General features: G+C 70.4%; 97 protein-coding genes and 3 pseudogenes (1 of these 100 running past the window's edge). 48 read left to right on the forward strand and 52 right to left on the reverse strand.

Going from position 1 to position 115,343, the window contains the following annotated elements:
* Positions 1-162 precede the first annotated feature (162 nt).
* The 4 genes from ACFYXF_RS40060 to ACFYXF_RS40075 form a co-directional block, all read right to left on the reverse strand.
* Positions 163-2,292 (reverse strand): 3-hydroxyacyl-CoA dehydrogenase NAD-binding domain-containing protein, encoded by a 2,130-nt coding sequence (locus tag ACFYXF_RS40060; protein WP_389357038.1) that lies wholly within the window; start codon positions 2,290-2,292, stop codon positions 163-165.
* Positions 2,289-3,515 (reverse strand): thiolase family protein, encoded by a 1,227-nt coding sequence (locus ACFYXF_RS40065; RefSeq protein ID WP_389357040.1) that lies wholly within the window; start codon positions 3,513-3,515, stop codon positions 2,289-2,291. The genes ACFYXF_RS40060 and ACFYXF_RS40065 overlap by 4 nt, the downstream gene beginning before the upstream one ends.
* A gap of 232 nt (positions 3,516-3,747) precedes the next feature.
* On the reverse strand, positions 3,748-4,782 hold the full coding sequence (locus tag ACFYXF_RS40070; RefSeq protein WP_389357042.1) for a LacI family DNA-binding transcriptional regulator: 1,035 nt from the start codon (positions 4,780-4,782) through the stop codon (positions 3,748-3,750).
* Positions 4,779-7,172: a glycoside hydrolase family 2 protein gene (locus ACFYXF_RS40075; protein ID WP_389357044.1), complete on the reverse strand. Its 2,394-nt coding sequence runs from the start codon at positions 7,170-7,172 to the stop codon at positions 4,779-4,781. Before ACFYXF_RS40075 ends, ACFYXF_RS40070 begins: the two co-directional genes overlap by 4 nt.
* Positions 7,173-7,330: 158 nt before the next feature.
* On the opposite strand from ACFYXF_RS40075, the gene ACFYXF_RS40080 reads away from it, so the two are divergent.
* From ACFYXF_RS40080 to ACFYXF_RS40090, 3 genes are read left to right on the forward strand one after another with little or no spacing between them, the layout of a single operon-like run.
* A complete protein-coding gene (locus ACFYXF_RS40080) occupies positions 7,331-8,644 on the forward strand; it encodes an extracellular solute-binding protein (RefSeq protein WP_389357046.1) in 1,314 nt (437 codons plus the stop codon).
* A complete protein-coding gene (locus ACFYXF_RS40085) occupies positions 8,608-9,510 on the forward strand; it encodes a carbohydrate ABC transporter permease (protein WP_389357428.1) in 903 nt (300 codons plus the stop codon). The genes ACFYXF_RS40080 and ACFYXF_RS40085 overlap by 37 nt, the downstream gene beginning before the upstream one ends.
* A complete protein-coding gene (locus ACFYXF_RS40090) occupies positions 9,507-10,337 on the forward strand; it encodes a carbohydrate ABC transporter permease (protein ID WP_389357048.1) in 831 nt (276 codons plus the stop codon). Before ACFYXF_RS40085 ends, ACFYXF_RS40090 begins: the two co-directional genes overlap by 4 nt.
* A 68-nt stretch (positions 10,338-10,405) precedes the next feature.
* Here ACFYXF_RS40090 and ACFYXF_RS40095 read toward each other — a convergent pair whose 3' ends face one another.
* From ACFYXF_RS40095 to ACFYXF_RS40105, 3 genes are all read right to left on the reverse strand, one after another.
* A complete protein-coding gene (locus tag ACFYXF_RS40095) occupies positions 10,406-11,695 on the reverse strand; it encodes an HRDC domain-containing protein (RefSeq protein ID WP_389357050.1) in 1,290 nt (429 codons plus the stop codon).
* 166 nt (positions 11,696-11,861) lie between these two features.
* Positions 11,862-12,521, reverse strand: coding sequence for a response regulator transcription factor (locus ACFYXF_RS40100; protein ID WP_235474254.1), 660 nt, complete (start codon positions 12,519-12,521; stop codon positions 11,862-11,864).
* Between the two features lie 399 nt (positions 12,522-12,920).
* Positions 12,921-13,586, reverse strand: a complete 666-nt coding sequence (locus tag ACFYXF_RS40105) for a DUF3000 domain-containing protein (RefSeq protein ID WP_389357052.1) — start codon at positions 13,584-13,586, stop codon at positions 12,921-12,923.
* 141 nt (positions 13,587-13,727) lie between these two features.
* Between ACFYXF_RS40105 and hemE the strand changes: the two genes are divergently transcribed.
* Positions 13,728-14,819 (forward strand): uroporphyrinogen decarboxylase, encoded by a 1,092-nt coding sequence (gene hemE / locus ACFYXF_RS40110; protein ID WP_389357054.1) that lies wholly within the window; start codon positions 13,728-13,730, stop codon positions 14,817-14,819.
* Positions 14,820-14,843: 24 nt separating this feature from the next.
* Here hemE and ACFYXF_RS40115 read toward each other — a convergent pair whose 3' ends face one another.
* On the reverse strand, positions 14,844-15,662 hold the full coding sequence (locus ACFYXF_RS40115; RefSeq protein ID WP_389357056.1) for a rhomboid family intramembrane serine protease: 819 nt from the start codon (positions 15,660-15,662) through the stop codon (positions 14,844-14,846).
* Between the two features lie 124 nt (positions 15,663-15,786).
* Between ACFYXF_RS40115 and ACFYXF_RS40120 the strand changes: the two genes are divergently transcribed.
* Positions 15,787-16,131, forward strand: a complete 345-nt coding sequence (locus ACFYXF_RS40120) for a hypothetical protein (RefSeq protein WP_389357058.1) — start codon at positions 15,787-15,789, stop codon at positions 16,129-16,131.
* A 93-nt stretch (positions 16,132-16,224) separates the two neighbouring features.
* On the opposite strand, the gene ACFYXF_RS40125 is transcribed toward ACFYXF_RS40120, so the two are convergent.
* Together ACFYXF_RS40125 and ACFYXF_RS40130 are read right to left on the reverse strand one after the other, a co-directional pair.
* Positions 16,225-17,634, reverse strand: a complete 1,410-nt coding sequence (locus tag ACFYXF_RS40125; RefSeq protein WP_389357430.1) for an FAD-dependent oxidoreductase — start codon at positions 17,632-17,634, stop codon at positions 16,225-16,227.
* Between the two features lie 33 nt (positions 17,635-17,667).
* Positions 17,668-18,678, reverse strand: a complete 1,011-nt coding sequence (locus ACFYXF_RS40130) for a DUF4349 domain-containing protein (protein WP_389357060.1) — start codon at positions 18,676-18,678, stop codon at positions 17,668-17,670.
* A gap of 198 nt (positions 18,679-18,876) precedes the next feature.
* On the opposite strand from ACFYXF_RS40130, the gene hemG reads away from it, so the two are divergent.
* Together hemG and hemQ are read left to right on the forward strand one after the other, a co-directional pair.
* Entirely contained in the window at positions 18,877-20,298 is a 1,422-nt protein-coding gene (hemG, locus tag ACFYXF_RS40135) for a protoporphyrinogen oxidase (protein ID WP_389357062.1), read from the forward strand.
* A gap of 118 nt (positions 20,299-20,416) precedes the next feature.
* On the forward strand, positions 20,417-21,148 hold the full coding sequence (hemQ, locus tag ACFYXF_RS40140; RefSeq protein WP_389357064.1) for a hydrogen peroxide-dependent heme synthase: 732 nt from the start codon (positions 20,417-20,419) through the stop codon (positions 21,146-21,148).
* Between the two features lie 145 nt (positions 21,149-21,293).
* On the opposite strand, the gene ACFYXF_RS40145 is transcribed toward hemQ, so the two are convergent.
* The 7 genes from ACFYXF_RS40145 to ACFYXF_RS40175 form a co-directional block, all read right to left on the reverse strand.
* Positions 21,294-22,940 carry an alpha/beta hydrolase gene (locus tag ACFYXF_RS40145; RefSeq protein WP_389357066.1) on the reverse strand — a complete coding sequence of 549 codons (1,647 nt, stop codon included), beginning with the start codon at positions 22,938-22,940 and terminating at the stop codon, positions 21,294-21,296.
* Between the two features lie 142 nt (positions 22,941-23,082).
* Positions 23,083-23,901: a TIGR04222 domain-containing membrane protein gene (locus ACFYXF_RS40150; protein ID WP_389357068.1), complete on the reverse strand. Its 819-nt coding sequence runs from the start codon at positions 23,899-23,901 to the stop codon at positions 23,083-23,085.
* 94 nt (positions 23,902-23,995) lie between these two features.
* Positions 23,996-24,826 (reverse strand): DUF4142 domain-containing protein, encoded by an 831-nt coding sequence (locus tag ACFYXF_RS40155; RefSeq protein WP_389357070.1) that lies wholly within the window; start codon positions 24,824-24,826, stop codon positions 23,996-23,998.
* A gap of 251 nt (positions 24,827-25,077) precedes the next feature.
* Positions 25,078-26,976 (reverse strand): DUF692 family multinuclear iron-containing protein, encoded by a 1,899-nt coding sequence (locus ACFYXF_RS40160; protein WP_389357072.1) that lies wholly within the window; start codon positions 26,974-26,976, stop codon positions 25,078-25,080.
* A gap of 121 nt (positions 26,977-27,097) precedes the next feature.
* Positions 27,098-27,901: a DUF4142 domain-containing protein gene (locus tag ACFYXF_RS40165; protein WP_389357074.1), complete on the reverse strand. Its 804-nt coding sequence runs from the start codon at positions 27,899-27,901 to the stop codon at positions 27,098-27,100.
* 120 nt (positions 27,902-28,021) lie between these two features.
* Entirely contained in the window at positions 28,022-28,630 is a 609-nt protein-coding gene (locus ACFYXF_RS40170; RefSeq protein WP_389357076.1) for a DUF4142 domain-containing protein, read from the reverse strand.
* An 85-nt stretch (positions 28,631-28,715) separates the two neighbouring features.
* Positions 28,716-29,456, reverse strand: a complete 741-nt coding sequence (locus ACFYXF_RS40175) for a peptidyl-tRNA hydrolase (RefSeq protein ID WP_389357078.1) — start codon at positions 29,454-29,456, stop codon at positions 28,716-28,718.
* A gap of 79 nt (positions 29,457-29,535) precedes the next feature.
* On the opposite strand from ACFYXF_RS40175, the gene ACFYXF_RS40180 reads away from it, so the two are divergent.
* Together ACFYXF_RS40180 and ACFYXF_RS40185 are read left to right on the forward strand one after the other, a co-directional pair.
* Positions 29,536-30,450, forward strand: coding sequence for an ATP-binding cassette domain-containing protein (locus ACFYXF_RS40180; RefSeq protein ID WP_389357080.1), 915 nt, complete (start codon positions 29,536-29,538; stop codon positions 30,448-30,450).
* Positions 30,447-31,118 (forward strand): ABC transporter, encoded by a 672-nt coding sequence (locus ACFYXF_RS40185; RefSeq protein ID WP_389357082.1) that lies wholly within the window; start codon positions 30,447-30,449, stop codon positions 31,116-31,118. The genes ACFYXF_RS40180 and ACFYXF_RS40185 overlap by 4 nt, the downstream gene beginning before the upstream one ends.
* On the opposite strand, the gene ACFYXF_RS40190 is transcribed toward ACFYXF_RS40185, so the two are convergent.
* The 10 genes and pseudogenes from ACFYXF_RS40190 to zapE form a co-directional block, all read right to left on the reverse strand.
* Positions 31,110-31,250, reverse strand: coding sequence for a hypothetical protein (locus tag ACFYXF_RS40190; RefSeq protein ID WP_389357084.1), 141 nt, complete (start codon positions 31,248-31,250; stop codon positions 31,110-31,112). The two genes, ACFYXF_RS40185 and ACFYXF_RS40190, sit on opposite strands and share 9 nt — an antisense overlap.
* A pseudogene (locus ACFYXF_RS40195) lies at positions 31,247-32,117 on the reverse strand (polysaccharide deacetylase family protein). Before ACFYXF_RS40195 ends, ACFYXF_RS40190 begins: the two are co-directional and overlap by 4 nt.
* A gap of 106 nt (positions 32,118-32,223) precedes the next feature.
* Positions 32,224-33,102, reverse strand: a complete 879-nt coding sequence (locus ACFYXF_RS40200) for a PPK2 family polyphosphate kinase (protein ID WP_389357086.1) — start codon at positions 33,100-33,102, stop codon at positions 32,224-32,226.
* 79 nt (positions 33,103-33,181) lie between these two features.
* The gene (locus ACFYXF_RS40205; RefSeq protein ID WP_389357088.1) at positions 33,182-34,666 is read right to left on the reverse strand and encodes a serine/threonine-protein kinase; all 1,485 of its coding nucleotides are present in this window, start codon (positions 34,664-34,666) and stop codon (positions 33,182-33,184) included.
* 49 nt (positions 34,667-34,715) lie between these two features.
* On the reverse strand, positions 34,716-36,170 hold the full coding sequence (locus tag ACFYXF_RS40210) for an alkaline phosphatase PhoX (protein WP_389357090.1): 1,455 nt from the start codon (positions 36,168-36,170) through the stop codon (positions 34,716-34,718).
* A gap of 92 nt (positions 36,171-36,262) precedes the next feature.
* Positions 36,263-37,066 carry a slipin family protein gene (locus ACFYXF_RS40215; protein ID WP_389357092.1) on the reverse strand — a complete coding sequence of 268 codons (804 nt, stop codon included), beginning with the start codon at positions 37,064-37,066 and terminating at the stop codon, positions 36,263-36,265.
* A 122-nt stretch (positions 37,067-37,188) separates the two neighbouring features.
* Positions 37,189-38,658: a SulP family inorganic anion transporter gene (locus tag ACFYXF_RS40220; protein ID WP_389357094.1), complete on the reverse strand. Its 1,470-nt coding sequence runs from the start codon at positions 38,656-38,658 to the stop codon at positions 37,189-37,191.
* Positions 38,659-38,666: 8 nt separating this feature from the next.
* Positions 38,667-39,257, reverse strand: coding sequence for a carbonic anhydrase (locus ACFYXF_RS40225; RefSeq protein ID WP_389357096.1), 591 nt, complete (start codon positions 39,255-39,257; stop codon positions 38,667-38,669).
* Positions 39,258-39,334: 77 nt separating this feature from the next.
* Complete coding sequence (locus tag ACFYXF_RS40230; RefSeq protein WP_389357098.1) at positions 39,335-39,733, reverse strand: hypothetical protein; 399 nt, start codon at positions 39,731-39,733, stop codon at positions 39,335-39,337.
* Positions 39,734-39,908: 175 nt separating this feature from the next.
* Complete coding sequence (gene zapE, locus ACFYXF_RS40235) at positions 39,909-41,015, reverse strand: cell division protein ZapE (RefSeq protein ID WP_389357100.1); 1,107 nt, start codon at positions 41,013-41,015, stop codon at positions 39,909-39,911.
* A 37-nt stretch (positions 41,016-41,052) separates the two neighbouring features.
* On the opposite strand from zapE, the gene ACFYXF_RS40240 reads away from it, so the two are divergent.
* The 5 genes from ACFYXF_RS40240 (at position 41,053) to ACFYXF_RS40260 (ending at position 46,094) form a co-directional block, all read left to right on the forward strand.
* Positions 41,053-41,889, forward strand: coding sequence for a pyrimidine reductase family protein (locus ACFYXF_RS40240; RefSeq protein WP_389357102.1), 837 nt, complete (start codon positions 41,053-41,055; stop codon positions 41,887-41,889).
* A gap of 157 nt (positions 41,890-42,046) precedes the next feature.
* Positions 42,047-42,520, forward strand: coding sequence for an indole-3-glycerol phosphate synthase (locus ACFYXF_RS40245; RefSeq protein WP_369029538.1), 474 nt, complete (start codon positions 42,047-42,049; stop codon positions 42,518-42,520).
* Between the two features lie 123 nt (positions 42,521-42,643).
* Positions 42,644-44,035 (forward strand): UDP-N-acetylmuramate--L-alanine ligase, encoded by a 1,392-nt coding sequence (murC, locus tag ACFYXF_RS40250; RefSeq protein ID WP_389357104.1) that lies wholly within the window; start codon positions 42,644-42,646, stop codon positions 44,033-44,035.
* A gap of 13 nt (positions 44,036-44,048) precedes the next feature.
* A complete protein-coding gene (gene msrB, locus ACFYXF_RS40255) occupies positions 44,049-44,456 on the forward strand; it encodes a peptide-methionine (R)-S-oxide reductase MsrB (RefSeq protein WP_389357106.1) in 408 nt (135 codons plus the stop codon).
* A gap of 273 nt (positions 44,457-44,729) precedes the next feature.
* Positions 44,730-46,094 carry an NAD(P)/FAD-dependent oxidoreductase gene (locus tag ACFYXF_RS40260; protein ID WP_389357432.1) on the forward strand — a complete coding sequence of 455 codons (1,365 nt, stop codon included), beginning with the start codon at positions 44,730-44,732 and terminating at the stop codon, positions 46,092-46,094.
* 72 nt (positions 46,095-46,166) lie between these two features.
* Here ACFYXF_RS40260 and ACFYXF_RS40265 read toward each other — a convergent pair whose 3' ends face one another.
* Together ACFYXF_RS40265 and ACFYXF_RS40270 are read right to left on the reverse strand one after the other, a co-directional pair.
* Entirely contained in the window at positions 46,167-46,571 is a 405-nt protein-coding gene (locus ACFYXF_RS40265; RefSeq protein WP_369029549.1) for a hypothetical protein, read from the reverse strand.
* A 60-nt stretch (positions 46,572-46,631) separates the two neighbouring features.
* Entirely contained in the window at positions 46,632-47,036 is a 405-nt protein-coding gene (locus ACFYXF_RS40270) for a hypothetical protein (RefSeq protein ID WP_389357108.1), read from the reverse strand.
* A 352-nt stretch (positions 47,037-47,388) separates the two neighbouring features.
* Between ACFYXF_RS40270 and ACFYXF_RS40275 the strand changes: the two genes are divergently transcribed.
* The 5 genes from ACFYXF_RS40275 to ACFYXF_RS40295 all read left to right on the forward strand — a co-directional run bounded on the left by ACFYXF_RS40275 (position 47,389) and on the right by ACFYXF_RS40295 (position 51,994).
* Complete coding sequence (locus tag ACFYXF_RS40275) at positions 47,389-48,561, forward strand: NAD(P)/FAD-dependent oxidoreductase (RefSeq protein WP_389357434.1); 1,173 nt, start codon at positions 47,389-47,391, stop codon at positions 48,559-48,561.
* Positions 48,562-48,606: 45 nt separating this feature from the next.
* Positions 48,607-48,801 carry a ferredoxin gene (locus ACFYXF_RS40280; protein WP_389354138.1) on the forward strand — a complete coding sequence of 65 codons (195 nt, stop codon included), beginning with the start codon at positions 48,607-48,609 and terminating at the stop codon, positions 48,799-48,801.
* 383 nt (positions 48,802-49,184) lie between these two features.
* Entirely contained in the window at positions 49,185-50,234 is a 1,050-nt protein-coding gene (locus tag ACFYXF_RS40285) for a cyclase family protein (protein WP_389357110.1), read from the forward strand.
* A gap of 188 nt (positions 50,235-50,422) precedes the next feature.
* Entirely contained in the window at positions 50,423-51,151 is a 729-nt protein-coding gene (locus ACFYXF_RS40290) for a TetR/AcrR family transcriptional regulator (RefSeq protein WP_389357112.1), read from the forward strand.
* 84 nt (positions 51,152-51,235) lie between these two features.
* A complete protein-coding gene (locus ACFYXF_RS40295; RefSeq protein WP_389357114.1) occupies positions 51,236-51,994 on the forward strand; it encodes an SDR family NAD(P)-dependent oxidoreductase in 759 nt (252 codons plus the stop codon).
* 64 nt (positions 51,995-52,058) lie between these two features.
* Here ACFYXF_RS40295 and ACFYXF_RS40300 read toward each other — a convergent pair whose 3' ends face one another.
* From ACFYXF_RS40300 to ACFYXF_RS40320, 5 genes are all read right to left on the reverse strand, one after another.
* Positions 52,059-54,203: a beta-galactosidase gene (locus ACFYXF_RS40300; protein WP_389357116.1), complete on the reverse strand. Its 2,145-nt coding sequence runs from the start codon at positions 54,201-54,203 to the stop codon at positions 52,059-52,061.
* A gap of 58 nt (positions 54,204-54,261) precedes the next feature.
* A complete protein-coding gene (locus ACFYXF_RS40305) occupies positions 54,262-55,200 on the reverse strand; it encodes a carbohydrate ABC transporter permease (protein WP_389357118.1) in 939 nt (312 codons plus the stop codon).
* On the reverse strand, positions 55,197-56,078 hold the full coding sequence (locus ACFYXF_RS40310; RefSeq protein WP_389357120.1) for a carbohydrate ABC transporter permease: 882 nt from the start codon (positions 56,076-56,078) through the stop codon (positions 55,197-55,199). The genes ACFYXF_RS40305 and ACFYXF_RS40310 overlap by 4 nt, the downstream gene beginning before the upstream one ends.
* On the reverse strand, positions 56,078-57,466 hold the full coding sequence (locus tag ACFYXF_RS40315; RefSeq protein WP_389357122.1) for an ABC transporter substrate-binding protein: 1,389 nt from the start codon (positions 57,464-57,466) through the stop codon (positions 56,078-56,080). The genes ACFYXF_RS40310 and ACFYXF_RS40315 overlap by 1 nt, the downstream gene beginning before the upstream one ends.
* Positions 57,467-57,593: 127 nt before the next feature.
* The gene (locus ACFYXF_RS40320; RefSeq protein ID WP_389357124.1) at positions 57,594-58,637 is read right to left on the reverse strand and encodes a LacI family DNA-binding transcriptional regulator; all 1,044 of its coding nucleotides are present in this window, start codon (positions 58,635-58,637) and stop codon (positions 57,594-57,596) included.
* Between the two features lie 264 nt (positions 58,638-58,901).
* On the opposite strand from ACFYXF_RS40320, the gene ACFYXF_RS40325 reads away from it, so the two are divergent.
* Together ACFYXF_RS40325 and ACFYXF_RS40330 are read left to right on the forward strand one after the other, a co-directional pair.
* A complete protein-coding gene (locus tag ACFYXF_RS40325; RefSeq protein ID WP_389357436.1) occupies positions 58,902-60,029 on the forward strand; it encodes a M20 family metallopeptidase in 1,128 nt (375 codons plus the stop codon).
* Positions 60,030-60,062: 33 nt separating this feature from the next.
* On the forward strand, positions 60,063-60,266 hold the full coding sequence (locus tag ACFYXF_RS40330) for a hypothetical protein (RefSeq protein WP_389357126.1): 204 nt from the start codon (positions 60,063-60,065) through the stop codon (positions 60,264-60,266).
* Between the two features lie 45 nt (positions 60,267-60,311).
* Here the strand turns inward: ACFYXF_RS40330 and ACFYXF_RS40335 are convergent.
* A pseudogene (locus tag ACFYXF_RS40335) lies at positions 60,312-60,690 on the reverse strand (carbonyl reductase); the annotation flags it as partial.
* Between the two features lie 32 nt (positions 60,691-60,722).
* On the opposite strand from ACFYXF_RS40335, the pseudogene ACFYXF_RS40340 reads away from it, so the two are divergent.
* Positions 60,723-61,043, forward strand: a pseudogene (locus ACFYXF_RS40340) (LysR substrate-binding domain-containing protein); the annotation flags it as partial.
* A 63-nt stretch (positions 61,044-61,106) separates the two neighbouring features.
* Here ACFYXF_RS40340 and ACFYXF_RS40345 read toward each other — a convergent pair.
* From ACFYXF_RS40345 to ACFYXF_RS40375, 7 genes are all read right to left on the reverse strand, one after another.
* Complete coding sequence (locus ACFYXF_RS40345; protein ID WP_389357128.1) at positions 61,107-63,302, reverse strand: ArnT family glycosyltransferase; 2,196 nt, start codon at positions 63,300-63,302, stop codon at positions 61,107-61,109.
* Positions 63,299-64,144: a dolichyl-phosphate beta-glucosyltransferase gene (locus ACFYXF_RS40350; RefSeq protein WP_389357130.1), complete on the reverse strand. Its 846-nt coding sequence runs from the start codon at positions 64,142-64,144 to the stop codon at positions 63,299-63,301. Before ACFYXF_RS40350 ends, ACFYXF_RS40345 begins: the two co-directional genes overlap by 4 nt.
* 124 nt (positions 64,145-64,268) lie before the next feature.
* Positions 64,269-64,874 (reverse strand): ATP/GTP-binding protein, encoded by a 606-nt coding sequence (locus tag ACFYXF_RS40355; RefSeq protein WP_389357132.1) that lies wholly within the window; start codon positions 64,872-64,874, stop codon positions 64,269-64,271.
* Complete coding sequence (locus ACFYXF_RS40360; RefSeq protein WP_389357134.1) at positions 64,861-65,217, reverse strand: DUF742 domain-containing protein; 357 nt, start codon at positions 65,215-65,217, stop codon at positions 64,861-64,863. The genes ACFYXF_RS40355 and ACFYXF_RS40360 overlap by 14 nt, the downstream gene beginning before the upstream one ends.
* Position 65,218: 1 nt before the next feature.
* A complete protein-coding gene (locus tag ACFYXF_RS40365; protein WP_053746758.1) occupies positions 65,219-65,644 on the reverse strand; it encodes a roadblock/LC7 domain-containing protein in 426 nt (141 codons plus the stop codon).
* Positions 65,645-65,658: 14 nt separating this feature from the next.
* A complete protein-coding gene (locus ACFYXF_RS40370; RefSeq protein ID WP_389357137.1) occupies positions 65,659-68,100 on the reverse strand; it encodes a nitrate- and nitrite sensing domain-containing protein in 2,442 nt (813 codons plus the stop codon).
* A gap of 247 nt (positions 68,101-68,347) precedes the next feature.
* Positions 68,348-69,367 (reverse strand): substrate-binding domain-containing protein, encoded by a 1,020-nt coding sequence (locus ACFYXF_RS40375; protein ID WP_389357139.1) that lies wholly within the window; start codon positions 69,365-69,367, stop codon positions 68,348-68,350.
* Between the two features lie 469 nt (positions 69,368-69,836).
* On the opposite strand from ACFYXF_RS40375, the gene fxsT (ACFYXF_RS40380) reads away from it, so the two are divergent.
* The 6 genes from fxsT (ACFYXF_RS40380) to fxsT (ACFYXF_RS40405) all read left to right on the forward strand — a co-directional run bounded on the left by fxsT (ACFYXF_RS40380) (position 69,837) and on the right by fxsT (ACFYXF_RS40405) (position 81,699).
* A complete protein-coding gene (gene fxsT, locus ACFYXF_RS40380) occupies positions 69,837-72,728 on the forward strand; it encodes an FxSxx-COOH system tetratricopeptide repeat protein (protein WP_389357438.1) in 2,892 nt (963 codons plus the stop codon).
* Between the two features lie 329 nt (positions 72,729-73,057).
* Complete coding sequence (locus tag ACFYXF_RS40385; protein WP_389357141.1) at positions 73,058-74,281, forward strand: FxsB family cyclophane-forming radical SAM/SPASM peptide maturase; 1,224 nt, start codon at positions 73,058-73,060, stop codon at positions 74,279-74,281.
* Positions 74,282-74,326: 45 nt separating this feature from the next.
* Positions 74,327-75,634, forward strand: coding sequence for a toll/interleukin-1 receptor domain-containing protein (locus ACFYXF_RS40390; RefSeq protein ID WP_389357143.1), 1,308 nt, complete (start codon positions 74,327-74,329; stop codon positions 75,632-75,634).
* Positions 75,635-75,708: 74 nt separating this feature from the next.
* The gene (locus ACFYXF_RS40395; RefSeq protein ID WP_389357145.1) at positions 75,709-76,632 is read left to right on the forward strand and encodes an AAA family ATPase; all 924 of its coding nucleotides are present in this window, start codon (positions 75,709-75,711) and stop codon (positions 76,630-76,632) included.
* Positions 76,629-77,621, forward strand: coding sequence for a hypothetical protein (locus ACFYXF_RS40400; RefSeq protein WP_389357147.1), 993 nt, complete (start codon positions 76,629-76,631; stop codon positions 77,619-77,621). Before ACFYXF_RS40395 ends, ACFYXF_RS40400 begins: the two co-directional genes overlap by 4 nt.
* 202 nt (positions 77,622-77,823) lie before the next feature.
* Positions 77,824-81,699, forward strand: coding sequence for an FxSxx-COOH system tetratricopeptide repeat protein (fxsT, locus tag ACFYXF_RS40405; protein WP_389357149.1), 3,876 nt, complete (start codon positions 77,824-77,826; stop codon positions 81,697-81,699).
* Between the two features lie 25 nt (positions 81,700-81,724).
* Here the strand turns inward: fxsT (ACFYXF_RS40405) and ACFYXF_RS40410 are convergent, their stop codons facing one another.
* From ACFYXF_RS40410 to ACFYXF_RS40420, 3 genes are all read right to left on the reverse strand, one after another.
* A complete protein-coding gene (locus tag ACFYXF_RS40410) occupies positions 81,725-82,540 on the reverse strand; it encodes an SAM-dependent methyltransferase (RefSeq protein ID WP_389357151.1) in 816 nt (271 codons plus the stop codon).
* Between the two features lie 104 nt (positions 82,541-82,644).
* Positions 82,645-82,902, reverse strand: coding sequence for a DUF397 domain-containing protein (locus tag ACFYXF_RS40415; RefSeq protein ID WP_389357153.1), 258 nt, complete (start codon positions 82,900-82,902; stop codon positions 82,645-82,647).
* Position 82,903: 1 nt separating this feature from the next.
* Positions 82,904-83,779, reverse strand: a complete 876-nt coding sequence (locus ACFYXF_RS40420; RefSeq protein WP_389357155.1) for a helix-turn-helix domain-containing protein — start codon at positions 83,777-83,779, stop codon at positions 82,904-82,906.
* Positions 83,780-84,171: 392 nt separating this feature from the next.
* On the opposite strand from ACFYXF_RS40420, the gene ACFYXF_RS40425 reads away from it, so the two are divergent.
* The 8 genes from ACFYXF_RS40425 (at position 84,172) to ACFYXF_RS40460 (ending at position 95,303) form a co-directional block, all read left to right on the forward strand.
* A complete protein-coding gene (locus ACFYXF_RS40425) occupies positions 84,172-84,948 on the forward strand; it encodes an ATP-binding protein (protein WP_389357157.1) in 777 nt (258 codons plus the stop codon).
* Positions 84,949-85,186: 238 nt separating this feature from the next.
* Positions 85,187-85,483 carry a hypothetical protein gene (locus ACFYXF_RS40430; RefSeq protein ID WP_389357159.1) on the forward strand — a complete coding sequence of 99 codons (297 nt, stop codon included), beginning with the start codon at positions 85,187-85,189 and terminating at the stop codon, positions 85,481-85,483.
* Positions 85,484-85,756: 273 nt separating this feature from the next.
* The gene (locus tag ACFYXF_RS40435; protein ID WP_389357440.1) at positions 85,757-86,890 is read left to right on the forward strand and encodes an MFS transporter; all 1,134 of its coding nucleotides are present in this window, start codon (positions 85,757-85,759) and stop codon (positions 86,888-86,890) included.
* 99 nt (positions 86,891-86,989) lie between these two features.
* Positions 86,990-88,750, forward strand: coding sequence for a beta-galactosidase family protein (locus tag ACFYXF_RS40440; protein WP_389357161.1), 1,761 nt, complete (start codon positions 86,990-86,992; stop codon positions 88,748-88,750).
* A complete protein-coding gene (locus ACFYXF_RS40445; protein ID WP_389357163.1) occupies positions 88,747-91,098 on the forward strand; it encodes a beta-galactosidase in 2,352 nt (783 codons plus the stop codon). The genes ACFYXF_RS40440 and ACFYXF_RS40445 overlap by 4 nt, the downstream gene beginning before the upstream one ends.
* A gap of 100 nt (positions 91,099-91,198) precedes the next feature.
* Complete coding sequence (locus ACFYXF_RS40450; RefSeq protein WP_389357165.1) at positions 91,199-92,290, forward strand: LacI family DNA-binding transcriptional regulator; 1,092 nt, start codon at positions 91,199-91,201, stop codon at positions 92,288-92,290.
* Positions 92,291-92,299: 9 nt separating this feature from the next.
* Positions 92,300-92,656 carry an ArsR/SmtB family transcription factor gene (locus ACFYXF_RS40455; protein ID WP_389357167.1) on the forward strand — a complete coding sequence of 119 codons (357 nt, stop codon included), beginning with the start codon at positions 92,300-92,302 and terminating at the stop codon, positions 92,654-92,656.
* Positions 92,646-95,303: an HAD-IC family P-type ATPase gene (locus ACFYXF_RS40460; RefSeq protein WP_389357169.1), complete on the forward strand. Its 2,658-nt coding sequence runs from the start codon at positions 92,646-92,648 to the stop codon at positions 95,301-95,303. Before ACFYXF_RS40455 ends, ACFYXF_RS40460 begins: the two co-directional genes overlap by 11 nt.
* Here the strand turns inward: ACFYXF_RS40460 and ACFYXF_RS40465 are convergent.
* The gene (locus tag ACFYXF_RS40465; RefSeq protein ID WP_389357171.1) at positions 95,294-96,805 is read right to left on the reverse strand and encodes an LCP family protein; all 1,512 of its coding nucleotides are present in this window, start codon (positions 96,803-96,805) and stop codon (positions 95,294-95,296) included. The genes ACFYXF_RS40460 and ACFYXF_RS40465 overlap by 10 nt on opposite strands.
* An 86-nt stretch (positions 96,806-96,891) precedes the next feature.
* Here ACFYXF_RS40465 and tatA point away from each other — a divergent pair, with 86 nt between their 5' ends.
* Both tatA and ACFYXF_RS40475 read left to right on the forward strand, forming a co-directional pair.
* A complete protein-coding gene (tatA, locus tag ACFYXF_RS40470) occupies positions 96,892-97,164 on the forward strand; it encodes a Sec-independent protein translocase subunit TatA (protein WP_389357173.1) in 273 nt (90 codons plus the stop codon).
* A gap of 31 nt (positions 97,165-97,195) precedes the next feature.
* On the forward strand, positions 97,196-97,939 hold the full coding sequence (locus ACFYXF_RS40475; protein ID WP_389357175.1) for a Type 1 glutamine amidotransferase-like domain-containing protein: 744 nt from the start codon (positions 97,196-97,198) through the stop codon (positions 97,937-97,939).
* Here ACFYXF_RS40475 and ACFYXF_RS40480 read toward each other — a convergent pair.
* Together ACFYXF_RS40480 and ACFYXF_RS40485 are read right to left on the reverse strand one after the other, a co-directional pair.
* Complete coding sequence (locus ACFYXF_RS40480; protein ID WP_389357177.1) at positions 97,858-98,415, reverse strand: DUF6114 domain-containing protein; 558 nt, start codon at positions 98,413-98,415, stop codon at positions 97,858-97,860. The genes ACFYXF_RS40475 and ACFYXF_RS40480 overlap by 82 nt on opposite strands.
* A complete protein-coding gene (locus ACFYXF_RS40485; RefSeq protein WP_369034679.1) occupies positions 98,415-99,146 on the reverse strand; it encodes a DUF6230 family protein in 732 nt (243 codons plus the stop codon). The genes ACFYXF_RS40480 and ACFYXF_RS40485 overlap by 1 nt, the downstream gene beginning before the upstream one ends.
* Before the next feature lie 793 nt (positions 99,147-99,939).
* Here ACFYXF_RS40485 and ACFYXF_RS40490 point away from each other — a divergent pair.
* Positions 99,940-100,599 (forward strand): Tat pathway signal sequence domain protein, encoded by a 660-nt coding sequence (locus ACFYXF_RS40490; RefSeq protein ID WP_389357179.1) that lies wholly within the window; start codon positions 99,940-99,942, stop codon positions 100,597-100,599.
* Positions 100,600-100,632: 33 nt separating this feature from the next.
* Here the strand turns inward: ACFYXF_RS40490 and ACFYXF_RS40495 are convergent, their stop codons facing one another.
* Entirely contained in the window at positions 100,633-101,595 is a 963-nt protein-coding gene (locus ACFYXF_RS40495) for a lytic polysaccharide monooxygenase (protein ID WP_389357181.1), read from the reverse strand.
* A gap of 460 nt (positions 101,596-102,055) precedes the next feature.
* Between ACFYXF_RS40495 and ACFYXF_RS40500 the strand changes: the two genes are divergently transcribed.
* Positions 102,056-103,852, forward strand: coding sequence for a S8 family serine peptidase (locus tag ACFYXF_RS40500; protein ID WP_389357183.1), 1,797 nt, complete (start codon positions 102,056-102,058; stop codon positions 103,850-103,852).
* Positions 103,853-104,031: 179 nt separating this feature from the next.
* Here ACFYXF_RS40500 and ACFYXF_RS40505 read toward each other — a convergent pair whose 3' ends face one another.
* Both ACFYXF_RS40505 and ACFYXF_RS40510 read right to left on the reverse strand, forming a co-directional pair.
* Positions 104,032-104,883 (reverse strand): SDR family oxidoreductase, encoded by an 852-nt coding sequence (locus ACFYXF_RS40505; RefSeq protein ID WP_389357185.1) that lies wholly within the window; start codon positions 104,881-104,883, stop codon positions 104,032-104,034.
* A complete protein-coding gene (locus ACFYXF_RS40510; RefSeq protein ID WP_389357187.1) occupies positions 104,880-105,533 on the reverse strand; it encodes a ScbR family autoregulator-binding transcription factor in 654 nt (217 codons plus the stop codon). Before ACFYXF_RS40510 ends, ACFYXF_RS40505 begins: the two co-directional genes overlap by 4 nt.
* 261 nt (positions 105,534-105,794) lie before the next feature.
* Here ACFYXF_RS40510 and ACFYXF_RS40515 point away from each other — a divergent pair, with 261 nt between their 5' ends.
* The 8 genes from ACFYXF_RS40515 to cyc2 all read left to right on the forward strand — a co-directional run bounded on the left by ACFYXF_RS40515 (position 105,795) and on the right by cyc2 (position 114,729).
* A complete protein-coding gene (locus tag ACFYXF_RS40515) occupies positions 105,795-106,691 on the forward strand; it encodes a ScbA/BarX family gamma-butyrolactone biosynthesis protein (RefSeq protein ID WP_389357189.1) in 897 nt (298 codons plus the stop codon).
* Positions 106,692-106,764: 73 nt separating this feature from the next.
* Entirely contained in the window at positions 106,765-107,415 is a 651-nt protein-coding gene (locus ACFYXF_RS40520; protein ID WP_389357191.1) for a ScbR family autoregulator-binding transcription factor, read from the forward strand.
* A gap of 155 nt (positions 107,416-107,570) precedes the next feature.
* Positions 107,571-108,779 carry a damage-control phosphatase ARMT1 family protein gene (locus tag ACFYXF_RS40525; RefSeq protein ID WP_389357193.1) on the forward strand — a complete coding sequence of 403 codons (1,209 nt, stop codon included), beginning with the start codon at positions 107,571-107,573 and terminating at the stop codon, positions 108,777-108,779.
* A 40-nt stretch (positions 108,780-108,819) separates the two neighbouring features.
* Positions 108,820-109,794 carry an ABC transporter substrate-binding protein gene (locus tag ACFYXF_RS40530; RefSeq protein WP_389357195.1) on the forward strand — a complete coding sequence of 325 codons (975 nt, stop codon included), beginning with the start codon at positions 108,820-108,822 and terminating at the stop codon, positions 109,792-109,794.
* Positions 109,791-110,726: an ABC transporter permease gene (locus tag ACFYXF_RS40535; protein WP_389357197.1), complete on the forward strand. Its 936-nt coding sequence runs from the start codon at positions 109,791-109,793 to the stop codon at positions 110,724-110,726. The genes ACFYXF_RS40530 and ACFYXF_RS40535 overlap by 4 nt, the downstream gene beginning before the upstream one ends.
* Positions 110,723-111,628: an ABC transporter permease gene (locus ACFYXF_RS40540; protein ID WP_389357199.1), complete on the forward strand. Its 906-nt coding sequence runs from the start codon at positions 110,723-110,725 to the stop codon at positions 111,626-111,628. The genes ACFYXF_RS40535 and ACFYXF_RS40540 overlap by 4 nt, the downstream gene beginning before the upstream one ends.
* 32 nt (positions 111,629-111,660) lie before the next feature.
* On the forward strand, positions 111,661-112,428 hold the full coding sequence (locus tag ACFYXF_RS40545) for an ABC transporter ATP-binding protein (RefSeq protein WP_389357201.1): 768 nt from the start codon (positions 111,661-111,663) through the stop codon (positions 112,426-112,428).
* A 144-nt stretch (positions 112,429-112,572) separates the two neighbouring features.
* Complete coding sequence (cyc2, locus tag ACFYXF_RS40550; protein ID WP_389357203.1) at positions 112,573-114,729, forward strand: germacradienol/geosmin synthase Cyc2; 2,157 nt, start codon at positions 112,573-112,575, stop codon at positions 114,727-114,729.
* A 17-nt stretch (positions 114,730-114,746) separates the two neighbouring features.
* On the opposite strand, the gene ACFYXF_RS40555 is transcribed toward cyc2, so the two are convergent.
* Positions 114,747-115,343, reverse strand: partial view of a hypothetical protein gene (locus tag ACFYXF_RS40555; protein ID WP_389357205.1) — the 3' end only. Its footprint extends 933 nt past the window's final position; 597 of the gene's 1,530 nt are visible here — the last part of the coding sequence; its start codon lies off the right edge, out of view — the gene reads right to left on this strand; the stop codon is at positions 114,747-114,749.

The raw sequence follows: 115,343 nt of genomic DNA on the forward strand, positions 1-115,343 counted from the left end.
GTTTGATCTTTTAGCCCGTCCGGCGTTTGAGGACAAAGGGGGGTCTGGGGGCGCAGCCCCCAGAAGGATGGGACGGGTAGGGGCGGCGGGGGCGAAAAACCAAGTGCCCCGCACACCACTCACGGCATGCAGGGCACCCAGCGACCGACAACGAACCAACCGTTACGCCGGTACGGAAGCCACCCCGGCCTCCAGGAACCGCTTCCCGTTCACCCGCTCGGAGACACCCTCACGGTCCAGGTAAGGCGTGATCCCACCCAGGTGGAACGGCCACCCGGCGCCCGTGATCAGGCACAGGTCGATGTCCTGAGCCTCGGCCACGACACCCTCCTCCAGCATCAGCCCGATCTCCTGGGCCACCGCGTCGAGCACCCGATCCCGCACCTGCTCCTCGCTCAGGGCGACATCCCCCTGCTGAAGCAGTGCCGCAACCTCGGGGTCCAACTCCGGCTTCCCACTGTCGTACACGTAGAAGCCCCGCTTCCCCGCCTTGACGACCGCCGCCAGGTTCGGCGACACCGTGAAGCGCTCCGGGAACGCCCGGTCCAGCGTCTCCGACACGTGCAGACCGATGGCGGGCCCCACCAGCTCCAGCAGCACCAGCGGAGACATCGGCAGCCCCAGCGGCTCCACCGCCTTCTCCGCCACCTCGACCGACGTACCCTCGTCGATCACGTTCTGGATCTCACCCATGAAGCGGGTGAGGATACGGTTCACGACGAACGCCGGAGCGTCCTTCACCAGCACCGCGGTCTTCTTCAGCTTCTTGGCGACACCGAACGCCGTGGCCAGCGAGGCGTCGTCCGTCTGCTCGCCACGCACGATCTCCAGGAGCGGCAGGATCGCGACCGGGTTGAAGAAGTGGAAGCCGACGACCCGCTCGGGGTTCTTCAGCTTCGAAGCCATCTCGGAGACGGACAAGGACGAGGTGTTGGTGGCCAGGATCGCGTGCGCCGGAGCGACCGCCTCCACCTCCGCGAACACCTGCTGCTTGACGCCGATCTCCTCGAACACGGCCTCGATGATGAAGTCCGCGTCCGCGAAACCCTCCGCCTTGTCCAGGACACCCGTGACCAGGGCCTTCAGGCGGTTGGCCTTGTCCTGGTTGATACGGCCCTTGCCGAGCAGCTTCTCGATCTCGGCGTGGACATAGCCCACACCCTTGTCGACACGCTCCTGGTCGATGTCGGTCAGCACGACCGGCACCTCAAGACGGCGCAGGAACAGCAGAGCCAGCTGCGAGGCCATCAGACCCGCACCGACCACGCCCACCTTCGTCACCGGACGCGCCAGCGACTTGTCGGGAGCGCCCGCCGGCCGCTTGCCACGCTTCTGCACGAGGTTGAACGCGTAGATCCCGGACCGCAGTTCGCCGCCCATGATCAGGTCGGCGAGGGCCACGTCCTCGGCGTCGTACCCCTGCTGGAGGTCGCCGTTCTTGGCCGCGGCGATGATGTCGAGCGCGCGGTACGCGGCCGGAGCCGCCCCGTGCACCTTGCTGTCCGCGATGAACCGGCCCTTGGCGACCGCCTGGTCCCAGGCCTCGCCGCGGTCGATCGCCGGACGCTCGACCGTGATGTCGCCCTTGAGGACGGAAGCCGTCCAGATCAGCGACTGCTCCAGGAAGTCCGCGCCCTCGAACAGCGCGTCGGCGATGCCCAGGTCGAGCACCTGCTGGCCCTTGAGCTGCTTGTTCTGGTTGAGCGAGTTCTCGATGATCACGCTCACCGCACGCTCCGCGCCGATGAGGTTCGGCAGGATCGTGCAGCCGCCCCAGCCGGGGACCAGGCCGAGGAAGACCTCGGGGAGGGAGAAGGCCGCGATGGCCTTCGACACGGTCCGGTACTCGCAGTGCAGACCGACCTCGACGCCACCGCCCATGGCGGCGCCGTTGTAGTACGCGAAGGTCGGGACGGCGATCGCGGACAGCCGCTTGAAGACCTCGTGGCCGCCCTTGCCGATGGCGAGCGCGTCGTCGTGGTTCTTCAGCAGCTCGACGCCCTTGAGGTCGGCGCCGACCGCGAAGATGAACGGCTTGCCGGTGATACCGACACCGACGATCTCGCCGGCCGACGCCTCCTTCTCGACCTGGTCGATGGCGATGCTCAGGTTCGCCAGCGAGGCCGGACCGAAGGTGGTCGGCTTGGTGTGGTCGAAGCCGTTGTCCAGGGTGATGAGGGCGAACCGGCCCGCACCGAACGGCAGATCGAGGTGGCGTACGTGCGCGGACGTCACGACCTCGTCGGGGAACAGCTCGGCCGCGCCCTTCAAAAGCTCAGCGGTGGTGCTCACTTGCTGCCTCCGGCGGACTCGAAGTGCGGGTTCTCCCAGATGACGGTCGCGCCCATGCCGAAGCCGACGCACATGGTGGTGAGGCCGTAACGGACCTCCGGCTGCTCCTCGAACTGACGGGCGAGCTGCGTCATCAGACGCACACCCGACGAGGCCAGCGGGTGACCGAAGGCGATGGCACCGCCGTACTGGTTGACGCGTGCGTCGTCGTCCGCGATGCCGTAGTGGTCGAGGAAGGCCAGCACCTGGACGGCGAACGCCTCGTTGACCTCGAACAGACCGATGTCACCGATGCCGAGGCCCGCCTTGGCGAGGGCCTTCTCGGTCGCCGGGATCGGCCCGTAGCCCATGACCTCGGGCTCGACGCCGGCGAAGGCGTACGAGACGAGACGCATCTTGACGGGCAGGTTGTTCTCGCGCGCGAAGTCCTCGGACGCGATGAGCGACGCGGTCGCACCGTCGTTCAGACCGGCCGCGTTGCCCGCGGTGACCCGCCCGTGCACCCGGAACGGCGTCTTCAGCCCGCTCAGGTTCTCCAGGGTGGTCCCCGGCCGCATCGGCTCGTCGGCGGTCACCAGACCCCAGCCGGTCTCGCCGACCTGGTCGTTGGTGTTCCGTACGGAGATCGGCACCAGGTCCTGCTGGATCTTGCCATTGGCGTACGCCTTGGCGGCCTTCTCCTGCGAGCGCACGGCGTACTCGTCGGCGCGCAGCTTGGTGATGTGCGGGTAGCGGTCGTGCAGGTTCTCGGCGGTCATGCCCATGAACAGGGCCGACTCGTCGACGAGCTTCTCGCTCACGAACCGGGGGTTCGGGTCGACGCCTTCGCCCATGGGGTGACGGCCCATGTGCTCGACACCACCGGCGATGGCGATGTCGTACGCGCCGAAGGCGACGGAACCGGCGACCGAGGTGACGGCGGTCAGCGCGCCCGCGCACATCCGGTCGATGGAGTACCCGGGGACCGACTGCGGCAGCCCGGCGAGAATGCCGGCGGTCCGCCCCAGGGTCAGCCCCTGGTCACCGATCTGCGTGGTCGCGGCGATGGCGACCTCGTCGATCGCCTTGGGGTCGAGACCCGGGTTGCGGCGCAGCAGCTCCCGGATCGCCTTCACGACGAGGTCGTCCGCGCGGGTCTCGTGGTAGATGCCCTTCGGGCCCGCCTTGCCGAACGGGGTGCGGACGCCGTCGACGAAGACGACGTCCCTGACGGTACGAGGCACGATGGCTCTCCTCCAGAGGTGCGGGACGGCACTGCTGCATAAGCATCCGCTGAGCGGGCGCTCAGCCCCATGCTACTTGCGAGTAACACCACTGCACACCCCTGGGAGGCGGAGCGGCGAACATCACATGCCCCCACATGTTACCGCCGGTTACACAAGCGGGCCTTAGGGGCGCGAGGAACTGCGCGACAAGCCACACGAGACCCGCACCCGCACGAACAACAGAAGCTCCCTACCCCTTGGGCGGAGCGGTGGACCCCCGAGGAGTAAGCACAGGAGTAGCCACAGGATGAGACTCCCCACCCCCACCGATCACCCCGAACAGGGTCCGAGCGACATCCGCCCCAAACCCGTGCACATCGTGACTCATCGCAGACAATGTAGGCCGAGTCAACCGGCACAACTGGGAGTCGTCCCAGGCCAGCAAGGACACATCCCCTGGCACGCTCAGCCCCATCTCCGCCGCCACGGAAAGCCCCGCCACCGCCATGATGTCGTTGTCGTACAAGATCGCCGTAGGCCGGTCCGCACCCGACGCGGACAGCAACGACCGAGTCGCCCGAGCCCCTTCGTCCCCGGAGAAATCGGTCGCCACCTGAGACACCCCAGCCAGTCCAAGCCCTCGCGCGGCCTCGTCAAACGCGGCCGTACGAATGTTCGAATGCCCTAATGCTGCCGCACCCCCCACCCGAGCGACCCGTCGATGCCCGAGCGCCGCGAGATACCGCACCGCCTCCGTGACGGCCGTGGCGTCGTCGGTCCACACCGAGGTGAGCCCGCCGGCGAGCGACGGATGCCCGACCGCGACCGCGGGCATCCCGAGCCGTTCGACGGCCGGGACGCGCGGATCGTCGGCCCGCAGGTCGACCAGGATCGCCCCGCCGATGATCCGCCCCCTCCACCAGGACTCCTGAAGCCCGACCTCCTCCTCCAGACTCCGCACGAGCCTGAGCAGCAGCGAGCACGAGTGCTCGGTCAGCACGCTCTCCACGCCCGAGATGAAGTCCATGTAGAACGGTTCGAGCCCGAGCAGCCGGGCAGGCCGGCAGATCGCGAGCCCCACGACGTCCACCCGGGACCCGGCCAGCGACCGCGCGGTGAGGTTCGGCTCCCAGCCCAGTTCACGGGCGGCGGTGAAGATCCGGTCCCGGGTCGCCTCGGCGAGCCCCGGCTTGTGGTTGAAGGCGAGGGACACGGCCCCCTTGGACACGCCGGCGCGCGCGGCGACGTCCTTGATGGTGACGCGGGGTGTCGGCGATGCCGTCATCGGGCTGGCTCCACGCAGTACAGGGCCGATCGGGCGGTCTCGGCATCCGGAGTCTCCCAGCCACGCACCCCGATGGTCACCTGTTCCCCGGGCAGCAGGGTCACCAGCCCCCGATCGGCCCGCGCTCCCGGGTCCAGCCGGTCCGCCTGCAACAGCAGATCCCGTACGAGGGTATGGGCCGTCACCGTGACAGCCCCCGGAGCGACGCTCACGTCGAACTCGGGCCGGGGGTAGGGGATTTCACGGTCAGGCGCGGGAAAGTGCAGCGCCCGCAGCCCGTCCGAGTCGGCGACCAGGAACTCCCCGACTCCTACGGGCACAAGCCCTTCCGGCACCGGCACCTCGGCGACCGCCCGCCCCTCCGCCACGAACCCGACCCGCACCGCCGACCCACCACCCCCCGCACCCCCGTCCACGGACAGCCGCCGCAGCTCCACGGTCCCCTTCCACCGCTCCGCCGCCTGATTGACGACCGCCAACACCAGCCCGGCTTCCCGCACTTGAAGAGTGAGCAGCCGGTCCGCGTACAGCCGCCGCAGCTCGTGCCAGAGCGGCTTCTCCCGCCCGTCGCCGTCGACAGCAGCCCAACTCGTCACCGGCCAGCAGTCGTTGAGCTGCCACACGATCGTCCCCGCGCACACCGGCCAGTGCGACCGCCAGTGCTCGATCCCGACGGCGACGGCACGGGCCTGATTGACCTGGGTGAGGTAGTGCCACCGGTCGAAGTCCCCGTCGGGCAAAGGGAAATGGCGGGCCAGCCCACGCTCCAGCTTCCCGTTCCCGTCCTCCGCCTTCTGGTGGTGCAGCATGCCGGAGGAGTCGGAGGCAAGCGTCTCGCCAGGCAGCGCCCGCCGCAGCGTGGCGTACGCGGCCGGCGCCTGCCACCCGAACTCGGCCACGAAGCGCGGGACTTGGAGCCGGTAGTCGGCGTAGTCCGCCCGGTTCCACACCTCCCACGAGTGATGCGTACCGTACGCCGGATCGTTCGGATGCCGATCCCATGACCCGGACCAGGGACTGCCCGCCGTATAGGGCCGCGTAGGGTCCAACTCGGCCACCACACGCGGCAGTAAGCCCAAGTAATACCCCTCACCCCACGACTCCCCGGCGAGCCGCCGCTCCCACCCCCAGTCCCTGAAGCCCCACAGGTTCTCGTTGTTGCCGTTCCACAGCACGAGCGAGGGATGCGGCATCAGCCGTACGACGTTCTCCCGGGCCTCCGCCTCGACCTCGCCCCGCAGCGGCTGCTCCTCGGGATAGGCGGCGCACGCGAACGGGAAGTCCTGCCAGACCAGCAGCCCCAACTCGTCGCAGGCGTCGTAGAAGTCCTCGCTCTCGTAGATCCCGCCGCCCCACACGCGAACGAGGTCGACGCCGACGTCGGCGGCCTGTGCGAGCCGCTTCCGATACCGCTCGCGGGTGATCCGGGACGGGAACACGTCGTCCGGGATCCAGTTGACGCCCCGAGCGAACAGCCGCTCCCCGTTGACGACCAGCGTGAACCCGGCCCCGTGGGCGTCGGCGGACGTGTCGAGCCCGACGGTCCGGAACCCGACCCGCCGCCGCCAGCCGTCCAGCTGGACATCACCATGACGAAGCGTCAACTCGACCTCGTACAGCGGCTGTTCCCCGTACCCGCGCGGCCACCACAGCTCCACGTCCGGCACGTCCAGCCGTACGACACCACTGGTCCCGTCGACCGTGCCCCGCACCCGGAACTCGCTGCTCCCACGGCTTACGCCGGCCTCCAGTGTGAGTCCGGCCTCGACCCGGGTGCGCTCGACGTCGACCGCCAACTTCACCTGTCCCACGCCGTGTTCATCGACCGTCACCTCGGGGCGCACCCGGGCGATCCGGGCCGTGGACCAATGCTCAAGCCGCACCGGCCGCCAGATCCCGGCCGTGACGAGAGTGGGCCCCCAGTCCCAGCCGAAGGAGCAGGCCATCTTCCGGATGTACTGGTAGGGCTCGGCATAGGCGCCGGGCCGCTCGCCCAGCCGCTCCCGCACGGCCTCCGCCTCGGCGTAGGCGGACGCGAACCGCACGGACAGCCGCCCTGTCATCCCGGTCACGTCGAAGCGGTACGAGCGGTGCATGTTCCGTACCCGGCCCAGGAGTTGACCGTCGAGCCGGATCTCGGCGGCGGTGTCGAGCCCGTCGAAAACGAGGTCGGTCTGCTCATGCGCAGAGGTGGCGCCCAGGTCCGTTTCATAGGTCCACTCCCGCCGCCCGACCCACGCGACCTCGGTCTCGTTCCGGCCGATGAAGGGGTCCGGGATGATGCCTGCCGCGAGCAGGTCGGTGTGCACGCACCCCGGGACCGTGGCGGGCAGTTCGCCCCCCTCGTACCGCACGGTCCAGCCCTCGGTGAGCGGTGTGGCCTCCAGCATGCGCGCTCCTAAACCGTTCAACTCCCGTGTGGGTCAAGCGCGGGAAGAGTGGTGTCAGCGTTGGCGAAATAGGGACTTTACCGGTTCAGTAAGTGCTGTCAGAGTGCCGAATCAGCCATCCCGTTAGTGCTCGTCCGTCCCGAACGGAGCTGATGCACATGAACCGCCGCACGCTTCCCGCACTCTTCGCCGCCGGTCTGCTGCTCTCCGCGTGCACCGGAACCGGTGGAACATCAAAGGGCGCCGACGCCAAGGCGCCTGACGATCCGTCAAAGGTGAGCGGAACCATCAAGGTCCTCACCGTGCGGACCGACCTCGTGCAGGACGGCACGCTGAAGAAGTACGCCGACGCGTTCCGCGAGACGTATCCGAACGTGAAGGTCGAGTTCGAGGGGCTCACCAACTACGAGGCCGAAGTCAAGATCCGTATGAACACGGAGAACTACGGCGATGTCCTGCTGATCCCGGCGGTGATCAAGAAGAGCGACTACCCGAAGTTCTTCGCCTCGTTGGGCACCCGGACCGAGCGCGCCAAGAAGTACCGCTTCACCGACTTCACCACCGTCGGCGGCAAGGTCTACGGCCAGAGCCCGGTCGGCGTGACCCCAGGGTTCCTCTACAACAAGAGGATCTGGCAGGAGGCCGGCATCACCGACTGGCCCACCACACCCGCCGAGTTCATCACCGCCCTGAAGGCGATCAAGTCGAAGACGGACGCGGACCCGTACTACACCAACTTCGCCGCCCAGTGGCCGCTGACCTCATGGACGTACGTCAACGGCTCGGTGGGCTGCGACACCGGGGCGACGACCAAACTGGTCGAGAGCGACCCCTGGGCCAAGGGCGCCGACCTGCGCGTCGGCGACACCCTCCTCTACGACATCGTGCACGACGGGCTCGCCGAGAAGGACCCGACGACCACCAACTGGGAGGCGTCCAAGCCCCGGTTGGCGAAGGGCGAGATCGCCACGCAGTGGCTGGGCACCTGGGCGATCGTCCAGTTCCAGGACGCGGCGAAGAAGGCCGGCGTCGACCCCGCGGACATCGGATTCATGCCCTTCCCGGCCCAAGTGGGCGGGAAGTTCTGTGCGGTTGTGGGCCCCGACTACAACCAGGCCGTCAACGTCCACAGCGAGCACAAGGAGGCCGCCCGCGCCTGGATCGACTGGTTCACCGACAAGTCCGGTTACGCGGACGACAACTTGGCCATCTCCCCGCTCAAGGACGCCCCGTTGCCCACCGTGCTCCAGCCGTACGAGGACGCCGGGGTGAAGTTCATCGAGGTCGACGACACCGATGGGGCACAACTCAAGCTCGTCGACACCGAGTCGGAGGTCGGCATCTACGCCCCCGACTACCGCCAGGACCTCGTCGACCTGGCCCGCGGCGCCCGCAAGGGCAGCCTCGACGACTTCCTCGGGGACCTCGGCAAACGCTGGACCGAGGCACAGCGCTCAGTGGGGACGCGGTGACACGCCTGCGGCGAGGCGTAACTCCCTGGCTGTTCCTGGCAGCCCCGCTCGCACTGCTGCTGACCTTCACCTACGCGCCGATCGCCAACATGATCGCGTACAGCTTCACCGACTGGGACGGCGTCAGCCCCGAGCTGCACTACACGGGCGCCGAGAACTACACCGAACTCCTCACCCGCCCCGAGCTGTTCGAGGTGTTCTTCGTCAGCGCCTACTACCTGGCCGCCTCCGCCGTCCAGATAGTCGCGGCGCTCTACTTCGCGACGATCCTGAGCTTCAACATCCGGTTCCGGAACTTCTTCAAGGGCGTGCTGTTCTTCCCATATCTGATCAACGGGGTCGCGATCGGCTTCGTGTTCCTCTACTTCTTCCAGGACGGCGGCACCCTCGACTCGGTGCTGAGCCTGTTCGGCGTCCACACGGACCATGCCTGGCTGGGCACACCGACGTCGGCGAACATCTCGCTCGCCGGTGTCTCGGTCTGGCGCTACATGGGCCTGAACTTCGTGCTGTTCCTGGGCGCGATCCAGTCCGTCCCGGGGGAGTTGTACGAGGCCGCCGAACTCGACGGCGCGAACCGCTGGCACCAGTTCCGGTACATCATCGCGCCCGGCATCAAGCCGGTACTGAGCCTGAGCGTGATCCTGTCGATCTCGGGCTCCCTCTCGGTCTTCGAGATCCCGTACATCATGACCGGCGGCGCGACCGGCACCGAGACCTTCGTGATCCAGACGGTAAAGCTGGCGTTCCAGTTCAACAAGACGGGGCTGGCCTCGGCGGCGGCCGTCGTACTCCTGCTGATCGTGCTCGCCGTGACCTGGGTGCAGCGGCGGCTCGTTCCGGACGACAGGGTGGATCTCGTATGACGCGCCGAACGGTCGCCCGTACGTTCGTGTACCTGTCCCTGGTCCTCGCGGCGGTGGTCGTCCTGCTGCCGCTGGGCGTGATCGTCCTGACCTCGCTCAAGTCCGAGCGGGAGATGGCGGACGACAGCGGAGCGCTCTCCCTACCCGGCGACCTCCTGAACCTCCACAACTACGTGACGGCGTTCCACGACGGCGAGATGCTGTCCGCGTTCGCCAACACGGCCCTCATCCTTCTCTTCACCGTCACGGGCACCGTCCTCATCGGCTCGATGACGGCGTACGCGATCGACCGCTTCACCTTCCGCTTCCGGAAGCTGGTGATCGCCTTGTTCCTGGTGGCGACCCTGGTCCCCGGCGTCACGACCCAGGTGGCGACGTTCCAGATCGTGAACAGCTTCGGCATGTTCGACACGCTCTGGGCACCGATCGCGCTCTACATGGGCACCGACATCGTGTCGATCTACATCTTCCTGCAGTTCGTCCGGTCGATCCCGATCTCCCTGGACGAGTCGGCACGCCTCGACGGAGCCAACGCCTTCACGATCTACCGAAAGATCATCTTCCCGCTGCTGAAACCGGCGATCGCGACGGTGGTGATAGTGAAGGGGATCACCGTCTACAACGACTTCTACATCCCCTTCCTCTACATGCCGTCCGAAGATCTTGGCGTGATCTCGACGTCCCTCTTCCGCTTCAAGGGCCCCTTCGCAGCCCACTGGGAGACGATCTCGGCGGGCGCGGTCCTGGTTATCCTCCCCACACTGGTCGCTTTCCTGTCGTTGCAGCGCTTCATCTACAACGGCTTCATGAGAGGAGCGACCAGGTGAGCTTTTAGGGGCGCGGGGAACTGCGCGACAAGCCACGACGGGCCGGCACCCGCCGAACAACAGAACCCCTACGGCGCCTTGGCGGAAAGAGCCTCAACCAAAACAGGCGTCACCAACTCCACCTGCCAGGCCCGAGCCCCATACCCCTCAAGCGCCGCCGCAACGGACTCCGCGTCGGCAACAACAGGCGGCTCCCAGCAAACCCTCCGCACCGTGTCCGGAGTGATCAGATTCTCCTGAGGCATGTTCAACCCCTCCGCCAACGCGGAGACCCCGGCCCGCGCCGCCGACAACCGCGCCGCGGCCACCGGATCCTTGTCGGCCCAGGCCCGCGGCGGCGGAGGCCCGACCACAGGCTGCCCCGGCTGGGGCAACTGCGCGTCGGTGAGCGCCTTCGCCCGATCCACTGCGGCCTGCCACTGCTCCAGCTGCCGCCGCCCCATCCGATGTCCGAACCCGGTCAGCCCGGCCAGCGCGTGCACATTGGCCGGCACGGCGAGCGCGGCCTCGACGATCGCCGCGTCCGACAGCACCTTGCCCGGCGACACGTCCCGGCGCTGCGCGATCCGGTCCCGGGTCTCCCACAGCTCCCGTACGACGGCCAGCTGCCTGCGCCGACGCACCTTGTGCATGCCCGACGTACGACGCCAGGGGTCCTTCCGGGGCTCGGGCGGCGGCGCCGACGCGATCGCGTCGAACTCCTGCCGGGCCCACTCCAGCTTGCCCTGCCGGTCCAGCTCCTTCTCCAGCGCGTCCCGCAGGTCGACCAGGAGTTCGACGTCGAGCGCCGCATACCGCAGCCAGGGCTCGGGCAGCGGCCGGGTCGACCAGTCGACCGCGGAGTGGCCCTTCTCCAGTACGAAGCCCAGGACGCCCTCGACCATCGCGCCCAGGCCGACCCGGGGGAACCCGGCCAGCCGTCCGGCCAGCTCGGTGTCGAACAGCTGAGCGGGGATCATGCCTATCTCGCGGAGACAGGGCAGATCCTGCGTGGCGGCGTGCAGCACCCATTCCACACCGTCGAGCGCCTCGCCCAGGCCCGACAGGTCGGGGCAGGCGACCGGGTCGATGAGCGCGGTGCCGGCGCCCTCGCGGCGCAGCTGCACCAGATAGGCGCGCTGTCCGTAGCGGTAACCGGACGCGCGTTCGGCGTCGACGGCGACAGGACCGCTGCCTGCGGCGAACGCGGCGATCACCTCGGCGAGCGCGTTCTCGTCGGCGATGACTGGCGGAATACCGTCGCGGGGTTCGAGGAGGGGGATCGGCGCCTGAGCCTCAGAAGATCCGTTGTCGTCCGGAGGAGCGCCTCCGGTGGTTCGCAGTGAGCTGTCTGCTGCGGTCTCTTGGGCTTCGGTCACCTGTCAAGGGTATCTGTGTATGGACGGCGCCCGCCGACGGAACGTTCCGTCGACGGGCGCCTTGGGGTCGTAAACCAGTCACGTGTCACACGTGTCAGTGAATTCGGTCGGTGATCAGTGGTCAGTGATGGCCGTTGATCATTGTTCAGCGGAGTTCAAGCGGGGTTCAGTGGATGATCCCGGTTCGGAGGGCCACCGCCACCATCCCGGCGCGGTCGCCCGTGCCGAGCTTGCGGGCGATACGGGCGAGGTGGCTCTTGACGGTGAGCGCGGACAGGCCCATGGAGACGCCGATCGCCTTGTTGGACTGGCCCTCCGCGACCAGTCGCAGGACCTCGACCTCGCGGCCGGACAGCTCGCGGTAGCCGCCCGGGTGGCTCGGGGCACCCGGGGGGCGGCGGTGCATACGGGCGCCGGCGCCGATGGGGGCGGCGCCGGGTCGGCTGGGGAGCCCGACGTTGTTGCGGGTGCCGGTGACGACGTAACCCTTCACACCGCCCGCGAGGGCGTTGCGCACGGCTCCGATGTCGTCGGCGGCGGACAGGGCCAGGCCGTTGGGCCAGCCCGCGGCACGGGTCTCGGACAGCAGGGTGAGCCCGCTGCCGTCGGGCAGGTGGACGTCGGCGACGCAGATGTCGCGGGGGTTGCCGATGCGGGGACGAGCCTCCGCGATGGACGAGGCCTCGATCACATCGCGTACACCGAGCGCCCACAGATGGCGGGTGACGGTGGAGCGGACGCGGGGGTCGGCCACGACCACCATGGCGGTCGGCTTGTTCGGGCGGTAGGCGACCAGGCTTGCGGGCTGCTCAAGAAGAACGGACACCAGGCCTCCTGGAGTGCGGCGTGCTTTCAAGGTCACAGAGGTCTTCGGCATCAAACCTGTGCTCCTTTAGAGAAAGATCACGATCTGGTGAGTAACAATCCGTGCAATTCGGACACGCCTTCGATCATCCGAAGATCGAACGGTTTCGCTCTACGTCGATACGCGGCCGAAAGTGGCCGTATCGACAAAGAGCTACTAAAGAGGGCGTGCCGATGCGGGACAGAAGAGGGCGCTTGGGCGTGACAAGGGGAACGGCCTTGCGGTCCCCGGGCGGGGACCGCAAGGCCGTTCAGCTGGATACGCGGTGTCTTCCCCGCGGGCCGGTGGGGGCTGGTCGCGCAGTTCCCCGCGCCCCTGACGGGGCGCTGCAGCGAGGCGGTGTTCGCAGGAGCCGCTCGATCAGCGGGACTGCGGGCCCCGTCGCTGTGGCAGCGTCACCACCGACGCGTCGCCGGGGGCGGCAGGTGGCAGGCCCGCGATCTGGGCCAGGAGGTCGCACCAGGAGGCCAGGTGGGACGCGGTGTCCGGGACGCCGCCCAGGCCCTCGCGGGGTGTCCAGGAGGCGCGGATCTCGATCTGGGAGGCGGCCGGCCGCTCCGACATCCCGCCGAAGTAGTGCGAACTCGCGCGCGTGACGGTGCCGCTGGCCTCGCCGTACGACAGCCCGCGCGCCTGGAGCGCCCCGGTCAGCCACGACCAGCACACGTCGGGCAGCAGCGGGTCGGCGGCCATCTCCGGCTCCAGCTCGGCGCGTACCAGCGTCACCAGCCGGAAGGAACCCTGCCAGGCGTCGTGCCCGGCCGGGTCGTGCAGCAGGACGAGCCGGCCGTCGGCCAGATCCTCCTCGCCGTCGACGACCGCCGCCTCCAGGGCGTACGCGAACGGCGCCAGACGCTGGGGCGCCCGCGTCGGCTCGATCTCGATCTGCGGCCTCAGCCGCGCGGACCGCAACGCGTCGACGGCCGCCCGGAAGGGCAACGGAGCCGTCTCCGCATCCCGGTCCCCCTCCTTCGCGTCGTCCATTCCGCCAGCGCCGTCCGACAGTCGTCCCTGAGCCGCAGCCATGCGGGGAAGATTAAAGGGAACCGGGCCTCCGTGCGGGGAGGGACACCCGTGGGACGGGCCACAGTACGGTCGGAGCCGCCGACGGGGCAGTTCGCGGGACCGTCGGCGGGACTGTCGGTGGGGCGTGCGAGACTTTGGGTCGTGAGCGCGAACCAGAGCCCCGCGGGCCAGCAGCCGACAGCGACGTCCGCCGCCGTCAAGAACGACGTGCAGGATTCCGCCTTCCTGAAGGCGTGCAGACGCGAGCCGGTGCCGCACACACCTGTGTGGTTCATGCGCCAGGCCGGGCGCTCCCTCCCCGAGTACCGCAAGGTCCGCGAGGGCATCCCCATGCTGGAGTCCTGCACCCGGCCCGAGCTGGTCACCGAGATCACGCTCCAGCCGGTGCGCAGGCACAACGTGGACGCGGCGATCTACTTCAGCGACATCGTCGTCCCGCTCAAGGCCATCGGCGTCGACCTCGACATCAAGCCCGGCGTCGGCCCGGTCGTCGAGAAGCCGATCCGCACCCGCGCGGACCTCGCCCAGCTCCGCGACCTCGCCCCCGAGGACGTCTCGTACGTCACCGAGGCCATCGGCCTGCTCACCCGCGAACTGGGCGCCACCCCGCTCATCGGCTTCGCCGGCGCGCCCTTCACCCTCGCGAGCTACCTCGTCGAGGGCGGCCCGTCGCGGACGTACGAGAACGCCAAGGCGATCATGTACGGCGACCCGCAGCTCTGGGCCGACCTCCTCGACCGTCTCGCCGACATCACGGCCGCCTTCCTCAAGGTCCAGATCGAGGCGGGTGCCAGCGCCGTCCAGCTGTTCGACTCCTGGGCCGGCGCCCTCGCCCCGGCCGACTACCGCCGCTCGGTGCTCCCCGCCTCCCAGAAGGTCTTCAAGGCCGTCGAGGGGTACGGCGTACCGCGCATCCACTTCGGTGTCGGCACCGGCGAGCTGCTCGCTCCCATGAGCGAGGCCGGCGTGGACGTCATGGGCGTCGACTGGCGCGTCCCGCTCGACGAGGCCGCCCGCCGCGTCGGCCCCGGCAAGGCGCTCCAGGGCAACCTCGACCCGACGGTCCTGTTCGCCTCCACCGAGGCCGTCGAGGCCAAGACACGCGAGGTCCTCGACTCCGCGAAGGGCCTGGAGGGCCACGTCTTCAACCTCGGCCACGGTGTCATGCCGAACACGCCCCCGGACGCCCTCACGCGACTCGTGGAGTACGTCCACACGAACACCGCCCGCTGAGCGAGCGCCGCGCGTCGGCGCCCGTCACCACGTATGCCGTGCCTGCCTGCCCCAGAGCAGGCGGCCCGGCTCCGGGGGCGGCGGGGTGCCGGCCCTGAGTGGCCAGGCGAGCAGCATGCCCGCGAGGAAGCCGACGATGTGGGCGGCGTACGCCACGGTGCCGGCCTCGGAGACGCCCTCGCCGGACGAGTACACCGCCTGGAGCACGAACCAGAAGCCCAGCACCAGCCAGGCCGGCAGCCGTAGCGGCAGGAAGATCAGGAAGGGCACCAGGACCCACACCCTGGCCTTCGGGAACAGCACCAGATAGGCGCCCAGGACACCGGCGATCGCCCCGGAGGCGCCGATCAGCGGCTCGCCCGAGTCGGCGTTGACGAGCGCGAAGCCGTACGACGCCGCGTAGCCGCAGACGACGTAGAAGAGCAGATACCGCACATGTCCCAGGCGGTCCTCGATGTTGTTGCCGAAGATCAGCAGGAACAGCATGTTGCCCAGCAGGTGCAGCCAGCCGCCGTGCAGGAACATCGCCGTGAAGACGGACAGCACGGGGGACTTGTCGTAGGTGGGCGCGCCGATCACACAGCCCGGCCCTCCCGTGCCGATCCCGACGTCGCCCGTCGGGACCACGCGCGGCAGCTGGCCGTGGATCAGTTCCCGGGGCACGGCGGCGTAGTGGTCCAGGAACGCCTGGAGGTGGCACAGCTGTGCCAGGCTGCTCTCGCCCGTCACCGAGCCCGCTATCCCGGGCATGGAGAGGAACACGAGCACGTTCGCGGCGATCAGGGCGTACGTGACCCAGGGGGTGCGGCTTGCGGGGTTCACGTCATGGACGGGGATGACCACAAGGAAGTAGTGCCCGCGATGCGTCCCGTGAATCGGTGAACGCGACTGTCCGTGTGTCCGTATCTGTCCTCAACGTCCGCGGCACGGCGAAGGCGCGTCGCGGGGACGACGTGAGGAACAGGCGATGAACGACCGAGTGACTCCTCCGATGGTGGCTCTGCCCAACGGAGAGGCTGAACTGGCCCTGGTGGTCCACCTGCCCTGGGAGGACGTGGCGCGGCTCGGCCAGGAGGCGGGGCGGTTGGCTACGCAGATGCAGCGGCCTGTGTCGTTGGACGAGGCTGTCAGCCATCGGCTGCGGTCGAGTGGGCTCGGCGCCCACGCCAGGCCCGCGGGGGCGCAGCCGGGGCAGACGCCGGCGGTTTCGGCCCCGGCTGTTTCGGCGTCGGCTTCTGTGTCTTCGTTGCCGTCCCGGCCGCCGGCTGAGCAGGCTCGGCAGGCTATTGATCGGATCAACGGGACGGCGTAGCGGTAGGGGGGTGCGGTTCGTTGCCGGGTGCGGGTCCGTTGTGGCTGGTCGCGCAGTTCCCCGCGCCCCTAGGTACGTCCCCCTTGAGCCTGTTTACAAGGCACCCTTGCGTACCGCCGTGCTTGCCTTTCTGGCCGCTACCAGTACCGGGTCCCAGACCGGGGAGAACGGGGGTGCGTAGCCCAGGTCCAGGGCCGTCATCTGTTCTACCGTCATGCCTGCCGTCAGTGCCACCGCCGCGATGTCGACCCGTTTTGCCGCGCCCTCGCGACCTACGATCTGGACGCCCAGGAGGCGGCCCGTGCGGTGTTCGGCGAGCATTTTCACGGTCATCAGGGCTGCGCCGGGGTAGTAGCCCGCGCGGCTCGTCGATTCGATGGTGACCGTTTCGAAGCGGAGGCCCGCCCGGTGTGCGTCCTTCTCGCGCAGGCCGGTGCGGGCGATCTCCAGGTCGCAGACCTTGCTCACGGCCGTGCCGACGACCCCGGGGAAGGTGGCGTAACCGCCGCCCGCGTTCGCGCCGATGACCTGGCCGTGCTTGTTGGCGTGGGTGCCGAGGGCGATGTGCCGTTCCCGGCCGGAGACGAGGTCCAGGACCTCCACACAGTCGCCGCCCGCCCAGATGTTCTCGTGCCCGCGCACCCGCATCGCCAGGTCGGTGAGGAGGCCCCCGTGGTCGCCAAGGGGGAGTCCCGCCGCGCGGGCCAGCGTCGTCTCGGGGCGGACGCCGATGCCGAGCACGACCACGTCCGCCGGGTATTCGGCGTCGTCGGTCACCACCGCGCGTACCCTGCCGTCCTCGCCCGTGAGCAGCTTGGTGACCTCGGCCCCGTTCACCATGGTGATGCCCAGGCCCTCCACTGCCTCGTGCACCAGGCGGCCCATGTCCGGGTCGAGCGTGGACATCGGTTCCTTGCCGCGGTTGACGACCGTCACCTCGTAGCCGCGGTTGATGAGCGCCTCGGCCATCTCCACGCCGATGTAGCCCGCGCCGACCACGACCGCGCGGCGGCCCTCGGTGGTGGTCAGGGTGTCCAGGAGCGCCTGTCCGTCGTCCAGGGTCTGTACGCCGTGCACCCCGGGAGCGTCGATGCCCGGCAGCTCCGGGCGGATCGGGCGGGCGCCCGTGGCGATCACCAGTTTGTCGTACGACGTCCAGGACTCGGCGCCGGTATCCAGGGCACGCGCGCGTACCCGGCCGCCCGGGACGTCGATCTCCATGACCTCCGTACGCATGCGCAGGTCGATGTCGCGGTCCCGGTGCTCCTCGGGCGTACGGGCGATCAGCTGGTCCCGGTCGGGGACGTCGCCGCTCACCCAGTAGGGGATGCCGCACGCCGAGTAGGAGGTGAAGTGGCCGCGTTCGAACGCCACGATCTCCAGCTCGTCGGGGCCCTTGAGGCGGCGGGCCTGCGACGCGGCGGACATGCCCGCCGCGTCGCCGCCGATCACGACCAGTCGCTCGGTCCCACGGTTCGTGTCCCTCGTACGGCTCATGCTCATGCCCATACGAACACGCTACGGGGACCTGCTATTTCAGTCCTGCTCCGGGCCGTTCGACTGCGCCGGAGGTGCGGTCGGCAGGGACGTCGCCGGTGCCGGGTTCGCGGCCGTCATCGGGGCGCGGTGGTGCTCCCGGCGGAGCCGGGCGACGCGCAGCCAGACGAACAGCAGCAGGACCGCCACCGCCGCGAACGGCAGCACGGCGGCGATGGCCACCACGATCCAGCGCAGCATCGTCACGAACGCGTCCCAGCCGCCCGAGAGGGCGTCCAGGAAGCCGGGGTCGTCGTCCTCGTCGGACTCCTTGGCCGGGGTCTCCGACAGGGAGAGGTTGATCGTGGCCAGGGTCGTGCGGTCCTTCAGGGAGGTCTGGCGGGCGAGCAGCGACTCCAGGTCGGCCTGGCGGCGGCTCAACTCGCCCTCCAGGGTGACCACGTCGGAGAGTTTGGTGGCCTGGTCCATCAGCTCGCGGATGCGGTTCACGCTGGCGCGCTGCGTGGTGATCCGGCTCTCCACGTCGACGACCTGCTCGGTGACGTCCCTCGCCTCTGCCTCCCGGTGCAGCAGCTTGCCGGTGCCCTCCAGGTCGGCGAGGACCTCCTCGTACTCGCCGACGGGCACCCGCAGGACGATCTCGGTGCTCTCGCTGCCCTCCTCGCCCTCCTCCTCGTTCAGGGTCGTCGTCTCGCTGCCGACATAGCCGCCCGCGTTCTGCGCGGTGGTGCGGACCTTGGTCAGGGCCTTGGACACGTCCTTGACCTGCACGGAGACGGACACGGTACGGATGATGTGCGCGCCGGCGGCGGGCTGGGGCGCCGTGCTGGCCTGGGAGCCGCTGTCCTTGGCGCTGCCCGACTTGCTGTCGGCCTCGGCCTGGTCCTCCAGGGCGCCCGGGGCGGCCTGTGCCGCGTCGCCGCCCGTGTCACTGGCGGTCGAGCTGGAGTCGCCGGCGCCGGTGCAGCCGGTGAGCGCGAGGGCTGCGGCGAGCAGGATTCCCGCCAATACCTGGACCGGGCGTGTACGGCTTGTGCGCAGGGTGTTCATCTTGCGGATTCCCCCCGAGGGCTGTCGTCGGACCGTCTTGGACCGCCGTGGTGCACGGCTGACGTTCCTTCGACGCCCGAAGGGTTCGGGACGTTGGCCGGTTGTGGTCCCGATGCGGTCACGGTCGGGACTCGTGCCGGACACCGGGGAGCGGTGTGCGCCGACGGGAGTGTCAGTGGGGTCTGAGAGGGTGGTGACATGAGCGCAGTGGAGGCCCGTGCGGGTGCCGGGCATGTCGTCGTCATCGGGGGCGGGATCGCTGGTCTGGCCGCCGCCCACCGGCTGCTGGACCGGGGCGTTCGGGTCACGGTCCTGGAGGCGTCCGACCGCGTCGGCGGCAAGCTGCTGCCCGGCGAGATCGCGGGCGCGCGGGTCGATCTCGGCGCCGAGTCGATGCTCGCGCGCAGACCCGAAGCCGTCGCGCTCGCCCGCGAGGTCGGCCTCGACGACCGTCTCCGGCCGCCCGCCACCTCTACGGCCTCGATCTGGACCCGGGGCGCCCTGCGGCCTTTTCCCAAGGGGCACGTCATGGGCGTTCCCGGCAATGCCTCGGCCCTGGCCGGTGTCCTCTCGGAGGAGGGGCTGGCCCGGATCGAGCGCGACGCCGACCTGCCGCGCACCGAGGTCGGGGACGACGTGGCGGTGGGGGAGTTCGTCGCCGCGCGCCTCGGCCGCGAGGTCGTCGACCGACTGGTCGAGCCGCTGCTGGGCGGGGTGTACGCGGGCGACGCGTACCGCATCTCGATGCGCTCGGCCGTGCCCCAGCTCTTCGAGGTGGCGAAGAGGCAGGCGTCCCTCACGGAGGGCGTGCGCGGCATCCAGGCCCGGATGGCCGCCGCCCCGCAGCAGACCGGCTCGGTCTTCATGGGCATCCAGGGCGGCGTGGGCCAACTGCCGCTCGCCGTCGCGGAGTCGGTGCGCGCGCGAGGCGGTGAGATCGTCACCGGGGCACCGGTGACCGAGCTGCGCCGGGTCGCCGGGACGTCGGCGGGGTGGCGGGTCGTGGCAGGGGACCGGGTGCTGGACGCCGACGGGGTGGTCGTCGCCGTACCGACCCCGGTGGCCGCGGACCTGCTCCGCGCCGAGGCACCGGCCGCCGCGGCCGAACTCGCGGGCGTGGAGTACGCGTCGATGGCCCTGATCACCCTGGCCTACCGCCGAGCCGACGTCAGCCTCCCCGAAGGCAGCGGTTTCCTCGTCCCGCCTGTCGACGGACGCACCATCAAGGCGTCGACGTTCGCCTCCCAGAAGTGGGGCTGGATCGCCGAGGAGAACCCGGACCTGCTGGTCCTGCGGACCTCCGTCGGGCGGTACGCCGAGACGGAGATCCTCCAGCGCCCCGACACCGAGCTGGTGGACGTCTCGCGCCACGACCTCAAGGAGGCCACCGGACTGACGGCGGCCCCCGTCGAGACCCGCGTCACCCGCTGGGACGACGGCCTGCCCCAGTACCCCGTCGGCCACCACGCGCGCGTGGACCGCATCCGCGAACACATCGCCAAGCTCCCGGGCCTCGCGGTGTGCGGGGCGGCGTATGACGGCGTCGGCATCCCGGCGTGTATCGCGAGCGCCCATGCGGCGGTGGACGTGCTGTGTGCTCCGCGGGAAGGGCAGTTGTGAGGCCGCGGGCTCGTCGTGGCTGGTCGCGCAGTTCCCCGCGCCCCTTGGGGCGCGGGGCGAACCGCACGGAGCTCGCCCCCGGTGCGAAGCGCCTCCGGCGGAGCGGGAGAATAGGCGCATGAGTGACGACGCCCCCACCACCGAGTCCGGCCGGATCCCGAACAAGGGCAAGCTGGCCAAGGACCTCAACGAGGTCATCCGCTACACCCTGTGGTCCGTCTTCAAGCTGAAGGACGTCCTGCCCGAGGACCGCGCGGGCTACGCCGACGAGGTCCAGGAGCTGTTCGACCAGCTCGCCGCGAAGGACGTGACCGTTCGCGGCACGTACGACGTGTCGGGGCTGCGCGCCGACGCCGACCTGATGATCTGGTGGCACGCCGAGACCGCCGACCAGCTCCAGGAGGCGTACAACCTCTTCCGCCGCACCAAGCTGGGCCGCGCCCTGGAGCCGGTCTGGTCGAACATGGCGCTGCACCGCCCCGCCGAGTTCAACCGCTCGCACATCCCGGCGTTCCTGGCCGACGAGACGCCCCGGAACTACATCAGCGTCTACCCGTTCGTGCGCTCGTACGACTGGTACCTGCTGCCCGACGAGGACCGCCGCCGGATGCTCGCCGACCACGGCAAGATGGCCCGCGGCTACCCCGACGTGCGCGCCAACACGGTCGCCTCGTTCTCCCTCGGGGACTACGAGTGGCTGCTGGCCTTCGAGGCCGACGAGCTGTACCGCATCGTCGACCTCATGCGCCACCTGCGCGCCTCCGAGGCCCGTATGCACGTCCGCGAAGAGGTCCCGTTCTACACCGGCCGCCGCAAGTCGGTGGCTGAGCTGGTCGAGGCGCTCGCCTGACCGGAGGCGGTGTACAGCGGGCGGCCGGAGGGCCGCCGGACCCGCCGCGAGGTGCGCGGGCCGTTGCGGAAGACGGGGGTCGGACCGGCCGGTCCGGTCGTGAGGGTGGGCGGACGGTCGCGGGTTTCGCCCGTCGGCGCCCGCTTCACGCCCCCCGAGCGGCCTTGCCGATGCGCGTCTTCTGGGCACGGCCCGCCCCGGCCGCGGGCCGTGGCTCCGGATGCGGGGCGCAGTCCGCGCCCCGCGCCGGCAGGCGGCCCTTCAGCAGATACGCGTCCAGGTGGTTGTTGACGCACGTGTTCGGGCCGCCCGCGATGCCGTGTGTGCCCGCGCCCCGCTCGGTCACCAGGGCCGAGCCGGGCAGTCGGCGGCGCAGTTCGAGTGCGCCCGCGTACGGTGTCGCGCCGTCCCGTTCGGCCGCCAGGATCAGCACCGGTGGCAGCTCACCCGGGCCGGTCCGGACGTCGAGGGGCGTCTGCCGGGGCGCCTGCCAGTAGGCGCACGGCAGGTTCATCCACGCGTTGTCCCAGGTCTCGAAGGGCGCCGTGCGGGCGAGCCGCGTGTTGTCCCGGTCCCAGACCTGCCAACTCGTCGGCCAGGGCGCGTCGTTGCACTCGACGGCCGTGTAGACCGCGGTGCCGTTCTCCGCCTCGGCCGCTGCCTCCGTCACCGGTGCCGCCTGGTCGATCAGCGGCTGCGGATCGCCCTTGAGGTAGGCGGACAGGGCGTGGGCGCGGTGCGGCCAGTAGTCGTCGTAGTACCCGGCCTGGAGGAACGCGCCCTGCAACTGGCCGGGCCCCACCTTCCCGCCGGCCGGCTCGGCGGCGAGCTGGGCCGCCGCCTTCTCGTAGCTCCGTAGTACCGCATCGGGCGTGGCACCCAGGCCGTACACGTCGTCGTGCCTGGCCACCCACGCCCGGAAGTCCGCCCAGCGGGCCTCGAACGCGGCCGACTGGTCGAGGTTGTTGCGGTACCAGATGCCGCCCGGGTCCGGGTTCACCACCGAGTCGAACACCATCCGCCGTACGTGCGAGGGGAACAGCGTCGCGTACAGCGCCCCGAAGTACGTGCCGTACGAGGCGCCCATGAAGGTCAGCCGGTCCTCGCCGAGCGCGGCGCGCAGGACGTCCAGGTCACGGGCGTTGTTGAGGGAGTGGTAGTGGCGCAGCGCGTCGCCCGAGCGCTCGGCGCACCCGCGCGCGTACGCCTTCGCCTCGGCGATGCGCTCCCGCTTGTACGACTCCGAGGGGTGCACCGGTGCCTGCGTGGGCCCCTTGAAGAAGTGCTTCGGGTCCTTGCAGGACAGCGGCGCCGACCGGCCCACCCCGCGCGGGGCGTACCCGACCAGGTCGTACGCCCCCGCGATGCGTTTCCACTCCGGGATGACGCCGATCAGCGGGAAGAACATGCCGGAGGCGCCGGGGCCGCCCGGGTTGTAGACGAGGGCGCCCTGGCGCTCCACCTGGTGCTCGGGGTTGCGCGGGTCCCTGCCGGTCGCCTCCGCGCGGCTGACGGTGAGCTTGATCTGTTTGCCGTCGGGGTGCGCGTAGTCGAGGGGGACGGTGACGGTGCCGCAGCGCAGGGTGTCCGGCAGCTCCTCTTTCGGATCGCACTTCCCGAAGTCGATACCGGTCGCCCCGGCGCGCGCGGCGGCCAGTACGGAACCCCGGAACTCGGCGGAACCGGGGCCGCCCGGGCGGTCGGGCAGGCCCGGGGCGCTGTCCGCCGGGGCGGCGGCCAGGGTGGTCAGCAGCAAGGACCCGGCAGCCGTGTAGAGGGCGGCAGCTCGCATTCGCGTATCCCTTCGGTGGCAACAGAAGGGATGTTTCGGGCGGGGGTGGGCGAAGGCAAGCACCGGCCGCCCGGTGTCGCCGCGAGCACTCCTATGCGCCCCCGAACACTCCCGGGGCGCCGGGCACAGGGGGGTAAGCCGGTCAGCGCAGGCGTTCGCGCAGGGTGGTGTCCTGCGGTTCCCGGTGCGCGAAGGCCGCGCGCAGATCGGGCTCGCCGACCGCGCGGACCCCGAGTACGGCGACGGAGGTGAGGTACGTCCGGTCGTCGCCCGCGCCGCGGTGGCCGGCGGTCCTGGTACGCCGGGACAGGCCCGTGAGCAGGCGCTGTCCGGCCGGTGACGCCCAGCGCGAGTACGGGTGGACCTCGATCCGGGCGATCGCGAGGCAGCTCAGGGTGAGGACGAGAGGCAGCGCGAACCAGAGGGCGACCAGGTCGCGGGGCACGGTGTCCCGCCCCGGCAGCAGCAGTGCCACCGTGCCCAGCGCGAGGACGGCCAGCGCGGCGGCCTGTACCTGGCGGACCGCGAACGCGATCCCGCGCCTGGCTCCGTCGGGCACGGCCAGGCCCGCCGCGACGAGCCGGTCCGCGAGCCCCCGTACGGCCTCCGTGCCGGCGGCGGCCGTCCGCACCGGAGCGATGCGCGACTGGCCCTCCGGGCCGATGGCGCCTATCACCGACCGTTCCATCTCGTCGCGTCCGCTCGGGTCCACGACGGTTGCCCAGCCGGTGTGGGCGAGCAGCAGCCGTCTCTGGCGGGCCATCGACACCAGCGTGAGGTCGGCGACCCGGGCCGGTCCGCCGGACAGGAACGCGGCCTCGTACAGCGTCAGGTCACGCCTGCGTCCGCCGGGGCCCGCGTCCGGATCGACGGCGGCCGCGTGGACGGCGGCCAGACAGAGCCGGGTGCACGCCGTACCGGCGGCGATCCAGGCCAGCAGCAGGAGGAAGGACCAGAACATGCCGTTGTTCTATGCGAAGGGGTCCCGGAACGCCATGGGCTTTCAGGATATGGACGAGGTATGGCCGGTACGTGCCGTATGGGCGGTGGCCGGATCAGGGTTCTTCGGAAGGTTCCGAGGGCTCAACAGCCTCTGTGGGCTCGGTGAACTCCACGACCTCACCGACTTCCGGCGGCGGGCTCGTCGCGGGCGGCGGCAGCGGATAGGTCGCGGCCGGCGAGGGCGTCACCGGGACGGCCGACGCGGGGTCGGCCGTCGGGCCGGGCGGGGCGGGGGAGTTGGTGAGCGGCGGGGTGCTCGCGGCGGCCATGTCGGTGGCCAGGGCGTCGAAGTCGACGTACCCCGTGGCCTCCAGGACCTTGATGTGGTCGAGCACGGTCGTGTTCGCGTCGTCGGCGAGGGCGCGGACCAGGGAGTTGCGGGTGCTCGCGCGGACCTGCGCGACGACGGAGAACACCTTGCCGTGCGCCATCCGCAGCAGGTTGGCGAACTCACGGTCGAAGTCCTCGCCGTGGGACGCGTTCATGATGCCGAGCCATCCGCGCTGCTGTTCGCTCGGCTGGTTGGGCAGTTCGAGCCCGAGCCGCGCCGCGACGTCCCGGACCCGGGCGTCGAGGAACGTGTGCCCCTCGATGAGATGCAGGCCCGCGGTCCGTACGGCCTCGGTGGTGCCGCGCTCCTGGGCCTGCTGACCGGCGGGCAGTTCCCACAGCCCGGCCAGCCGGACCTTGGTGAGGAACTCGCGGTCGAGCGCCGACAGCGGACCGAACCGCGTCGACACACTCTGCGCGTTGAGCACGGCCGCGCCGGTCCCGGAGCGGTCCGTGTACGACCAGACCGGGAAGATCAGCGCGACGAGGGTCGCCGCCAGTCCCGCGATGATGAGCCCGGTGCCGCCCAGCCCGGGACGTTGGATGGATCGCATGGTGCCTCTTGCCTCCTGTTGCGGCACCGCACGCTAATGCGCTTCGGACACGAAGTTCGCATCCTACTGCGGGCGCTACGCCAACTGCCGTACGAGGAGGAGTGGCTGCGGAGGAAGGGGCGGACGACGGATGGGGGAGCGTACGCCCCGGGCATACCACCCGAAACAGCAACAAGTCGGCCTGGCGGGCAAGATGCGTGCGCCACGCTGTTAACCCCCGCACAGTTCACGGAGGTTGGGGCGGGGGAGCTTCAGCGGCGCAGGAGTACGCGGCGCGTGGCGCGGGCCAGCCGGGCGGTCGGCCGCTGGGAGCGCGGGGCCGGGCCCGAGCGGTCCAGCCACCACTCGCGCAGCCGCCGCCGGGCCTCCGCGTCCTCTGGCTGCCCGCCGAGCAGCAGATGCGCGGCGAAGTCCAGCGCGTCGTGCCGGTAGCCGCCGGCCATGGGGTGCCCGTGCGCGTACGCGAGGAAGGCCGGCCGGTATCCGGCCCCCAGGATCTCGGGCAGCTCCGGCGCCACCTTCGCCACGACATCGGCCCGCTTCGCCCCGAGCGCCCGCGCCTGCACCCCGAGCCGCACCCGATCGAACCCCTCCGGCACGGGCGTCCCCGCGACGAGCGCGGAAAGCAACGCGGCCTGCGCGAGGGCGACCCGCTGCCGGGCGGATTCGGGAGCGGAGGCGGAGCTGTCCCCGGGGGCGAAGTCGTGGCTGTCGGTCACCTCGCCGGCCGACGCCCGCGACGCGACCGGCGTCTCCGACGCGGCAGGGGCTTCCGGCGGGACTGGCATTGATGCCTGCGCCTGGCCGGTCGGCGCCTGCGCTGCGGCCGGCGCCTTCGACTCGGCGGTCTCCGGCACGGTAGGGGCTTCCGGCGGGGCTGCCACTGATGCCTGCGCCTGGCCGGCAGGCGCCTGCGATGCGGTCGGCGCCTTCGACGGGGCGCTTTCCGGCACCGCTGCGGCGGAGACCTCCGGTGAGGCTGTCGCCGAGGCCCGCGCCTGGCTGGTCGGGGCCGGCGATGTAGCCGACGTTTCTGACGCGGGGGTCTCCCTCGTCTGTGCGGTCTCCGGCCCATCCGGCGCCGAAGCCCGCGCCTCGCGAGCTGGCGCCTGCGCCGCGGCCGACGCCTTTGACTCGGCGGTCTTCGGCGCGGTCGGGGCTTCCGGCGAGACTGCCGCTGAAGCCTGCGCCTGGCTGGTCGGGGCCTGTGATGTGGCCGGGGCCTCCGGCGTGGCCGTCGCCGTAGCCCGCGCCTCGTCGGCGGATGTCTCCGATTCGGCCGTCTCCGATGCCCGCACCTGCGTGGACGCTGCCCGTGCCAAGGCGCCCCGGATCGACTCCAGCTCCCGCTCCAGTTCCTCCGCCTCGGGGAAGTTGTCGTCCCGTTCCAGGAGGACGCCGGGTGGGGTGGCGCGGGAGGCGAGGGTCGTGAGGATGTCGAGGACGGTGTCCGGGACCGGGTGGGCGTGGCTGTCGTGCCACACGCCGTCCCGTTCGAAGCCGCCCGCTACATGGACGTACGCGATGGCCTCCACCGGAAGCTCGGCCAGGGCCTTCGTCGGGTCCTCGCCCCGGTTGACGTGGTTCGTGTGCAGGTTGGCGACGTCGATGAGGAGGCGTACGCCGGTCCGGTCGGCAAGTTCGTACAGGAACTGGCCCTCGGTCAGCTCCTCGCCCGGCCAGGCGATCAGCGCGGCGATGTTCTCGACCGCCAGGGGTACCGGTAGCGCCGCCTGGGCGATACGGACGTTCTCGCACAGCACGTCGAGCGCGTCCCGGGTGCGGGGGACGGGCAACAGGTGGCCGGCCTCCAGGAGGGGGGAGGCGGTCAGTGCGCCGCCCGCGCGGACGAACGCGATGTGCTCGGTGACCAGGGGTGAGCCCAGTGCCCCGGCCCGCTCGGCGAGCGCGGCGAGCCGGTCCTCGGCGGGCCGGTCCGCGCCGCCCAGGCCCAGGGAGACACCGTGCGGGACGACCGTCACGCCGCGCTCGCGCAGCCGCAGCAGCGACTCGGGGAGATGTCCCGGGCAGAGGTTCTCGGCCACGGCCTCGACCCAGTCGATGCCCGGCATGGCCTCCACGGCGTCCGCGATCTCCGGCCGCCACCCGATACCCGTACCCAGTCGCCCCGGTTGCTCCAGTCGCTTCATCGTCCGTCCCTTCTACGACCTTCTCGGTCCACGGAGTGATGGCCCCGGCCCCCGGGATCGAACCCCTCCCGGGAGACCTTCAGAGCAACATTTGAGCTTCCGCCCGCCCGATCCTGTCCGCCTACTGGGCCTGGGCGACCGCGTTGGGGTCCGGGGCCTCCGGGCGGTTGGTGTTGATCGTGCCGGGCGTCGTCGGCGACGGCTTCGAGGACACCACGGGGTCGCCGGTCGGCTCCACCGCGGGTGCCACGGGCGGCACCACTCCGGGGGACGGCGGCGGCGGACCGGTCGGGCTGGCGCTGGGCCCGGCGGCGTTCTCGGCGATCTTCTGGAAGTCGATCTGGCCGGTCTTCTCCAGGATCGTGATGTGGTCGAGCACGGTCTGGTTGGTGTCCGAGGCCAGTTGACGCACGAGCGTGTTGCGGGTCTGGTTCCGCACCGTCGCGACGACCGGGAGGATGTTGCCGTGCGCCTGCCGCAGGAGGTTCGCCCAGACCTTGTCGTAGTCCGCGGCCGAGGCCGCCGTCATCTGGTCCAGGAAGCCCTGCTGCTGTGCGTTCGGCTGGTTGGGGATCGGGACACCGAGCTGCTGGGAAGCGTTCCGTGCCCGCTTGTCGAGGTCGTTGTGGCCCGTGATCAGGTGCTGGGCCGCCTCCCTGACGGCGGGATTGCTGGACTTCTGCATCGCCTGCTGTCCCGCGGGCAGTTCCCACAGCCCGGCCAGCCGGACACGCACGATGAGCTCGCGGTCCAGTGGGGTCAGCGGCCCCCACTGGGTGTTCACCGTGTCCCCGGCGAGCGGGGCGGCTGCGGCCGCCGCGGCGTCGTTGCGGTGCGGGTACGAGTAGAACACGGGGTACGCGAGCGCGCCGACGGTGCCTGCGATGGCGAGGCCGACGAGGAACGTGCCGTTCATGCGGGGCAAGGGAGCCTCCCGGGGGAAACCCAACTGGTCGTTGGGGAACTGATACGTGGCTGGTGAGGGACGTCCGTGAGAGCGGTCAGGACACCGAGCGGGCCTGGGCCGCCGTCACGTGTACACGAGTCAGATCGTGCCGTTGGCGATGGCGTCGAAGTCGACCGCGCCGGTCTTCTCCAGCATCGTGATGTGGTCGAGCACGGTCTGGTTGGTGTCCGTCGCCAGCTGACGCACCAGCGTGTTCTGGGTCTGGTTCCGGATCGCCGCGACGTCCGGGAAGATCGTCCCGTGTGCCTTCCGCAGGATGCTCGCCCAGACCCGGTCGAACTCCTTGCCCTGGGCGGCGTCCATCTGGGCCAGGAAGCCCTGCTGAGCCTCGTTCGGCTGGTTGGGCAGCTCGACGTTGAGCTGGGCGGCGACCTTGCGCACCCGCTCGTCCAGGTCGCCGTGGCCCACCAGCAGGTGGTCCGCCGCCGCCTTGACCGTGGCGCTGCTGGACTTGTCCATCGCCTTCTCCCCGGCGGGCGCTTCCCACAGCCCGGCCAGCCGTACGCGCACGATCAGGCTGCGGTCCGAGGCGGTCAGCGGCCCCCACTGGGTGTTCACCGTGCCGGCGGCCGTGTTGGACACTCCGGTGCCGGACCGGTCGGCGTAGGACCACACAGGGAACGCGAGCGCGGCGATGGTGGTCGTCAGGGCCGCGATGACGAGGGCCGATTGGTTGAAGCGCGGCAAAGGAGCCTCCCGGGGAAACCAACTGGTCGTTGGGCAGATGTTGCTTGGCCAGCGACAGAAGGTACGGCCGGGAACCCGATGATGTTCAACGAAGATGTTTGAACCCTGTGCGTCCCAGGGGACGGTGGTCCGCGACAACCGTCGCCGAACCGGGCGCGATCTCCGTGAAACCGGCATCACGGACCAACGGCAGCCCACTGGAAGTGAGTTCACGCCAACGGGCCGGCTCCGCCGTACGGACGGCGAGCGCGTAACCCGCGTCGCGCCAGGCCACCCGGGCCTCGTCCGACAGCTCCCACCACGCCAGTTGAGCTCCGTGCCCCGTCTGGGCCATCGCCTTGCCCGCCGACATGTCCAGCTCGGGGTTCAGCCAGAGAACGGGCACCGCCGGATCCGGATCCAGCGGCGGCTCCGGATCGTCCAGGTCGGTGCCGGAGACCTGGAGCCGGGCCAGATCCTTGGGCCACCCGTCCAACGGAACAGGCGGAAAGACCCGGACCTCGGCCGACTTCCCACTGACGGTGATCCCGGGCAAGGCCTCGGCCCGCCGCCACTCGGCCCCCCGAGCCCGCCGCACCACCTTACGAATCCGAGCGTCCTGCCAGTCCCGCATGGCCTGAGCCCACTCACCGTCCCCGACGGACCGCTCGTCCCCGAGGATCACAAGAACGGCCCGAGCAGCGGTCTCCAAGGCATCGGTACGACCGGGCGGCGAGCCCTTCTCGATCCGGGCGACGAGGGGCAGCACGAACTGGGGCGCCTGGTCGCGTGCGCTGGGCTCGGCCCGGAAGGGGCTGTCGCCGGGTTGCGTTTGATCATGGCTCACGAGGTCCAACTCTAGGGGCGCGAGGAACTGCGCGACCAGCCACGAACGACCCGCAGCCGCTCCACGACAGAATGACCCCATGCAAAGCGATCTGCGCCTGGAGAACGTGGGCCGCCGCTACGGCATACGCGGCCCCTGGGTCCTGAGAGGCGTCCACCTGACCCTCACTCCCGGCACCCTCACCCGCGTCGAGGGCCCCAACGGCACAGGCAAATCCACCCTCCTGAGACTCCTCGCACGCATAGACGCCCCCACAGAAGGCACCCTCACCGGCCACCCCCGCACCGCCTACGTCCCCGAACGCTTCCCCGCAGCCCTCCCCTTCACCGCACACGCGTACCTCACCCACCTCGGCGCCGTGCACGGCCTCCCCCGTACGGCTGCCGCCCGCGCCGCCGACGAGTGGCTGGAGCGGCTCGGCGCCGCCGCGTACGCCCGGACGCCCATGGCGCAGCTGTCGAAGGGCAGCAGCCAGAAGGTCGCCGTCGCCCAGGCCCTCCTCGCCGACCCGGAGCTGCTCGTCCTCGACGAGGCGTGGACGGGCCTGGACGCCGCCGCCCGGGCCGAGTTGGAGCGGGTCGTCGCCGAACGGACCGCGTCCGGTGCCTCGGTGGTGTTCGTCGACCACGACCCGGGCCGTCTGGCGGGGGCGCCCGACGCGACGTACACCGTGACCGACGGCGGCCTCAACCGCCGTACGGCACACGCCGGTTCACCGGAAGCGGTCGGCCCGCACCTGGTCGTCGAGGCGCAGGGGCCACCGGGCGCGGAACCCCCGGCCGAGGCGTTGAAGTGGACGGTGTCGAGGACGGAGACCGCGACCCCGGGCGGCCATCGGCTCACCGTCCCCCGGACCCACTCGGACGTCGTGCTCCGCGCCCTGCTCATGGCCCGCCCGCCCTGGCACGTGGTGGGCGTGGGACCAGCAATGCCCGGAACGCCCGCCGGCACCGCCGAACCCGCCCCGCTCACCACCGACGAAAGCCCCCGATGACCGCCCTCCTGCGCTATCAGGCCGCCCTGCTCGTGCGTTCGCAGCGCTGGCTGCCGCCGTTCATCCTGTACGCGGTGTTCCTGGGCGTCGGGGTGCAGAGCGGGCAGCCGGTGCTCGACTCACTCGGGTATGCCGCGGCGGCCGTGCTGCCGGTGGCCGCCTGGCTGGTGCGGATCTGTGCGGGCAACGAGCCGCCCGCCGCCCGCGCCGCCGTGGCAGCGGCCGTCGGCCCAGGGCGGGCGCACCTCGCCTGTCTCCTGGTGGCGCTGGCCGCCGCGGCGACGCTCGGCACGGCCGCGACCGTCGTGGTGACCCTGATCAGCGACCCGGCGAGCGCCGATCACCAGGTCCGGGTGGAGCCTCTCCCGGCCGCTGCCGCCGGGCTGCTCGCCGCGCTGGTGTGCGCCCTGCTCGGCACGGCCGTCGGCGCGCTCACGACCTGGCCGCTGCTGCGCTCGCCCGGCCGGGCGGTGCCCGCGATGATGCTCGGCGCGCTGCTGGCGCTGGTGGTTACGGGCTCCCCGGCCCAGCTGGCGATCACGTCCCTGGTGACCGGCTCCCGCTCGGGCACGGTCCCGGTAGCGCTGCTGCCGCTGGCCTCGGCGGCCCTGCTCACGGTCGCGGCGACCGCCGGGGCCTGCGCGCTCACCGCACGCCGCTCACCCTGAGCAGGCCGAGCGCTGCGCCTCCTGCCACTCACAGACAGGACAGAGCGTGACGCCCTTCCGCGACTCCGGGTACTCGGTCGGCTCCCGGCACAGCACACACTCCGCGTACGCGACCTCGTTCTCGTCACTCATCGCACCAGCCTAAGCCGCTCCCCGCCGGAGGCCGCCGCCCCGATCAGCTCGGACACCTTCACCAGCCGGAAGCCACGCTCGCGCAGCGCGGGCACGATCGTGCGCAACGCCCGCTCGGTCGCCGGGGCGGCACTGCGCGTGCAGTGCATGACGACAACCGACCCGCCCCGCACCCCGTCCAGCACCTGCCGGGCCACAGCGTCCGCGTCCGTGGCGAACGCGTCCCCGCTCACCACGTCCCACTGCACCGCCGTGACCCCGGCCCCGCTCAGCGCCCGCAGCGCACGCCGGTCGTAACACCCGCCCGGGAAGCGGAAGTAGGGCATGGCCCTGGGCACCCCGGCGGCCCGGAACGCCGCGAAGGCCCGCTCGACGTCGGCCCGCATCCGCGCCTCCGAGCCGGCGATGGTCGGCAGCCCGTAGCAGTCCTCGGTGAAGGCGTAGTGGCTGTACGAGTGGTTGGCGACCTCGAACAAGGGGTCCCGCCCGATGGAACGGGCCTGGGCCGCGTACTCCTCGGCCCACCGTCCCGTCATGAACACGGTCGCCGGCACCTTCAGTGCCCGCAGCGTGGCGATCAGCCGGGGATTGTCGAAGCGCTCGCCCCGCGCCGCCCGGTCACCCTGCCCGGCGGTCATGTCGGCGTCGAAGGTGAGGGCGACGGTCTTCTCCGGGCCGCGCGGACCGTTCCGGAAGACGGGGGTCAGACCGGCGGGCCCGGGGGCGAGGGTGGGCGGACGAGAAGGGACGGCGGAGGGGGACACGGGAGGCCGCCTGTGGGACGGGGGCCGTCCCACAGGCGGCCAGGGCGGCGAGCGCGGCGCCCAGGACACAGCCAGTGGCGAATCGTCGCACGAGAGTGATCATCGTACGAAGGTAGAAATGCCGGGGTTGTCCGGCGGCCCGCCGCGAGGGCGAGCCACCCGGATGTCACCCGCCCGGCCGTGAACCCGTACCCCCGCCCCACAGCCCCCTACGTGGCGAGCAGCCGCGCCCTGGCCTCCGCCACGTCGAAGTCCGCTTTCGGGTACTGCGGGTCCAGCGCCTCCAGGTGATCGAGGAGCAGCCTGCTGATCGCCCAGTTGCGGTACCACTTGCGGTCCGCCGGGATCAGGTACCAGGGCGCGCCGGCCGAACACCGCTCCAGGGCGATCTCGTACGCCTCCTGGTACGCGGGCCACAGCGCGCGCTCCTCGATGTCTCCGACGTTGAACTTCCAGTGCTTGTCGGGGTTGTCGAGGCGTTCGAGGAGACGGCGCCGCTGTTCGTCGTACGAGATGTGCAGGAAGCACTTCACGACGGTCACGCCGTCCTCGGCGAGGGACTTCTCGAAGCCGTTGATCTGGCTGTAGCGGGCGGTCAGCTGGGCCCGGGAGACGAGTTCGCGGACGCGGGCGATCAGGACGTCCTCGTAGTGCGAGCGGTCGAAGATGCCGATCTCGCCGGGTTGCGGGAGCGCCCGTTTGATGCGCCAGAGGAAGGAGTGGCCCAGTTCCTCGTGGGTGGGTGCCTTGAACGCCCTGATCCGGCAGCCCGACGGGTTGAACAGGCCGATGACGTGCTTGACCGTGCCGCCCTTGCCGCTGGTGTCCATGCCCTGCAGGACGAGCAGCAGCCGCCGTCGGTCCCCGGTCGAGCCCGCCGCCCACAGCCGCTCCTGGAGGACCGCGAGCCGTTCGCCCAGCAGGGCGGTGGCGGCGAGCCCTGCCGCCTTGTCGGCGGGGCCGCCCGGGGTGGCCCTGGCGTCGTACGCGCCGAGGTCGACCCGCTCCCCGCCGGGCACGCGCAGCAGCTCACCCAACATGCTCTCCGCGGGCCTCCCGGAGTCCTGTTTCGAGCCCTTCTTGGCCATGGGGCACCTCTTCCGGTCCGGTTCCTCCCCGGTACCTCGATCCTGCGACGCGGAAACCGGGCGCGCCAGCCGTCGGGCCCTAGGTGCGCGTACAGCGTCCGGTGGGGCTTGCGGCGGGCGGACGGCACTGGAGGGCGAAGTCGGCGGCGCTGGTGCTCAGGTAGCGGCCCAGACAGGTGTTCGGTGTCGTCCGGCCGCGTTCGCCGCAGAAGGCCAGCGCGGCACGGCCGTCGGCGAACGGGCCCGGCGCGTAGATCACCCAGTAGCCCGGGCGCAGGGACGCGTACTCGTCGCTCCGCAGGACCACCGCCTCCGGCACCGACTCCCTGACCTTGGCGAGCCGCGCGTCCCGGGCGGCGGTCCCGGAACCGACCGGTTCGGAGAAGAGCTGGGCGATCCAGCGGCCGGTCGCGGCGGAGAGGGTGGCTGACGGGGTGGTTGAGGCAGTGGCTGAGGTGGTGGCTGAGGCTGAGGCGGTGGAGGTCGGGGTCGGAGTCGGGGTCGGCGAGGCCGTCGTACCGGCCACCGGGCCCGGGCCGCCGTCCGTCCTCTCGTCCCCGTCGAGGAAGCGCAGGGTGAGGAACGTGGCGGAGACGGCCACGAGGAACGCGAGTACGACGGGCAGGGCCACCCGCCTGCGCCGATACCCCGGTGGCAGGGGGTACGAGTTCGGAACGGTCGGCGGTGGTGTTCTGCCGAACTCCGGGATGTGGCCCACGGGTTGGGGTGCCGTCACCGTCCGCTGCGCATGACTCGGTGTCCCGCCCGCCGCCACCCGCCCCAGCAGCGCCGCCAGTTGAGCCGCGTCCGGCCGGCCCGCCGGATCCCGTACCAGCAGCGCTTCGAGTACGGGCGTCAGCGCGCCCGCGCGGGACGGTGGCGGTACCTCGGACTCCAGGACCGCGGCCAGTGTCGCGAGCGTGGTCTCGCGGCGCAGCGGACTCACGCCCTCCACGCACACGTACAGCACGACTCCCAGCGACCACAGGTCGGCGGCCGGGTCGTCGGAGGGGCCGCGGAGGCGTTCCGGGGCGATGTACTCGGGGGAGCCGACGAGTTCGCCGGTCATCGTCAGGGCCGTCGCGCCCTGGAGCGCGGCGATCCCGAAGTCGGTGAGGACCGCGCTGCCGTCGGGGCGCAGCAGGATGTTCGCCGGTTTCACGTCCCGGTGTTGCACACCCGCCGCATGTGCCGCGCGCAGCGCGTCCAGCACCTGGCCGCCGATCCGTGCCGCCTCCACCGGCGTCAACGGGCCTGATTCCAGGCGCCTGTCGAGCGAGACGCCGGGCACCAGCTCCATGACGATCCAGGGATGCGGGTCGTCGTCGACGATCTGATGGACCGTCACCACGTGGGGGTGGCTGAGCCGGGCCAGCGCCTGGGCCTCGCGCAGCACCCGTCCGCGTACGGCGTCGGTCGCCGCCGCGTCGGGCCGTACCGCCTTCAGCGCGACCTCGCGGTGCAGTACGGCGTCCCGGGCCCGCCAGACCGTGCCCATCCCGCCGCTCCCGAGCCGCTCCAGCAGCTCGAACCGGCCGTCGACCACGTCCCCCGGTACGTTCATGGCGGACAGGCTAGGGCCTGCCCGCCAAGTCCGGTTCAGAGGGCGGCGGTTACCGCTTCCACGGGCCCGTCACCGCGAACGTCGTGCCGGGTGTGTAGCAGTTGACGTACATCGTCCGGCCGTCGGGCGAGAAGGTGACGCCCGCGAACTCGCCCCATTCGGGGGCGTCCTGGGTGCCGATGTTCTGGGCGTTGCGGGCCATCGCGTACACCTCGCCCTTGCGTGTCACGCCGTATACGTGCTGTGCGCCCTCCCCGTCCTCGCACACCATCAGGCCGCCGCTCGGGGCGAGACAGATGTTGTCCGGTGATTCGCCCGGGAGTTGGACGTCCGTGTCCGGGCCGAAGACGATGACGAGGGTGAGGCGGCGCGCGGCGGGGTCGTAGCGCCAGATCTGGCCGAAGTGGGTGGCCGCCGAGCCCTCGCTCGCATGGGCGAACGACGACACGAAGTACACGCACCGCCCGCCCCAGTAGCAGCCCTCCAGCTTCTGCGCGTGCGTGATGCCCTTCGGCCCGAAGTCCTGGAGGCGGATGGGGGTTTGGGCGGCCAGCGGGTCCGGTACGTCCACCCACTCGACGCCGTCGAAGGAGGCGCCCGGCTCCTGGATCGAGGAGAGGTCGGGTACGCCCGGCACCCGCATCGCCTGGAGCCGGCCGCCCGCGCGCAGTGAACCCACCCCGCCCAGCGGCCTCTTGGGCAGGAAGCGGTAGAAGAGGCCGAAGGGGCGCAGGAAGGCGTCCTCCGTCTCGTAGACGATGCCGTTCCTCGGGTCGACGGCGATCGCCTCGTGCTGGAAGCGGCCCATCGCGGTGAGCGGGACGGCGCCGGTGCGGTGCGGGTCGGCCCCGTCGACCTCGAAGATGAAGCCGTGGTCCTTGGTGTAGCCGTTGGTGCCGGCCTTGTCCTCGGTCTCCTCGCAGGTCAGCCAGGTGCCCCAAGGCGTGGGCCCGCCCGCGCAGTTGACGGCCGTACCGGCGATGGCGACCCGCTCCGAGAGCACGTCCCCGTCCCGGTCGAGGGTGAGGGACGTACAGCCGCCCTTGCCCATCGGGTCGTAGGTGAGGCCCTTGACGGTCGGGACCTGGATTCTGGCGGTGACGCGGTTCTCGTGGTTGCGGACCAGGTGGACGCGGCCGTGGCGGCCCGCGAAGGCCGACATGCCGTCGTGGTTGGAGGGCACCGGGCCCTCGCCGGAGCGCAGGGGGTCGCCCTCACGGGACAGGACCCGATGGCGGAAACCCTTCGGCAGGTCGAGCAGGCCCTTCGGGTCGGGGACCAGGGGGCCGTAGCCGGAGTGGCCGATGCCCTGTGCGGCGGCGGTACCGGCGAAGAGTTCGGAGAGGGCGCCGGTGAAGGCGATGCCGACACCCAGGGCGCCGGTGCGGGCGAGGACCTGGCGTCGGGAAGTGGGGGAGGCGTCGACTGCTGAGGGGCCGTCAACTGCCTTGGGGGTGGCGCCTGTTGAGGTGCCGTCGAGTTCGGGCGTGCCGAATGCGGACATGGGGAGGCAACCTTCCTGCTGGCGGACAGGACTGTGACCTTGCTGTGTGTATCACGCCGCACTGACCTCGGGAACCACGCGCGTTGCGCGCCTCACCCCGATGACTCGCCTGGAGGTGGAGACGGAGGCGGCTGCTGGGACTGCGCCCGTTCCAGGAAGCGGAGCAGCTCCACCGGGAACGGCAGGACAAGTGTCGAGTTCTTCTCGGCCGCGACCGCCACCACCGTCTGGAGCAGCCGGAGTTGGAGGGCCGCGGGCTGCTCGGACATGACCCCGGCGGCCTCCGCGAGCTTCTTCGAGGCCTGCAACTCGGCGTCCGCGTTGATGATCCGGGCCCGGCGTTCGCGGTCGGCCTCGGCCTGGCGGGCCATCGAGCGCTTCATCGTGTCCGGCAGGGACACGTCCTTGATCTCGACCCGGTCGATCTGCACGCCCCAGCCCATCGCCGGGCTGTCGATCATCAGCTCCAGGCCCTGGTTGAGTTTCTCGCGGTTGGAGAGGAGATCGTCGAGGTCGCTCTTGCCGATGATCGAACGCAGCGACGTCTGCGCCATCTGCGAGACCGCGAAGCGATAGTCCTCGACCTGGACGAGCGCGTTCGCCGCGTCGATCACCTTGAAGTAGACGACCGCGTCCACCCGGACCGTGACGTTGTCCCGCGTGATGCCCTCCTGGGCCGGGATCGGCAGTGTGACGATCTGCATGTTGACCTTGTGCAGCCGGTCCACGAGCGGGACCACCATCGTGAGACCGGGCGCCCGCACCTCCCCGGCGAGCCGGCCGAGCCGGAAGACGACCCCGCGTTCGTACTGCTTGACGACCCGGGCCGCCGCCCCGACGTAGACGAGCCCGGCGGTTGCGGCGGCGATGCCCGCGGCCAGCAATTCCTCAACCATGATGACGACCCCTCGCAGCCGTCCCGTACGTGCCGATCGGCACCTCTAACAAACGATATGCCCGGTCCGGGGCTCGGGGCGAGCCTCGGACCGGGCAACCTCGTATGCGAGGGCCGCGGGGACTACGGCGTCGGCGTCATCATCCTGACCGGTTCCGTCCCGGCCGCGCTGTGCCGCTCCGCCCAGCTCTCCAGCGCCGTACGGCAGGCGTGGTCCAGGTGGTGCAGGCCCGACAGGTCCAGCTCGATCGGCCGGTCCTGGGGGAGTGCCTCCAGGCTGTCGAGTATTTTCGGCAGCCGCAGGAAGGTCGCGTTGCCCGACAGATACGCCTGGATCGGCCCGGCGCCCTTGTCCACGACCTCCAGCTTGAGATGCGAGGCCTCCCAGGCGGTCTTGCCCACCGACAGGGCGAGCCCGATCAGCACGCCCTCGAACATGTTCACGGACACGATCGCCACGGCCGTGACGACGAGTATCAGCGCCTCACCCCGGTGCTCGCGCCAGAGCGAGACGATCCCGCGCAGCGGTATCAGCTTCCAGCCCGCGTGCACGAGGATCCCGGCCAGTGCGGGCAGCGGGATCAGCGCCAGCGCGCCGGGCAGCAGCGCCGCGAACAGCAGCAGCCATACGCCGTGCATGACCCGGGACGCCTTCGTCCGCGCGCCCGCCTGGAGGTTCGCCGAGCTGCGCACGATCACGGCGGTCATCGGCAGCGCGCCCAGCAGCCCGCACACGGTGTTGCCGGCGCCCTGCGCCATCAGCTCCTTGTCGTACTGGGTGCGTGGACCGTCGTGCAGCCGGTCCACGGCGGCGGCGCTGAACAGGCTCTCGGCGGACGCGATCAGCGTGAACGCCACGACCGTGCCGATCACGCTCGGGCTCGCCAGTTCGCCGAAGGCACCCAGGCCGGGCAGCTGGACGGCGTCCAGCAGGCCCTTCACCTCGACGGTCGCCACCGGCAGGTCGAGGACGAGGGTGACGACGGTCGCCAGGACCACCGCCGCGAGCGCGCCCGGCACCGCCCGTACCTTCCTGGGCAGCCGCTGCCACAGCACGATCACGGCTATCGTGCCCGCGCCGACGGCCAGCGAGGCCAGTGCGCTGGTGCTCCCCACGGCCTTCGCGGCGGCCTCGGGCAGCCCGACGATCTTGTCGAGCCCGGCGGCGGGCGCCTTCAGCCCGGCCGCCGCGTACAGCTGCCCGGCGATGATCACGAGCCCGATCCCGGCCAGCATGCCCTCGACGACTGACACGGATATCGCCCGGAACCAGCGCCCCAGCTTCAGGGCGCCCATGGCGAGTTGGAGCAGTCCGGCGGCGAGCACGATCACGCCGAGGGCGGGCAGCCCGTGCTCCCGTACGGCTTCGAAGACGAGCACGGTGAGACCGGCGGCCGGACCGGACACCTGGAGGCTGCTGCCCGGCAGGAGTCCGGTGACGATGCCGCCCACGATGCCGGTGACCAGGCCGAGTTCGGCCGATACACCGGAGGCGACGGCGACGCCCACGCACAGCGGCAGGGCGACGAGGAACACGACGAGCGAGGCGGCGAAGTCCTGCCGCAGATGAGGGACCTTGGCGAGCACGTTCATGGCGGCCCTCACAGCGCTTCGAACGCGTCGGTGGCGGCCCGGTGTTCGCGTACGGACCCGGTGTGGACCTCGTAGTACCAGCCGCGCAGGCGCAGCCGGCCGTCCGTGAGGCGTTGCTCCACGCACGGGTAGGAGCGCAGCCGCAGCAGTTGTGCGAGGACGTGGTTCTGGACGCCCGCCGCGACCGTCGGGTCGTCGGTGTCGGACGCGGTCGAGGTGTCGGGTTCGTCGGCGGCGTGCGCGAGCCAGTCGCGTACGGCGGGTACCGCGGTGAGGTCGTCGCCGCGGACCAGGGCGCCGACGGCACCGCAGTGCGAGTGGCCGCAGACCACGATGTCGCTGACGCCGAGGACCTCCACGGCGTACTCGATCGTGGCCGCCTCGCCGGTGGGGCGGCCTGAGGCGTACGGGGGGACGATGTTGCCGGCGGTGCGCAGCTCGAAGAGTTCGCCCGGCCTGGCACCTGTGATCAGGGCCGGGACGACCCTGGAATCGGAGCAGGTGATGAACAGGACCTGGGGGGACTGGCCTTCGGCGAGTTTGGCGAACTCCTCAGGGCGCTGACCGAAGGTGCGGGCGTTGTCGATGAGGGGCTGCATGTGGTGACTCCTCCTGGCGCGCCTCTATGGCGCGTCGGACGTACATGACAGAGCGTGGGGGGATGTCTCCGCTGTCATCAGCAGCGGAACACCTGAAGTCCGGCCGGGGTGTGCGCCGTCAGTGATCTGGGCGCCTGGTGGCGGGGGGTGACCGGTGTCCGCGGTTCGTGCGGGGGCACAGGATCCGCCACGAGGGCCGGGCGGCCGGGGGCTTCGGGGCCCGTATCGACGATTCGATGCCGGTCGCGGATGCGCAGGGGCCAGGCGGGGTCGTGGGGGCGGCTGTCGTTACCGCAAGTAACGTACTCATCGCGCAGGGCTGCGGCCCTGGGTTTGTTTCTGGTCTCGGTCTTGGCCTCGGCATGACGGGCCGTGTGCGCGGATGCGAAGGAAGCGGTGGGAGTGAAGAGTTGGAGGGCCAGCAGTGCGGCGGTGAGGAGCGAAATCACGGTCCGGACGGTGGTACCTCGGAACATGCGCCCCCCTCCAGATGTTTCGCGGTCCCTCGCGTACGTCAACGGCTGGTCAACCGAAGGTCAAGAAACACGTTAACCCTGCGAAGTTGTTTGCAGGGTTAACTTAGCGTTTCAGGCTGAAGAGAGCCTGAAAAGCGCGGGTGGGATGACGCGAACTGACCCTTGACGCAAGGGTTTACGACGGCTCCACCAGGCCCTTGGCGTCGCGAGCCAGCGCGGTCAGGCGGGAGATCGCGCGGAAGTACTTCTTGCGGTAGCCGCCGTTCAGCATCTCCTCGCTGAACAACTGGTCGAAGGGCATGCCGGAGGCGAGCACCGGTACCTCGCGGTCGTAGAGCCGGTCGGCGAGCACGACGAGCCGCAGCGCCGTCGACTGGTCGGGAACCGGCCGTACGTCGGTGAGGCACACGGCCTTCAGGTCGTCCGTGAGGGCGCCGTACCGGCTGGGGTGCACGCGGGCGAGGTGGTCGAGGAGGTGCGGGAAGTCGTCGAGCGACGCGCCCTCGGTGGCGTACGCCGCCTTGGTCACCTGCTCCTCGGAGTACGGCGCCGGGGCCTGGGGCAGCCCCCGGTGGCGGTAGTCCTCGCCGTCGATGCGCAGCGCCCGGAAGTGGGCGGACAGGCCCTGGATCTCGCGCAGGAAGTCGGCCGACGCGAACCGGCCCTCACCGAGCTTGCCCGGCAGGGTGTTCGAGGTGGCGGCGAGCGCGACGCCCGCGTCGACGAGCTTGCCGAGCAGGGTCGACACGAGGACGGTGTCGCCCGGGTCGTCCAGCTCGAACTCGTCGATGCAGAGCAGCCGGTGGCCGCTGAGTGTCTGCACGGTCTTCTGGAACCCGAGGGCGCCGACGAGGTTCGTCAGCTCCACGAAGGTGCCGAAGGCCTTGAGCGCGGGCTCGGCCGGGGTGGCGTGCCAGAGGGAGGCGAGGAGGTGGGTCTTGCCGACGCCGTAACCGCCGTCGAGGTAGACGCCACGGGGCCCGGCGGGCACCTTGACCGCCTTGGCCTTCCCGAACCCGAAGAACCCCCGCTTGCCGCCCCCCAGGGCGTGCGCTCCGCCGAGCCCGCCGGCGAAGCCGTCGAGGACGCGCACGGCCTCGGTCTGGCTGGGCTGGTTCGGGTCCGGGATGTACGTACCGAAGCGCACCGAGTCGAACCGGGGCGGCGGCACCATCTCGGCGACCAGACGGTCCGCGGGGACATGCGGCTCACGCACGCACAGGGACAGCGGGGCCGCGTCGGCTATCGGGCCGAATCCGGGGGTGGCTGGGGTGGTAGGCACGGTTCACCATGCTAAGGGCCGTGTCAGACTGCCTGGCATGCGACGCCTGTTCCCTGTGACCGAAGAGACAGTGGCCGGGGCCTCGGGAGGGGCCGTGGATGCCGGTGGTGCCGGTGGGGTGCCCGGGGGTGGTGGGGCGGTCGACCGTGAGTGGAGTCCGGCGGAGCTGGGCGCCGCCTACGCCTACCCCGAGCGGGCGAACGGGGGACCGGGAACCTGGCTGCGGGCCAACATGGTGTCCACACTCGACGGTGCCGCCCAGCACGACGGCCGTTCCCAGCCCATCTCCTCCGCCTCCGACATGCGGATCTTCGGCACCCTGAGGGCGCTGGCGGACGTGGTGCTCGTCGGTGCGGAAACGGTACGCCAGGAGGGTTATCGGCCGGTACGCGCGCGTGCCGAGTTCGCCGGGGCCCGGGAGGCGGCCGGACAGGCGGAGGTGGCGGCCGTCGCGATCGTCAGCGCGAGTCTGGACCTGGACTTCGCGCTCCCCCTGTTCACCTCGCCCCTGGTGCCCACTCTGATCCTCACGGGCGCCGCGGCCGCCCCCGACCGGGTCGCCGCCGCAGAGAAGGCGGGCGCCCAGGTGGTCGTCGCCGGTGACGGCATGGGCGTGGACCCGGCGCGTGCCGTACAGGCCCTCGCCGGCCTCGGTCACACCCGGCTGCTGGCCGAGGGCGGGCCGAGGCTGCTGGGGCAGCTGGTGGCGGCCGGTGTGCTCGACGAGCTGTGCCTGACGATCTCCCCGATGCTCACCGTGGGGGACGCCCAGCGGATCTCGGGCGGGCCCGCGTTGACTGTGCCCCGACGCTTCGAACTGGTGTCCTTGCTGGAGGAGGAGGGCTTCCTGTTCAGTCGGTATTGCCGCCCATGAGGTGCGGGGGTCCCGCACGACCCGACACGATGTGGAATCTGTCGTTCCGTTTGTCTTTCGCTGGGCACACTAAAACTCGCAGCCCCCGTGCGATCACGGGGCAGGATGGTTTCCGCAGGGGCCTACGGACGGCCCACGGAGGAGAAGGGCGCCTGTCGTGTTCACAAGCGTACTGATGATCGAGAAGGCCCTGACGTCCGCCGACGTGGAGTTCGTCACCACCTTGCACGGCGACGAGGACGTCGCCTTCCACGTACTGCTCCAGCCCCGCGGCGACCAGGCCGACCGGCTGCTGCGCGCCATCGACGACATCGCCCTCGGCGAGCTGGACGAGGCGGCGCACGAACGGGAGACGCCGGAGGGGAAGGACGCGGCGGCGTTGGGGGAGCAGGCGTTGGAGGTGTCGCTGGCGGCGTTGCGGGGGTCGGGCAACGAGGCGGAGGGGCGGATTGTCGAGGACCATCCGCTGGATGCGCTTCGGGGGTTGGTGGACGAGGTCGAGGCGGATGAGGTGATCGTGCTGACCGATCCTCATTACGTGGAGGAGTTCTTTCATCGGGACTGGGCTTCTCGGGCTCGGCACAAGGTGGGGGTGCCTGTTTTGAAGCTGTTCTCGCACAGCAAGGCGTAGTTTTTTGGCTGTCCGTCGGTGGGGGCTGGTCGCGCAGTTCCCCGCGCCCCTAGGTAGGTGTCCGCTCGGCTCCTGCTAATAGGGTGGGGGTCCGTCGTCGTACCGCACCTGGGAGATATGCACATGGCACCCGGCCTTCCTGTCGCCATGGAACGACCGCACTTCATCGGTATCGGTGGGGCCGGGATGTCTGGGATCGCGAAGATTCTGGCTCAGCGTGGGGCCTCTGTGGCCGGGAGTGATGCCAAGGAGTCCGAGACTGCTGCGGCGCTTCGGGCGCTCGGGGTGGTCGTGCACATCGGGCATGCGGCCGGGCATCTTGCCGACGACGCCACCTGTGTCGTCGTCTCCTCCGCGATTCGCGCCGACAATCCGGAGCTGGCGCGGGCGGCCGAGCTGGGGATTCCGGTGGTTCATCGGTCGGACGCGCTCGCCCGGCTGATGGACGGTCTGCGGCCGATCGCCGTCGCGGGTACGCACGGCAAGACGACCACGACGTCGATGCTGGCGGTGTCGCTCAGCGAGCTGGGACTGAACCCCTCGTACGCCATCGGCGGCGACCTGGACGCGCCCGGCTCGAACGCCCTGCACGGCGATGGCGAGATCTTCGTGGCCGAGGCGGACGAATCGGACCGCAGCTTCCACAAGTACGCGCCCGAGGTCGCGATCGTCCTCAACGTCGAACTCGACCACCACGCCAACTACGCCTCCATGGACGAGATCTACGAGTCCTTCGAGACGTTCGCCGGCCGCATCGTGCCCGGTGGGACGCTCGTGATCTCCGCCGATCACGACGGCGCCCGTGAGCTGACGCGGCGGCTGCCCGACTCCGTGCGCGTGGTGTCGTACGGGGAGTCCGCCGACGCCGATGTCCGGGTGCTGTCCGTCGTGCCCCAGGGGCTCAAGAGCGAGGTCACCGTCGAGCTGGACGGGGCTCCGCTCACCTTCACCGTCTCCGTGCCCGGGCGGCACTACGCGCACAACGCGGTCGCCGCGCTGGCGGCGGGCGTCGCGCTGGGCGTGCCCGCCGGTGAGCTGGCGCCCGCGCTGGCGGCGTACACAGGGGTGAAGCGGCGGTTGCAGCTGAAGGGCGAGGCGGCCGGTGTCCAGGTCATCGACTCGTACGCGCACCACCCGACCGAGATGACGGCGGACCTGGAGGCGATGCGGGCGGCGGTCGGTGACGCGCGCATCCTGGTCGTCTTCCAGCCGCACCTCTTCTCCCGCACCCAGGAGCTGGGCAAGGAGATGGGCGAGTCGCTGGCGCTCGCGGACGCCTCGGTCGTCCTCGACATCTACCCGGCCCGCGAGGACCCGATCCCGGGTGTCACCAGCGCGCTGATCATCGACGCCGCGCGGGCCGCGGGCGCCGATGTGACGGCCGTCTCCGACAAGGCGGAGGTGCCCGAGGTCGTCGCGGGAATGGCGAAGCCCGGGGATCTCGTTCTCACCATGGGCGCGGGTGATGTGACGGACCTGGGCCCGCAGATTCTGGACCGTCTCGCACAGAAGTAAGGGGTTGGCCTTCATGTCGTACGACGTCGAGAAGCCGGACGAGCAGTGGCGCGCGGAGCTGACCCCGGCCGAGTACGCCGTTCTGCGTCAGGCCGGGACCGAGCCCGCTTTCGTCGGTGAGTACACCGACACCAAGAAGCAGGGCGTCTACTCCTGCCGGGCCTGTGGCGCCGAACTCTTCACCTCGGACACGAAGTTCGAGTCGCACTGCGGCTGGCCGAGCTTCTTCGATCCGAAGGACACCGACGCGGTCGAGCTGATCGCGGACCGCTCGCACGGGATGGTGCGGACCGAGGTGCGGTGTGCGCGGTGCGGATCGCATCTCGGGCATGTGTTCGAGGGTGAGGGGTATCCGACCCCGACCGACCAGCGGTACTGCATCAACAGCATCTCGTTGCGGCTGACGCCCGACGAGGGCTGACGGTTCACTTTTCGCCAAAGGGCCGCCACTCCATGGTCGGGGTGGCGGCCCTTTGGCGCAGCGTGCGCCCGCGCGCTGTTTCCGCGTGCGTGCATCAGCGGAGTGAATCGGCCGCGCCGGGACGCGCCGAAGGGCCGGGAACACGGGTAGACCCGCTCTGTGGAGCGGGATACTCATGGCTTCTCACGACATGGCGACCAGGGGAGCGGATCGGTGAACTCTGCCGTAGGGGTGGGCAGTCGGGGCGAAGGCGGCGGGCGGCACGCGGTCGTGGTGGGCGGGAGTCTCGCGGGGCTGCTCGCGGCGCACGTCCTCGCCGGACACGCCGACCGGGTGACCGTCGTCGAGCGCGACCGGTTCCCGGACGGCACCGGGTCACGGCCCGGCGTGCCGCAGGGCCGGCATCCGCATGTGCTGCTGCAGGGCGGGCAGTCGGCCCTGGAGTCGCTGCTGCCGGGCTTCCTGGCGGAGCTGAAGGAGGCGGGGGCGCCAAGGGTCGGCCTGCCGTCGGACCTGGTGCTGTGGCAGAACGGCCGCTGGTTCCGCCGCGTGCCCCCGTCGACGCACATCTACACCGGTTCCCGCGCACAGTTGGAGGGGCTGGTGCGGCGGCGCGTGCTCGCCGACCCGGCGATCAGTGTGCTGGAGGGCACCGACGCGGTCGGGCTGCTCGGTGACGCCTCGCGAGTGCGCGGCGTACTGCTGCGGGACCGCTCCGACGGTGCCGACGCGGAACACCGGGAGCTGGCGGCCGATCTCTTCGTCGACGCCTCCGGCAGCGGTACCAAGGCGCCGCAGTGGCTCGCCGCGATCGGCGCCGAGGCTCCGCACGAGGAGACCATCGACACCGGGCTCGCCTACGCCTCCCGCGTCTACCGGGGCAGGGACGGCGTACTCGGCGGCGACACGCTCGGCTACTACGTCTACCCCAACCCCGACCAGGTCCACGGCGGCGGTGCGCTGCCGCTGGAGGACGGCAGCCATCTGGTCATCGTCTCGGGGCTGCGCGGCGACGAACCGCCCAAGGGCGACGACGAGTTCGAGACGTACACCAAGCGGCTGGGGCATCCGCTCCTGGACCGGTGGATCGAGGAGGCCGAACCGCTGTCGTCGGCGTTCGGCTACCGGCGGACCGCGAACACCCGCCGCCGCTACGACCTGCCCGGCCGCCGCCCGGCCGGATTCCTCGCCACCGGCGACGCCCTGTGCACCTTCAACCCGATCTACGGGCAGGGCATGGCCATCGCCGCGATGAGCGCGGTCGCCCTGCGCGACGCGCTCGCCGACCGGCGCCGGACGCCCACCACGCGGCGCGTGCAGCAGGCGCTCCTCGCGGCGTCCCGGCTCGCGTGGGACATCTCCGCCGGGGCGGACCGCAAGATGCCGGGCGCGGTCGGCACCGCGGTCGAGGGCGCGCCCACGGACCGCGTCGCGGACTGGTATCTGCGCCGGGTCACGGAGCGGTCCCCCGGCGACCCCGTCGTGGGCCGCGCCTTCCGCGCCGTACTGACTCTCTCCGCGCCCGTCAGCGCCCTGTTCGCGCCACCCGTGGCCCGGGCCGTGCTCTTCGGTCCGCCAGGACCGACACCGGCCGGGCCTCCGGAGGCGCTGGAGGAGCCGGGGGAGCCGAGGGAGTGAGTGAAACGCCCTGGGGCCCTGCCGTCGTACGGCAGGGCCCCAGCGCTTCTTCTTCCGTTACGACGTCTTCCGTTACGACGTGCAGACGTCCTTCAGCCTGTCGGCCGCCGCGTCGATCTTGCTGGAGTCCGGGCTCGTGTCGCCGTTCAGGATGGACTTGTTGTAGTCGTCGATCGCCTTGTCCAGGTCGTCCACCGCCTTGTCGACCTTGCTGTCGTCCGTGTCCTTGTTGATCTTGTCCAGGTTCTTGTCGATCGTGTCGATGGAGTCGTCGGTCTTCGACGGGTCCTTCACCGCGTCCCAGCCGGCCTCGTGTATCGCCTTGATGCTGTCCGAGATCGAGTCGGCGTTGCTGACGCAGCCCAGGGAGTTGTCGAGGTCTTCGCAGCCGGTCAGCAGCCCGGCGGTCAGGGTGACGGCGGCGACGGCGGTGGCGACGGTGGCGATACGACGGCCACGGCGGCGGTTCGAGGGCATGGCAGGGGTCCCTTCACTTCATTCGCTTCGATGGTTGAGGAGGTTTGGTGTTCGGGCTGGTCAGGCCCAGGGCTGCTGCTCCACGGGGGCGGGCGCCTGCCGCTTCTTGCGGCCCGAGACGAGTCCGCCCGCCGCGCCCAGTGAGACCAGGCCCATGCCTGCGGCGGTCGCGATCCCCTTCACCCCGTCCATCGTGAAGTAGCAGAACGCGGCCACACCGCCGTTGAACAGGAACAGGAACCAGAGTGTGGACGGCTTCGACAGGAACGCCTTGATCCTCGGCTTCTTGGCGATGCGTGAACCGGCCAGCAGCGACACGGCGATGCCTGTGTAGGTGGCCACGTTCTTCTGAGTGCCGTCGAGGACGGTGCCGGAGGCGGTGCTCGCGGCGAGACCGCCCACGAAGAACGACCACAGCAGCAGATTGGCGACGAACGACTTCACGGCGGCGAGCAGCGACTTCACGGACTTTCCTTCGGCAGGGACGGGAGGGAGCAGATGAGGGTCCGGTGCGATCCGTGGACCCCTTGTGTTCTCTGCGGACTACGATCCCGTCGCCCGCTCGCCGCCACGAGGGACCGCTCTCCCGAATGCATGGTGTAGCCCGCTACACCATCTGCTCCCACGCCCCTCCGCATCTCCTCACTCTTGACCGTTGCTTTGTACCGACCGATTGGTCTAACTTTCGTGCGGGGGTTCGCAACGGAGCTGCAATCAGGAGTCGTGCATGAGGAACGAGGGCGACGCCCCGGAGAAAACCGCTGGTCAGGTGGCTGGTCAGGGGTCTGCTCGGGAGGTCGATCAGCCGCCCGGTCGGGTGCTTGTGGTCGGTGCTTCCGCGTCCGGGTTGTCCACGGTGGAGGCGTTGCGGCGCAAGGGTTTTGCGGGTGGGGTCACGGTGCTGGGTGATGAGCCGCATGTTCCGTACGATCGTCCGCCGTTGTCCAAGCAGGTGTTGTCGGGTGCCTGGGAGCCGGAGCGGGCCGAGTTGCGCAGTCAGGAGCAGCTGGCGTCGCTGGATGCCGAGTTCTTGTACGGGGACCCGGCGGTCGGTCTTGATCCGGTGGCGCGGACGGTCCGTACGGAGTCCGGGCGGCAGGTGGGTGCGGACGCGGTCGTGATCGCGACGGGTGTGCGGGCGCGGAAGCTTGCGGGTCAGGACGATCTGGCCGGTGTGCATGTGCTGCGGTCCCTCGATGACGCGTTGGTGTTGCGGGGGGATCTGGTGGCGGGCCGGCGGTTGGTGGTGGTCGGTGAGGGTGTGCTGGGGTCGGAGATCGCGGCGACGGCGCGGGTGCTGGGTCTTGAGGTGACGTTGGCGGGTCCGTTGGCGGGGCCGATGGCGTTGCAGGTGGGTCCGGTGGTGTCGGGGGTGCTGGCGGGGCTGCATGCCGAGCGCGGGGTCACGTTGCGGTTGGGTGAGGGTGTGGTCGGGCTGGCCGGTGAGGGTGGCCGGGTGTCGGGGGTGCGGCTGGCGTCGGGTGAGGTGCTGTCGGCGGATGTGGTCGTGGTGGCGATCGGGGGGATCCCGGCGACCGGGTGGCTGGCGGACAGCGGGCTGACGTTGGACAACGGTGTGGTGTGTGATGCGTACTGCCGTGCGGCCGAGGGTGTGTACGCGGTCGGTGATGTGTCCCGCTGGTATCACGAGGGTCTGGGCCGGTTGTTGCGGCTGGAGAACCGGACGAATGCCACGGAGCAGGGGATGGCGGTCGCGGGGGCGATCCTCGGCGAGGACCGGCCGTATGTGCCGGTGCCGTATTTCTGGACGGATCAGTTCGACGCGAAGCTCCAGGTCCACGGCTTTCTGCCGGCCGATGCCGAGGTGGACGTGGTGGAGGGGGAGTTGGCGGCGCGGCGGTTTGTCGCCCGGTATCGGGTCGGGGGCCGGGTGACCGGGGTCCTCGGCTGGAACATGCCCAAGCAGACTCGGCTGGCCCGCCAGGAGGTCGTCGACGGGCTCGAAGCGGCCCCGGCGCCCAGTCACTGAACGACCATCCACCGAATCACCTACTGAAGGTTCAGGAGAGTTGCCATGAAGGTTGTCGTCGACGAGGAGAAGTGCGTTGCCGCCGGGCAGTGCGTGAACGCCGCGATGGACGTGTTCGACCAGCGTGACGAGGACGGCATCGTCGTCCTTCTGGACGAGAACCCGCCCGCCGAGCTGGCCGAAGACGTACGCAACGCCGCCGCGGTCTGCCCCGCGCTGGCCATCCGCATCGAGGAATGAGCGGCGCCCGCCGCGCTTCCCCCCCCGTCCGCCCCCAGGGACGGCAAGTGTCCGTTCGCCCCGCCCGCCGGGCTGCTCGCACTCCACGACAAGGGACCCGTGTCGCGCGCCCGGATCTGGGATGGCCAGCCCCGCGCTGTCGCTGCCGCTGCCACGGCGCCAACATCCCCGGCAAGCCGATCCGGCAGCTCCTCGACCCGACCGGGCGCCGGAAGCTCCAGGAGCTGATCGCGGACGTCGTCGAGAAGGACTGCACGACGTTCACCTTCTCCAAGACCGGCGCCTGGGCCTGCCCAGTCATTTCATTGACCGATCGGTACACGATACATAACATGCAGGTGGCAGGCCGTCGACGAGGACTGGCGCCAGGAAGAGGGATGACCATGACGACGAAGCGTTGGAAGCAGCGTCCGCCGGGCTCGACCTGGGGCGACTGGGGCGAGGACGACGAGCTGGGCCGGATCAACCTGGTCACGAAGGAGAAGGTCCTCCAGGGTGTGCGCGAGGTCGAGCACGGCATCGCCTTCAGCCTCAGCCTGCCGCTGGACTACCCGGGCGGCTCGGCCATGAACCAGCGCCGCTACCCGCCGATCCTGCGCCCCACCGAGGACCTCCAGCACAACCAGGACGTCTTCTACAACATCAAGGCCAGCGAGCACTTCTCCCCCGACCTCATCGACGTCTGGTCCGACGACGTCGTCACCCTCTGGCTCCAGTACTCCACCCAGTGGGACGCCCTCGCCCACCAGGGAGCCGAGTTCGACGCCGACTCCGACGGCGTCGCCGAAGCCGTCTACTACAACGGCTACCGCGCCGGCACCGACCTCGTCGGACCGCAGGAGGACGCCAAGGGCGACGGCAGCGGCAGCCTCGGCTTCGCCCGCCACCTCGGCCTGGAACACATGGCCGAGCACGGCGTCCAGGGGCGCGGTGTCCTCATCGACATCGCCCATCACCTGGGTACCGGCTACCAGGCCGTCAACTACCGGCAGCTGCGCGAGATCATGGACGCCGACAACGTCACCGTCGAACCCGGCGACATCGTCCTGCTCCACACCGGCTTCGCCACCCAGATCCTCGCCTGGAACAAGAACCCCGACCCGGTCGCCATCCACCAGACCGCCGCCTACCTCGACGCCCACGACCCCGAGATCCTCCAGTGGATCACCGACTCGCAGCTCGCCGGCCTGGTCGCGGACAACTACGCGGTCGAGGGCGTCGGCGTCGGCAACGAGACTGGCCCGCACTCCCTCCTGCCGATCCACCACCTCTGCCTGTTCAAGCTCGGCGTTCCGCTCGGTGAGCTGTGGTACCTCGACAAACTCGCCGCCTGGCTGCGCGAGCACAACCGCAGCCGCTTCCTCCTCACCGCACCCCCACTCAACCTCCCGGGCACACAGGGCAGCCCCCTGACGCCCGTCGCCACGGTCTGAGGACCCCGGAGTCGTTCGGTGCGGGTCGGGATCCTGCCCCTGACCCGCACCGAACTGCCGTTTCTCCGCGTCCCTCCCCACATGGGGGCGCATACCGATCGTGTATCGTCACGCGGTGCCACAGACACTTCCGGGACGCCGGTTCCGGCACCCCGTGACGGCGTACCGGGCTTCGAAGGACTGGTGAAATGCCCCCCACTCGGAGGGAGCGCGGCAAGACCGAGCGCTACTACCGCATGCGCGAGAACGTGGTGGACATCGCCGTCGAGCTGTTCTCGAAGAACGGGTACACCGGCACGGGCGTCGCGGACATCGGCGAGGCGGCCGGACTGGCCCGGGGCGCCCTGTACTACTACATCGGCTCGAAGGAAGCGCTCCTCGCCGAGATCCACGACCGCGTCATGGATCCGCTGCTGAAGGAAGCCACCGCGATCGTCGAACTCGACCTGAGCTTCCAGACCCGGCTGCGACTGCTGTCGGAATCCCTGCTCTGGCAGATCGTCAACAGGCAGGAACACGTCTGGGTGTTCCTGCACGAGTATCGCCAACTTCAGGGCGAGTACCGCGAGTTGTTCCGCGACAAACGGCACCGCTTCGAGTCGTGCATCCGTGGCGTACTCGCCGACGGAAACAGCCGGGGACTGCTCCAGGGGCGCCCGCAGGAGGACTTGGAGCTGGCGACGCTCGCCTTCCTGAACCTGCACAACTACACGTACCAGTGGCTGGCCGGCCGTCGGGACATGCAGGTCGAGGAACTCTCCGCCTTCTACTGCGACATCTTCTTCAACGGCATCCTCACCGAACCCGCCGACCGGGCGGGCGCCGAGGGCGAGTTGGCGGAGGGCCGGGCCGTCCTCCAGGGGCTGCGGGGCATCAAGCCCGAGGTCAGGGCCAAGCCCGTCAAGACCAAGGCGTAGCCCGCGCTGTTCTGTTCCTCTCCTCCTGGGCGTACGTTACGCTCAAGAATGTACCGACCGGTCGACACTTTATTGGAGGACGGAATGCCGATATCCGCCGGGAACGCCGAGGCCGCCGGGCGACGTGTCGTGATCACCGGGGCCGGACGGGGCCTGGGCCGTGTTCTCGCGCAGGCCTTCGACGCGGCAGGGGCGCGGCTGGGGCTCGTGGCGCGTTCCGAGGACGCGCTCAAGGAGGTCGCCGGGACGCTCCAGGGCGACCCCCTCATCTGCGCCGGGGATGTGCGCGAGGAGGCCTTCAACGAGTCCGTCGCCGAGGGCATGGTCGAGCGGTACGGCGGTGTGGACGCCTGGATCTGCAACGCCGGGGTCTCGCCCGGGGTCGCGGCGGTGACCGACACCAGCGCCGACGCCTGGCGCGAGGTCATCGACGTCAACCTGACCGGGACGTTCCTCGGGGCGCGGGCGGGCGCGGCCGTGATGGGCGCCGGAGGGCGGATCATCGTCACCGGTTCCGTCCTTGGCGACCGGCCCAAGGGCGGCCTCGCCGCGTACTCGGCCTCCAAGAGCGGCGTTCAGTCCCTGGTGGGGTCGCTGGCACAGGAGTTGGGGCCGCGCGGGATCACCGTCAACACGGTGGCCCTCGGCTGGTTCGACACCGGGCTCGGCGCGCACTGGCGGCGCAGTGCGGAGCGGGACAGCGGCATCGTCGACCACACGGCACTGGGCCGCTGGGGTACGCCCGACGACCTCCCCGGCATCTATCTCTTCCTGGCCTCCGAGTCCTCGGCCTATGTGACCGGTACGACGATCACGGTCGACGGCGGCTACTCGCTGCTGTGACCGGCTGTTGCCGACCGAGTGGGCCCGTTGGCGTCGCGTGACGTCAACAGGCCCTGCCCGATGATCAGTTGGTGCTGAACACCCGTACGTCCCAGGGGCCGAGCTCCAGTTGGCTGCCCGCCGCGACCGGACCGTCGCCGTTCAGTACGTCCGTCAGGTCGGCCGGTGCCGTTACGCGCACCGGCTCCCAGCTCCAGTTGTGGACGATGTGCACGCGCCGCCCGTCCTCGGCCGTACCGGTGGTCGCCGTGACCGCGACCGGGAGGTCCGCCCAGGCGCTGCGGGCGGCCGGGGTCAGCCAAGTGGCCAGCTCCCGGGCGAGATCGCGGCCCGGGACCGTGCCGACGTACGTCACCTGCCCCGAGCCGTGCCGGCGCGTGGTGACCGCCGGCCAGCGGCCGAAGTGCGGGTGGTCGTACGTCACCAGCGGCTCGGCGTCGGTCACGGTGAGACCGTCGGCCCAGTGCGACGCCGTTGCCCCGTCCGGGAGTTGGAGCGGGCCGCCGGGCACGGCACGCACCGGGATCCCGTCGGGCAGGTTGCTGAACTCGTCGTAGGTGACGCCCGCCGCCTCCACCAGGCGCCCGGGGGCGGGTTCGTGGCGGGCCCGTGCCTCGTGGTCGGCGTACGCCGTGCGCGGGCCGAGGACCAGATGGCCGCCCGCGTGGGCGTACGCGGCGAGCCAGTCGAGGGTCGTGTCGTCGACGACGTACAGCGCCGGGACGACCAGGACCGGGTGCCGGACCACTGCCTCCTCGGGGGTCAGGCCCTCCCGTTCGCCGCTCGGGTCGTGGAGTTGGCGGGCGTGGACGATCCTGACCTGGCGGTCGGCGTCGAAGGCGCCTCGGTAGAAGGGGTCGAAGATCCGGTGGTACGCGGTGTCGTCCGGGCCGCCGTCGCCCGTCGCGAGCGGCGGGTACTTCTGCATCAGCCACTTGCTGGGCGTCGAGTAGACCAGCGTGATGTCGGCGTCCGGTTCGAGACCGGCGACCAGTGGGCCGGCCGCGTCCAACTCGGCTCCCAGCCGGGCCAGTTCGGCGTACGTACGGCCGGGCCTGCCGCTGTGCGGGAGGACACCGCCCCAGTACGTCTCGGCACCGAAGTGCAGGGTGTGCCAGTGCCAGTACTCGATCATCCTGGCCCCGCGCCCGACCAGCGCCCAGGCGGCCTGGCGCCACTGGCCGTCGTAGGCCGGGCGGTTGTGCCAGGGCTCACCGATCGACGAGGCGTTGGTCTCGGTGACCAGGAACGGCGCCTGCTTGGAGGAGAACATCCAGTCGGCGGTCTGGTAGAGGGACCAGACGCCTGTCGTACGCCAGCGCTGCGCGTGCGTGTCCGGTGTCCGGTCGGGGAGCGCGAGAGCGTCCTGCATGTCGTAGTACGGGTTGCCCGACGCGATGTCGAGCCGGTCGGTCAGCTCGTCGTCCTGGACGGCCGGGCGGGTGTACGAGATGCAGGTGGTGACGAACTGGTCGGGGTTCGCGTACTCCCGGACGATGTCGGCCTGCCAGCCGATGAACTCGGTGACCTGGCGGGCCTGGAACTCCCGCCAGGCGACGTCGTACTGGGGCTGGACGTTGCCGTCGGGCGTCCACAGGTCGGCCCAGGTGGACAGGCGGTGCGACCAGTAGACGAGCCCCCATTCGCGGTTCAGGGTCTCGATGTCCCCGTACTTCGCCCGGAGATGGTCGACGAAGCGCTCGAACACGCCCCGGTTGTGCAGGAGTTCGTTCCCGGGTTCGTTGTCGACCTGGAAGCCGATGACCGCCGGGTGACCGGCGTACCGGGCGGCGATCTTCCGGATCACCCGCTCGGCGTGGAACCGGAACGCGGGGTGCGTGAAGTCGACCTCCTGCCGGGCACCCCAGCCGATCCGCTGCCCGGTGGCCCGCTCGCCGGTGATCTCCGGGTACTGGCGGGCCAGCCACGGCGGCACGGCGTACGTCGGAGTCCCGAGGACCACGGAGATACCGCGCTCATGGGCGCCGTCGAGCACCGGCTCCAGCCAGTCGAGGTCGAAGTGCCCGTTCTCCGGCTCCCAGGTCGACCAGACCGACTCGCCGACCCGGATCACGGTGAACCGGGCGTCGGCCATCAGATCGAGGTCGGCCTTGAGCTGTTCGCCGGGACGGTACTCGGGGCCATGCGTGGGCTGGTACTCGTGGTAGTACGCGGCGCCGAAGAGGACGCGGGCGGGCAGAACCGCCATGAAGTCAACCTCCAGGGGAGAAAGGGGAGTTGGGTAACTTGTTTGGCCGGGTGGGGAGTTACTGCTTCACTCCGCCCGTCGCCAGGCCGCTCTGCCAGTACCGCTGGAGCATGAGGAAGGCCACGACGAGCGGGACCACCGAGATCATCGACCCGGTCACGACGAGCGCGAGCATGTCGCTGCTGGCGCCCGCCCCGCCGTTCTGCGCCTGGGCGGCCCAGGAGGAGAGCCCGAGCGTGATCGGGTACAGACTCGAGTCGTTGAGCATGATCAGCGGCAGGAAGTAGTTGTTCCAGGTCGCCACCAGGGTGAACAGCAGCACGGTCACCAGGCCGGGTGCGAGGAGCCGCAGTACGATCTGGGAGAAGATCCGGAACTCCCCGGCCCCGTCCATGCGGGCGGCTTCGAGGATGCTGTCGGGCACGGCGTCCTGGGCGTACACCCGCATGAGATACAGCCCGAAGGGGCTCACCAGTGAGGGCAGGATGATCGCCCACGGCGTGTTCACCAGGCCGACCTTCGCGAACAGCAGATAGGTCGGAATGGCCAGCGCGGTCGCCGGCACCATGACCGCGCCGAGTACGAGGTTGAAGGCGGCGCCGTTCCCACGGAACCGGAACTTGGCGAACCCGTACCCCGCCGCTGCTGCCAGCAGCGCGGCACCGACGGCGCTGACACCGGCGTACAGCAGGGTGTTGAGCAGCCAGTGCAGGAAGACGCCGTCGTCCTGGGTGAAGGTGTCGCGGATGTTCGTCAGCAGTTGCGGGGCGTCGGAGAACCACAGGCCGAAGCTGTTGATCAGGTCCTGGGTGCTCTTCGTCGACGCGATCAGCAGCCAGAGGAGGGGGAGGAGGAAGTAGGCGAGCACCGCCAGCATGGCGATGGTGAGGGGCGTGCTGCGGCGGCGGGACGGGCGTCGGCGGCGCTTCTCGGTGGCTTCGGGAGCCTGGTCGGTCGTCCGAACCACGCTGCTCGCGGGGGGAGTTGTGGTGGTCACGCGGGCCTCCTGCGGTTGGCGGTGAGCAGGAAGGCGTACGAGATGATCACGATGACCAGGCCGAGGAGGAAGGAGACCGCCGCCGCGTAGTTGATCTGCTGGCTGGTGAAGGCGAGCGTGTAGGCGTAGAGGTTGGCGGTGTACGAGCTGTCGATGACGTCCGGGACGATCTTCATCAGCAGGTTGGGCTCGTTGAAGAGCTGGAAGCTGCCGATCACCGAGAAGAGCAGGGTGAGCGTCAACGCGGGCCGCAGCGCCGGGAGTTTGATGGACCAGGCGATCCGCCAGGCGCCTGCTCCGTCCAGTGCCGCGGCCTCGTACAGGTCCGTCGGGATGGTCCGCAGGGCCGCGTACAGGATGATCATGTTGTAGCCGACGAACTCCCAGGTGACGATGTTCGCGAGGCTGCCGAGCATCCAGCTGTCGGTGAGGAAGTGCGGGGCGGGCAGGCTCAGTTTGTCGCTGAGCTGGGCGAACGGGCCGAAGTCGGGGCCGTAGAGGTAGCCCCACATCAGGGTGGCGACCACGCTCGGCACGGCGTACGGCACGAAGATGCCCAGCCGGATCACCTTGGCGAGCCGCAGCAGGCCGCTGTCCAGCGCGAGGGCGAAGAGCAGGGCGAGCAGCAGCATCACCGGGACCTGGATCACGAAGAAGGTCGCCACCCGGACGACGCCCTCGCGGAGCTGCGGGTCCTTGACCGCGGTGAGGTAGTTGTCCAGGCCGACGAACGACGTGCCGCCGACCAACTTCTCCTGGAACAGGCTCAGATAGGCCGCGTAGCCCAGCGGGGCGAGGAAGAGGAGGAGGAACAGGACCATGAAGGGGGCGATGAACAGCGGGCCCGCCGATCGTGGTCGTGCGAGGAGCTTCGGCATCAGGGGGCCGCCTTCACCGTGAAGCCCTGCTTCTTGGCGAACGTGGTGAGCCGCGACTGCCAGCCCGCCAGCGCGGCGACCGTGTCGGTCTTCCGGGCCAGAGACAGGCCGACGGTCTCCGTCCAGTCGGTGGCCACCTGGTCGAGGAAGGGCGGCCACTGGAAGGAGGGGTCGACCTGGGCACTGATGCCGGCGAAGACCTCGTTGACCTTCTGGCCGCCGTAGAAGGCGGGGGTGGCGCCGCTGAAACTCGCGTCCGCGAGCAGCGCCTTGGTGGCGGGGAAGAAGAACTGCTTCGTCGCGAACAGCTTCGCGCTCTCGGGGTCGCTGTTGAGGAACTTGGCGAACTCGGCCGCGGCGATGGGGTTCTTGGTGGAGCGGATCACGGCGGTCGTCGAGCCGCCCCAGTTCCCGGCGCTCGGCTTGGCGGCGTCCCACTGCGGCAGCGGGGCCGCCCGCCACTTGCCTGCGGTGTCCTTGGCCGAACCGGAGAGGAAGGCCGGGCCCCAGGCGCCGACGATCCAGGTGGCGTACTTGCCCTTGTTGAGCGCGGCGTACCAGGAGTCCGTGAAGTCCGGCTCCACCCCGATGACGCCCTCCTGGGCGAGCGCGCCCCAGAACGCGCCGAGCTTCTTGGAGACCGCGTCGTCGACGCTGATGGCTATGTCGCTCTTGCCGGAGGTGACGTACGGCTTGGCGCCCGCCTGCCACAACAGGCCGTGCCAGGCGGCCACTTGGTTCGCGGCGAGGTTGGTGAGGTACACGTCCGGGTCGGCCTTGTGCAGCTTGCGCGCGGCCTCGGCGAACTCGTCCCAGGTCTTGGGCACTTCGATGCCGTGCTTGTCGAAGATGTCCTGCCGGTACAGCATGCCCATCGGGCCGGTGTCCTGCGGGATCGCCCACACCTCGCCGTCGCTGCCGCTGACCTGGCTCCAGGTCCAGTCCACGAACTGCGACTTGAGGGCGGAGGCGCCGTACGGCCGCAGGTCCAGCAGGCTGTCGGTGATCGTGAAGGTCGGGATGGCCTGGAACTCGATCTGCACCAGGTCGGGGGCGCCGCTGCCCGCCTTGAGGGCGGTGCGCAGCTTGGTGTACTCCGGGGTGCCCTGACCGGCGTTGACCGCCTTGACCTTGATCGCCGGGTACTTCTTCTCGAAGAGCGCGATCTCGGCGGCGATCTCCGGGACCCACGTCCAGAACGTCAGCTCGGTCGGGGTCTTCATCGCCTTGTCGATGTCTGCCTGGCTGACCGGCTTCGACGAGGTCGAGCCGCCGTCGGACCCGCCACCGCCACAGGCGGACAGGGCCGCGCCGAGCGAGGCGGCACCGGCCGCGGTGAGCAGGAGACGGCGGCTGAGGGCAGAGGAGGAGACGGGGATTCTGGGCATGGTGGACTCCGGCCAGGACGAAAGGGAGTGATGGGAGGGCAGGGGGAGGCGACAGGTGGGGCAGGCCGGCCTCTTGTGGGTGGGGCTGAGGGTGGGACTACAGGTGGGACTGGGACTGCGGGTGTGGCTACCGGTGGGGCGGGGGCGCGGTGGAGGACCGTACGACGAGGTCGACCGGTGGGTCGCTCGGCGGCAGGGGGTCCGCGTCCGGGTTCTCGATGGCGTGCAGGAGCCGCTTGAGGCCCTCTTGCGCCACAGCGTCGAACGGCTGCCGCACGGTGGTGAGCGGCGGGGTGATGTACGCGGCGACCGGGATGTCGTCGAACCCGACCACGCTGACGTCGTCCGGCACGCGCCGGCCGGCCTCCGTCAGTGCCCGGATCAGCCCGATGGCCATGTCGTCGTTGGCGGCGAACACGGCGGTCACCGAGGGATCCGCGGCGAGTTCACGGCCCGCCGCGTATCCGGAGGCGGCCGACCAGTCGCCCACGACGACGGGCGGCTCGGGCGCGCCATGGGCGGCGAGGGCGGCCCGCCAGGCGGTGAGCCGGTCCCTGGCCGCGAACCAGCGTGGCGGACCGGAGAGGTGATGGACCGTCACATGGCCGAGATCCAGGAGGTGTTGGGTGGCGGCCCGGGTGAGCAGGTCCGCCCCGCCGCCCGAGGTCACCGGGTGGGAGGAGGCGAAGGGTGACGGCGCACCGATGACCAGGACCGGTACGTCGACGGTCAGCTCCGCCACGCCGGCGCCCTCGTCGATCGGCTCGGAGACGACGATGCCGTCCACCCCCTGTTCGAGGAGTGAGCCGACGGCACCGGCGACGCCCGCCGGGTCGCCCTCCATCGTGTTGACGACCCGCAGCGCGTACCCGGTGTCCCGGACGGCGCGCTCGATGCCCATCAGCAGTGACGCAGGCCCGTACAGGGCGGTACCCAGCGTCACCACGCCGATGGATCGCGTCCGTCCGGAGGCGAGCGCCCGGGCGGCGTTGTTCATCCGGTAGCCGAGGTCCTCGGCGGCCTGGAGAACACGGCGCCGGACGTCCTCGGAGACGTACCGCTCACCGTTGAGAACCCGGGACACGGTCTTCTGGGAGACCCCCGCGAGGCGTGCCACGTCGACGCTGCGGGGCGTCGACGAGGCGGCACCCCGTCCTGTCTGTCGTGTCACGGCGACTCCTCACGGATTTCTGACTGCGCTGTCATGACTGCGCAGTCATATGTACGCAGTCGGACGGGGCACGTCAAGGGTTCGCGCAATCCCGGCGTAACTTTCGGGGTCCGGGCGGTGGCCGTTCCGCCGCTCCCGGTGTCGCCCGGCGTCCATGATTCGCCCGCTTCCTGGGTAGCTACCGGGTTTCCCGCGTCGTAGTGAGGAGAGCCGCCCGTGCCGCTGCCCGACATCGAGTCCCTGGCCCGTACCGCCCTGCCCGAGATGACCGACGACCTGCGGACACTGGTCGAGTACGAGACCCCCAGCGACGACAAGGCGCTGCTGTCCGCCGGTCTCGCCGCGATCGAGGACTGGGCGCACCGGCGCCTCGGCCCGCCGGACGAGGCCGTCCGCCACGACGGGGGCGAGCACGGAGACGTCCTGGAACTCCTGTACCGGGGCACCTCGGAGACGACCGTGCTGCTGCTCGCCCACTACGACACCGTGTGGCCGGCCGGCACCCTCGCCGAGTGGCCGTTCACCGTGACGGACGACGGCCGGGTGAGCGCGCCGGGCGCCTTCGACATGAAGTGCGGCCTGGTCCAGGCGATCTGGGCGCTGCGCCTGCTGCGCGAACGGAACCTGCCGCTCCCGACGGTACGGCTGCTCCTCAACGGCGACGAGGAGATCGGCAGCCCCTTCTCCCGGCCGTACATCGAGCGGCTCAGCGAGCGGGTCGCGGCCACGCTGGTGTGCGAACCGGCGGCGGGGCAGGACGGCGACCTGAAGACGGCCCGCAAGGGCGTCGGCCTCTTCGAGGTGGCCGTGGAGGGCGTGGAGGCCCACGCGGGCCTGGACCCGTACGGCGGCGCGAGCGCCGTGCACGCCCTCGCCGAACTCGTCACGCGCATCGCGGAGTTGGGCTCACGCGAGCACGGCACGACGGTCAACGTCGGTGTGATCAGCGGCGGTACGGGACGCAACGTCATCGCCGGACACGCCCGCTGCGGTGTCGACGTACGTATCGCCGACCCCGCCGAGGCGGCCCGCGTCGACACCGAACTGGCCGCCCTCACGGCCTCCGACCCCCGGGTACGGGTGACCGTCACCGGCGGCTGGAACCGCCCGGCGATGGTGCCGACGCCCGCCTCTCAACTCCTGTTCAAACAGGCGCAGTCGGTGGCGTCCGGGCTCGGCTGGACTATCCGCGAGACGGGCGTGGGCGGGGCGAGCGACGGCAACTTCGTCTCCGCGCTGGGACGCCCGGTCCTCGACGGTCTCGGCCCGGTGGGCGGGGGTGCGCACGCGCGGGACGAGCATGTGCTGCTGGGGCACGTGCCCGCGCGTACGGCGCTGCTCGCGGGGCTGCTGACGGCCCACGCGGAACAGTTCGCCCCGCACGTACGTTGAGGGAGCAGTCGGCTCTTCTGAACGGGGACTGCGATGACGCACGAAGCGAAGACCACAGTGACGACGGCCGAAGCGCAGGCCCCGGAGACCGCCGAGGCGGTACGGCAGGCCCGGTTCGGGCAGCTGCCGGACCGGATTCGCCTGGAGGACATGGTGGCGGCGCAGCCGGCGTCGGTGCCGGACCCGGCGAAGGGCGCGTACAACGAGGACGAGTGGCTGGTCCGCTACTGCCTGTGAGGCGAGGCCGGGGCGGTCTTCCCGGTCCCGGCGCACCGGGGCGTCTCAGGACGTGAGCATCTCGTCCCGCTCGGTGGGCGGGGTGCCGCCGTGCCACGGCAACGGCCCGCCCAAGCACACCAGTTCGCCGTACAGGGCGGGATCGACACTCTCCGCCAGGACCAGGTCCAGTACGGGCCCGGCCGCCCGCGCCGGTGTCCGGGCGTGGCCGTAGTCGCTGAACCAGGGGCGGGACGCCCGGGTGTCGACCATGCCCGGGCAGACCGCCGCGACCAGGGTCCCGGTGGCGAGGTCGCGCTCCCGCCGCTCACCCGCGACCGCCCGTACGGCGGCGACCTGGGCCACCTTCGACGGCACGTTCAGCCAGCGCGGCCAGCCCGCCTCCTCGGCCTTCCCGGCGCGCGGCGGCACGCCAGGACGCGACGACCGGTATGGGCCTCGGGCGGGGGCTCCGGTTCCGGTTCGGGCTCCGGCGAGGGCCGGCTGCTCGGGGTGTGGCCCGGGCTGGACGAACGGCCCGAGATCGCGCACACGGCACGCGACTGGCTGGCCAGGCTCCAGCTCGTCGCGGCGGGCTGCGGCCTGACCACGATCCCCGCCGCACTGGCCCCGGCGGCGCCCCGGGGCGTATGCGTGCTGCCGGTGCGGGGCGGCCCGCAGGAGCAGCGGCGGATGCTGCTGGCCCGGCTTCCGGGGCGGCCCACGGAGGCGGTGGCGCGGGTCGCGGAGGCGCTTCGGGCGGCGGCGTTCGATGCCGACGCGCCGGTGCGGACGTGAGCGGGCGGGCCGCCGGAAGATCTCCGGCGGCCCGCCCGTGGGGAGGGGGGAAGGGAAGGTGGGTCAGCTCACGTCGGAGGCGTCCAGGCGGTACAGGCCGCTGCTGGTCGAGGTGGACGTGGATGTGGATGTGGACGTCGAGGTGGAAGTCGACGAGCTGCTCGTCGAACTGGAGCTGTACTCCGAGGAGTTGACCGCCGTGCCGTGCTCCTTCACCCAGGTGGCGATCTCGGAGTTGGTCCCCTGGCCGCCGTCGCTGCTGACGATGATGTAGTGCAACTTGCCTGCCTTCACCAGGCTCTTGAGCTTGGCCAGGGTCATCGCGTTGTCGCTGCCCGACCAGCCGCCCATGGAGATGACCGGCTGGCCAGACTCCAGGATGATCGAGGACGCCGTCTGGTCGGTGGCCACCGCCAGCAGCCAAGTCGCCCCGTCCTGGTGCTTCTTGAGGTACGTGATCATGTCCGACGACACCTGGGTGCCGCCGCCCATCCCGCCACCACCGCCGCCGGTGCCTCCGCCGTCACCGCTCGGACGCGTGCCCGACTCGGCCGCCGCCTCCGACGAACTCCCGCTGGAGGACGACGAGTTGCCCGACGGGGGCGTCCCCATGGACTGGCCGCCGCCGTTGCTCGTACCGCTGCTGCTGCTCGTACCCCCGGAGCCCTGCGGAGCACCGCCGCCGCCACCCATGCCGCCACCCATTCCGCCGCCCGTGCTGGGACCGGCCGTCGGGTTGGTGCCGTTGGTGCTGGAGGTCGCGGCCGAGACCGAGTAGGCGGCCGGGCCGGCGAGCAGAGCGACCACCGCGGCCAGTGCCGCGATGCCCATCAGACGGTGCCGCTTGGTGAAGCGGCCGACCAGCAGGCCCAGTACGGCGATGGTGCCCGCGACCGCCACCACGATCTCCGCGACCGTGTACAGCGTGCCGGAGCCGGACACCCGCTGGAGCAGGACGACCGCCCAGACCGCGCTCGCCGCGATCGCCAGCGGAAGAACCCACGCCCACTTGGCCGCCGAGCCCTCACGGAAGGCGCGGTAGAGCATGACGCCGCCGGCGCCGGCCAGGGCCGCGATATCGGGAGCCATGGCCGTGACGTAGTACGGGTGGAAGGTGCCTTCGGCGAGGGCGAAGGTCAGGTAGTGCAGGACGAACCAGCCGCCCCAGAGCATCAGCGCCGCGCGCTTGGCGTCCGTACGAGGGGCGCGGCCGCGCAGGACCAGGCCCGCGACCAGGGCGATCAGCGCGAAGGGGATCAGCCACGAGATCTGGCCGCCCATGATCTCGTTGAACATCCGGTAGAGACCGGCCTCGCCGCCGAAGCTCGCGCCGTTGCCCTGCGAGCCCACCGACGAACTCGCCCCGAAGATCCGGCCGAAGCCGTTGTAGCCGATGACCAGGTCCCAGACCGTGTTGTCGGTCGAGCCGCCGATGTAGGGGCGGGAGGAGGCCGGGATCAGGTCGACGACCACCATCCACCAGGCGGAGGAGACGATCAGGGCCACCGTGCCGACGGCCAGGTTGCGGATGCGCCTGCCCAGGCCCGCGTTGGCCGCCCAGAGGTAGACCAGGAAGAAGACCGGCAGGACGACGTACGCCTGCATCATCTTGGTGTTGAACGCGAAGCCGATCGCCACACCCGACCACACCAGCGGCATCAGCCGTCCCGTGCGCACCGACTTCATCAGGGCGGCCGCGCCCAGCAGCATCAGGAAGACCAGGATCGGGTCCGGGTTGGTGTCCCGGGTGATCGCCACCGTGATGGGGGTGAGAGTCAGCGCGAGGGCCGAGATCGTCGCCGCCACCGGGCCGAAGTCACGCTTCACCATGCGGAACAGCAGGGCGACCGAGCCCGTGCCGACCGCGACCATTGGCAGCATCAACTGCCAGGTCCCGTAACCGAACACGCGGGCCGACAGGCCCATCACCCAGAGGGCGAAGGGGGGTTTGTCGACGGTGATGAAGCTGCCGGAGTCCAACGCCCCGAAGAAGAACGCCTTCCAGCTCTTCGTGCCGCTGTACACGGCCGCGTTGTAGAAGGTGTTGCCGGTGATGGAGGAGAGGTTCCAGGCGTAGAGCGCCGTCGCGAGGAGGAGGATGCCCCAGAGAGTCGGGCGGGTCCAGCTCGGGTCCTCGGGGGCGCCGGTGAACAGGCGCTTGGCGCGGGCCGCGAGACCGCCGCCCGACATCGGGGGTTCGGCGCGGTGGCGGGGCGCGGGTGCGCTGTCGCGGGTCGGCGGCGGGGCGAGGGTCGTCATGACGCGTACTCCAAGCTGGGGACGGGGGTGTTGCTGGTGACGTGCTGAGGTGCGCCCACGGGGCTCTGCGCGGGTACGCGACGCGGTACGGCGATCCGGGTGCGGCCGGTGACACCGGCGCGCAGCATCCGGCGTATGCCTCTGAGGTCGTCGAGGGCGGTACGGACGATGTCGACCCGGCTGTCGGGGTCGTCCACCCAGTCGACCGGCACCTCGTGGATGCGGAGGCGGTTGCGCTGGGCCAGGACGAGCAACTCGGTGTCGAAGAACCAGGCGTTGTCCTCGATGTGGGGAGCCAAGGCCCGGAAGACATCCGTGCGGACCGCCTTGAAGCCGCACTGGGCGTCCGAGAAGCGGGCCGCGAGGCCGAGCCTCAACAGGACGTTGTACGAGCGGGAGACGAACTCGCGCTTCGGGCCGCGCACCACGTCGGCCTGGCGGTGCAGCCGGCTGCCGATGGCCACGTCGCTGTGGCCGGAGAGAAGGGGGGCCACCAGCGGGAGGAAACCCGCGAGGCCCGTGGACAGGTCGACGTCCATGTAGGCGACCACGTCGGCCGTGGAGTCGCTCCACACGTGCTTCAGCGCGCGGCCCCGGCCCTTGGCGTCCAGATGGACGGCGTGGACGTGGGGGAGATGGAGCGTCAGGTCGGTCGCGACCTGCCAGGTGGCGTCAGTGCTGGCGTTGTCCGCGACCGTGATGCGGAACGGGAACGGGAAGGAGGCTTCGAGGTAGGCGTGGAGACGGCCGATGCTCTCGGCGAGTACGTGCGCCTCGTTGTACACCGGCACCACGATCTCGACCGAACGCTGCCGGACGCCCCTCGCGTTCGTTTCGTTCATGCCAGTGACGATCGGGGCCGTATCTGGGGCGACCCTGAGGCGACTCTGAGCGACGAATGAGAATCAGCGGACTCACAGGTTGCTCATAGGCACCCGGTGACACGTGACGTGCTGACACGTGACTTCAGGCCGTGTGCGCGTTCCCGCCGCCCGGCGCCGCCGACGCGATCAACTGGTCGATCAGCGCGATCAGTACGTCCCGGCAGGACTCCCGGTCCCGCGCGTCGCACAGCAGGACCGGAGTGTGCTCCGGCAGCGCCAGCGCCTCCCGGATCTCGTCCGGCTCGTACGGATGCTCCCCGTGGAAGCCGTTCACCCCGACGACGAACGGGATGTCCCGGCGCTCGAAGAAGTCGATCGCCGCGAAGCTCGACTCCGGCCGGCGTACGTCGATGAGGACCACGGCCCCCAGCGCGCCGATCGCGAGGTCGTTCCACATGAACCAGAACCGCTGCTGTCCCGGCGTACCGAAGAGGTACAGGATCAGTTCCTGGCTCAGCGTGATGCGGCCGAAGTCGAGGGCCACGGTGGTGGCCTTCTTCTCCTCGATGCCGTCGAGGTCGTCGATGCCGAGGCCGGCCGCGGTGAGCGGCTCCTCGGTGCGCAGCGGCACGATCTCGCTGACCGAGCCGACCATCGTCGTCTTGCCCACGCCGAAGCCGCCGGCGATGAGGATCTTGACCGTGTCGGGCGCCGAGGTCCCGTTCGCGGTCGGGCTAGAGCCGGCCAAGGCCGTCCCTCACTTTCTGGAGCAGGTCCATGTCCGTGGTGCGCGAGATCTGGCGCGGGGACTGGGCGGTGATCCGGCCGGCCTCCAGCAGATCGCACAGCATGATGACGACCACGCTCACCGGCAGGTCCAGATGGGCCGCCAGCTCCGCCACCACGACGGGCCGTGCGCACAGCCGCAGGATCCGAGCGTGCTCGGGCTGTGGCCGGGCGCCGCCGTCAGGCTGCGGCTCCACCGCCGTCACCGACGTGATCAGCGTGAAGTCGGCGCGGCTGGGCCGGGTCCGCCCGCCGGTGAGCGTGAACGGCCGTACGAGCCGGCCGGCCGCGTCGCTTCCGGTCACTTCACTCGCCGGCCGCGCCGGCGACCCCGGCACGCGGCGCCGCGCTGAGGTGCTCGCCGATCTTCTTCACCAGCATGTTCATCTGGTACGCCACCACCCCGACGTCCGCTCCCTGGCTGGTGAGGACGGCCAGATGGGCCCCGGGACCGGCCGCCGTGAGGATCAGGTAGCCGTTGCGCATCTCGATCAGCGCCTGGCGCACCGGACCGCCGCGGAAGTCCATGCTGACGCCCTTGCTGAGGCTCATCAGCCCGGACGCGGTCGCCGCGAGCCGCTCGGCGTCGTCGCGCAGGAACGCCGTCGACCTGCTGACGACCAGTCCGTCCTCGGAGAGCACGACGGCGTGGTTCACCTCGGCTACCCGGTCCACGAGTCCGGTGAGCAACTGGTCCAGCTCGGTGTGCGTGGCGGGGGTGGGGCGTGTCATTTCTCTGTCCTTCATCAGCGGTCTGCGGGCGGAGTCGAGGTGACCGGAGTGCCTGCGTCGGGGAGCGGTGCGTCGGGTTCCTGAGGCGAGTCGTCCTCCCCATGGTCGTACTGCTCTTCGGCGTCGTCGTCACGGGCCTGGAGCGTTCCGCGCTGGAAACCGGAGAGCGAGGAGGCCGCGCGCTCCGCCGAGAACTCGTCGAGCGCGTCCTCTGACGTGCCGTCGGTCTCGGTGTCCTCCCGCAGCTCGGCGGCCAGACTGGTCTGCGGCACCCGGCGCGGCAGCGGGGTGAGCCCGCCCTTGCGCGCGGCGCCCTTCTCGGCCTTGCCCTCACCGCCGCGGCCCGCCCCGACGAGGGCGGCAGACCGGGGCGCGGGACCGGCGTCGGCGGTCCGGACGCGGGCCGCGACGGGCGGTGTCTCCCGGTCCCGGACGCGCTCGTGCGCCGGCCGCTCCGCGACGACCGGCCCCGGCGCCTCGGCGGACGCCTTCTCCGTATCCGAGGAGTCCGTGTCCGGCGCGGCGAGTTCGCGTACGACGACATCGTGCGGGATCAGCACGATCGCCGTCGTACCGCCGTACGGCGAGGACCGCAGCGTGACCTGGATGCCGTGCCGGACGGCGAGCCGCGCGATCACGAACATGCCGAGCCGCAGGTCGTCGGCGAGCGCCACCACGTCGAACTGCGGGGCCTCGGCCAGGTGTTCGTTGAAGGACGCGTAGTCCTCCTCGGACATGCCGAGACCGCGGTCCTCGATCTCGATGGCCAGACCTCGGGCGACCATCGCGGCCCGTACGCCGACCGGGCTGGGCGCGGGGGAGTAGGCGGTCGCGTTGTCGATCAGCTCCGCCAGCAGATGGATGACGTCGGCCACCGCGGGCGGCGCGAGATACACGTCCTCCTCGGTCTGTACGTCGACCCGCTGGTACTCGGCGACCTCACCGACGGCGCTGCGCAGGATGTCGATCAGCGCGACCGGCTCGGTCCAGCTGCGGCCGGGCCGTTCACCGCTGATGATGACGAGGTTCTCCTCGTACCGGCGCAACTGGCTGGCCGTCGAGTCGAGTTCGTACAGCCCCTTGAGGATCTCCGGGTCCTGGTGGGCGCGTTCCAGCGCGTCCAGCTTGGTGAGCTGGAGGTTGACCAGGTTCTGGCTCTGCCGGGCGATGCCCAGGATGACCTTCTGGAACCCGCGCCGGGTGTCGGCGAGTTCGACCGCGGTGTGTACGGCCGTGCGCTGCGCGGCGTTGAACGCGTGGGCCACCTGGCCGAGTTCGTCGTGGCCGTAGTCCAGCGGCGGGGTGGCCGACTCGACGTCGACCTTCTCGCCCCGGTTGAGCCGCGCGACCACGTCCGGCAGCCGCTCCTCGGCAAGCCCCAGGGTGGCCATGCGCAGCCCGCGCAGCCGGCGGGACAGGGACCGGGTGATGCGCCACGAGAGGATGATGCACAGCAGCAGCGCGACGAGTCCGCCGGCGCTCAGCGAGGCGGCCTTGATCAGCAGCGACCGGGCCTCGTCGGAGCTGCGGTCGAGCAGCCCCCTGGTCTCGTCGTGGATCAGCGAGCCGTACTGGACGCTCAGTTCGTCCATCGCGGCGGACCACTGCTTCTGCTTGTCCGGCAGGGTGATCTTCCGGTCGGCGCCGCCGCCGGGCGTGCCCGACGCGAGCACCTGGTCCTCGATGGAGGTGAGGGTCTTCCAGGCGGAGCCCGCCAGGATCGCCTCGGTACGGGTCTTCGCCGTGCCGCTCAGGGACTGGATCAGCTGGTCCTCGACGACCCAGCGCCGCGCGCTGACCAGTCGGACGTACGACTCCCACTCCTTCTGGTCCAGACTCCCCGAGGTCCAGGCCAGGTTGAGCTGCGAGTCCTCCTGGGCGACCAGTTCGGCGGCCTGCTCCAGCGAGACGAGCGGGCCGGCCTGGGAGGTGAGGTCGCCGTCGTCGACCTGGGACAGCTCCTGGAAGGCGTGGATCTGGTTGCCGATGATCGACGAGTACTGGTCCAGCGCCTGCTGGGCGGAGATGTCGGTGAGCCGGTCGACCTGACCCCGGTAGTACTCCAGGCTGCCCGCCGCCGCGATCACCGAGTACATCCGCTCGCTGATACGGTCGGGGGCCTCCTGGATGGCCTTGGTCTGGCCGACCAGCTTCGCGACCGCCTTGTCCGTCACCTCGCGCTGCGCGTCCAGGGCGCTGCGGTCGCCCCTGGGCGAGGCCAGCCACTCGGCCGACAGCGTGCGCTCCTTCTGCAACGCCATCGTGGCGTCGGTGCCCATGGCACCGGTCGCCTTGCTGAGCCCCGTCTGGTCCCGCAGCCGCAGGCCCTCCGAGAACATCTGAATCGTCGTCACGCCCCACATCGCGGCGAGGGTGACGCTCGGCACCAGCGCGAGCAGGATCAGCGAGAGACGTATGGAGCCGAGACGGCGCCGGGCACCTTTGCGTGGAGGCATCGTCGTCCTAGAGCGATCAGCGGTGAGCGGGAGTGACGGGTGACAACTGACAGGGGCGGCGGAAGCGGAACAGGCTGTGGAACATGTTTCCGGGTCCGCAGGATGCTATCCGTACAAGTGAACGTACGCACCGTGAGCCCCCAAAGCTTGGTGCAGCCGTTGTACGACGGTTGCCGCGCGGGAGGGTTGGGGAACGAGGCGGAGGGGGATACGGGAGGGCGGTGAACGGCATACGGGACGTGGCGGCTCAGCGGGTGCCGTCGGCGGCGAACCTCGCGACGTCGGCGATGTTCTGTTTGGTGACGAAGGCGGGCCCGGTGAGCACGGGAGCCGAACCGCCGCCGCTGAAGTTGCCGTTGGACTTGTACAGCCACAGCGAGTCGACGGCGAGATAACCCTGCAGGTAGGGCTGCTGGTCCACGGCGAACTGCACATCGCCGCTCTTGACCGCGTTGACGATGTCGTTGTTGAGGTCGAACGTGGCGATCTTCGCCTTGCTGCCCGACTCGTCCACCGACTTCACCGCGGCGAGCGCGAACTGCGCGCCCATCATGACGACTTCGTCGATGCTCGGGTCCTGGTTCAGCCGGGCCGCGACGACCGCGGTGACCGTGTCCATGTCGGTGCCGTTCACGTACAGGTTCTCGGTCTCACCGGTGAACGTCTTCTTCACCCCGGCGCAGCGCGCCTCCAGGGCGACGTTTCCCTGCTCGTGGATGACGCAGAGAGCGTGCTTGACCTTGAGGGTGTCCAGTTTGTCGCCGAGGGCGCGCCCGGCGGTGCTCTCGTCCTGGCCGAAGAACGACATCAGCCCCGCGGAACGCCAGGCGTCGATACCCGAGTTGAGACCGACCACGGGTATCCCCGCGGACTCCGCCTGCGCGACCGCGCTCTTCATCGCCTCCGGCTTGGCGAGGGTGACGGCGATCCCGTCGACCTTGTTCTTGACCGCGTCGCGCACCAGGGCGGCCTGGGCGGCGGCATCGGGGTCGCTCGCGTACGTCAGCTCGATGTTGTCCTTGGCGGCGGCGGCCTGCGCGCCCTTCTGCACCCGCTCCCAGAAGGCATCGCCCTTGGCGCCGTGGGTGATCAGAGCGACCTTGATCCGGGCGGTGCCGGCACCGGCGGCGCCCTGGCCGGAGTCCGACCCGTCCGAGCCGGAACCCGAACAGCCGGCCGCGAGAAGACATACGGCGGCCACACCGGCGGCAACGGCCGTGAAACGGGCGGATCGTGCGGAACCGGAGGAGACGGGGGGTGTGTTCATGGGAGTGCGGCACCTCGCTGCGCGGCCGAGGAGGGGAAGGAAGAGGAGAAGGACAAGGGGGAGTGGAAGGGCGAGAGGAAGGGCGAGAGAGGGAGTGGGTACGGCGAAATCTGCGCGATCGTCGGTCGACGTGCACTGACTGTCCGACTTTCGCTGGGGCGGAGCCAATCGGATGTGACGCCTGGTAGTCAAGTGAGCAACCAGTCGGAACCGGAGTCCACAAGCCGGTTCGGGGTGTGCCCGGCGCGTGTGATCCCTCTCGGTCGGTCCTGGGTAGTGTCTGAAGGATTGCCGGTGCGGAGGAGGAATGGAAGGGGAAATGGGACCTCCGGTTCCTGTTCGGCCCTCGGGTTTCCGCCGACTTGGCGTATCCGGCCCGGCTTCCCCTCCGGGCGTTTCGACGGGTGCGCGGGGGATATGCCTTGCTGTGGGCGTGAGTGGGTGGCGCGCGGTGGGCGGGGGCGGTCTCGTGGCGGATCGGTCGGGCGGTGCTGGATCCCGGGGCCGCCATGTCATCGGTTGCGCTCAGTCCAATCGGCCGTGGGCTGCCTGGATCGCCTACCAGTTGGAGCGGTCGGGGCAGCGGACGGTGATACTCCGCCTGGATCGGCCGGTGGGCGCTTCTCCGGCCGAGGTGCTGCGGGGGCTGCTACGCGAATCCGGGCGGATTCTGCTCGTTCTGGATGACCGGTACGTCGGCTGGGGGTCGCGTGACCAGGACGAGTGGACCACGGTTCTTCGGGAGGCCGTCCCGGCACACGAAAGCCGGTTCACCGCGGTCAGTGTGGCTACGGCCAGGATCCCGCCGGGTGTCGGGTGGCTGCGCCCGGTGGACCTGCGGGGCCTGGATTCCGAGGAGGCCCGGCGACGGATCCTGGTCCGGCTGGGGTTGCCCACGACCGGTACGGGCATCGGCGGCGGCAATGCCCCGCGATTCCCAGGTGATCGGCCGTCGACGATCAACGTTCCGCATCGCAACCCCTGGTTCACCGGCCGCGACCGGGTACTCGACGAACTCCGGGTTCGTCTCGACGCGGGCGGTGACGGCGGCGCGCGGGTCGCTCTGCGCGGGATGTCGGGTGTCGGCAAGAGCCAGACCGCCATCGAGTACGCGCACCGGTATGCCCATGACTACGACGTCGTCTGGTGGGTCAACGCCGGTTTCAGAGCCTCGGCGCGTGAGCAGTTCGCCGACCTGGTACCACGTCTGGGTCTGTCGGTCGGAGGGGAGTTGGGCGAGCATGTCCGCGCCGTGCACGAGGCGCTGAGCGCGGGCGTGCAGCGCGGACGTTGGCTCGTGATTTTCGACAACGCGGACGACATGTCCCAGGTCAGAGGATTGGTACCGGAAGGCGGCGGTCATGTCCTGGTCACCACCCTGACCCGGGACTGGGCCATCGACGGCGACTTCTCCGAGGTCGATGTGCCTCCCTTCGACCGCGAGGAGTCGGTCGACTACGTGAGTCGCGGCGCCCCGCGTCTCACCCGGCGCGAGGCCGGCCGACTGGCGGAGGTCGTCCGGGATCTGCCGCTCCTGCTGGCGCAGACGGCGGCCTGGCTGGAAGCCAACCGCATGTCTGTCGAGGAGTACGTCGCGCTGATCCGCCAGGGCGGGCTGAACGACTTCGGCATTCGCATTTCGGACGACTACCCCATGGGGTTCCAGACGAGTTGGTCGATAGCGCTCCAAACGCTGGAGAGGAACCATCCGGAGGCAGCCGAACTGCTGCGGCTGTTCGCGTTCTTCTCGCCGGACGCCATACCGGTGCGTCTGATCCGGACAGCACACCCGTCCGACCTGCCCGAGCGACTCTCCGATCTCGCGGCCGACCCGGTCCGCTGGCATGCCGTGATGCGGCGGCTGTCCGAATCCACGGCGGTACAACCGGCCTACGAGAGTTCGTCGGACGGCGCACCGCCGGTTGAGACGGCAACCATGCATCGGCTGTACCACAGCCTTCTGGCCAGTACTCTTTCGGAGGACCGACGGCAGGCGTTGTCCGGCATCGCGTGCGGAGTGCTGGCCGGCGCAGATCCGCGAAGTCCCGGTGACCCGAGGGAATGGCCGCGATATGCCGAACTCATACCCCAGTTGGACGGCTCCGGAGCGCTGAACGGCGGCACGCCCATGGTGCGTGAACTCGTCCTGAACTGCATTGAATACTTACGGGCGCGCGGCGAAGGTCATGACGGACTCGCACTGTGCGAACAGGCCGTTCCTCGCTGGCGCATTCATCTGGAACCGGATGACCCCTCCATGCTCACACTCACGCATCAGAAAGCCAACATGCTGCGCCGTGTGGGACGTTTCCGAGAAGCGGAGGCAGTCGGCCGTGCGGTGGTGGACCGGCTGGCCGGGTCCAGGGAATTCGACGACCGGGACTTGTGCGGCGCGAAGAACGGCCTGGGCGGAACGCTGATGGCGCTGGGGCTCTACGAGGAGGCACATCAGCTTTTCGAAGAGGCCGCCCAGGGCAAAGGAGCCGATCGGCAAGGTCTGAAAGAGCTGCACAACCTCGCGATAACGCTTGTGCTGCTGGGAAAGTACGAGAGTGCGGCGCGAAGGCACCGGGAGATTCTGGAGATACGGCAGCGGAACCTGGGACCTTCTCACCCCAGAACCCTGGTTTCGGACCTCCGGTACATCTGGACCCTCCGTCTGCTCGGGCGCTACGCCGAGGCCAGGGCCCGGCAGGAGAGGAATCTCAGGCTGCTGCGGCGCGCTGTGGGCGAATGGCACCCGGACACCCTCCTCGCGGAGCACAACCTCGCGCTGTGCCTCCGTCGTACCGGGGAGCTGGAGGAGGCCGGCACCCACCTGCGGAGTGTCGTGGAACGCACGCTGCGCAAGCGCGGCTCCCGGCACCCCGACACGCTCCACATCCAGACGGACCACGCCTCCTTCCTGCGGGAGCACGGCGACCTGGAACAGGCCCGTGACCTGGCCGACGAGGTGGCCGAGGGCTATCGCGACCTGCTCGGGCCGGACCACCCGTTCACCATCGGCGCGGCCGCCAACCTCGGTCTGGTCCTGCGCAGGTGCGGTGAGTACGAGGAGGCTCTGCACATCGCCGAGACGACTCTGAACGGGATGACCGAGGCGGTCGGCTCCGACCATCCGTGGACCCTTGGCTGCGCCATCAACCTCGCCGGTGCGCGCAGTCTTGTGGGGGATGTGGAGCGTGCCGGGGAACTCAGCGGCGAGATCTTGGGGCGCGTCGTAAGGGTGTTGGGCGATGGCCACCCGATGACCCGGTCCTGCAAGGCGGCTCATTCCGCTGATCTGACGTCCCTTCGGCACACCAAGGCAGTGCGCCACCGGGAGCGTCCGTACTGGGACTTCGAACCTCAGCCGACGTGAGCAGTTTCCGTGCCGTCGGTGTCGTGTGACACCCCGTCGCAGGAACTGCTAGCGTCCGCCCCGTCATCGAGCGGGTTGCTCACCAGATCCATCTCACCGGGAGAAAGCTTGCCTGTTCCTCAGGGCGTGCAGATTTCTCTGAACGACATTTGCCTGGCGGTCCGGAGTCTGCCGAGATTCGACATGGGCGATCTGCTCATGTTGGCCGGGGACGCGGCGCAACCGGTTCTGGCGGAGGTGGCCTCCATATTGCAGCTCAGGGTAGGCGGAGTGGAAGTACCCGCGTTCTACGACGACTCTCCGTACCTCTGTCTCACGCGGTGGTCCCGATGACAGTGAGGGCGACACCGCGCGTATGGCCCTACCAGGGTTTCGATGTCCAGGCGGTTCGGCGGGCCACCGGCCTTTTCCCCACTCCCTTCCAACAGTTCGTGCTGAAAGTTCACAGCCGCTGCAATCTCGCCTGCACGTATTGCTACGTCTACGAAGGCCCAGACCAGAGCTGGCGTGAACGCCCCCGGGTGGTGCCTCGGGTCGTCATAGATGAGTCGGCCCGGCGAATAGCCGAGCATGCCAAAGCACATGGACTACTCGATGTCCACATCAATCTGCACGGTGGTGAGCCCCTGCTGGCCGGCCCGGGGCCCCTGGTCCGGTATGTCACCGCCGTACGGCGGGCCGTGGCTGAGCAGACCGGCGGGTCGTGCCGGGTGCATGCCACCATGCAGACGAACGGGACCCTCCTCACCGACGCTGTCATCAGCGAACTCGCCCATGTCGGCATCGGGATCGGGGTGAGCCTCGACGGCGGGCTCGTCCAGCACAACACCCGGCGCGTCGATCGCAGAGGGCGTCCCGCCTGGCCTGCTGTCACGCGGGGGCTTCGGACGCTCGCGCGCCACCCGGACGTATACGCCGGCATCCTCTGCACGATCGACCCCGCGACGGATCCGATCGAGGTCTACGAGTCGCTGCTGGAGTTCGCGCCGCCAAGCCTGGACCTGCTCCTGCCGCACGCCAACTGGTCGGCCCGGCCTGTCGATATCGGCGCCCCCGCCCCGTACGGACGATGGCTTGTCCGTGTCTTCGACAGGTGGTTCGACGCGAAGAAGGCGCACACGAATATTCGGCTGTTCACCGAGACGATCGGTCTGCTCCTGGGGCTGCCCAGTACCACGGAAGCCGTTGGCCTCTCGCCTGTCGTGGCGGTCGTCGTCGACACCGACGGAGCGATCGAGCAGGTCGACTCGCTCAAGACCGCGTTTGGCGGGGCTCCGGCAACCGGATTTGACATTTTTCGGCACTCTTTTGATCTGGCACTCGATCATCCCGGTATCGCCGCCCGCCAACTGGGTCTTGCTGCGCTGTCGCCAATCTGCCTGGACTGTCCACTGGTCAAGGTCTGCGGTGGAGGAAACTACGCCCATCGATTCCAGGCCGAATCCGGGTTCCTGAACCCTTCCGTCTACTGCGTGGACCTCAAACATCTGATCGGGCATATCGCCGGTCGGCTCAGCGCAGCCGTCGACGAGGCACGATTGCGCAACCACTGAGCCGGCGTCAGAATCCCCGTAGCGCGCGGGGACGGGGGCGGGGGTTTGAGCAAGGTCTTCATAAGCCACAGCACGCGCGGCGACTCCTATGCCACAGCGGTGCGCCTGCAACTCGTATCCGCGCTGCGTGAGCGCGGATACGACGTCCTGGTCGACGTCGACGGACTCCTGCCCGGGGACACCTGGCATCCGCGGCTGTACGAGTGGCTGTTGGAGTGCCGGGCCGCGGTCGTGTTGCTCAACCGTTCGGCGCTCGCGTCGCGTTGGGTGCATCGGGAAGTCGACATACTGATGTGGCGGCATCACTTCAACCCGTCGTTCCTCGTCCTTCCCGCACCGATCGGGGATGTGGTCACGAAGGACATGAAACTCGCCGGGTTCGGTGAGCTGACGTCTCTTCAGCTCGCCCGGCGGGTCGCGGCGGAGAACGCGTCGCGGGATCCCGCCGACGCCGTCGAGGCGATCGTACGGGCGTTTCCGCCGCTGCCGTCCCAGCCCGATGACGACGACCCCGTGCAGGGCTGGGCCGAGGACATCACCGCGCAGTTGAGCCAGGTACGGACGATGAGCCGGCTCGCGCGCATGGGGCGGGCGCTCGGGCTGGAGGACCGGCATTCGGCAGGGGGGCCGGTCAGCGATGTCAGCTGTGGGTTTCTCGCCGCGCAGATGCTGCACACGCACGATGCCCTGCGACTGCGCGACGCCGTGGCCGAGGTCGCCCGGCACATGGACAGGACCGCCCTCGACCAACTGGTGCAGCTCGTGCTGCCGGTCTGGATCGACGCCGCCTCCGCGCGGCGTGTCCTGCCGGCAGGAGAGCGCGACAGGCCCCGGACCGTGGTTCTCGGCGTACGGAGTCCCGACACCGGGGAGTACTACCTGGGGCGGGCCTTCTGCATGGACTACAGCCGCTACTGCCCCATCGTGGTCAGCGCTCCGTCGCCCGGTGAGGAGGATCCCGCGGAAGAGCTCCAGTACCGGTGCGAGCGCACCATACGTGCTCGGTTCGGCATGACGGACCGGGAACCTCTGTCCAGCGCCGCGCGGTTGCCGGACTGCGACACCTATGTGGTCATCTTCGCCGAGCACTGCTCCCTGGAAGAGACGGAACGGGTGATCGACTGGCTGCACGGGCAGCTCCCCTGGCTGCACATTCTGCTGATTCCACGCGACGAACTCACCGACGGGGACCCAAGACCCGGTCTGCTGGCCGAGGCATCGTTGCTCATACCGCCGTTCGGGGCCGACGACGAACGGATCGCGATCAGGGTCGCGTACGGGATGCTCACCGACTGGGGACACGGCCGGGGTGGGGACGACGGCCGGGCCGGCCGCACCAGTGGGAGGGGATGAGCCCGATGGCCGGACACCAGAGCCCGCAGGAGGGGTTTCGCGGCCCTGACCGCGGGGACGGCGGAATCTATGTGATGTCGCCGCGTATCGAGGAGGCGGTGATGGTGGCGCTCGCCACCGGACGGCCGCTGCTGCTGCGCGGCAGACCAGGATCCGGAAAGTCGTCCCTGGCGCCCTTCGTCGCCCGGCAGCGCGGCTGGCGCTACTACGACCACGTCATCACGTACACCACACGGTCGACCGAGCTTCTGTGGCGCTACGACAGCGTGCGCAGGCTCGCCGACGCACAGGCCCACCGGACGGGAGCGGCCGGCCTCGACGCCGCCGCCTACGTGGAACCAGGGGTGTTGTGGTGGGCGTTGGCACCGCGCTCGGCACGGCAGCGGGGGCGGGCGCTCGACGAGGCGACGGGGGAGTGCGCGGACCCCTTCGCCGACGTCAACCGGGACCGGAGCCCCGACCATGCCGTCGTACTCATCGACGAGATCGACAAGGCCGACCCGGACGTTCCCAACAGCCTGTTGGTGCCGCTGGGTTCGTATCGGTTCACCGTGTCGGAGACCGGCGCGGAGGTGCGGGCGGAGCCGCCCGCCGGGGACGTCGACTCGCGGTTCTCCCGGCTTCTTGTCGTCATCACCACCAATGACGAGCGGGAGCTCCCACAGGCGTTTCTGCGGCGGTGCGTCGTGGAGACATTGCCCGACCACGACGTGCCCGGCCTGGTGCGGATCGCGGAGGAGCACATGAGGGCCTGGCACGGGGCAGTCGGCGAGGGGGAGTCGAGGCTGGCCTCGGCGCTCGCCGTGGAACTGGGCAAGGTACGGGAGCAGGCGAGGAGGAGTGGGCTGCGCGAGCCCAGTACCGCCGAGTTCCTGGACGCGCTGCGTGCCTGCATCACCCTCGGCATCACGCTCGGCAGCGAACGCTGGGAGTGGCTGAAGAACTGTGTCCTGCTCAAGCGCCAACAGGTCGCCGGGGACGAATGGGGCAGTCGGTGAGTCCGGCGACGCCCGAGACCTGGCTGGGTGACCTGGCCCGGGCCGCCACCACGCTCGGCATCACCGACGCCGCCGGCTGGGAACGCGCGGCCGCACTGCTCGGCCTCGGCACCGGCGCCGCGTCGGCGCTTCCCGCCGAACGGGTGCGTGACGTCACGGCCCTCGCCCAACGGGCCCCCACCCCCGCCCCGGAGCCGGCCGGACCGGCCGGGGACGGAGAACCGGAACCCACCGCCGCACAGCCGGACGACGGCGCCCGACAGCCGGTGGCCGACGAGGCGACCAGCAGGCTCGTCGCCATCGGCCACCGTCCGCCGCGTCGCACGGGCTGGCCCGTCGACCCGTTGCCGGCGCCCCGGTCCACGCCCGCCGCCGAAGCCGACGCACCGCCGCATCTCCCGTTGCTCGCGCCCCGCTCCACCGGGGCGGTACTGCACGCGCTGCTCTCCCGGGTCACACCCGAGGGCGACCCGGACGTCGAACGTGCCGCCGATCACCTGGCCCGGGGGCTGCCCCTGGCCGAGATCCCACGCCGTCCACTGCCGACTCTGCGCCACGGGGTGCAGATCCTCGCCGACATCTCCCCCTCGATGGAGCCGTTCGCCCGCGACGTCGACGACATCATCGGCCAGGTCCGCAATCTCGTCGGCGCCGCCGGAACCCGCGTACTGCGCTTCGCCGACTGTCCGTCCAGAGGCGCCGGCCCCGGTCCGCGCGGCACCTGGCGGCCCTATCGGCCGCCGCAGCACGGCACTCGGGTGCTCCTGCTGTCCAGCCTGGGCACGGTCGGTCCGGCGTTCGATCCGCATCGCGGCACCGAGCGCGAATGGCGGGAGTTCCTGCTCCGAGTCCGGCAGCACGGCTGCGACACGGTTGCCCTGGTGCCGCTCCCGGAACGGCTCTGGCCCGCCTGGTGGCAGTCCTGTCTGTGGGCGGTGGCCTGGGACCGGGGGACCACGGTGGGGCGGGTCGCCGGGGGGCTTCGGTGAGCTGTCGGGAAAGGGAAGCGCCGGGAGACCGGCGGCGGAGTCGGACGCCGTGCGGAACACGATCGCCGGCGGAAGGCGAGCCTCGTGTCCCGGACGGCCGGGGGGCGGGTGCGGACCCTCGGCACGGATCGTCGGCGGGCCGCGTCGAGCCTTCGAGTCCGAGCCGTCCATGCAGCGCGGCACGGGGAATAGTCGGTGTCCCATGAGTCTCCCGGCCGGCCAGGGCCATGAACTTGCCGTTCTGCTCAGTGTGGCCAGCCGGATCGAGCCCGAACTCGTGCGGGCGGTGCGGATCGTGGCGGCGCCGCTGCTCGATGTGTCGGCCGAGACGGACCTGTGGTTCGGGAACCTCGTGGAGAGGCGTGGTCACGGCTACGTCTCGCTGCGCGGCGACCTGCTGCCGTCCCTGCGTGCAGAGCTCGCCGACCGTCTCGCGGGCTCACCGCCCGAGGCACCCGTGCACCGACTGTGGACCGTGATCGAACGCCTGCACAAGGACCGTTCCCCCGCGCTGTTCGCCGAGGAACGCGCCACCTGGCTGGCGGTACTGGACGGTGCGGGCGCGGGCCCGGCCGTCGAACGGGCACTGCGGCCTGCCCTGCGCGCCCTGGTCGAGCAGGGCAGGGACGGTGTCGCCCGCTGGTTCGCCGCTGCCTGGCCGCGGCTCCCGGAACCGGTCCGGCGTACCACCACCGCCTGGCAGCTCGCCACCGTCACCAGCAACCGGATCGAGGGGGCGGCCCTGCGGGTCGAGCCGCCGGAGCGCCTCACGGTCTTCGACGTCGGGCTGATCGCCGCCCGGCTCCCGGGCACCGTGCTGCGGGTCCGTCGGGCCGGGCCCGACCTGCTGATCGGCGAACAGGCCGACGGCACGGGCGGATTCACCGTCGAGGTCCCGGACACCGATCCCCGAGTGCTGGACCTGCTCGACGAACCGCTGCCCCGGACCCTGCTGGTGCGCCGGGGTGAGCCCTTCACCGAGCATGTCGGCTGGGGACCCGTACGGCTGCTCGCGGCAGACGGCGCCGTCTACGAACTCCCGTCCCCCAGTCCGGTGCCCGGGCGACGGGTCCGGCCGCGCTCTCTTCCCGGACCCCGTCGGCGGCTCACAATCGCTCACACCGGTTCCGGCCGAGCCTGGGGGACCTGGGTCGGCGATCAGGCGGCGGACGCCGGATTCGAGGTCACGACCGCACCCTGGCAACCGTCCCCGGACCAGCCGCTGCGAGAAGCCCTGGACGCTTTGCTGGAGGGTGCCGGCAGGACACTGCTCGTACTCGGCGACAGCGACTGCGGGCTTGGCGGCCGTACCGACGCGGAGTGGAACACCGCGTTGCCCGTGGCCGCCGAGGGTCGGCTGGCGGCGGTGCTGGTCGGAGGGGGAGAGCGGCCCCAAGCTGTGGAGGCGCTGCCCGGGGTCGACCTTCGGGGCGTCGGCGAACGCGAGGCCGTACGCCGTTTGTTCACCTTTCTGCGTACTCCGTCGGCCGAAGCGGAAGCTGAGGCCGATGCCGCTGCCGAAAGTGACAGCCACGCTGCCGCCGGCCCGCGCCTCCCCGGCACGGCGCCCGCCGTCTCCAACGCCCCACCGCGCAACCCCCGTTTCACCGGCCGCGAGGAACTCCTCGCCCGGATCCGGGAGACCCTGCTCGTACCCGGTCCGGAACCGGGCGCCGCCGACCGCCGTCGCTGTGTGCTGCTCGGTGCCCCGGGCATGGGCAAGACACAGACGGCGGTGGAGTACATCCACCGCTTCGGCAACGAGTACGACCTCGTGTGGTGGATCGACGCCGCCCACCAGGGCACAGCCCGTGAGCAACTGGCAGACCTCGCCCCGCAGTTGGGGCTCACCGTGGGGCAGGGCACGGGCGACCGGATCCGCGCGGTCCAGGCCGCGCTGTGTGTCGGGTGGCCCTACCACCGCTGGCTGCTGGTCTTCGACCGCGCCGACGACATGACCGAGGTGGAGGATCTGCTGCCCGAGGGAGCCGGACACATCCTCATCACCTCCGACAGCCGTACCTGGGCCGACGACGAGCGGGTCCACCACATCGGCGTGCCGCCCTTCTCGCGCCCGGAGTCGATCGCCCGAATCAGGGGCGAAGCCGCGCGGTTGAGCTCCGCCGAGGCCGGTCTGCTGGCCGAAGCGCTCCAGGACCTGCCACTGCCGCTGTCCCAGACGGCGGCCTTGCTTGCCGCGTACCCCGTGACGGTCGCCGACTACCTGGAACGTATCCACGACGGACCCCCTGGATGGGCGGGGCGTCCGGGCGGTCCCGCCGGTACGTCCGGGTACTCCCGGACGCTGGAGGGCAGTTGGTGGGCGACGCTGGCCTCGCTCCACGAGCTTCGCCCGGCAGCTGTCGAACTGCTCGAACTCTTCACCTGTTTCTCGTCCGACTCCATCCCCGTACGGCTGCTCGCGGAGCGTCCAGCAGCCCTGCCCCTGCCCGTCGCGGCCCTGGCAGCCGACCGGCAGGCGTGGAACGAGGCGCTACGACTGCTGGCGGAGACCTCGGTGGTGCGGCTGGTGACCGGCGAAAGCGGGGTGGAGTGGGCGCAGATGCATCGCCTCCACCACTCCCTGTTGCGGGACGCGCTCAGCGAGGACGAGCACGACGCGCTCTCCCGGGTTGCCTGTGACGTCCTGGCGGCTGCCGATCCCGGCACCCCGTCCGACCCACGAACATGGTCGCGCTACGCCGGGCTGATCCCCCAGCTGGAGATCTCCGGAGCCCTGGACAGTACCCGTGGCCCCGTGTCGCGACTGGTCCTGAACTGCATCGCATACCTGGGTGTCCGTGGCGAGGCACACACCGGCCTGCGGTTGTCCGAACAGACCGTCGCACGGTGGCACAGCCGGATGCGGCCGGACAGCAGCGAGCTGCTCGTCCTCACCGACCAGCACGCGAACATGCTGCGGAGGGCGGGGCGACACCGGGAGGCGGAGGCCGTGGGACGGACGGCCGTCGACCGGCTGTCCCGGAGCCGCCCGACCGACGACTGGGAACTCCTCCGGGCCAAGACCGGGCTGGGGACCACACTGGTCGCGTTGGGGTCCTACGGCGAGGCACTCACGCTGTACGAGGATGTCGAGCGCGGCAGCACGGGAGTCCGCGGAGACGGTGTCGTCCGACGTCGGCAGGCTCAGTCCGGCCTCGCCCATGTGCTCGGACTGCTCGGACGCTACGAGGAGTCGCTGGAGGCGTACACCTCGACAGTGTCGGGGCCGGAGGGCGAGCAGGGGCCGGACCGTCTGCGGAAGCTCTCCGGCGAACTGCGCCGCTGCTGGACGCTGCGTCTGCTCGGCCGCCATGCCGAGGCGCTCGCCCGGCAGGAGACGAACCTGCGTGCCCATCACACAGCCGTGGGCCGCTACGCGGTGAACTCCATGCTCGCCGAACACAACCTCGCCCTGTGCCTCCGCCGCACCGGCCAACTGTCCCAGGCCGAGCGGAACATGCGCGAGGTCGTCGACCTCGCCCGCCAGCTCTACGGCCCCCGCCACCCCCAGGCCCTCTTCGTCGCCGCCGACTACGCCTCCCTGCTCCGCGAACACCGCGACCTGGACCGTTCCTGGACCCTCGCCGACCGGGTCGCCCGCGACTACGCGGACCTGCTCGGCACCGCTCACCCCTTCTCCGTGGGTACAGCGGGCAATGTGGGCCTCACGCTCTGGGAGACGGGCGACCGGGACCAGGCGCTCCGCATCGCCGAGCGCGCCCTGCGCGGAATGACCGCCGCGATGGGTGCCGACCACCCCTGGACGCTGGGCTGTTCGCTGAATGTCGCCGGAGCGCGCAGTCTCGTCGGGGACCCGGAGGGTGCCGCCGGATACAGCCGGGACTGCATGGCACGGTCGGCGCGGGTGGTGGGCAGCGCGCATCCTCTGACCCTGATGTGCAAGGCGGCACTGGCGTCCGACCTGCGCGCCCTTCGCCAGACCGACGCCGCCGACCGCCTGGAGCGGGAGACGCTCGGGCAGCTCGTCGAGGTGCTGGGGCCGGACAGCCCGTTCACCCTGGCGGTGCGCCAGGGTGAACGGCCCTACTGGGACTTCGAGCCGCAGCCGGAGTGACCGCGGACCCGAACTCCCGTCACCACTAAGGCTTCCGAGCCACCGCCCCGTACATGGCGATGTCCTCGTCCCTGATCCCCTCGCCGGTCTCCGCGTCCGGGTGCCACTTGTGCACCTGGACGATGCCCGGCTCCACCAGCTCCAGGCCCTCGAAGAACTCCTCGGCCTCCGGGAACGTCCGCAGGCGCATCGGCATGTTGCGGGCCTTGTACTCGCGGGCGACGCGGCCCACCTCCTCGGGGGCGAACTCGGCGGTGCCGATGGACATCGCCAGGTAGCTGCCCGAGGGGAGGGGGTCGAGGAGGCGGCGGACGATGCCCACCGCGTCGTCCTCGTCCAGGACGAAGTGGACGATCGCGATCACCGTGAGCGCGACCGGCTTGGTCAGGTCGAGGGTCTCCCGGAAGTCGGGGGAGTCGAGGATGGCCTCCGGGTGCTGGAAGTCCGCCTCGATGTACGCCGTCCGGCCCTGCGGGGTGCTGGCCAGCAGGCCCTGGGAGAGGGTGAGGACGATCGGGTCGTTGTCGACGTAGACCACCCGGGACTCGGGGGCCACCGACTGGGCGATCTCGTGCAGGTTGGGGGAGGTCGGGATGCCGGTGCCTATGTCGAGGAACTGGCGGATGCCCGCTTCCTTGGCCAGATAGGCCACCGCGCGGTTCATCCAGTCGCGGTTGGCCTTCATGTGGATCGGCAGGGCGGGCCACTCGTGCGACATGGCGTCGCCCGCTTCCTTGTCGGCGGGGTAGTAGTCCTTACCGCCGAGGATGTAGTCGTAGATCCGCGCGGAGTGTGCGTTCTCCGTGTCGATCCGGTCGGCCGGCCATCCGTTGTCGGGCACGCCGCCCCTCCCATTCACGTGGTGAGTCTGAGTCAAGTCTCAGTAGAAACAAGGCAGTTCAGTACGTCAGTCAGTACGTCGGATCAGTACATCAGTTCTGTTCGTCAGAGCAGGAAGTCTGCTGCACCCGCCTTCACACCGGCCAGGAAACTCGTCATCTCGTGCGGGGTGAAGACCAGGGCGGGACTGTCGGGATCGGTGGACTGTCGGACGGCGACCCGGCCGTCGGAGAGCTTCATCACTTCGACGCAGGCGCCGCCCGCGTCGTCGCTCCACGGCTTGGACCAGCCCCGGGAGCCGAGTTCACGGGCGGGCATGCCGTTTCGTACGGGGTGGTGGTGGGAGTGCTTGGGGTGGTGCATGTCAGAGCTCCTTGCGAATCGCACCGAGGATGGCCTCGGTCTTTCTGGCGGGCGCCGACTGCGCGCCCAACCGGTCCAGAGCCTCGCGATAGACGACGACGTCGTCGGCCTTGTCGAGATACACCGCGCCGACCAGACCGCTCAGATAGACGATGTCCGGCAACTCGGGTGCCCTGAAACGGAAGAGATGGAACGCTCCGGCTCGCATCGCGGGATGCGGGCCGTTGCCGAACGGCATGATCTGCAGGGTCACATGAGGCAGCGCGTTCATCGCGATCAGATGGTCGATCTGCGCGCGCATCACCTCCGGACCGCCGACCGGCCACCGCAGCACGGTCTCGTCCATCACGATCCACACCCGCGGTGGTGCCTCGCGGGTCAGTAGTTCCTGGCGCCGCAGGCGCAGCGCGACCCGGCGGTCCGTCGCCTCCGACGAGGCGTGCGGATTGCCGGCCCCCAGCAGTGCACGCGCGTAGTCCGCCGTCTGGAACAGGCCCGGCACGAACTGCGATTCGTACGCGCGGATCTGCAACGCCGCCTGTTCCAGGCTCAGATACGCGGCGAACCAGTCGGGCAGTACGTCCCGGTAGTTGTGCCACCAGCCGCGCTTGTTGGCCTCGCGGACCGACTTGAGGAACGTGTCGATCTCCTGCTGGTCCGTCACCCCGTACGTCTGCAGCAGTTTCTCGACGTCCGGCAGGCGCAGCCGGGCCACCTTGGCGGCTTCCATCCTGCGGATCGTGGAGTGGCTGACACCGATCGCCACACCCGCGTCCTCGAAGGTGAGACCGGCGCGCGTCCGCAGCTCCTCCAGCTGTCTGCCGAGGATCATGCGCAGGACGGAGGGGGCGCCACCCCAGTCGGTCTCCGCGGTCACACCTACCCCCTCACACCGGGCTCAGGGTCGCAGTCTGTCACGATCATCTTTCGACCGGAGCAGCATGCACCGCACGAATTGCAAATTTCAACTTGCTGGTTGCGAGCCGTTGTTGTCAGGTGTCACAGTGTTCGTACCTTCCCGGAAACGGTGAACGACGAGTCTGAATGGCCCTGTTGGGGGAGAAGGGGCTGCAACCTGCGCTTATTCGAGGCAGGTTGACCTACTCGTGGCTCGCGTCGGGGTGGCGTCGCACCGGCCAGGGTGCGCAGGCAGACGAAAGGCGAACGGCGATGGCTCCGCCCTCCCTCCCCCAGCCACTCGGCCGACTGCCCAGGGACAGGCTTGCCGGCCCCTCTCAGTACTCTCCGCAACACTCTCCGCAGTCGGGCATGTTCGTCCTGCCCGCGACTCCCGCCTCCGTCGGCGCGGCCCGCCGCAAGGTGCGCGAACTGCTCGGCGGCTGGAGTGTCGGCGACGACACCGTCGACAACGCCCTCCTGGTGACCTCCGAGCTCGTCACCAACGCCCTCACCCACACCGCCAGCGAGCGGATCGTGTGCCGGCTGCGCCTGTCTGCCGGGCGGCTGCACGTCGAGGTCGAGGACGAGAACCGCGGCGGGACCCTGCCGGCCCAGCGCATGCCCGGCCCCGACGAACAGTGCGGACGCGGACTCCTGCTGGTCGGCATCCTGAGCAGCGACTGGGGCGTCCGCGACGCCCCGCACGGCTCCGGGCGCATCGTCTGGTCCGAACTCCCCGCGGAATACGCGGAGTTGACGGACGCCGCCGCACCGACATCCGTACCGACGTCCACGCCGACGTCGCCGGTCGCGGCCTCGGCCTCCGACGGGGCGTCTGCCCCCGCCGCTGTCCCGGCCTCCGCGGAGACGCCGGCTCGCACCGACAGCGCGACCTCCGTGACCACCGAGCCCGCCGCCGCACCCGCCACGCCCGCCACCCCGGCCCCGGTCAGACCCGCCCCCGTCTTACCCCCGACCCCACCCGCCGCCCACGCGGCACAGGTCGCCGCGCCGGCCCCCTGGCAGCCGCCGGCCCCGCACCGCACCCGGCCCGTCCCCCACTCGGCCGAAGGAACCGCCTCACATGGACCGTATGGACCGTATGGAACAACAGCGACGCACCACTCCCCGTACTCCCGTTCCTGACCCGCGCCCCCACGGCCCGGTCACCCACCTCACGTTCCCGCCGTTCCACGCGCCCCCCGCGGCAAAGCGTGGGCCCGGCGATATCCGCTACGGCTCGCCAGCGCCCCAAAGGGGCGCGGGGAACTGCGCGATCAACCACGACGGCGCCGCAGCGAACCCACAACGCCTCGCGGCGCTTCCAGCGGAGCGCCTCGGTTGCGACGCCGTCGGCACACCCCGTGAGCACGGGCAGCGCATCATGAACAGCCTGCCCCGCATCGGCTGCGTCTTCGCCGACGACCAGCACTGGTGGTGGATCGTCCCGTCCGGTTCCCACCTGGGTGTCACCTGGCCCCCGAGCACCCGTTACGTGGTCGGCGCCCAGCTCGCCGACCCGTCCTGGACGCGTACCCGACCGGCGTCCCCGTCCGTCCGGCCCCGGCTGATCCACAGCCCCGAGGGCGACTCCCCGTACACCCCGCCGATACCGCTGTACTTCCTCGCCTGCCGACTGGCCGGCAGCGTTCCCAGCTGGTCGCTCGGCACCGGCGGCTGATCCCGCCTACTCCCTTGCGAATCCCCTGAGGCGAAAGGCCTCGGGGGATCTTGACGGCAGAAATGTTACCGGTAACATCGATGCCGTCCCCGCACCGGCGCGAGGACGAGTCAGCCGCGTTCTCGACCACAGGTGACGGGAGTCCACGTGACCGATCAACCGACGGCACGACCGGCGGTCACCGAGCGACGGACCACCCCCATCGGCCCAGAGACTGCCATCGACCGGGAGACCCCTGTCGGCCCGGCCACCCCCGTCTTCAGCCCCGCCGCCGTGGTCGCCTCCTGCGTCGGCTTCGTGCTGATCGGGGCCCTCCAGGCCCTGTACGGTCCGGCGATCCCGGCCCTCCGCGACGAATTCGGGCTCTCCCCGTCGGCCGCCGGTCTCGGGCTGAGCGCCCACTTCTTCGGCGGGGTCGCGGGGGTGCTCCTCTTCGACCGGCTGTACGTCCGGATCGGCAACCGGCGCGTCCTCGGCAGCTCGTACGTCCTGATGGCCGTCGGTGCGGCCGGCTTCGCGCTGGCGCCGAACTGGCCCGTCGCGCTGGCCGCCGCCCTGTTCGCCGGGCTCGGCTTCGGCGGTATCGACTACGGCCTCAACCAGTTGTTCGCGGTCGGCTTCGGCAAGCGTTCGACGGCGATGCTGAACATCCTCAACGCCCACTTCGGCATCGGCGCGATCCTCGGCCCGGCGCTGATCGGCACGGTCGGCGCGGAGCAATATCCGGCCGTCTTCCTCGCCTTCTCGCTCGCCAACCTGCCCCTGCTGCTGTGCCTTCGGGGTGTACGGGAACACGTACCGCAACCGGTCGCCTCCGCCGAGTCCGGCACCCCCGGCGGGCAGGTGCTCGCCCGCAGCCTTGGCTCCGTACTCGGTGTCTTCGTCACCCTCTATGTCCTGCACGTGGGCATCGAGGCGGGCGTCGGCGGCTGGGAGCCGACGCACCTGGAGACGGTCGGGTACGGCGCCGGAGCCGCCGCCACGGCCACCTCCGTGTACTGGCTGATGATGACGATCGGCCGGTTCCTGGCCGCTCCGCTCGCCCTGCGTTACTCCGCCCAGTCGATCATCGCGGTGTCCTGCGCCGGGATGACCGTCTGCCTGCTCCTGGCCGCGATACCCGGCGCCGCCCCCTACGCCTACGCGGGCGTCGGCCTCTTCATCGCGCCGATCTTCCCCACCGGGCTGCCCTGGCTGAACCGGGCCGCCCCGCAGGCCCGGAGAGCCGGTGCCGTGGTCATCGCCGCGTCGATGGCCGGGGGAGTGGCCGCGGGCCCGGTGCTCGGCAAAGCCATCGAGTGGTCCGGCGTGCGGGCCGTGCCGCTGCTCCTCGGCGGGGTCTCGGCGCTGTGTCTGGCGGCCACGGTCTGGCTGATCCGGGCCACCCGGGCGACTCGGGCCCACTGACCCCCTCGTTCACCAGCCACCTCGTTCACCAGCCACCCTCGCTCACCCACCACCTCCAGTGAACCGGCTGGAGTCCACGACCCGAAGGGAAACCCCCGCATGCCCGCCCTGACAACGACGTCCGACGGTTTCCTGCTGCGCGGCGAGCCGTTCCGGATCATCTCCGGCGCGATGCACTACTTCCGCGTCCACCCCGACCAGTGGGCCGACCGGCTGCGCAAGGCCCGGCTGATGGGCCTCAACACCGTGGAGACGTACGTCCCCTGGAACCTCCACCAGCCCGAGCCCGGCACCCTCGCCCTCGACGGCATCCTCGATCTGCCGCGCTATCTGCGGCTGGCCAAGGCGGAGGGGCTGCACGTCCTGCTGCGGCCCGGCCCGTTCATCTGCGCCGAGTGGGACGGCGGCGGGCTGCCCTCCTGGCTCACCACCGACCCCGACATCCGGCTGCGCTCCAGCGACCCCCGCTTCACGGGCGCCATCGACCGCTATCTGGATCTGCTGCTGCCTCCGCTCCTGCCGTATCTCGCCGAGTCGGGCGGTCCCGTCATCGCCGTGCAGGTGGAGAACGAGTTCGGGGCGTACGGCGACGACGCCGCGTATCTCGAACACCTCGCGGAGGCCCTGCGCTCGCGCGGGATCGGGGAGTTGCTCTTCACCTGCGACCAGGCCAACCCCGAACATCTGGCGGCCGGCAGCCTTCCCGGGGTGCTCACGACCGGCACCTTCGGCAGCAAAGTCGAGCGGTCCCTGGAGCAGTTGAGGGTGCATCAGCCCGAAGGGCCCCTGATGTGCGCGGAGTTCTGGATCGGCTGGTTCGACCACTGGGGCGAGGAGCACCACGTCCGGGACGCCGCCGATGCCGCCGCCGACCTGGACCGGCTGCTCTCGGCGGGCGCGTCCGTCAACATCTACATGTTCCACGGCGGCACCAACTTCGCCTTCACCAACGGCGCCAACCACGACCACGCCTACCAGCCCATCGTCACGTCCTACGACTACGACGCCGCCCTCACCGAGAACGGCGACCCCGGACCGAAGTACCACGCCTTCCGCGAGGTGATCGCCCGGCACGCGCCCGTCCCCGACGAGCCGGTTCCCGCGCCGAGCCGCAAACTCCCGCCCACGGTGGTGGAGTTGGGGCAGTGGGCGCCTCTGCTGCCCGATGTGGGGCTCCTTGCCAAGCCCGTGCGTACCGAGGAACCGGCGACCATGGACGAGCTGGGGCTGCGCGCCGGATACGTCCTGTACCGCACCACCGCTCCCCTCGCGGGCGACGGGCTGCTCCACTTCGCCGGAGGTGTGGGCGACCGGGCGCAGGTGTTCGTCGACGGCGCCCCCGTCGGCGTACTCGAACGCGAGCGGCACGACGAGACCCTGCCCGTCCGGATTCCCTTCGCCGGAGCGGCAGTCGACGTGCTCGTCGAGAACATGGGCGGGGTCAACTACGGGCCGCGCATCGGCTCGCCCAAGGGTCTCCTCGGGGCGGTCACCTTCAACGGCACCGCCCTGCACGGCTGGGACAGCCACCCGCTCACCCTCGACGACCTCAGCGCGCTGCCCTTCGCGCCCGCCGACGCGGCCCCGGCCACCCAACCCGCCTTCTACAAGGGCACGTTCGAGGTGGCCGCCCCCGCCGACACCTTCCTGTCGCTGCCCGGCTGGACCAAGGGCCAGGCCTGGATCAACAACTTCCACCTCGGCCGCTACTGGAACCGCGGCCCGCAGCACACCCTCTACGTCCCCGCACCCGTACTGCGCCCCGGCGCCAACGAGTTGCTGCTTCTTGAGCTGAACGCCACCACGTCCGCGCAGGCACTGCTCACCGACACCCCCGACCTCGGACCGGTGAAACCGTGACCCACCACTCGCTCCGGCTCCCCGCGCCCGCCGGACCCCCGCTCACCGGCCACCTCCCCTTCACCGACGCGCCGGGCGTCGCCGACCCGATCGCGGTGACCAGCCGCTGGTTCACCCGTGGCGGACGCCCCTGGTTCCCCGTCTCCGGTGAGTTCCACTACTCCCGCTGTCCGGCGGGGGAGTGGGAGGAGGAGCTGCTGAAGATGAAGGCGGCCGGTGTCACCGCCGTCGCCAGCTATCTCATCTGGGTCCACCACGAGGAGATCGAGGGCCGGATCCGCTTCGACGGCGACCGCGACCTGCGCCGTTTCGCCGAACTCTGCGCCCGCCACGGCCTGGATTTCATCCCGCGCATCGGGCCCTGGAGCCACGCCGAGGTACGCAACGGCGGCCTGCCCGACTGGCTGCTCACCCGCACCACCGCACCCCGCACCGACGACCCCGACTACCTGGGACCCGTACGCGGCTGGTTCACCGCGATCGCCGAGCAGTTGAAGGGGCTCGACCGGGCGCACGGCGGCCCGATCGTCGCCATCCAGATCGAGAACGAGCTGTACGACCGGCCCGGCCACCTCCTCACCCTCAAGCGGATGGCGCAGGAGGCCGGACTCAGCGCACCGCTGTGGACCTCGACGGCCTGGGGCGGGGTCCAACTCCCGCCCGACGAACTGCTTCCGCTGTACGGCGGCTACACCGAGACCTTCTGGACCGAGTGGGACGGCGGCTGGTCCGACACCTGCCGCAAGCACTTCTTCTTCACCCACCAGCGCGACGACGAGGGCATCGGCGCCGACCTGCGACCCACCACCGTGCGAGGTGGTGAACCGGCGCCGACCGACCGATTCCCCTGGGCCACCTGCGAGTTGGGCGGCGGGATGGCCGTTGCCTACCATCGCCGGCCGCGTGTCGACGCCGCCGACATCGGCGCGCTCGGGCTCACGAAGATCGGGTGCGGCTCTGTCTGGCAGGGCTACTACATGTTCCACGGCGGCACGAATCCCGCCGGTGAGCTGACCACCCTCCAGGAGTCCCACGCCACCGACTATCCGAACGACCTGCCCGTCCTGACGTACGACTTCCAGGCCCCGCTCGGCGAGTACGGGCAGTACCGGCCCTCGTACGACGAACTGCGTCTCCAGCACCTGCTGTTGGCGGACTTCGGCGAGCGCATCGCGCCCATGGATTCCGTGCTGCCCGAGCGGCAGCCGGCCGGACAGGGCGACCGGGAGACGCTGCGATGGGCCGTGCGCGGTGACGGCGACTCCGGTTTCCTGTTCGTCAACAACCATCAGCCGCACGAGCCGTTGCCCGACCATCCGGACACCTCGTTCACGGTTGCGTTTCCGGACGTGCCTGAACTGACCGTGCCCAGCGCGCCGGTGACGGTTCCTCAAGGTGCTTATTTCTGCTGGCCGTTACGGCTCGACGTCGCCGGACTGCGGCTCGACTGGGCCACCGCGCAGCCCGTGTGCACGGTCGACGTCAACGGACGTACCGTCCTCGTACTGGCTGCCACGGACGGGGTGGACGTCGAACTGGCCCTGGACATCAGCACGTTGAGGTATGTGCACACTCCCATGGGGAAGGTCGTGTCCGCCGATGGGCGCTTCCTCGTCACGGGACTGCGGCCCGGCACCGACGCCCTCGTCGAGGTCGGCACGCCGGACGGCGGACAGGTCGGCCTGCTGGTGCTGGACGCGGCGACCGCCCGTACCGCCTACCGGGGTGTCGCCTGGGGAGCCGAGCGGCTGATCCTGTGCGACGCGGGGGACGGGGTCGTCTTCGACGAACCGGCCGGAGAGGTACGGGTGCACAGTGCGGCGGCGGAGACCTCGTTCGCCGTGCTGCCCGCACCCGAGCGGCCTCCCGGAGAGAATCTGGCCGTGACCTCCGACGGGGTGTTCACCCGCTACACGCTCCCCACGGGTGGTGACTCGGGAACCCTCGATGTCTCCCTCCTGCGGGCCGCCGGACCCGCCCCTGACGTCGTCACCGGTGTACTGGACCGGGCCAGTGCGCCCGCCGACAAGTACTTCGACACGTCCGCCGCCGAGTACCTCATCGACGTACCGGACGAACTCCCGCGCAGCGGAACGCTGTTGCGTGTCCACTGGACCGGAGACGTGGCCCGCGCGTACGTCGGGGACACGCTGGTCGCCGACCAGTTCTACGCGGGGCGGGTCTGGGAGATCGCGCTCGACCGGGTCCCGGACGGCGCCCTGCACGTGAAGGTGCTGCCGTTCGCCGCCGACCCGCCCGTGTACCTGCCGGTGCCCGTGCCGGCGGGGGAGGCCGGGATCTCGCGCGTCGAATGGGTCACCGTACGGACTCAGGTGATCACCGGGTAGGTCCCGGTCGGTGGTGACCGCCGTCCGGCGGCCTATCCTGTGGGCCAGCCGGGCGGGGCACTACCGCCACCCACGGGACGAAGCCGAAGGATGCATCCCCATGACCCGAAGTGCCGGTGGCGGCGCCGCTCCCAAGGGACGCAGCCGGCGCAACTTCGCGGGAACGCGGCCGGTGATGGACGACGTGGCGCGGCTGGCCGGTGTCTCCAAGCAGACCGTGTCGCGGGTGCTCAACGACAACCCCGCCGTGCGGGCCGAGACCCGGGAAGCCGTGCTTGAGGCCATGCGTTCGCTCGGGTACCGGCCGAGCCGCAGCGCGCGTTCGCTGGCCAGCGGGCGGACCCGGATGCTCGGGGTGATCTCCTTCGACGCGGCCCGCTACGGGCCCGCCTCCACGCTCACCGCGATCAACACCGCGGCCCAGGAGGCGGGTTACCTGGTCAGCTCCATCGCCCTCGACACCGCCGACCGGGACACCGTCGTCCAGGCCGTGGACCGGCTGTCGGCGGAGGGCGCCGACGGGGTCATCGCCATCGCCCCGCAGCGGAGGGTGGGCAAGGCGCTCGCCGAGGCCCACCTCGACATCCCGCTCGTCGTGATGGACAACGCCCTCGGCGACGACACCCCCATGGTCACCGCCGACTCCCGGGGCGGAGCGCGCCTGGCCACCGAACACCTCCTGGACCTGGGCCACCGTACGGTCCGGCACATCGCCGGACCCACCGGCTGGACCTCCGCCGAACGCCGGGCCGCGAGCTGGCGCGAGACCCTGGAGAAGGCCGGGGCCGAGGTGCCCGAGCCGCTCGTCGGCGACTGGAGTGCCGACTCCGGCTACGAACTGGGCCGGCGGCTCGCCCGCGATCCGGACGTCACCGCCGTCTTCGCCTCCAACGACCAGATGGCGCTCGGCGCGCTGCGCGCCTTCCACGAGGCCGGCCGCCGGGTCCCGGACGACGTCAGTGTCGTCGGCTACGACGACATCCCGGAAGCCGCCCATCTGCTGCCCCCGCTCACCACCATCCGCACCGACTTCCAGGAGATCGGCACCCGCTCGCTGCGGCTGCTCCTGGCGCGAATCGACGGCCAGGCGAACACGGGTGCGACGGCCGGTGCGGAGCCGGACCCGGGCCTTGTCACCGTCATCCCTGCTCACCTCATCGTGCGGCGCAGCACGGGTCCCGCACCGGCCTAAACTGGGCGCGTGGTAACAGGTACGGGCAGCTCCGGTTCCGACGATCCGTCCGCCGAGGTGCTGGCGGAGGCCGCTGGGGCCTTCGGGTTGCTCGCCTCGCCCGCCCGGCTGCACATCGTGTGGGCGCTGGCCCAGGGCGAGAGCGATGTGACCGGGCTCGCCGAGCGGGTCGGCGGCGCGCTGCCCGCCGTCAGCCAGCACCTCACCAAACTGAAGCTCGCCGGGCTCGTCCGGTCCCGGCGCGAAGGGCGTCGGCAGGTGTACTTCGTCGACGACCCGGACATCGTGACCGTCGTACGGCTGCTGGTCGGGCGGCTGACCGACCGCGCCGAGCACACCCCCGTACGGCACCTCCGTGGAGTCTGATCTTCGGACGCCGAGGCGCCTCGACGACTTCCCGCGCGGTCTGACCGACGACGAGGCCGAGGAACGGCTGGCGGTGGTCGGGGAGAACGTGGTCCCGGCGGCTCGTCCGATCCACCGGCCCGTCCGCTTCGTACGGAGTCTGCGCGACCCCTTCACCGCCGTACTGCTCTGTCTCGGGCTCGTCTCGGCGGCCGTCACCGCCTGGGGGACGGCCTCGGTGATCCTGTCCCTGGTCGCGGTCAGCTGTGTGCTGCGCGCCTCGGGCGAACATCAGGCGGAACGTTTCCTCAGTGGGCTGCGCGAGCTGGTCGCCGGTACCGCGACCGTCCTGCGCCGCCCGGCGGCGGGCGGGCCGCCCGTCGCCCGGGAGATCCCGGTCGCCGAACTCGTGCCGGGCGATGTGATCCGGCTCGGGCCCGGCGACCTGGTTCCGGCCGACGTACGGCTGCTGCGCGCGACCGGACTGACCGTGCACCAGGCGCCGCTCACGGGCGAGTCGGCGCCGGTGGTGAAGGGCGTACGGCCGGATGCGGCGGACCGGGGCGTGTTCGCGCGGCCCGAACTGTGCTTCCAGGGGAGCGCCGTCGCCTCCGGGAGTGCCACCGCCGTGGTGGTGGCCACGGGGGCGCGTACGCGGTTCGCGGGCGCGCATGGGGGAGCCGTGCGCCGGGACGGGAGTGCTCGGATCCGGCGAAGTCCGGTGCGCTTCACGCGCCACTGTGTCCGCAAGCGGCTCCGCCGAGGGGCGCGACCAACCGCACCAACGGTCTCGCAGCTTGGACGCCGCACTTCCCGCGGGGCGCTCAGTGCCTTCGACCGGTCGCTGCACGGCATCTCCTGGGTGCTGATCCGGTTCATGCTGCTCGCCCCGCCGCTCGTGCTGATGGCGAGCGCGGCGTTGCGCGGACAGGGGCCCGAGACGCTGCCGTTCGCCGTCGCGGTGGCCGTCGGGCTGACGCCCGAGATGCTCCCGGTCGTCGTCAGCACCTGTCTGGCACGCGGGGCCTCGGGGCTCGCCCGGACGCACGGGGTCGTGGTGAAACGGCTGCCCGCGCTGCACGACCTGGGCGCGGTCGACATCCTGTGCCTCGACAAGACCGGCACCCTCACCCGGGACCACCCGGTCGTCGAACGCTCGTGCGATTCCAGCGGCCGGGACGATCCGGAGGTGCTCGACTGGGCCGCCACGGCATCCTGGTGGACCCTCCAACTCGCCGAACTCCCCACCCCGGACGCCCTCGACGAGGCGCTGCTCGCGGCGGCGGGGCCGGTCGGGGAGCGGTACGACGGGGTGGCGGCCCTGCCCTTCGACCCGGTGCGGCGGCTGGCCACGGCGGTGGTACGAGGGCGGTTGGGGACCCATGTCCTTGTCGTGAAGGGCGCGGTCGCCGAGGTCGTGGGGCGGTGCTCCCTGGACCCCGCCGAGCGGGAACGGCTGCTCGCGCGCGCCGACCAGGAGGCGGCGAGCGGGCTGCGGCTGCTCGCCGTCGCCACCGCCGAGCGGCCCGCGCGCACCCGCGCCTGGACCCCGGCCGACGTACACGGCCTGACCTTCCGGGGTTTCGTCGCCCTGCGGGACGACCTCGCGCCCACCGCCCCCGAGGCCCTGCGCGACCTCACCGCGCTGGGTGTGGGGGTGAAGGTCCTCACCGGCGACCATCCGGGCACGGCCGCCCGCGCCTGCCGCGACCTGGGCCTCGATCCGGGGGAGGTGGCGGATGGCGTGGACGGCCTCGGGGACGCCGAACTGGCGGATCTGGTCCGGCGTACGACCGTCTTCGCGCGCTGCACCCCGGCCGACAAGGCCCGGATCGTCGCCGCGCTGCGGGCCGGCGGACACACCGTCGGCTTTCTCGGGGACGGGGTCAACGACGTGCCCGCGCTGGGCGCCGCCGACGTCGGGATCGCGCCGCGCGCCGCCGTCGACGTGGCCCGGGAGAGTGCCGACGTCGTCCTCGGGGAGAAGGATCTCGCCGCCGTCGCCCACGCCGTCACGGCCGGGCGGCACAGCAGCGGCAACATCGCCACGTATCTGCGCGTCACGCTCTCCTCGAACCTCGGCAACGTCGTCGCGATGCTCGCCGCAGGGCTTCTGCTGCCCTTCCTTCCTATGCTCCCGGCGCAGGTCCTCGTGCAGAACCTGTGCTTCGACGCGGCCCAACTGGCGTACGCGTACGACCGTCCGGCGCCGGGTGTCCTGGCCCGGCCGACCGTGCTGCGCACCCGTGACTTCCTGCGCTTCCTCGGCGGCTTCGGCGCCCTCAACGCCGTCGCCGACCTCGCGACCTTCGGCGTGCTCGCCCTCGCGCTGCACGGGCCCGACGCCCTGGACGACCGGGCCGTCTTCCACTCGGCCTGGTTCACCGAGAACCTCCTCACCCAGGCCGTGGTGATGCTGCTCCTGCGCGGCGGTGGCGGGGGCCGGGGCGCGGGAGTCGTCGGGCGGGCGGCCGGTGCGCTCGCCGCCGTCGGGGTGCTGCTGCCTGTCTCTCCGGTCGGGCCCTCGCTGGGGCTGGTGGGGCTGCCGGGGTCGTACTACGCGGGTCTGGTGGTCGTGCCGGTGCTGTACGGGGGTGCCCTCGCCGTCGCTCGGCGGCGCTCGTCGGCGGCGAGGGGTCGGTCCGCCGTGGGTCCGGTTCAGCCGTAGCTGAGGTTGGAGCAGGGGTTGTCGTCCGCCGAACGGGCGCCCTCGGCCACGTCCTTCGGGACCGCGGTGGGGGTCGGCGAAGCTGTGGCGCCGCCCTGGTACGACTCACCGACGACCACGTTGATGCCGTCCACTGTCACCGGTTGGAGGGCGGCGCCGGGGAAGACGCGGGCCACCGTCTGGGCCTCGGCCTTGTGGTCGGGGCCGTACTCGATGACGGTCGTCGCGTGGTCCTGGCTGCTCGCGGTCGCCGTGCCGGTGACCGTGAAACCGTCGGCGGTCAGCTCGGCGGCGGCCTCCTTGGCCAGGCCGGTGACGGTCGTGCCGTTGTAGACGGCGACGGCGATTCCCTTGCCGGACACGGGAGTTGGGGTGGCCTTGGGGCTTGCGCTCGGGGAGGCCTTCTTCTTGCCGCTGGCGTCCTTGCCGTCCAGCGTGCGGTCCGCCTTGAGCGCGGCCCAGAGGTCACTCGCGTCGGGCTCGACGATCGCGACGCGTGAACCCTCGTACCGCCAGGGGATGGTGACGAACTTCGTGTTGTGCAGGTCGATGTCCTTCAGCGACATCGCGAAGGAGATCAGCTTGTCGGCGGAGCCCAGACCGGGGTCCACGGTCAGCGACTTGGTGGCCGCGTCGGCGAGGGGGAGCAGCTTGGTCGGGCTCAGGCCGTTGTTCTTGACCTCCTTCATCAGGCTTGCCACGAAGGCCTGTTGGCGCTTGATGCGGCCGATGTCGGAGCCGTCGCCGATGCCGTGCCGGATACGGACGTAGTCCAGCGCCTTCTGACCCGAGACCGTCTGCTCGCCCTTCTCGAAGAGCAGCTTGCCGCGTGTGGGGAGCTTGGGTTTGAGGTCACGTTCGTACACGTTCTGGGGGAGGCACACCTTCACCCCGTCCACCACGTCGGTCAGCGCGGCGAAGCCCTTGAAGTCGACGACGACGGTGTGGTCGACGCGCAGCCCGGTGATGCTCTCGACGGTGTTCTGTGTGCAGGCGGGGTTGCCCTTCTCGGTCTCGCCGACCGAGTAGGCCTCGTTGAACATCGTGTCCGGCCGGGCCGTCGTCCACTTGCCGTCGGGCAGCTTGCACGGCGGGATGGTGACCAGGGTGTCGCGGGGGATGGAGACGGCGACGGCGTTCTTGTGGTCGGCGTATATGTGCAGCAGGAACGCGGTGTCGGAGCGGCCGATGTCGTTGACGTCGCCGCCGCCGAGCGCGGCGTTGCCGTCGTTGCGCGCGTCCGAGCCGATGACCAGGACGTTCTCGCCCTTGGACGAGCCCTCGGCGGGGCGATCGTCCGAGAGGCCACCCGCGTCGAAGGTCTTGATGTCACCGTCCAGCTTCAGATAGACCCAGCCGGCGCCGGCCGCGACGAGCAGCAGGAGCGAGAGGAGGATCCCCAGTGCCAGCCGTCCCCGCCGCCGTTCCGGTTTGCGCCGCCGGGTGCCCGCGGCGGACCGGTGTCGTGCGGGTACGGCCCGCCTGCTGGTGCTGGTGGTCATCGGCGCCCTTCTCACGTCTCACCTTGGTTGTACAGTTGCGCAAAGTGGCAACTGTTATGTGTGACGAAGGAAAGGGCTGTGAGGTTGTGCTCCGCAACGGACTGGAACCCTGGCATCTGCTGATCGTGGCGATCGTGTTCATCGTGATGTTCGGCTCGAAGAAGCTCCCGGACACGGCACGTGCGCTGGGCCGCTCGATGCGGATCCTCAAGAGCGAGGCTCAGGCATTGAAGGCGGACGGCACGGTGGGCGAGCCGGCGAACGGCTCGGCGGGGGAGGGATCTTCGCAGGTGGGCGAGCCTGTTGCCCACCGGGCTGAGCCTTTCGTCGACCGTCGGGAGCCCGTCACCGATCGGTAGGAGACCGCCGTTGATCGGTAGGATCATCCGCATGGCCGCTTCCGAACCGACCATCCTCGCGACCTCCGGCGGCCTCCGCTCCGGCGGCCGGACCATGGTGGAGTTCGATGCCCTCGTGCATCACGCCGTCGATCTCTCCGGGGCCCACGGCCGCAGGCCGCGCGTCCTGTACGTCGGTACGGCGATCGGGGACGCCGAGCACTTCGCCGCCCGCATGGGCGAGGCCGCCCGGGTCGCGGGCTTCGACCTCACGCCGCTGCAGCTCTTCCCCATGCCCAATGTCGACGACGTCGAGGGCACCGTGCTCGAACAGGACGTCGTCTGGGTCATGGGTGGCTCGGTCGCGAACCTGCTGGCCGTGTGGCGAGTGCACGGGCTCGACCGGATCATGCGGCGGGCCTGGGAGGCCGGCGTGGTGCTCAGCGGTGTGAGCGCGGGCTCCCTCTGCTGGTTCAGGGGCGGCACCACCGACTCCTTCGGCCCCGAACTCCGGCCGCTCACCGACGCGTTGGGCTTTCTGCCGTACGGCAACGGGGTGCACTACGACAGCGATGCGGGCCGCCGCCCGCTCGTCCACAAGCTGGTTGCCGACGGCACCCTGCCCACCACGCACTGCACCGACGACGGGGTCGGCCTCGTCTACCGAGGGACCGAACTCGTCGAGGCGGTCGCGGAGTTGCCGGGCAAGGGTGCCTATGTCGTCAGATGTGAAGGGGAGTCGGCGGTGGAGGAGCGCATCGAGCCGCGCAGGCTGCCCTCGCCGGTGTCTTCCTGACCGTCGTCCGTCGTTGTCGCCGGCGCCGTGGATTCCGCGGCCGTCTGCGCCGCCATGACGGCCTTGCGCTCCCGCTTGATCTTGCGCCGCTGCCTGCGGCTGACCTTGGGTTCCTGGTCCGGGAGCCAGCCGAAGGCCATGCAACTGCCCACGACTCCCAGGGTGAGGCCCACGAAGAAGCCGCCCAGGTTCGAGGTGACCCATGTGCCCAGCGTCAGCAGGACACCGACGATCGAGTAGAACAGGCGCTGTGCGGGGTTGAAGATGATCAGCAGCCCGCACACGATCATCAGCGACGGCAGCAGATAGCCCGCCAGACCCTGCATACCGATGTGCAGGACGACCTTCAGCGACACCTTCATCGTGACCAGGATCTCCGCCCCGCCCAGGGTGAGCAGCACCCCGGCCAGGTACGGACGGTGGGCCCGCCATGCTCTGAAGGCGGGCCGCACCCCCTGCCGTATGTCGGCCGACATCAGCAACCCGACTCGCTGAAGCTGAGCTTCAGCCCGGGCAGCTTGAACACGGCGGCCGTGGTCGCGTAGTTGGTCTGCCGCAGGTTGGAGATGTGGACGGTGTCCGCCTGCTGGCTGAAGACACCGGCCGGACCCTTGACCCCTGCCTTGGTGAGCGTGCTGGCGTCGTTGCCGATCTCGATGTTGTCGAACGACGCGTTGCCAGACAGCTCGGTGGAGTCGGTCGTCAGGTCGGTCGCGGTCACCGGAGTGCCGCTGCTGCCGGCCTTGATCAGCAGGTTGATGCCGCCGAGGTCGACGCTCTGGCACAGCTTGGTGAGCGACGCGCTCTTGATCGCGGAGGTGATGACCAGCACCTGACCGCCGGTGTCACCCTCGTTCGGGCTGTTCTCGATCATGTGGTCGAGGCCGCCGAACTGCTCGAAGCCGGTGCCGTTCAGCTCGGTCGCGGTGACCGTGAACGGCATGCCGGAGATGGCGAACTGGACGCCCAGGGCGCCCTCGGCGGTGAGTACCGCGAGCGTCGCGGCGATCAGGGTGGCCGGCACCGCCATCATGGCGGCGCGGCGTCCACGGACCCGCCCGCGTCGCTCGGCGCCCTTTCCGGCGCCTTCGAAGAATTCGGACACGTTGGAGGATCCCGAGCCCCCGGAGCCACCGGAGGCGTTACCGCTCTCCGGCTGCTCGGGGTTGGATCCGGCGGACGACGAGACGTCCGAGGACGAGGCCATGGCTGCTCCCAAGTGCACATAGTCAGTGCGTCAATGCTGGTCGGGCTTCAGTGGCGTGTTGTCCTGGCGCGGACAGCAGCTGGGGTATCCGTCTCCTCGCAACTCCCGGCGATTGCAAGGGCTTTCACGGTTACGCACCAGTAGCCGCCGAGGAAGTTACCCGTGGTTACTTTGGAGGGTCAAGGGAGTTGTGAAAAAAGGGTGCGGATTATGCGCCACCTGTGGCTTCACGGGGTGATCGAGGGTCGTCCGGGGGTCCGGAGGCCCCTCTGAGACCCCTCCGAGACCCCTTCGAGTGGCAAGCGCAGAACCAGGGGGAAATGGGGTCAGAGACATCAACTTCCGTTCCGCACCTTGACGTTGACGGTTCCTCAGGTTTAGAACTGCCCTGGTTTCCCCGGATCCGTGGCGCCGGATCCGCAGCGGTGCGAGCCGCTCTTCCCGGACTCAACGCTCATTCCGAAGTCCGCCTCCGAGGCGTCGGCACGGCCGTTTCCCCCCTGGGCCGTCGCCGGGTCGCCCTGTCCCGCCCGGTCCGGCCAGGAAGCCTCCCTCCAAGCCTTCCTGCCGGTCACCGGCCGGTTGTCGTTGCCGGTCCGTCACGTACGGAGAAGGCGTCGCGGGCCGGCGACGGCTCCTTTCCCGCGCCCTTCACGTTTCCCATGCCCTTCAGGCGTTCGGCACGCGTTCCCACGCGTACTTCCGCATGCCCTGACCCCCCTGGACACCACCCCCCACCTCACCCCCAACACACCCCCGAACACCCCCAGTTCCAGAAAGAGGCACCCGCATCATGCGTACTCGCACTCGTTCCACCCTGGCCCTCGCCGCCGCTGTCGTAGGCCTCTCCGTCGCCGCGGTCACCCCCGCGTCCGCCGCCGACACCGTGCTGACCGTCGGCAGCGCGGCCGGCGACGCCGTCGCCGTGGGCGACGTCCTCAGCGCCTCCCTCGCCTCCGGCACCACCGCCACGCTCTACTCCAGCGCGACCGGCACCAGCGGTGTCACGTGTGCCGCGTCCACCTTCACGGCCACGGTCACCGACAACCCCGCCGCGCCCGGCGTCGCGACCGAGTCGGTCACCGCGCACACCTTCAGCAGTTGCACCAGCAATGTGCTCGGTGTGCTCGGCGTGACCAGCGTGACCGTCAACAACCTGCCGTACACCACCGTGGTGGGCTCCGACGAATCCGTCGTCGTCAGCCCGGCCGCAGGCTCCACCATCCAGACGACCGTCGTGCTGCGCACCCTGCTCGGCAGCATCAACTGCGTCTACCAGGCGCCCAGCCTGACCGGTACGACCGGCGAGGCCGACAACAGCATCAACTTCGCGGCCCAGGCGTTCACCAGGACGTCCGGTTCGTCGCTGTGCTTCAGCGCCGGTTACTTCACCGCCAAGTACGCCCCCGTGCAGGACGTGACGCAGGGCAACGCCACGGTCTTCGTCAACTGACGAACCGTCAATGAGGGGCTGGGCCGCCGGAGTTCACCGGCGGCGCAGCCGCAGGACGAGGGCGACCGCCACGGCGAGCAGTACGGCCGCGGCGCCGCCCGCGACCGCGTACCGCGGTCCGGTGTCCTCGGTGGTGGACGCCACCGGGGCGCCGGCCACGGTACTCCCGGACTGTGGGGCGGCGGAGTCGGCGGACTCCGCCGCCTCTCCCGTTTCCACCGTCCTCGTCGGCTCCTCGGCCGCTTCGGTCGGCGTGGGGGTCCGAGTGGGCTCGGACTTCGCGGCGGGGGTCGCGGTGGCCGACGCGCCGGTGTCACCTGAACCGCTGGTGCTGCTCTTCGCTGTCGGGAACACCACGTCCGAGCACGAGTAGTACGTGTCCGGCGTGCTGGAGTTCTGCCAGATCGTGTACAGGACATGACGGCCGGTCCGGTCCGACGGCAGCGTCATCCCGATGCGGTACGCGTCGCCCGTCATCGCGGGGTCCTTGACCTCGGCGAACGGCTTGTCCGGCAGGTCGGACCACTTCAGCGGCTCGGCCGGGTCGTACCCGGGCTTCGTCAGGAACATCTTGAACGTGCCGGTGTGCGGGATCGTCGAGCGGTACGTCATCGTCAGCCGCGCGCCCGGCGACAGCGTGGTCGAGGGCCAGTCGGCGCGGGCGATGTCGAGCCCCCGGTAGTCGGACAGCCCGCCGCTGCACAGCTTGCCGTCGGGGATCACCGCACGGTCCCGGCCGTTCACGTTCGCGACCCGCAGATTGTCCCAGAAGGTGAAGGGCGCCCCGCCGTTCGCGGTGAGCGCCGCCCGGCAGGCCGCCGTACCGGCCGTGCTGCCACCGTCGGGGGAGCAGGCGTAGACGCGGCTGACCGGTTTCGTCGGCGCACCGTGCGCCTGGGCGGGAGCCGCCGCCGACAAGGTCAGCAACAGCGGTGCCGCGACGGCGGCGGTGCAGGAGAGCGCGGCGGCCGAGAGAGTACGGCGGTGGGCGGTCATCGGGATGTCTCCTCGACCGAGGGGGAACAGGTCTGAACAGGTCTGCTGCGGGCCGGCCCGGGAACGGGTCCGCCTTCGGGCAGTACGGGAAGCGGGCAGACCGCGTTCAATCGCCACACGTACTGCCACACCACCGGCACTCGCCCCGCCGCACGCCCCGCCAATCCCCCGTAACTCGCCCAACCCGGTCAACTGGCCGTCGTTCAGGGTCGGTTTCCGGCGTTCGAGGGTGTGGAACCGGACGGATCGAGGGTTTCCCCTGTATCCGGATGACCTTCCCTTTGCCTACTGTTCCACCACAGCCGCCCCACAGGTAACCCCGGAACGGGCCGCTCGCGCTTGGCCGGCCGCCGCGCCGCTTTTCGACCGCACCCCCCGCCGCTTCGACGACGAAGCGAATCGACCGCAACTCCGCGCCGCCCTCCAGGTTGCCCGCAGTACGGCCACGAAAGGCAAGCCCTTGCGTACCTCACCCACCCGTGTCACGGGGCGGAAGCTGATATCCGCCGCCGCGGTCTCCGCCGCACTGGTCGCCGCCGCCACCACCTCGGTCGCCGTCGCCCAGGAGCCCGCCGCTCCCGCCACCGCCCAGGATGCCGCCGCGCAGGCGGTCGCCGCCCCGGCCGAGCGACTCATCGTCGGCTACAAGGCCGGCGCCGCCGAGGCCAAGTCGAACCAGGCCGCCGACGCCGACGCCGTCGCCAAGGGCAAGGAGGCCGGCGAGACCCTGGACTTCCAGCGCCGCCTCGGCACCGGTGCCGCCCTCGTCGACCTGGGCGAGCGGCTCAGCAAGGCGGACGTCGCCGACGTCATCGCCGAGTACCAGGCCGACCCGCAGGTCGCCTACGCCGTACCGGACCGCCTCAACAAGCCGCAGGCCGACCCGAACGACACCGAGTACAGCAAGCAGTGGGACCTCTTCGAGACCACCGCGGGCATGCGCGTCCCGGGCGCCTGGACCACCGCGACCGGCACCGGCGTGACCGTCGCCGTCATCGACACCGGCTACGTCACCCACTCCGACCTGGCCGCCAACATCGTCGCGGGCTACGACTTCATCTCCGACACCGCCGTCTCGGTGGACGGCAACGGCCGTGACAGCAACCCGGCCGACCCGGGCGACTGGTACGCCACCGACGAGTGCGGCGCCGGCACCGGCTCCAGCAACTCCTCGTGGCACGGCACCCATGTCGCGGGCACCATCGCCGCCGCCACCAACAACAGCAAGGGCGTCGCGGGCATCGCGTACAACGCGAAGATCTCCCCGCTGCGCGTCCTCGGCAAGTGCGGTGGCTACGACTCCGACATCATCGACGCCATCACCTGGGCGTCGGGCGGCACCGTCTCCGGTGTCCCGGCCAACGCCAACATCGCCAAGGTCATCAACATGAGCCTGGGCGGCTCCGGTGCGTGCACCACGGCCACCCAGACCGCGATCACCAACGCCGTCAACCGCGGCACCACGGTCGTCGTCGCGGCGGGCAACAGCAACGCCAACGCGGCCAACTACTCCCCGGCGAGCTGCGCCAACGTCATCTCGGTCGCCGCGCTGAGCCGTACGGGTGCCAAGGCCTCGTACTCCAACTACGGCTCCACCGTGGACATCGCGGCCCCCGGCGGCCAGACCAGCACCGGCACCGCCAACGGCATCCTGTCCACGCTGAACTCCGGCACCCAGGGCCCGTCCACCGAGTCGTACGCCTACTACCAGGGCACCAGCATGGCCGCCCCGCACATCGCGGGCCTCGCCGCGCTGATGAAGTCGGCGAACTCCTCGCTGACCCCGGCCCAGATCGAGTCGGCGATCAAGACCAACTCCCGTGCCCTGCCCGGCGCCTGCTCGGGCGGCTGCGGCGCCGGTCTGGCCGACGCGACCAAGACCGTGCAGGCCGTGAGCGGTACGACCTCGGGCACCACCTACTCCTCCACCACCGCGGTCTCCATCCCGGACAACAGCTCCGCCGTCGAGTCCTCGATCGCCGTCAGCGGCCGTACCGGCAACGCCCCCTCGGCCCTCCAGGTCGGCGTCGACATCACCCACACCTACCGCGGTGACCTGGTCATCACCCTGGTGGCGCCCGACGGCACGACCTACCCGCTGAAGGCCTCCAGCACCTCGGACTCCGCCGACAACGTGAACACCACGTACACGGTGGACGCCTCCAGCGAGACCGCCAACGGCACCTGGAAGCTCCGCGTCCAGGACGTGGCCGCCTCGGACACGGGCACGATCAACAGCTGGAAGCTCACCTTCTGATTCTGAGCCAGTGAGATGAAGGTGTGACACAGACGGGCGGGTCGGCAGGCGTGGATGGACGCCTACCGACCCGCCGCTGTCATGTGTCGTACGCGATGACCGCGCCCCGAAAGGGGCGCGGGGAACTGCGCGACCAGCCCCCACCGGCCCGCAGCGAACGAACTGCCCATGCATCGGAGCTACCCGCTGAACGACGCCAGATGTTCCGCCGCCCACTCCCGATACGAGCGACCCGGACGGCCGAGCAACTCGGCGACATCCGGCTCCACTTGCCCCTTCGACCCGTCCCGCCCCCGCGCCGCACTCTCCACGAGGGCGTGTGCAACCGCCTCCGGGTAACGGGCGAGCAGCCCCCGCAAGACCTCATCCTCCGTCAACTCGACGAACTTCAGCGGCCGTTGCAGCAACTCGCCCAGGATCTCGGTCTGTTCCACCGGGGTGACCCCGGCGGGCCCGGTCAGGGCATACGCACGCCCCGCATGCCCCTCCGGGGCCACAAGCGCCCGTACCGCCACATCCGCGATGTCCCGCGGGTCGACGTTCGCGTTCCGCGAGGTGCCGTGGGGGCCCCGGACGACCCCCTCCTCCCGGACGGAGCGGGCCCAGCCCAGGGTGTTGGACATGAAGGCGCGCGGACGCAGCAAGGTCCAGGCCAGGCCGGAGCCGCGCAGGAGCTCCTCGTTGGACCGCTGCCACCGTGTGATCAGGTCGGTGGCCCCGGGATCGGTCACCGCCTGGGCCGACAGCTTCACCACCTGGGACACCCCCGCCGCTCGGGAGGCCGCCACGAAGTTCTCGTCCTGGACCGGCGCCAGCGGGTTCGCGGTGACGAGCAGAGCGGACCGTACGCCGGCCAGCGCCGCGCGCAGCCCGGCGGGGTCGTCGAAGTCCCCGCGCACCACCTCGATTCCGGGACCGGCGAGGGTGACGCGGTGCGGGTCGCGGGTGAGCAGGCGCAGCGGGCCGGTGCCCGCCAGGCGTTCGGCGACCAGCCGACCGACGGTGCCGGTGGCCCCCGTCAGCAGAATCACGGGACGGGGACCGGGACCGGGGCAGGGGAGAGGATGCGGACGCCGCGGTCGGCCCGGCTGTCCAGTCCGAGCAGGAGCCCCGGTACCGCGATGCCGGGCAGGATGTGGGACCACAGGACCGAGATACGGTGCGCGAGGTCCGCCCGGTCGGTCAGGGCCCGCGACATCAACTGGATGCCCGCGAAGCCCCCCACCAGCAGCTCCACCGTGTCCTGCGGCTTCACCGTGGGCAGCAACTCGCCCTGGGCGCCGGCCTGTTCCATCAGCACGATCAGCCGTTCCCCCCACTGCCGGAACGGTCCGGAGTGGTCGACCCCGGGGGGCGTCGCCTGGTCCACCGTCAGCCGCACGCTGCCTCGCAGCAGGGAGTCGGTCAGCAGCCGCTGCGCCACGACGAACGTCATGTCGATGATCTCCTGCAGCTTGCAGGGCTGTTCCGGGACCGTGCCGAACGGCACCTGCTCGTCGAGCACCGCCTGTGCGAGGGATTCCTTGGAAGGGAAGTGGAAATACAGGGCGCCTTTGGTGACTTCGGCCCGCTCCAGCACCATCGCGATGGTCGTGGAGGTGTAGCCGTGTTCGTCGAAAACCGCGCCCGCGGCTTCCAGGATCGCCCTGCGCGTCCTGATGGCGCGCTCCTGTTTCGCCATAAGAGCCCCTCCCTGGCGCCCAGTTGGCCGGTGTCCGTATTCGGTGCCGTATTTCAGTGCCGTGCTGGTGCGTGACGGCGCGTGGTCAGGTGCGCCGGAACCGCCGATCATAGGGCCGGACCGACTGATCTCGTTGAAAACAAACCGGTCGCCTCGTACTCTAACGCTCACCGGAGCGGGCGCCTTTCCGTCTGCCAGGCCATTCGGGGGACCGAGGGAGAGACATTGCTTCCAGTGCCGCAGTCTGCCGAAATCCCAGCCATGACGGCGAGTGTTCCGCGCCAACTCGTGCACCGTGCGGCGATCGCGGAGACGTTCCCCACCGGTTGGTCCCGAACGGAGACCGACAGGTTCAGCGTCTCCGCGCAGTGGCCGCGAGTGCACTGTTTACACGTGTCGCCCGACCGGACGGCATACGATCCGCTGCTTGTCGTGGAGACCGTACGACAGGCCGGAACCCTGCTCAACCACACCGAGTACAAGGTGCCCCTGGACCACCAGTTCGTCCTCCAGGAGTTCCGGATCACCACGTTCCCCGAGCACTTGGGCGTCGGGCCGGTCCCTGCCGAACCCACCGTCGACATCACCTTCTCCGACATCCGCCATCGCGGCAAGCGCCTGGTTTCGGCCCGCTACGCGGCCGACGTACTGCTCGACGGAGAGCTGGCCGCGCATGCCGACGTCGCCTTCACCTGCACCAGCGGCGCCGTCTTCAGCAGGCTGCGCGGCGGTCGTACGGCCGCCGACGTGACCGCGCTGCCCGTCCCGCCGGGGCTGCCGGCCGCCGACGTGGGCCGGGACTCGGCGGCGGACGTCGTCCTGGCCGTGCCTCAACAGGGGGATCGTGACTGGCAGTTGCGAGTTGATACCGGTCATGCTGTTTTCTTCGACCATCCCCTCGATCACATACCGGGCATGCTGCTCCTGGAGGCCGCCCGCCAGGCGGCACTGGCGCGGACCGGCCCCGACGGCGGTCTGATACCCGTGTCCTTCGACACGACGTTCCACCAGTTCGCCGAACTGGACCTGCCCACCTGGATCGAGTCCACGGACCAAGGTGACGGGGCCCTGAAGGTGGTGGGAACACAGGAGGGACACACGGTTTTCGAGTGTGTGGTGGGCACCGTGGAACGGTCGGCTATCTTGTACAGGCAGTAAGAAACAAACGGCATATCCCGTTTTTCTTCAGGGAGTTCGGGAGCACCGGGACGTTGGGGAGGGGTGGGCGCCGATGGCGAGGCAGTTACGCGCCGAGCAGACCCGTGCGACGATCATCACGGCCGCGGCCGACCTGTTCGACCGCCATGGCTATGAGTCGACCAGCCTGAGCGACATAGTCGAGCACGCCCATGTCACCAAAGGCGCCCTCTACTTCCACTTCGCGGCGAAGGAGGATCTGGCCCACGCCATCCTGGAGATCCAGTCCCGGACCTCCCGGCGGATGGCCAGGGACATCGACGGCCGCGGCTACTCCTCCCTCGAAGCGCTGATCCGCATCACCTTCGGGATCACCAGGATGGCCGTCGAGGGCCCGATCTCCAGGGCGGGCCTGCGTCTCGCCGCCGGCGACGTCGTCGTACGGCCGCCGCTGCGGCACCCGTTCCGCGAGTGGGCGGAGATCGCGTCCGGCAAACTCCTCGGCGCGGTCAAGGAGTCCGACGTCCACCCGGACGTCGACGTCGACGCGATGGCCCACTCCCTCGTCAGCTTCTTCGTCGGCAGTCGCGTGGTCAGCCGAGCGGTGGAGCCGGTGGCGCGCCAGCCGCGCCGCACGGCGGACATGTGGCGGCTCACCATCCGGGCGTTGGTGCCCACGCCGAGGCGGGCGCGGTATCTGAGCCTGGTGGCGCAACTGGAGCGGGAGATAAGGGTGGTGGCGTGAGGCTACTGAGGAGGGGCTTTCGGTTGAGTGCCGGGTGACTGGTCCGTTGTGGCTGGTCGCGCAGTTCCCCGCGCCCCTGAGGGGGTTCCCCGGCCGCTCAGTCGTCGCGTTGCGGGTTCCGGGCCGGGCGTTTCGGGGGCGGTAGCGTGAGGCGTATGCCTGCCTCCGACTCCGTGTCCCCGCCCGTGATCCTCTCCAACGAGCCGGGCTCGTTCCCCTGGAGCGTGCTGGCCGAACGGCATCCCGCGCTCATCCAGAAGGTGCGGGACGCCTTCCCGTACGGCCCCGAGCAGCACCGCGTGCTCGACGCGCTCCTCAAGAACTGCACCGAGGGCGTCGTCGAACCGCTCCCGGCCGGGGCCGAGGACCGGGAGCGGTGGGAGGAGTGGGGGACCCGGGAGTACGTGGGCCGGTCCTGGTTCGACGTGCCGTGGCTGTGGGCGGAGGGGTACTTCTACCGCCAACTCCTCGAAGCGGTCGGGTACTTCGGCGGAGGCGGAGGCGGAGGCGGGGGAGCCGATGCCTGGCGGGGGATCGACCCCTTCCGCCCGTTCAAGCTCGCCGAACTGGACGCCCCCGAGACCGACGAGGAACTGGCCGCGCTCGACGACCTGGTGGGCAGCCCCGAGGAGGAACAGGCGCGCGCCCTGCTCCACGGGTCGCTGTGGGGCAACCGGGCCGACCTCGGTTTCCGGCTCTCCGGTGCGGACGAGGGCGGGGAGGCGGCGGGACTCGTCGCCGACGACAGCGAGTCCCTCTGGTCGCTGCTCCGGTCCACCCGAGGCGACGCCGGCACGGTGTGCCTGGTCGCGGACAACGCGGGCCGCGAACTCGTCCCCGACCTGCTGCTCCTGGACCACCTGCTGACCCGGGGGTACGCCGAACGCGCCGTCCTGCATGTGAAACCGCACCCGTTCTTCGTCTCCGACGCGACCACCGCCGACGTCGTCGACGCCCTGCGCCGACTGACCCGCGCTCCGGGGGAGGCCGCCGCGTACGGTCGCCGCCTCTGGTCCGCGATGGCCGACGGCCGCCTCGCGGTACGCGCCCACCCTTTCTCCTGCGCCCCGCTCCCGTACGCGGCGATGCCCGACGACCTGCGCGAGGACTTCGCCTCGGCCACGGTCACCGTGATGAAGGGCGACCTGAACTACCGCCGTCTGGTCGGTGACCGGCTCCGGCCCCCGACCACCCCGTTCGCGGACGTCACCGCGTACTTCCCCGGCCCGGTGGCCGCCCTGCGCACCCTGAAGTCGGAGGTGATCGTCGGCCTCGACGCCCGTACCGAGTCCGCGCTCGTCGCCGCCGAGGGGCAGCGCTGGCGGACGAGCGGCACGCGTGCGGTGGTGCAGGTGGCTCGTTGACCTGTGGTGATCATGTCAAATCTTTGATAGGCATGCGCTCATGGCGTTACGTCCATTGCGCTCGGGAAGAGGAAAGCTCGCGGCGGTGCTGGCCGCCCTGACTCTGGCCGTCGCGGCCTGTGGCGGCGACGGCTCGGACTCGTCCTCCTCGGACGGCGGCAAGGAACGGATCGATGTCGCCGCCCTGCCACTGATCGACTGCGCCGCGCTCTACATCGCGCGCGACCGCGGCCTGTTCGAGAAGGAGGGCCTCGACGTCCGCATCACACAGATCCAGCAGAGCCTCCAGGCGCTGCCCGCGCTGGCGAAGGGCCAGGTGGACGTGGTCGCGAGCGCGAACTACGTCACCTACTTCCAGGCCCATGAGAAGGGCACCCTCGACATCCGTATCGTCGCCGAGTCGATCAGAGCCGCGCCGCACATGATGGACGTCCTGGTGCCGAAGGACTCGGACATCAGGACCGTCGCCGACCTCAAGGGACGCAAGCTCGCGGTCAACGTCCTGAACAACGTCCAGTCGCTGACCTTCAACGAGGTCCTGGAGAAGGCGGGCGTCGGACGTCCCGACTACCGCCAGGTCCCCTTCCCGCAGATGGGAGCCGCCCTGGAGAAGGGGCAGGTCGACGCCGTCCACGCGGTCGAGCCCTTCGACAGCGTCATCCAGGACGAACTCAAGGCAAGGGTGCTGATCGACGGCGCGTCCCCGCCCGTCGAGTCGATCCCCCTCAGTGGCTACATCACCACCAACAAGTACGCCACCGAGAACCCGGAGACCCTCGCCGCCTTCCAGCGGGCCATCAAGGCCGCCGCGCAGATCGCCGGCGAGGACCCGTCGGCCGTACGTGCCGTGGTGCCGACGTACACGAAGGTGACGGCGGACCAGGCCAAGTCGGTCGACCTGCCGGACTTTCCACCGGTCATGGACGCCACGCAGATCGCCCGGCTGACCGAACTGATGGAGAAACAGGGGCTGTTGAAGAAGACGATCGATCCGGCGACGCTGTTGGTGCGGTGAAACGGGTACGAGTACGGGCGCGGGTACGGGAGTTGGGCCGGGGTCGGTTGCTTGTACGGGAGTCGGGCCGGGGCCGGGTGCGTGTACGGCAGGAGCCGGTGCTCGGTGTTCTCGGTGTGCTCCTCGCCTTCGGGGTGTGCGAGGCGGTGAGCAGGGCCGGGATCGTACGGCGCAGCTATCTCCCGCCCGCGTCCGAAGTCCTCGCCCGGGCCGTGGAGTTGGCGGGTGACCGGGCCTTCCTGGACGGGCTCGGGGCGACCCTGCGCGCATGGGCCCTGGGGCTTGGCCTGGCCTGCGCGATAGCGATCCCGCTGGGGCTGCTGCTCGGGAGTGTGCCGGTCGTCGACGCCGCCGTACGCGCGATCGTCGAGTTCCTGCGCCCGTTGCCGTCCGTGGCACTGATCCCCCTGGTCTCCCTCCTGCTCGGCTCGGGCACCGAGACCAAGGTCGCGCTGATCACCTACGCCTCGGTCTGGCCGATCCTCTTCAACACGGTCTACGGACTCGGCGAGACCGACCCCCTCGCCAAGGACACCCTGCGCGCCTTCGGTTTCGGCCGCCTCTCCGTGCTGCTCCACGTCGAACTCCCCGGCACGGCACCCTTCATCGCGGCCGGTGTCCGCATCTCGGCCGCGGTCGCCCTCATCCTGGCCGTCGCCACGGAGATCCTCGCCGGCTTCGGCGAGGGCCTCGGCATCTTCATCGCCCAGGCGGGCACGGCGACCGACGGCACCCGGGACGTACTGGCCGGTGTGGTGTGGGCCGGGACCCTGGGCCTGGTCATCGACGCGGTGCTCGTGCGGTGCGAACGGAGAACGTTTCCGTGGACACCGGAACACCGGACACGCGAGCACCAGCCACGCGTTGCCTCTGTCTCGCCGCGAGGCGAACGGTCCGCCGCCGATGTCTCCGACCACGAGGTCCACCCATGAGCGGACGCCCCGGCCCCACGGCCGACAAGCCCCCGCGCGCGGACACCACCAAGGAGACCGGGACCCCCGGCACCGGTACCGCCTCCACCACCCCCAACGCCTCCCGTACTGCCCGTGTGGGCCCCCTCGCCCGAGGCGCGCTGCTCCGCTGGCTCGTGCTCGCCCTCGCCGTGGGCGTCTGGCAACTCGCCGCCCGTGCGCACGGTAGCGTCTACTTCCCTCCTCCCGGCCGCATCGCGCGCCACGCCTACGATCTGTGGTTCTCCGGCCCCGTCGGCCATCTCTTCCTCACCGACGCCGCCGTCGACAACATCCTGCCCAGCCTCGGCCGGATGGCCGCCGGGTTCGCTCTCGCCGCCGTCGCCGGGGTGGCACTGGGTATCGCGGTCGGGCGGTCGCGCCGGGCGTACGCCCTGTGCAACCCGGTCCTCCAGTTCGCGCGAGCCGTCCCGCCGCCGGCCCTCGTACCCGTCTTCGTCGTCGTGCTCGACTTCGGTACGCAGATGCAGGTCGCGTCGATCGCCTTCAGCGCCGTGTGGCCCGTGCTGATCAACACGGCGGAGGGTGCGCGCAATGTCGACCCGCTGCGGCTCGAAGTGGCCACCGTGCTGCGCCTGACCGCGTTCGAACGGCTCTGGCTGCTGCTTCTGCCCTCCGCGCTGCCGCGCATCTTCGCGGGGCTTCGGCTGAGCCTCTCGCTCTCCCTCATCCTCATGGTGTTCTCGGAGCTGCTGCCGGGCACCGCCAACGGCATCGGCTTCACCCTCACCGACGCCCAGTCGCGCTCCGACCTGCTGACCGTATGGGCGGCCCTGGTCCTGCTCGGCGCCCTCGGGTACCTCCTCAACACCGGCCTGCTGGCGGTCGAGAAGCGGCTGATCGGCAGCGGGCGGCCCACATGACCCCAGCCCCTGAGGACAGGTGACCGATCCGGATGCTCACCCTCGATTCCCTCGGCCAGCACTACGGCGACCACAGCGTCCTGCGGGACATCAGCCTCACCGTGCCCGACGGCCAACTCCTGTGCGTCGTCGGCCCGTCCGGCTGCGGCAAGTCCACGCTGCTGCGCACCATCGCCGGACTGCTGCCCGCTCACGAGGGCACGGTCACCGTCGACGACACGCCCGTCTCCGGTGTGCCCGACCGGCTCGCCGTCGTCTTCCAGGACTACGGGCGCTCCCTGTTCCCCTGGCTCACCGTCCGCGAGAACGTCGCGCTGCCGCTGCGCCGCCGTGGTCTCGGCCGGGCCGAACGACGCGGTGAGGCGGAACGGATCCTGGAGCGCGTGGGTCTGGGCGGCGCCGCCCGCCGTCACCCCTGGCAGCTGTCCGGCGGTATGCAGCAGCGCGTCGCCATCGCCCGCGCGCTCGTCTGCCGTCCTTCTCTGCTCCTCATGGACGAGCCCTTCGGTTCCTTGGACGCGCAGACCCGCGAGGACCTCGAAGACCTGCTTCTTGAGGTGCACCGCACGGACGGCGCGACCATCGTCTTCGTCACGCACGACATCGACGAAAGTGTGTACGTCGGCGACCGCGTCGTCGTCCTGTCGCCGGGCCCCGGATCCCGGGTCCTCCTTGACCTCCCGGTCCAACTTCCCGGCCCGCGCGATCAGATCGGGACGCGGGGCCTGCCCGAGTTCGTGGCGCTGAGGGCGCAGGTCGGGCGGGCGGTGCGCTCGGGGGCGGGTGAGGTCTCGCAGTAGTCGGAGAAAATCTCGTAGTGCTCGCATGTCGAGTGAACTCACGGCGCCCGCCCGGAATCCCGGAATCGGTCCTGATTCACGCGATGGTGTGATCATGTCCCGCTCGATGGATGGCACGCCCGGGGCAGGGGTAAGGCCCCGCCCATGACACAGCCGTTCGTACTCCCGCACTTCTACATGCCGTATCCGGCGCGCCTGAATCCGCATATCGACGAGGCGCGCGCCCATTCGACCGTGTGGGCACGGGAGATGGGAATGCTGGAGGGCTCAGGCGTCTGGGAGCAGTCCGATCTCGACGCGCACGACTACGGGTTGCTGTGCGCGTACACGCACCCCGACTGCGACGGGCCCGACCTCTCCCTCATCACCGACTGGTACGTGTGGGTCTTCTTCTTCGACGACCACTTCCTGGAGGTCTTCAAGCGCAGCCAGGACCGGGACGGCGGCAAGGCGTATTTGGACCGGCTGCCCCTTTTCATGCCGCTCGACCTCTCGACTCCCGTGCCCGAGCCGGAGAATCCGGTGGAGGCGGGCCTCGCCGACCTGTGGGCACGCACGGTTCCGTCGATGTCCGTGGACTGGCGCAGGCGGTTCTCCGTCGCCACCGAGCATCTGCTGAACGAATCCATGTGGGAACTGTCCAACATCAACGAGGGGCGGATCTCCAACCCCGTCGAGTACATCGAGATGCGCCGCAAGGTCGGCGGCGCGCCCTGGTCGGCCGGGCTCGTGGAGTACGCGACCGCCGAAGTGCCCGCGTCCGTCGCGGGGTCGAGGCCGCTCAGGGTGCTCATGGAGACCTTCTCGGACGGCGTCCACCTGCGCAACGACCTGTTCTCCTACCAGCGGGAGGTCGAGGACGAGGGCGAGCTGAGCAACGGCGTACTCGTCCTGGAGACCTTCTTCGGGTGCACGACCCAGGAGGCTGCCGACACCGTCAACGACATCCTCACCTCACGGCTCCACCAGTTCGAGCACACCGCGCTCACCGAAGTGCCCGGCCTGGCCCTGGAGAAGGGCCTCACACCGGACCAGATCGCCGCGGTGGCCGCGTACACGCGCGGGCTGCAGGACTGGCAGTCCGGCGGCCACGAGTGGCATCTGCGTTCCAGCCGGTACATGAACGAAGGGGCCCTGGAGGAGTCGCGGCCGTTCGGGGTCGGCGGCTTCGGCACGTCCGCGACCAACATCGGCGCACTGCTGGCCTCGGCCGGTGCCGAACGCCTGCGCGCCTACACACATATGCCCTATCAGAAGGTCGGCCCGTCCCGACTGCCGGATTTCTACATGCCGTTCCGGCTCACCCTCAGCCCGCACCTGGACGGCGCCCGGTACCGCCTCACCGACTGGATGCACAGCATGGGCATGCTCCAGGAGGGCGTCTGGGACGAGGACAAGCTCGCCGCCGCCGACCTGCCCCTGTGCGCGGCCGGCATCCACCCGGACGCGACGGCCGACGCCCTCGACCTCAGCTCCGCGTGGCTGTCCTGGGGCACCTACGGCGACGACTACTACCCCCTCGTCTTCGGCCACCGCCGCGACCTGGCCGCGGCCCGCCTGTGCACCGAGCGGCTCTCCGCCTGCATGCCCATCGAGGGCGACGCGTTCCCTGTCCCGGTCAACGGCATGGAGCGCGGGCTCATCGACCTGTGGCGGCGTACGACGGTCGAGATGACCCCGGACCAGCGGCGCACGTTCCGTGCCGCGGTGGACGTCATGACCGAGAGCTGGGTGTGGGAACTGGCCAACACGGCCCAGAACCGTATCCCCGACCCGATCGACTACCTGGAGATGCGCCGCGCCACCTTCGGCTCGGACCTCACCATGAGCCTGTGCCGCATCGGCCACGGCCGGACGGTTCCGCCGGAGGTCTACTGCAGCGGCCCCGTCCAGTCGCTGGAGAAGGCGGCCTCCGACTACGCGATGCTCATCAACGACGTCTTCTCGTACCAGAAGGAGATCCAGTACGAGGGCGAGATCCACAACGGCATCCTCGTCGTCCAGAACTTCTTCGACTGCGACTACCCGACCGCGCTGGGCATCATCCACGACCTGATGACCCAGCGCATGCAGCAGTTCGAACATGTCGCCGCCCATGAGTTCCCGGTCCTGTACGAGGACTTCAAGCTCACGGACGAGGCACGCGCGATCATGGACGGCTATGTGGACGAGCTGCGGAACTGGCTGTCCGGCATCCTGCACTGGCACCAGCAGGTACCCCGCTACAAGGCGGACTACCTGGCCCGCAGGTCGCACGGCTTCCTGCCGGACCGCAGCAGCTCGGCACTGCCGGTCGGCTGACGGCGGCAGTTCCCCCGTCAGCCGAGGTCGCGCACCCGCTCCGCCGTCTCCTCGGCGAGCTCCCGTACGCCCGTGGCGGCGTTCCCCGAGAGCTCGCCGAGTATCGCGTCCGCGTGGGCCAGCAGAACGCGGGCCTCCTCCGGGAGGTCCGCGTCGGCCAGCGCGCGGGTGAGGGCGTAGTGCTCCTCGGCGATGTAACGGCCGAGGTTCACCCCGTGCCAGAGCCGCAGGGACGTGTCCCGGGGGTCGGTGAGGATGGCACGCAGGCTCTCCAACGTGGCCGTGGCCTGTGGCAGTTGCCCCAGCTCCCGTTCGAGGCGGGCCTGGTCCAGCCGGGCCGACACCCGGGCCCAGGCCGTGTCCTGGAGGCCTACGAACAGACGCTGGGCGCGCAGGGCCTGGAACCGGTCGCTCAGTTCCTGGAACTCCCGGCTCAGGCCACGCAGCGGGGAGGTGTCCAGAGCCTCCGGTGCCCAGCCGGGCCGCCCGAGTTGATACAGCCCCAACTCGATCTCGTCCAGCAGCCGGATCAGCGCGACCCGGGCCAGTTCGGTCATGCCCTGGTCGCGGGCCAGCTCCGTCCAGGTGAACAGCGGCTCGTCCGCCGGGTCCGT

It is taken from the genome of Streptomyces sp. NPDC002680 (assembly GCF_042889145.1).
Lineage (GTDB): Bacteria > Actinomycetota > Actinomycetes > Streptomycetales > Streptomycetaceae > Streptomyces > Streptomyces adonidis.

Excerpts from the sequence above, each read along its gene's own strand:
- ACFYXF_RS40375 (WP_389357139.1), bottom strand. The coding sequence starts at position 69,367 with ATGAACACACCCCCCGTCTCCTCCGGTTCCGCACGATCCGCCCGTTTC.
- hemQ (WP_389357064.1), top strand. The coding sequence starts at position 20,417 with ATGAGTGACGACGCCCCCACCACCGAGTCCGGCCGGATCCCGAACAAG.
- ACFYXF_RS40280 (WP_389354138.1), top strand. The coding sequence starts at position 48,607 with ATGAAGGTTGTCGTCGACGAGGAGAAGTGCGTTGCCGCCGGGCAGTGC.
- ACFYXF_RS40345 (WP_389357128.1), bottom strand. The coding sequence starts at position 63,302 with ATGACGACCCTCGCCCCGCCGCCGACCCGCGACAGCGCACCCGCGCCC.
- ACFYXF_RS40325 (WP_389357436.1), top strand. The coding sequence starts at position 58,902 with ATGACCGACGACCTGCGGACACTGGTCGAGTACGAGACCCCCAGCGAC.
- ACFYXF_RS40225 (WP_389357096.1), bottom strand. The coding sequence starts at position 39,257 with ATGCAGCCCCTCATCGACAACGCCCGCACCTTCGGTCAGCGCCCTGAG.
- ACFYXF_RS40430 (WP_389357159.1), top strand. The coding sequence starts at position 85,187 with ATGAACAGCCTGCCCCGCATCGGCTGCGTCTTCGCCGACGACCAGCAC.
- ACFYXF_RS40330 (WP_389357126.1), top strand. The coding sequence starts at position 60,063 with ATGACGCACGAAGCGAAGACCACAGTGACGACGGCCGAAGCGCAGGCC.
- ACFYXF_RS40080 (WP_389357046.1), top strand. The coding sequence starts at position 7,331 with ATGAACCGCCGCACGCTTCCCGCACTCTTCGCCGCCGGTCTGCTGCTC.
- ACFYXF_RS40295 (WP_389357114.1), top strand. The coding sequence starts at position 51,236 with ATGCCGATATCCGCCGGGAACGCCGAGGCCGCCGGGCGACGTGTCGTG.
- ACFYXF_RS40070 (WP_389357042.1), bottom strand. The coding sequence starts at position 4,782 with ATGACGGCATCGCCGACACCCCGCGTCACCATCAAGGACGTCGCCGCG.
- msrB (WP_389357106.1), top strand. The coding sequence starts at position 44,049 with ATGTCGTACGACGTCGAGAAGCCGGACGAGCAGTGGCGCGCGGAGCTG.
- ACFYXF_RS40540 (WP_389357199.1), top strand. The coding sequence starts at position 110,723 with ATGAGCGGACGCCCCGGCCCCACGGCCGACAAGCCCCCGCGCGCGGAC.
- fxsT (WP_389357149.1), top strand. The coding sequence starts at position 77,824 with ATGAGTCTCCCGGCCGGCCAGGGCCATGAACTTGCCGTTCTGCTCAGT.
- ACFYXF_RS40200 (WP_389357086.1), bottom strand. The coding sequence starts at position 33,102 with ATGGCCAAGAAGGGCTCGAAACAGGACTCCGGGAGGCCCGCGGAGAGC.
- ACFYXF_RS40075 (WP_389357044.1), bottom strand. The coding sequence starts at position 7,172 with ATGCTGGAGGCCACACCGCTCACCGAGGGCTGGACCGTGCGGTACGAG.
- ACFYXF_RS40240 (WP_389357102.1), top strand. The coding sequence starts at position 41,053 with ATGCGACGCCTGTTCCCTGTGACCGAAGAGACAGTGGCCGGGGCCTCG.
- ACFYXF_RS40475 (WP_389357175.1), top strand. The coding sequence starts at position 97,196 with ATGGCCGCTTCCGAACCGACCATCCTCGCGACCTCCGGCGGCCTCCGC.
- ACFYXF_RS40395 (WP_389357145.1), top strand. The coding sequence starts at position 75,709 with ATGTCGCCGCGTATCGAGGAGGCGGTGATGGTGGCGCTCGCCACCGGA.
- ACFYXF_RS40105 (WP_389357052.1), bottom strand. The coding sequence starts at position 13,586 with ATGGCTGCGGCTCAGGGACGACTGTCGGACGGCGCTGGCGGAATGGAC.
- ACFYXF_RS40415 (WP_389357153.1), bottom strand. The coding sequence starts at position 82,902 with ATGCACCACCCCAAGCACTCCCACCACCACCCCGTACGAAACGGCATG.
- ACFYXF_RS40150 (WP_389357068.1), bottom strand. The coding sequence starts at position 23,901 with ATGTTCTGGTCCTTCCTCCTGCTGCTGGCCTGGATCGCCGCCGGTACG.
- ACFYXF_RS40210 (WP_389357090.1), bottom strand. The coding sequence starts at position 36,170 with ATGTCCGCATTCGGCACGCCCGAACTCGACGGCACCTCAACAGGCGCC.
- ACFYXF_RS40190 (WP_389357084.1), bottom strand. The coding sequence starts at position 31,250 with ATGAGTGACGAGAACGAGGTCGCGTACGCGGAGTGTGTGCTGTGCCGG.
- ACFYXF_RS40125 (WP_389357430.1), bottom strand. The coding sequence starts at position 17,634 with ATGAGCATGAGCCGTACGAGGGACACGAACCGTGGGACCGAGCGACTG.
- ACFYXF_RS40365 (WP_053746758.1), bottom strand. The coding sequence starts at position 65,644 with ATGACACGCCCCACCCCCGCCACGCACACCGAGCTGGACCAGTTGCTC.
- ACFYXF_RS40350 (WP_389357130.1), bottom strand. The coding sequence starts at position 64,144 with ATGAACGAAACGAACGCGAGGGGCGTCCGGCAGCGTTCGGTCGAGATC.
- cyc2 (WP_389357203.1), top strand. The coding sequence starts at position 112,573 with ATGACACAGCCGTTCGTACTCCCGCACTTCTACATGCCGTATCCGGCG.
- ACFYXF_RS40515 (WP_389357189.1), top strand. The coding sequence starts at position 105,795 with ATGACGGCGAGTGTTCCGCGCCAACTCGTGCACCGTGCGGCGATCGCG.
- ACFYXF_RS40425 (WP_389357157.1), top strand. The coding sequence starts at position 84,172 with ATGTTCGTCCTGCCCGCGACTCCCGCCTCCGTCGGCGCGGCCCGCCGC.
- ACFYXF_RS40315 (WP_389357122.1), bottom strand. The coding sequence starts at position 57,466 with ATGCCCAGAATCCCCGTCTCCTCCTCTGCCCTCAGCCGCCGTCTCCTG.
- ACFYXF_RS40300 (WP_389357116.1), bottom strand. The coding sequence starts at position 54,203 with ATGGCGGTTCTGCCCGCCCGCGTCCTCTTCGGCGCCGCGTACTACCAC.
- ACFYXF_RS40485 (WP_369034679.1), bottom strand. The coding sequence starts at position 99,146 with ATGGCCTCGTCCTCGGACGTCTCGTCGTCCGCCGGATCCAACCCCGAG.
- ACFYXF_RS40160 (WP_389357072.1), bottom strand. The coding sequence starts at position 26,976 with ATGAAGCGACTGGAGCAACCGGGGCGACTGGGTACGGGTATCGGGTGG.
- ACFYXF_RS40370 (WP_389357137.1), bottom strand. The coding sequence starts at position 68,100 with ATGCCTCCACGCAAAGGTGCCCGGCGCCGTCTCGGCTCCATACGTCTC.
- ACFYXF_RS40385 (WP_389357141.1), top strand. The coding sequence starts at position 73,058 with ATGACAGTGAGGGCGACACCGCGCGTATGGCCCTACCAGGGTTTCGAT.
- ACFYXF_RS40145 (WP_389357066.1), bottom strand. The coding sequence starts at position 22,940 with ATGCGAGCTGCCGCCCTCTACACGGCTGCCGGGTCCTTGCTGCTGACC.
- ACFYXF_RS40220 (WP_389357094.1), bottom strand. The coding sequence starts at position 38,658 with ATGAACGTGCTCGCCAAGGTCCCTCATCTGCGGCAGGACTTCGCCGCC.
- ACFYXF_RS40545 (WP_389357201.1), top strand. The coding sequence starts at position 111,661 with ATGCTCACCCTCGATTCCCTCGGCCAGCACTACGGCGACCACAGCGTC.
- hemG (WP_389357062.1), top strand. The coding sequence starts at position 18,877 with ATGAGCGCAGTGGAGGCCCGTGCGGGTGCCGGGCATGTCGTCGTCATC.
- ACFYXF_RS40120 (WP_389357058.1), top strand. The coding sequence starts at position 15,787 with ATGAACGACCGAGTGACTCCTCCGATGGTGGCTCTGCCCAACGGAGAG.
- ACFYXF_RS40495 (WP_389357181.1), bottom strand. The coding sequence starts at position 101,595 with ATGACCGCCCACCGCCGTACTCTCTCGGCCGCCGCGCTCTCCTGCACC.
- ACFYXF_RS40440 (WP_389357161.1), top strand. The coding sequence starts at position 86,990 with ATGCCCGCCCTGACAACGACGTCCGACGGTTTCCTGCTGCGCGGCGAG.
- ACFYXF_RS40285 (WP_389357110.1), top strand. The coding sequence starts at position 49,185 with ATGACGACGAAGCGTTGGAAGCAGCGTCCGCCGGGCTCGACCTGGGGC.
- ACFYXF_RS40130 (WP_389357060.1), bottom strand. The coding sequence starts at position 18,678 with ATGAACACCCTGCGCACAAGCCGTACACGCCCGGTCCAGGTATTGGCG.
- ACFYXF_RS40525 (WP_389357193.1), top strand. The coding sequence starts at position 107,571 with ATGCCTGCCTCCGACTCCGTGTCCCCGCCCGTGATCCTCTCCAACGAG.
- ACFYXF_RS40090 (WP_389357048.1), top strand. The coding sequence starts at position 9,507 with ATGACGCGCCGAACGGTCGCCCGTACGTTCGTGTACCTGTCCCTGGTC.
- ACFYXF_RS40465 (WP_389357171.1), bottom strand. The coding sequence starts at position 96,805 with ATGACCACCAGCACCAGCAGGCGGGCCGTACCCGCACGACACCGGTCC.
- ACFYXF_RS40215 (WP_389357092.1), bottom strand. The coding sequence starts at position 37,066 with ATGGTTGAGGAATTGCTGGCCGCGGGCATCGCCGCCGCAACCGCCGGG.
- ACFYXF_RS40230 (WP_389357098.1), bottom strand. The coding sequence starts at position 39,733 with ATGTTCCGAGGTACCACCGTCCGGACCGTGATTTCGCTCCTCACCGCC.
- ACFYXF_RS40510 (WP_389357187.1), bottom strand. The coding sequence starts at position 105,533 with ATGGCGAAACAGGAGCGCGCCATCAGGACGCGCAGGGCGATCCTGGAA.
- murC (WP_389357104.1), top strand. The coding sequence starts at position 42,644 with ATGGCACCCGGCCTTCCTGTCGCCATGGAACGACCGCACTTCATCGGT.
- ACFYXF_RS40450 (WP_389357165.1), top strand. The coding sequence starts at position 91,199 with ATGACCCGAAGTGCCGGTGGCGGCGCCGCTCCCAAGGGACGCAGCCGG.
- ACFYXF_RS40520 (WP_389357191.1), top strand. The coding sequence starts at position 106,765 with ATGGCGAGGCAGTTACGCGCCGAGCAGACCCGTGCGACGATCATCACG.
- ACFYXF_RS40290 (WP_389357112.1), top strand. The coding sequence starts at position 50,423 with ATGCCCCCCACTCGGAGGGAGCGCGGCAAGACCGAGCGCTACTACCGC.
- ACFYXF_RS40265 (WP_369029549.1), bottom strand. The coding sequence starts at position 46,571 with ATGCCCTCGAACCGCCGCCGTGGCCGTCGTATCGCCACCGTCGCCACC.
- ACFYXF_RS40205 (WP_389357088.1), bottom strand. The coding sequence starts at position 34,666 with ATGAACGTACCGGGGGACGTGGTCGACGGCCGGTTCGAGCTGCTGGAG.
- ACFYXF_RS40185 (WP_389357082.1), top strand. The coding sequence starts at position 30,447 with ATGACCGCCCTCCTGCGCTATCAGGCCGCCCTGCTCGTGCGTTCGCAG.
- ACFYXF_RS40490 (WP_389357179.1), top strand. The coding sequence starts at position 99,940 with ATGCGTACTCGCACTCGTTCCACCCTGGCCCTCGCCGCCGCTGTCGTA.
- ACFYXF_RS40180 (WP_389357080.1), top strand. The coding sequence starts at position 29,536 with ATGCAAAGCGATCTGCGCCTGGAGAACGTGGGCCGCCGCTACGGCATA.
- ACFYXF_RS40310 (WP_389357120.1), bottom strand. The coding sequence starts at position 56,078 with ATGCCGAAGCTCCTCGCACGACCACGATCGGCGGGCCCGCTGTTCATC.
- ACFYXF_RS40480 (WP_389357177.1), bottom strand. The coding sequence starts at position 98,415 with ATGTCGGCCGACATACGGCAGGGGGTGCGGCCCGCCTTCAGAGCATGG.
- ACFYXF_RS40155 (WP_389357070.1), bottom strand. The coding sequence starts at position 24,826 with ATGCGATCCATCCAACGTCCCGGGCTGGGCGGCACCGGGCTCATCATC.
- ACFYXF_RS40530 (WP_389357195.1), top strand. The coding sequence starts at position 108,820 with ATGGCGTTACGTCCATTGCGCTCGGGAAGAGGAAAGCTCGCGGCGGTG.